The sequence below is a fragment of the Marinospirillum alkaliphilum DSM 21637 genome (genome assembly GCF_900119735.1).
Lineage (GTDB): Bacteria > Pseudomonadota > Gammaproteobacteria > Pseudomonadales > Halomonadaceae > Marinospirillum > Marinospirillum alkaliphilum.
This window is the reverse complement of the sequence record NZ_FPJW01000003.1, coordinates 115,343-230,685: the sequence shown is the minus strand read 5'-3', so window position 1 is coordinate 230,685 and position 115,343 is coordinate 115,343. Positions and strand designations below refer to the sequence as shown.

The following is a 115,343-nucleotide window of genomic DNA, read 5'->3' as shown; positions in this document are numbered from 1 at the left end:
GACCCGGCCCGTTACGGCACCATCAAGTCGTCCAAAATCAAGCAGATTGCTTCCGGTCGTTTTGGTGTCACCCCCGGCTACCTGGTGAATGCCGAAGTCTTGCAGATCAAGGTTGCCCAGGGTGCCAAGCCCGGTGAAGGTGGCCAGCTGCCCGGTGGCAAGGTGAATGCACTGATTGCCCGTCTGCGCCATTCGGTGCCTGGTGTCACCCTGATTTCACCACCGCCGCACCACGACATCTACTCCATCGAAGATCTGGCACAGCTGATATTTGACCTCAAGCAGGTCAATCCTCAGGCGCAGGTTTCGGTGAAACTGGTGTCCGAACCGGGTATCGGCACCATTGCCACCGGTGTGGCCAAGGCTTATGCCGACCTGATCACCGTATCCGGTTATGACGGCGGCACTGCAGCTTCCCCGCTGACCTCCATCAAATACGCCGGTTCCCCCTGGGAAATCGGTCTGGCCGAAGTGCAGCAGGCACTGCGCATGAACAAGCTGCGTGACAAGATTCGCCTGCAGACGGATGGCGGCTTGAAAACCGGCCTGGATGTCATCAAAGCCGCCATTCTGGGTGCTGAAAGTTTCGGTTTTGGTACCGCCCCGATGGTGGCACTGGGTTGCAAATACCTGCGCATCTGCCACCTGAACAACTGTGCCACCGGCGTTGCCACCCAGAACCAGGCACTGCGTGATGAACACTTCCGAGGCACCGTGGAGATGGTGAAAAACTATTTCCGCTTCATTGCTCAGGAAGTACGTGAAATCCTGGCTGAGCTGGGTGTGAAACAGCTCACCGACCTGATTGGCCGGGTGGATCTGCTGGAAGTCATCGAAGGTGAAACCGAACGTCAGGGCAAGCTGGACTTCAGCCGCATGCTCAACAACGATGACGTACCGGCAACTGCCCCGCAATTCTGCAGCATCAGCCGCAACGAACCCTTCGACAAGGGTGAACTGGCCGAGCAGATGGTGGCCGCCCTGCAGGATGCCCTGGATAACAAAACCGGCGGTGAGTTTGAGTTCACCGTCACCAACTGCGATCGCTCCATCGGAGCCCGTATTTCCGGTGAGATCGCCCGCCGTTACGGTGATGAAGGCCTGGCGGACAACCCGGTCACCCTGAAACTGAAAGGGGTTGCCGGTCAGAGCTTCGGAGTATGGAATGCCCGTGGCCTGAACCTGTTCCTGGAAGGGGATGCCAACGACTATGTCGGTAAAGGCATGAACGGCGGCAAACTGGTGCTGGTACCGCCACAAGGCAGTGCTTTTGCCAGCCACAAGACCTCCATCATGGGCAACACCTGCCTCTATGGTGCCACCGGCGGCCACCTCTATGCTGCCGGTCGTGCCGGTGAGCGTTTTGCGGTGCGTAACTCCGGTGCCACGGCCATCGTGGAAGGGGCCGGTGACCACTGCTGTGAATACATGACCGGCGGTCTGGTGTGTGTACTGGGTGACACCGGTTACAACTTCGGCGCAGGCATGACCGGTGGTTTTGCCTACGTGCTGGACCTGGAGCGCAGCTTTGTGGACAAGTACAACCACGAACTGGTGGATCTGCACCGCATCAACACCGAACAGACGGAAGCCTACCGCAACCATCTGCGCAGCATGATCCAGACCTTTGTTGAGGAAACCAACTCCGCTTGGGGCCGCAAGATCCTGCAGGAGTTTTCAGACTTCATTCGCCACTTCTGGCTGGTGAAGCCCAAGGCCGCCAATCTGGCTGACCTGCTGAAAACCACCCGTCAGAGCGCCCAGTGATTCCGGTAACCGCGACTCAGGTAAAAGTTGATTGAGGAAAATGTCATGGCCGAGCGTCTGCACTATCCAGTTGAAAAGAATGATTTCCAGTTTGTTGATGTGGGCCGCAAGGACCCGGCAAAAAAGCCGGTGTCCCTGCGCAAGAAAGCCTTCATCGAGATTTACGATGTATTCCAGCCGAAAGATGCCAGCCAGCAGGCCCACCGCTGCCTGGCCTGCGGCAACCCCTATTGTGAATGGAAGTGCCCTGTGCACAACTACATTCCCGACTGGCTGAGGCTGGCCACCGATGGCAACATCATCGAAGCCGCTGAACTCTGCCACACCACCAACACCCTGCCGGAAGTCTGTGGTCGCGTTTGCCCACAGGATCGCCTGTGTGAAGGTGCCTGCACCCTTAACGATGGTTTTGGTGCCGTCACCATTGGCTCGGTGGAGAAGTACATCACCGAAACCGCCTTTGCCCAAGGCTGGCGTCCCGACATGAGCCAGGTCGAATGGACCGACAAAAAAGTCGCCGTGATTGGTGCCGGTCCGGCCGGTCTGGGCTGTGCAGATGTCCTGGTACGCAACGGCGTCAAACCGGTGGTGTTCGACAAGTACCCGGAAATCGGTGGCCTGCTGACCTTCGGCATCCCCGAGTTCAAGCTGGAAAAGCAGGTGATGAGCCGTCGCCGCGAAATCTTTGAAGGCATGGGCATCGAATTCCGCCTGAATACCGAAATCGGCAAGGACGTCAGCATGGAAAAACTGCTGGAAGACTACGATGCCGTATTCATGGGCATGGGCACCTACAACTACATGAAAGGTGGTTTCCCCGGTGAAAACCTGCCGGGTGTGTATGACGCACTGGATTTTCTGATCGCCAACGTCAACCGCTGCCTGGGTTTTGAAAAGGATCCGGCGGACTACATCAGCATGGAAGGCAAAAAAGTGGTGGTGCTGGGTGGTGGTGACACCGCCATGGACTGTAACCGCACCTCCATTCGTCAGGGCGCTAAAAACGTTACCTGCGCCTACCGCCGCGATGAAGAAAACATGCCCGGCTCCCGCAAGGAAGTCGAAAATGCCCGCGAGGAAGGCGTGAAGTTCCTGTTCAACCGCCAGCCAATTGCCATTGTCGGTGAAGGCAAGGTGGAGGGCGTGAAGGTGGTTCGCACCCAGATGGGTGAACCGGATGAAAACGGACGCCGTAAACCTGAAGTGGTGCCCGGCTCTGAAGAAATCCTGCCGGCGGATGCGGTACTGGTTGCCTTCGGCTTTAAAGCCAGCCCGGCAGAATGGTTCGACAAACACCAGATCAAAACCAACGACTGGGGCCTGGTGATTGCACCGGAAGAAGCCCGCCACCCCTTCCAGACCAGCAACGAAAAAGTCTTTGCCGGTGGTGACATGGTGCGCGGTTCCGACCTGGTGGTCACCGCCATCTGGGAAGGCCGCCAGGCCGCCCAGGGCATCCTGTCCTACCTGAAAGTCTGATCCAGCCTAAGCTTCTCCCCGGTGCAGCGGGGAGAAGCTGCCTGCACCTGCTGCAGGTCCAGAAGGAACATCGAGATGTCATCAAGCAGCGGGGCCAGCCCCCTGAATTCGTGCAAGGCACCGAGGATGCTGGGAAATAGCCGGTCATCCTCCGGCTGTTCCAGGTATTGCAGCATGGCCAACTGTCCCCAGCACTGACCGCTTTCATCAACCTGATCACAGAGCCCGTCACTGAATCCGAACAGATAACCCTGATCAGGCAACTCACAGGTGTGCCACTGCATGTCCGGCTGTTCAAGGATACCCAGTGCCAGATTGCGGGAATGAAAACGGCGACAGGCATTGCCTTGCTGATCCAGCAGCAGCAGTGGCGGCATACTGCCATTCCACACCTGCAACTGCCGGGCGGCAGGATCAACTTCTACCAATGTGGCAGCCACAAAACGGTCATCCGGCAGTAGCTGGCAGAGTTGCTGATTGAGTGTTGTCACCAGCTCCTGTAAGGTCTGGCTCTGATCCACCGACTGCTTGAATACACCGGCCAGCGGCAAGAGTGTCAGGGTAGCGGATAAACCATGGCCGGTTGCATCGGCATGCAGAACCATGATTCGACCACAAGGGGTGGGGCGGGCCAGTATCAGGTCGCCACAAAACTCACCAGAGCTGTGAATGAACTGTCGGAACCCCTGCTGCCAGTCTTTTTCACAGGTCAGCAGGTGGGCATAAAGCAGCTTTGCAGCACTGGTGTTTTCTTCCAGTTGCTGACGCAGCCTGAGCCGATCACCGGAAAAGGCTGCTGTGAACAGTTGCTGCAATCGCGCCTTGATACCTGTCACACTCTTCTCCGCACTGAATCGGTAACAGATGCCAAGCTAGCAAGACAATCAAACAGGTGTTTTGATTCCTGTCAGCAATTTGTCATCAAGGCAGTAAGAAGATCACGATTCAAGCGCTTCCGGCAAACCGAACAGTCCGCCATAACGCAAACCGATGTAGGCATGTTCACGCATCAGCATTTCAGCACGCGCGCCCTCCCCCATCACCAATGCCTGAAACACCATCTGGTGCTGCAGGTGAGCCAGATGCAATTTTCTGAATTCCCGATCCACGTGCCGGGTGTCAAAGATGATGGAGTCGGATGAAGCAAAGGGCAGGTGGCTGTTGCGTGCAATGGCATCAGCAATGGCGCGGCTGCCAGCTCCCTTCACGATGACACCATGAAACCTTGCGTTGATCTCGCTCCAGTTGAGCAGATCCACCTCTGTCGGGTGCTCCTTTGCAAACAGCGCATCACCATCATCAATACACTGCTGTAAAGCCGCCTTGTCAGTGACTGTCAGTCCCGCTTCAGCCATTTTCCGGGCAGCCAGGCCTTCCAGCACGCCCCGGATTTCCAGACCACAGATCACGTCTTCGCGGGAAAAGGCTCGCACCACAAAACCCTGCTTGCCGGCTTTTTCCAGCAAGCCTTCCTGCTCCAGTGTCCGAAAGGCCAGTCGAATGGGTGTGCGTGAGACACCCAGCATTTCTGCGACCTGAACTTCGCCCAGTTTTTCTCCGGGCTTTAAATGCCCATCACTGATGAGTTTGCGAAGGGTGGATACTGCCACTTTGCTGACACCACTCATATCAAGTGCACTCTGATTGGTTGAAATACAGCCGGGATTGTCCTTTGCGGTAAGGTTCAAGGCAAGCATCTGAAGGAAAAAAACCAGGACAGGATAAGAACAATGGATCCAATAAATTGATTTTTATTGTCTAGAAGCAATAAATAACCTATCTTTGGATCCACAAATACAAAAGCGGTTATCCAAACCGAACAGGAGGAGCACACCATGAGCACTCAGCAGTCCTGGCCGAAAAACACCTGGTACGTGGCCTGTACATCAGACGAAGTGAACAGCAAACCCCTGGGCCGCCAGATCTGCGGCGAACGCATGGTTTTTTATCGCACTCAAGGCAATAAAGCCGTTGCCATTGCCGATTTCTGTCCCCATCGCGGTGCCCCGCTTTCGCTTGGATTTGTCAACGAACAGGGTGATCTGGTCTGTGGTTATCACGGTCTGGTCATGAACTGTGACGGCAATTGCAAATCCATGCCCGGCCAGCGAGCTCAGGCTTTTCCCGGTGTGCGCAGCTACCCGGTGGAAGAACGCTACGGTTTCATCTGGGTATGGGCTGGTGATGCAGCACTGGCAGATCCCGATCTGATTCCGGATTTCAACTGGTTTGATGATCCCGAATGGGCTTATGGTGGCGGCCTTTACCACATCAACTGCAACTACAGACTGATGATCGATAATCTGATGGATTTAACGCACGAAACCTATGTACACGCCACCAGCATCGGTCAGCCGGAAATTGAGGAACAACCCCCGGAGTCCTTCAAGGATGGTGACACTGTTGTCACCCGGCGCACCATGGAAAAAATCCCCGCGCCGCCCTTCTGGCAAAATGCCCTGCGCTTTAATGATCTGGATCCGGATGTGCCGGTCGATCGCTGGCAGATCAGTCGCTTCACCCCACCCAGCCACATCATGATCGAGGTTGGTGTGGCTCATGCCGGTCATGGCGGTTACAACGCACCGGCAGACAAGAAAGCATCCAGCATAGTGGTGGATTTCATCACTCCGGAAACGGAAACCTCCATCTGGTATTTCTGGGGCATGGCGCGCAACTTCAAGCCGCATGACACGGCATTGACCGAGACCATTCGTGAAGGTCAGGGCAAGATCTTTGCAGAAGACCTCGACATGCTGGAAGCTCAGCAGCGTAACCTGCTGGAAAACCCTGATCGACCATTGCTGAAACTGAACATTGACGGTGGCGGGGTTCTGGCGCGGCGCATGCTGGACAAAATCCTTGCTGCGGAACACCCCTGATCATCCATGACATCCCAGACGGGCAATGACGGGCCGTTTCCAGGTAACACGGCCCCGGAGAAATGAACATGAAAAAAACCAGCCTCAGCATGATGGTTCAGGTGCTGCAAAAGAAAACTCTGGCCACCGACATTGTGCAGTTTGATCTGGTGGATCCACACGGGCGGGAGTTGCCGCCGTTCACGGCAGGCGCCCACATTGATGTGCAGGTGAACAGCGAACACCTGCGCCAGTATTCCCTCTGCAACAACCCTGCTGATCGCCACTGCTACCGGATTGCAGTGCAACGGGAACACCCGTCTCGCGGCGGCTCCCTGGCCATGCATGAGCAGGTGCAGGAAGGGGATCTGCTGCAGATCAGTGCGCCCCGCAATCACTTTGCACTGAACCCGGATGCCAGTCACACGCTACTGGTTGCCGGTGGCATCGGCATCACCCCGATTCTGGCGATGGCGAAGGAACTGCATCAGAATGGCCGCTCGTTTGAACTGCACTATTCAGCCAGAACCCCGGAACAGGCCGCGTTTGTCACTGAACTGGAATCGTCTCCCTTTGCGGACCGGGTGATCTTTCACTTCACCCGGGCAGGTAAAAGCCAACGGATCAACCTTGCAGACCTGTCAGCCAATCCGAGGCCGGGGGTCCACTTTCATGTCTGCGGGCCGGAAGCCTTCAATGAGGCCGTGATCCATGCCTGCAAGCAGGCTGGCTGGCCTGCAGAACAGCTGCACACCGAATATTTTGTCGGCTCCACTGTGGACAGCGGCACGGATGACTGCTTTGAAGTCCAGCTGGCGCGCAGCGGCATCAACCTGACCATTCCTGCAGACAGAAGTGTTGCCGAGGTTTTGATTGATCACGATGTGGATTTACTGACGTCCTGTGAACAAGGCATCTGCGGAACCTGCATCACCCGGGTGCTGGACGGTATACCGGAACATCGGGACCGCTACCTGACTGAGGAGGAAAAGGCCACCAATGACTGCTTCACACCCTGCTGTTCACGCTCCAGATCAAGGGTGCTGGTGCTGGACCTCTAAGTGATCACCGGCATGGATGCCGGAAGCAGCAGCCCCTTTGCTGCCAGCCAAAGGTTTCATGACCCTGCAACAATACCGCGGCATGCTGAGGGTGTTTCCCACCACTCAGGAGTGCTGCCATGATGTTTTTTAATCCCCTGCTGGTCAACCAACTGGCCCGGATGATTCGTCAGTTGCAGAAGGAGGATCACTGTCAGCAATTCATCATGCAGTGGTTGTCATTCTGTCACTTAGGCACGGCAAGCTGAGCCTGTCCACTTCAGGTACACGGAGGCATCATGAACAGGCCACTCAACTTGTCACAGTCCCTACCCAATCCTTTTGTACCTCGCTTGAAAACAGCCGCTCAGGCAGCAGCACCAGCCGTGTTGAAAGCTGATTCCAGAATCAGCCTCAGCGACAGCCTGCAACAATCCCAGGAAATCCTGATTGCTGTGATCCGCACGGATGCACGGGGTGTCATGCAATATGCCAGCCCAGAGCTGGTGGAGTTGACCCGGCTTGAACCTGATCAGGTGGAGGGTTATCACCTGTCACACCTCTGGTCAGCCAGCTTGCCACGCACCATCACTGATGGTTTGTATCTGAAAATGAGTCAAGGGCAGAGTTTCACCGGTTTTCTGCTGCTGAATACACCTGACCACCAATGGACTTTTGTCAACGCCACACCTGAATACCTCAATAATCAGTTAAATGGTTATTGCCTGATTTGCCGCCGTGTACCCCTTCGTGCACAGCAGCAGTTACAGCCCCTTTATCAACAACTCTTGCAACTGGAAGCAGAACCTCATGAAGGCAGCCTGACCAGCCAGTTACACATGCAACGCTGGGCTTCTCGCATGGGACACGATCTCTGTCAGGTGATGCGTCGTTTATTCAAGGAGCACGGCCATGCAAACCAACTTTCCTGATACTCACCGCCAACGCATTTCATGGCTGGTACTGATCAGCCTCAGTTGTGGTCTTGCCAGTCTGGTGTTGTTACTGCGCGGAGAATCTGGCTGGGCAGCCGTGTTATCAGCCTTGTCGCTGCCCTGCTTATTGCTGATCCAGCGCCTGATCCATCAACTGACCTGTCAGCTGCAGCAACTCAGTGAAGTCTTGCATCAGTGTCGCAAGGGGAATCTTGGTCTCAGGGTGCGTGAACAACAAGCCAGTCATCAGCACGAAAGTGGTTACCTGGCACGCCAGTTAAACAGCTTGCTGGATCTGGTGGAAACCTCCCTGGAGCAGCTGCGCCAGCAACAACAGGATCCTAACCCTCAAAACACCACAGGCAACCCGGACAGGAGCCAGGCATGAAACCTTTGATGCAAGGAAAAAAAGTACTGATTGCCGGCATCGCCAATGACCGGAGTATTGCCTGGGGTTGTGCAAAAGCCCTACACCAGCAGGGTGCTGAATTGGCCATCACCTACCTGAATGAAAAGGCTGAACCCCATGTTCGTCCTCTGGCTGAATCACTGGATGCTCGCATGATCCTGCCAATGGACGTCACCCAGCCCGGCCAGATGGCCCGGGTTTTTGAGGCCTGCCGGGAGGTCTGGGGGGAACTGGATGGAGTGGTGCATTCGTTGGCTTTCTGTCCCCTGCAGGATCTGCATGCCCCATTATCCGATTGCTCGCGTGAAGGCTTTCTGACCGCCATGGATGTGTCTTGTTACAGCTTTATTGAAATGGCTCGCCACGCCCGCAGCCTGATGCCCAACGGCGGTGCGCTTATCAACTTCAGTTACCTTGGCTCTGCCATCACCACCGGGGATTATAATGTCATGGCCTGCGCCAAGGCCGGACTGGAAGCAGCAACCCGTTATCTGGCAAGGGATCTGGGGCCACAAGGCATTCGTGTCAATTGCATTTCACCTGGCACCATTCCAACACGCGCCGCCAGTGGCATCCGCGATTTTGATGCCATGCTGGAGCACAACCGCCGCCATTCCTGTGATGGTCAGTTGCCAACCATTGACGAAGTGGGTGGCGCAGCCCTGTATTTCCTCAGTCACCTGTCAGCTGGCACCACAGGGCAGATCCACTATGTGGATCATGGAGTTTGTATCCATGGATGAACCACTGCTGACCAGACCTGATGCCACCTCACGACAACAGGGCGCATTACAGGACATCCTGCAACAAGGACGTTTATTGCCCCTGTTCCAACCGGTGGTCAGCCTGAGAGAAAAGTGCTTCTACGGCTGGGAGGCTTTAATTCGCGGCCCGATGGAAAGTTACCTGCATCATCCCCTGGAGCTGTTTCGTTGTGCTCGCCAGGAGGGCCTGCTGGTGGCACTGGAACAACTCAGTCGGGAAAAATCCCTGGCCGCCTTTGCCCGGCAACAGCTGCCTGGCAAACTCTTCATCAATGCCTCACCGGATGTATTAACAGAGCCGGATCACGAGCCGGGCCAGACACTGGAACTGGTGCAGGCATCTGGCCTGGAACCCGGTCAGTTGGTCATCGAACTCACCGAACAACAACCGGTGCATGACTTTGAGTTGATGAGGAGGGCCATCAACCACTACCGGGAGATGGGGTTCCAGATCGCACTGGATGATCTGGGTAATGGTTATTCCGGTCTGCGGCTCTGGTCTGAGTTGCGCCCGGACTATGTCAAAATTGATCGCCATTTTGTGCATCAGATATCCCATGATCGGGTCAAACAGGACTTTCTGCGCTTTGTACTGGATATGGCACGCTCGGTCGGATCAACAGTGATTGCCGAGGGTGTCGAAACCCAGGCTGAAATGCAGATGCTGCTGGACCTGGGCATCAACCTGGTGCAGGGCTACCACTTCTCTCGCCCTCAGTCACATCCAGCCCACCAACCGCCACCGGCACTGTTGGACATCAGCCCGCCAGAACCCCTCGATAATAATGAGGCCGATCTGGCCACCAGCCTGTTACGCAAGGTTCGCAGCATCAGTCCTGATACCAGCGTGGCCGAAGCCGTGGAAATCTTCCGCCAGGATGAAGAGTTATTTTCACTGCCGGTAGTGACTGCCAATGACCTGCCAATCGGGCTGCTGCTACGCAATCAGTTGATGTCCACACTACTGCGTCCCTTCGGTCAGGAGCTCTATTACCGTAAAGCAGTCACCTGCCTGATGCATGAACAACCGCTGATTGCAGAAGCCGATCAACCCCTGGAAGCCATCAGTCAACGCATTACTGAACGCAGCCGGGAGCATCTCGATGATGACTTCATCATTGCCCGGCAAGGACGTTACCAAGGCATTGGTCAGGTGGTTGATCTGCTGCGCATCATCACCGAACTGAAAGTTCGCAGTGCCCGCCAGGCCAATCCATTAACCCTGCTGCCCGGTAACGGTCCCATTCAGGACACACTGAATGCCTGGCTCAAACGCCAGGACCCTTTGGTGGTTTGTTATCTGGATCTGGATAACTTCAAGGTTTTCAACGACACCTATGGTTATGTGCTGGGGGATGAACTGCTGAAACGTCTGGGTACCATCCTGCAGCAATACCTGCACCCCCACGATGACTTCATCGGACATATCGGCGGTGATGACTTTGTTGCCATCTGCCGCAGTAAAGACTGGCAAGAGCGCATGTTATGCGTGCTGCACGATTTTTCACGCCACTCCCTGGAGTTTTACAGTGAAGCAGATCGTGCTGCCGGTGGCATTCATGCCAGGGATCGTTTTGGTGTAGAGCGTTTTTTCTCTTTTGTGGGGGTGTCCATTGCCGCCCTGCAAGCACCAACCGATGCCGGTATCACCGCCCACATGCTGGCCGCGGAGGTATCTCATCTGAAACATTTTGCCAAGCAGCTGGAAGGTTCCAGCCTGGTATTACAGCAGGGAGCACAACAACGGGTACTCTGGCCCAGTGAGTCTGCACCTCAGGATTATCAGTGAAATTGGTACTCCGGTTGGCCGGAGTGTATGCTTGATCTTTTACATCCGGCCATTACAGGAGCTTTCACCATGTCACAACTTCCCCGTCTGCAGGGCATTACCCCGGATGGACAGGTCATCGACCTGCCAGAACTGGCCGAGATCCAGATCAATTGGGATGAAGGCCTGCCCGCCACCCTGTTACTGAGCCCAGAGCACCTGCCAGGCAACAGCCTGTCGCTGGAAGTTGGTAGCCAGGAAGATGAAGAAGATCACATTGAAGAATACGGTGTGCTGGTTCTGCGTCCAGGCTCCTGCAATGTGCTGGATATTGAAGTGGAAACCCATCGCCTGGATGAAGATGAAGACTGATTTTTAGTCACTTCAACCTGGCATTAAGGCCCCGCTTGCGGGGCCTTTGCTTTACCAGTAGTGCAACAAAGTATTTCTGATGTAGTATTTTTGTTAAAAACTGGTTTATTGTCATCTGCAAGACACCTCTTAAGGTTTATTATGTCTCCCGTTGGTTGTTATATCGACTGGTCAGGAGGAGCAGGTGATTTCGTATCTTTCGCATATCGGCAAAACACACGATTCACTGCCACCCCTTCCTGTCCGTGCAGCCGGTAAAGTCTCCCTGAACACCCCGGTTGGCAGTTGCCTGGATCATCTTGGGCGTGTCTGGCTGGCAGATACTGCACACAATCGCTTACTGGTGTTTGATGCCAGCCTGCAACACCTGCTGGCCAGCTTCGGGCAAACGGGAAGCGCGCCTGGCGAATTTAATATGCCCTTTCGCTTGCTGGCGCATCCAGATAAACCCTGGATTTATGTCACCGACATGGGCAACCGGCGTATTCAGCTGCTGGAATACACACCTGATCTTGAAATCACCCCACTACTCACCTTTGGCAACCAGGCCCCCATTAACCTGACAGGCCCCAATGGGCTGGTATTCCATGATGGCCAGCTATGTGTGGCTGATGAGTTTTTTGAAGGCGCGGATGGTGAAAGTCGACTGGTGGTACTGGATGAAGAAGGTCACTTCATCAGGGATATCCGTCATATCCGTTACCCGGACAACAGCCACGAACCCTTGCAACTGCTTTGGCCGCAGGGGCTGACACTGGATCAACAAGGCAATATCTACATTGCCAACACCGGTTTTAATACCCTGGTACGCTGCAACTGGCAGGGTGAAGCAGTGCCTTTTGCCATCAATGGCAAGGCTTATCTGGAAGGCATGGAGCTGGCCCGTGATGTGTCCTGTATCCGGCAGCACCTGCTGGTACCTGGCGCTTCAGCCAATGCCATAGCGGTTTATGATCTGAATGGGCGGCGCCAGGGCAGCCTGCAGGGTTTTTATGCCCCGATCCAGATTACCGCTGGCAGTGAAAAAGATACCCTACTGATCACTGAGCCTATTCTGGCCTCCTTGCAGCTACACCAGGTTCGCTTAAATGATGTCAAAGGTGGTGCAGCCCTTTTTACTCAGGTTTTAAACCGCGTAGGGGATGATCGCGATCAACCTGGGCAGTTGCACTTTGTCACCTCCGCTGCAGGCCAGCCACCTGCTCACCCTGCAGATGATCCTTTAAGCCCCTTCCCCTGGGTGCGCCAGTGGCTGGACACCAGCCAGCAGCAACTGGAGACCTACACCAACCGCATCCAGACACCCGCCCTACCCTCCTGGTTAAGCCTTAGTCTCAGTTGGCAAACGGAATGGTTACTGCGCTGGCAACAAAGTTGGCTACGCATCATGCTGGGTGAACGCCTGGATAACCCTGCTCATCTGCTGTGGCTACTGGATGCTGGTAATTATCAGCTGCAGGCCAGTGGCAGCACTCGCCCGGATGGTGCTCGCCCGGTTGGCATGCCACTGGTGCCCGGGTCACTGGGCATGACCACTTTAAAAACCCGCCATCGCCTGGCTGGACAACTGGCACCAGACAAACCCCTGCTGGTTGTCTGCAACTACCTCACCAGCCTGGTCACCATTTACCAGTACCATCCACTGCTGGATGAGCTGGTGCCCTATCGGGTGTTTGGTTCACGTGGCAGCCAGCCCTGGCAATTACTGAGCCCCCAGGGTATCAGCATCGATCCGGTGAATCAGGACATCCTGATTGCTGACTCCGGCAACCACCGCATTGCCCGCTGGCGACTCACCCGCAGCGGTATTGCCGGGCTGGTCGATACCTTCGGCACTCCCGGTGATGGCCCGGGACAATTCCACACCCCTTCTGACGTGGCCCTGGATGAACAAGGGCACTGTTATGTCACTGACCAGTTTAACCACCGCATTCAGGTTTTTGATGCCAGGGGGCAGTGGCTTTACAGCTTTGGTCAGCCTGGTTATGCCACCGAGGGTGATCAATTCCTGCTGCCCACCAGCCTTGCTTATGAACAAGGCCATCTGGTGGTTTCAGATCTGGTCAACCGAGCCATCAAGCTGTTCCGACCGGACGGGACCTTTGTCGCCAGTTTTGCCGGTTTTGGTGCTGATGCCAGCAAAGGGCAATTGTGGATGCCCTACCTGATGCATGTGCGCAACGGCCAGATCTACCTGCCTGACTGTGCACTGAATCGAGTGAATGTTTATCAACTGGAACTGGAAAGCCAACCATGAACACTTTTCGCAAGGCAGCAAACAAGCGCTTGCAACAACAGCAACAGGCACCCGCTGAGTCGGTGGCTCCGGCAACAGACAGTGAAAACCTGCTGCAAGGAATTACGGAAGTTATTACAGAACTGGAAGTCACCCCTGCAGTTCTGCTGCAGAAACAGGCCCTCTATCAGAAGCTCCATGCACTGCATCAACAAGGCTGCGAGCTGGCAAGCCGACAATGCATGACTGGGCCTATCCATTAAAACCAACCGTTATCAATCATTGGAATCCATATCAGGAATCAGGGGAAGAATCATGAATCTGAACAGCATCTCCATCGCGACACGCGCCTGGATGATCCTTGGGTTGTTTGCTATTGGCCTTCTGGCAAATACCCTGCTGGACGCCCACAAGTCACGAGACCGTTTACGCAGCAGTTATGAACAGGGCGTGATTTTCCTGGTGGAAAGCGCCAAGAACCTGATCGGTCATTATTATGAACTCAGTCGCCAGGGCACTCTGACCGAAGAAGAAGCCAAACGCCAGGCACTGGCCGCCGTTTCCGCACTGCGCTTTGATAATGGCAACTATATTTTTGTGGGTGACAAGGATGGCATTGCCATTGCCAACGCAGTGACTGCACTGCTCGGTCGCGACATCACTGTACTTAAAGATCCCACGGGTAAATTTTTTGTGCGTGACCTGTACACGGCAGCCCGTAATGGTGGCGGTTTTGTTGACTACAAGTGGCCCAACGCCCAGAACAAGGAACAGCTGGACCCCAAAACCAGTTATGCCGAACTCTTTGCCCCCTGGCAGTGGACACTCGGTTCCGGTCTGAACATGGAAGCACTGCAGGCTGACATTCGTGCTTCCGAAATCCAGTCAATGACCACTGCCGCCACCATTCTTGTGCTGCTGTCACTGATTCTGGCCTTTTTCATCCGCAGCATCACTCAACCGCTCAATGCCACAGTGAAAGCCATGAAAGGCCTGTCACGGGGTGAAGGTGACCTGACACAGCGCCTGCAGGTACAAGGCAGTCGAGAGCTGACCGAGCTGGCCACTCACTTCAATACCTTCATCAGCTCGATTCAGGAGATCATGCAGAGTGTCAAAGATGTTGCTCATCGCCTGGCAACAGCTTCAACACAGCAGGTCGGTTCAGTGCAATCCATGGATCAGAACCTCAATGACCAGAAACAGGCTGCCGAAGAACTGGCCAGCGCCATGATGCAAATTCTGGCCAGTGTGGAAGAAGTCACCAGCCGCACCGTACAGGCCACTGAGTCATCAGCGCAGGCTACCAATGCATCAGCCAGCAGCCAACAGATCATCAACCGCAATATTGAGGAAGCCCGCCTGCTGGCCCAGGACATGAACCAGGCCGGTGAAGTCATCAACCAGCTGGCTGAAGACAGCCGCAATGTCGACAAGGTGCTGGAAGTCATTCGTGGCATTGCCGAACAAACCAACCTACTGGCACTGAACGCAGCCATTGAAGCCGCCCGCGCTGGGGAAGCAGGGCGAGGCTTTGCAGTTGTAGCGGATGAAGTGCGCACCCTGTCACAACGCACCCAGGACTCCACGGCTCAGATTCAAAGCATCATTGAAAAGCTGCAGGAAGTTGCAGGACAAGCGGTGCAGATCATGCAGGGAGGTGTCAGCAAGGCGGAAGCGGCAGCGGAAGCTTCCTCTTCAGCAGGTCAGGCACTGCAGGGCATCATGCAGGAAATCCAGTCCATCCAGGCCATGAATCAGCAGATTGCTGCAGCATCAGAAGAGCAGAGTGCTGCAGTGGACAGCATCAACCAGCAGGTGGTGCACCTGAATGATCTTTCCACTCAGGTCTCTGCAGAGTCAACCCAGATGGCAGCATCCAGCCAGGATCTGACACGCATGTCACAGAGCCTGCTGGATCGTGTTGGTCGCTTCAAGGTCTGAATGAACAGGACCTGAATGCAACAAGGGCCGGCTCAGTGAGCCAGCCCTTGTTGGTTTAAAACCAGGCTTCTTTTTAAAACCTGTCCTGTTTTTTAAACCCTGTCCTGCCCACTCAGAAATACAACCAGACCTGCCCTTCTTCCAGCTTCACCGGCCAGGTTTGCAGGCAGGTATCCGGCTGCTCCAGACAACGACCATCCTTAAGCTGAAAATGCTGTTTGTAGAGGGGAGAAGCCACCGACCATACCCCACCACTTTCACACAACAGGCCATGGGCCAGCACTTCGACACCAATCAAGGGATCAAGATGTGCCAGCGCATAAAGTGCTGGCTGCTGACCAGGTAACCAGAAAAGTGCCACCGACTGTGGCACTCCAGAAGCTGGCTGAATCAACACAGCCACCCCGGAATGAGCCACCAGATCTTCTTCCTGGCAAACCTTGTGCCAGCGCGCTTCTGTCAGGTTATGCGTTGCATTCATCACACCACCTCCCCGGCCACTTCACGAGCCGGGATCAACTGCCCCCGCTCCTCAATCATCTGAATGTGTGCACGACGTGGTTCAGCCGCATTCACATAACTGCGGAAACGCTTGCGCTTCTGCGGGTCGTTGATGGCAGTTTTCCATTCACACTGATAGGTATCCACCACCTGCTGCATCTGGCTTTCCAGTTCTGCACCTATGCCCAGGCTGTCCTCCAGTACCACTTCTTTCAGGTAGGCCAGGCCACCCTCCAGGTTTTCCAACCACACCGAAGTGCGTTGCAAGCGATCTGCGGTGCGGACATAAAACATCAGCACCCGATCAATGGCTTGTACCAGTTGTTCATCATTCAGATCGGTGGCAAACAGGTCAGCATGGCGTGGCCGCATACCCCCATTACCACAGACAAAAAGGTTCCAGCCTTTTTCAGTGGCAATCACCCCAATATCCTTACTCTGGGCTTCGGCACACTCCCGGGTACAGCCTGAAACCGCCATCTTGATCTTGTGCGGTGAACGCAGCCCCTTGTAACGGTTCTCCAGATAAATCGCCATGCTGACACTGTCCTGCACACCGTAGCGGCACCAGGTGCTGCCAACACAGGATTTCACCGTGCGCAGCGATTTACCGTAGGCGTGACCGGTTTCAAAACCAGCGGCAATCAATTCTTCCCAGATCAGCGGCAATTCATCCAGCGTGGCACCAAACAGGTCAATGCGCTGACCACCGGTGATTTTGGTGTAGAGGTTGTATTTTTTAGCCACCTGCCCAATCACCAGCAGCATGTCCGGGGTGATTTCACCACCGGGGATCCGCGGTACCACTGAGTAGGTGCCGTTTTTCTGCATGTTGGCCATGAAGGTGTCGTTGGTGTCCTGCAGTGACACATGAGCCGGTTCCAGCACATGTTCGTTCCAGCAACTGGCCAGGATGGAGGCAATCGCCGGTTTGCAGATTTCACAACCGCCACCCTTGCCGTGTTTGTGCAAGAGTTCATCGAAGGTACGAATGCCTTCCACCCGCACCAGATGAAACAGCTCCTGACGGGTAAAGGAAAAGTGTTCACAAAGGGAGCGATCCACCACCACACCGCGTTTTTCCAGCTCCGCCTCCACCACACTTTTCAGCATCGCGGCACAACCACCACAACCGGTTGCAGCTCGTGTGGCAGCTTTGACTTCGGCCAGATTCACGGCACCGTCATTCATGACCTCCTGGATATCACCCTTGGTCACATTGTGGCAGGAGCAGATGCTGGCGGTATCCGGCAAGCGGTCAGCGGACAGGGGCGGGGCAGCACTTTCACCGGCAGGCAACAGCAGGCTGACCGGGTTTTCCGGCAGTTCCAGGCCATTCAGATGGTACTGCAGCAGGGTGTCATAACCAGCGTTATCACCCACCAGAATGGCACCCAGCAGCTGTTTGCCGTCAGCATCCACCACCAGCTTGGCATAGGTGCCATCCAGCTCGTTATGAAAGCGATAACACTGGGCACCAGGTGTGGCTGCGTGAGCATCACCAATGGAGCCCACATCCACACCCAGGAGTTTGAGCTTGGTGGACATGTCGGCACCCTGGAACTTCACACCCCCCTGCCCGGCAATGGCCGCCACAGCTGCACGCGCCATGCTGTAACCGGGTGCCACCAGACCAAAGTGTCGATCCTGCCAGACCGCACACTCACCGATGGCATGAATCAGTGCATCACTGGTACAGCAGTGATCATCCACGGCTATGCCACCTCGCTCACCCAGTGTCAGACCGGCCTCACGCGCCAGTTGATCCTGTGGGCGGATTCCAGCAGAAAAAACTATCAGGTCCGTTTCCAGCCAGGTGTCATCGTTAAAACACATGCGCAGACGCTGTTGTTCACCGGCCTGGATCAGGCGGGTGGCTTTTTCAGTGTGTACCTGCACACCCAGCGCTTCGATCTTGCGGCGCAACAGGGAACCGGCTGGATCATCCAGCTGCACCGGCATCAGGCGAGGCGCAAACTCCACCACTTCAGCATTCAGTCCCAGATTTTTCAGGGCATTGGCGGCTTCAAGCCCCAACAACCCACCACCCACCACCACACCGCTACGGGCACCGGTGGCACTGGTGCGGATAGCATCCAGATCATCCAGCGTACGGTACACAAAACAGTGCGGCAGATCCCGACCTTCAATCGGCGGCACAAAAGGATAAGAACCTGTGGCCAGCACCAGGCGATCATAAGGGTATTCACCCCGACGGGTACGGATGGAGCGGGATGCAGGGTCAACTGCCAGCACCTGTTCATTCAGGTGCAGGTCCACGCCGTTCAGGGCATAAAAGTCCGGATCAGCCATCAACAGCTCATCCGCACCCTTGGCAAAGTATTCCGACAGGTGCACCCGGTCATAAGCTGCATGGGGCTCTTCACCGAATACCTGCAACTGCCATTCAGCAGCCGCCGGAGTGGCCAGGAACTGTTCAATAAAGTGCTGGCTCACCATGCCATGACCAACAATCAACAAGCGTTTTTTCATGGTTCTCACCTCAGGCCCTTGCTTTGGGCTCATCTACCCCTGATGCATCCTTTCCGGCATCACTGGCAGCGGTTTCACGGCGAGGCTGCAGTTCCTCAACCTTGCGTTGTTTTTCGTACAGGAAGCTCAGCACCTGGTGGCGGTAATGGTTGTATTCAGCGTTATCCGCCAGGGCAATGCGATTGCGAGGTCTTGGTAACTTCACTTCCAGAATTTCACCGATGGTGGCTGAAGGTCCGTTGGTCATCATCACAATACGATCTGATAACAGCACTGCCTCATCCACGTCGTGAGTAATCATGATCACGGTGTTTTTCAGGTCAGCCTGAATCTCCATCAGCGAGTCTTGCAGGTGCGCCCGGGTCAGGGCATCCAGTGCGCCGAAAGGTTCATCCATCAGCAGCACCTGGGGTTCCATTGCCAGTGCACGGGCAATGCCCACCCGCTGTTTCATGCCGCCGGAAATTTCATCCGGGCGTTTGTGCAGGGCATGGCTCATGTGCACCAGTTCCAGGTTATGCTCAATCCACTCGCGCATTTCTGCACGCGTCTTGCGACCACGGAACACCTGCTTTACGGCCAGCTCCACGTTCTGATAGGTGGTTAGCCAGGGCAGCAGTGAATGGTTCTGAAACACCACGGCCCGCTCCGGACCGGGTTCATCTACTTCACGACCATTCAGCAGCACACCACCGGTGGTTGCCTGGTACAGCCCCGCGACAATGTTCAGCACCGTGGACTTACCACAACCAGAGTGTCCGATCAGGCTGACAAACTCTCCCTTGGCAATGGTCAGATTAACGTTCTGCAGCGCACAGAAGGGACCACGTGGGGTTGGAAACTCAATGGCTACCTGAGTCAGTTCCAGATGTTTCTGATTCATGTCTGTCTCCCCTTGCTCAACGCACGATGGCGTTCTTGTCCCAGTTCACCCAGCTCTGCAACAGCAGCATGCTGCGATCCAGCAGGAATCCGATGACACCAATCACCAACACCGCCACACAAATGCGGCCCAGCGAGTCGGAAGACCCATTCTGGAATTCATCCCAGACAAATTTGCCAAGCCCAGGGTTCTGCGCCAGCATCTCGGCAGCAATCAGCACCATCCAGGCAATCCCCAGACTCAGCCGCAGACCGGTGAACATCATCGGAATGGCGGAAGGAATAACAATGGTACGAATGTGAGTGACCCAGTTCAGGCGCAGCACCTTGCTGACATTCTGCAAGTCCTTACTGATGTTGCTGACCCCCACCGAAGTGTTGATCAGGGTGGGCCACAGTGAGCAGAGGGTGACAGTGATCATCGACACCAGAAAAGAGCGTGAAAACATCGGATCACTGCTGACATAAACCGCACTGACCACCAGTGTCACCAGTGGCAACCAGGCCAGAGGTGATACAGGTTTGAACACCTGTATCAGTGGGTTGATGGCTCGATAGACCTGCTGGCTCAAGCCAATCAGGATACCCAGCGGAATGGCGATGGCACTAGCCAGCACAAAGCCACTAACCACCGTGACCAAACTGGTGACCACCTGATCAAAAAAGGTCGGGCGACCACGGTATTCACGCCAGCGAATTTCGGCATCGGGATTGCGCGCCAGCAGCTCAGCATTACGCTGTTCCTGCCGCTCATAAAAAGCGTGGCGACGCTCATTTTCCTGGCGCTGCTCCTCCACCAGATTGTTCCACTGCTCCAGCACCTGCACCGGACCCGGAAAAGTACCCAGTGAAGTATTAATCTGCTGCGCACCTGCGTGCCAAACCAGCAGGAACAGTGCCAGTCCCAGGGCCGGAAAAAACACACCGGATGCAAGGCTGCGCCACTGGTCAGCACTCCAGCCAACCGGGTTGGCCCTTTTCAGTTTCAGTAATACTGCTGTCATGATCTTCACCTCTAGCCTGCTGGCCATATTACGGAGCCTGTCTGCCTTTTAAACCAATACTGAACTGCTCCAGATAGGCATTTGGCTGACGGCCATCAAACACCTTGCCATCAATAAAGCTGCTGTGATCGACCGAGCGGTAACCGTCTTCCTTGGCAAAATCCGGGAAGTCTGCTGCTGACATCAGGCCATCAGCAATCAGGGACTCTGCAGCCTGGCGGTAGATGTCTGGACGGAATACCTTGCGGGCCATATCGCTATACCAGCTGTCTGGTTTGTACTCAGGAATTTGTCCCCAACGACGCATCTGGGTCAGGTACCAAACGGCATCCGAGTAGTAGGGGTAGGTGGCGTGATAACGAAAGAACACGTTGAAGTCAGGAGCCGGACGCACATCACCCTTTTCGAACTCAAAAATGCCGGTCATGCTGTTGGCAATCACTTCATAATCAGCACCTACATAGTAGGATTCAGAAATGATGCGAGCGGCTTCCTTGCGGTTGGCATTGTTCTCTGCGTCCAGCCAGTGGCCAGCACGAATCAAGGCACGCACCACACGCAGGTGGGTATTGGGATACTGCTCAGCCCAGCTGTTGCTGACACCAAACACCTTCTCGGCCACATTGTTGCGAATGTCATAGTCGGTGATGGTGGGCACACCGATGCCACGGAACACAGCCTGCTGGTTCCAGGGTTCACCCACACAGTAGCCGCTGATGGTTCCAGCCTCGAGGGTGGCAGGCATCTGCGGAGGCGGTGTCACCGAAATCAGCACATCTGCACTCAACTGGCCAGAAGTATCACCACGCTGAGGTGCGTAATAACCGGGATGAATGCCACCAGCTGCCAGCCAGTAACGCAATTCATAGTTGTGGGTGGAAACCGGGAACACCATACCCAGATTGAAGTTTCTGCCACGGTTGCGATAACCCTCAATCACCGGCTTTAAATGCTCAGCACTGATCGGATGCACCGGCTTGCCATCCACTTTCGGCAGGCTGCCTTTCATGGTTTCCCAGACTTCGTTGGAGAAGGTGCAGGCATTACCATTCAAGTCCATGGTAAAGGCTGTGATGATGTGGGCTTCGGTTCCGAAACCGATGGTGGCACCCAGAGGCTGGCCAGCCAGCATGTGTGCACCATCCAACTGGCCATCTATCACCCGATCCAACAGCACCCGCCAGTTGGACTGAGCTTCCAGCTCCACAAACAGGCCTTCATCCTCAAAAAAACCCTTTTCAAAAGCTATCGCCAACGGCGCCATATCCGTCAACTTGATAAAACCAAATTTGAGGTCTTCCTTTTCCGGCAAACCGATTGCCAGCAAAGGAGTGCTACCCAGTAGACCGGTCAACAGCAGTGCTTTTGCCCAATTCTTTCTCATGATCTCTGTCCTCTGTGATGCATAAAAAAACGGCGTCACTTCCGTGGCCTGCATGGCAGGTGGAAGTGGACGCCGTTGTCCGGAAAACTTTCAGTGTCAGTCGACCCATGGGCCGTGTGTTGCTGAATGGCTTAATGCAGAAACTGTGCCATAAACCTTAAATACGACTCGTAAGCCAGATCAGTACTGTTTTTCCATATCCACCTCAGCGGTTCACAGCAGGCCACAACCTCAGAGACAAAAAGCACTATTGCGGTGCAGCAAGCATTCAAATGGAACATCACTGGGCATTATTACTGCCTGCATCCTTGTTATTAACCTGCAACAAACCGATCAGCCCAATCACCCGTTCTGCCACATCCACCAATCGCCGGTTCTGCTCCATCGCCGCCTGGCGCAACTGCCGCCAAGCCTGTTCTTCTGTCAACTGACGATGCTGCATCAATAACCCCTTGGCCTTTTCAATCAACTTACGCTCATTCAGCGCCTGACGAGCAGCCTGTAACTCATCCTGCATCTGCTGCAAACGCTGTGATTGAGCCTGTACCAGCTCACACAGGGATCGCCCGACACCGGTCAGTTGGCCTTCCACCCAAAAGGATGGCGGTGGCTCAGTGAGCCTGGATTGCAGATCCAGTTGCTGCAACAACTGCTGCTGATTTTTCAACTCTCTGCGAGCCAGCTGGATGCGCTCTTCAGAGCGGGTTTTGAGGGTTTCTGCCAGCTGGTCCTCAATGATTTTCATGGCATCAATACGGGCAGTCGCCACGTCATACCAAACTTCACTGAACGCAGAGGGCACCTGTTGATCTGCCTGGGATCTGCTAACCACTTGACGTAGCTTCAATAATTCTTCGTGGGGTTTGTCTGTCAGCAGTTGCTGCCACAGCCCCAGTGCTTCCGCTGCAGTAAAATCGGCAAAAAGCTCAAAACACCGTTCCTGCCCTTCAATCAGTAACTGCAGTCCCTGCTGATCCTCCAGCTCAAAGTGCCCCGCAGCAAACCCTCTTGCTCCCCAGGCACGCTCCTGACCAGCCAGTTCCTTGCCCTGCATAAAGTTGAACATGGCCACCAGCAAACGCGTTAAATCAGGGTCCGCCGAGGCATCTGCAGCCTCAAAAACCACCGCCAGCAGACTGCCGATCAATTGTATAAACGCCTGAGTGGCCTGTGCTGCGGTGAGGTGTTGCTCAATGACTGAACGACGCAGCTCTGGCAAGGCGTCCAACCCCTGCAATACCGCAGCAATGCGACTGAACTGGCGCACATGCCCACTCATTTGGCACTGCTTCAGATTCAGGCTGGCAAAAAAACGGCGTAGCTCCTGCTCTGGCTGCAGGCATTCCTGCACCTGTTCGGCACGCTGCTGTGCATAACGGCACCCTTGTGAGGCAAGAAAAACATTCGATAAACCCCGTTCCCGCTGCAGCTCATGCACCAGACGACTGACATGCCCAACCAGCTCACAGGTTTGAGCCAGCTGTTCCAGCCCCTGAATTTCACACTGGCGAGCAGCCAGCAAAAACTGCTGGGCAGAAGGATAAGGCGCTGTGGGCATCACAAGGTGACTCCTGCTGAAGACGATCAATAACAGTGTCTTTGCAAGTCCTGTTCCAGTAGCAAATTTTGATGCGTGTCAAAAAAATCCAGGAGATGGCACTCTTCTTGCTAAACAATTCATGCGATTTGCAACGCAGGCAAGTCGAGACATTCAGAGTTTTTTGGTTAAACCTTTTTTTCAGGTTACCAGGGCAAAGCTGCCCGCAACTCCAGCCATCACGGCAGGGGGTTGCGGGCTTTTTTTATGGCCGTCAGCCGCGGCAAGTGTGGTGCAGAACACCGGAGGGAAAAATGCAGCAGATCTTTTATCCCGTCATTTTGTTGCAAGGCTGGCTGGGGACAGCCGGCTTTTTCCTGCTACAAGCAGGCCTGCTGCTGGTCAGCCTGGCTGCCGGGTACATTAATGCAGGCCAGGTTTATTCAGCACAGGCGTTGTTGATGCTACTGCCGTTTGTTTACCTGTGGATCGGCAACCAGTTGTTGTTACAACAAGACCTGCAGTTTCTTGTCAGCAGTGTTAATGCTGTCAACAAGCCAGGTGGCAAACTGCGCCTGAGGCTATTCCAACCCCTGCAGCAACAACTGCAACTGCAGATGACTGATTTACAGCGTCAGCAGCAACTGCTGCAGCAAAAGCTGGATGAAATTTCTCATGCTTCCGGTGAGCTGGAACAAAGCGCAGTGCAAGTCACTCGTAATGCTGAACGCCAGAATGAAGCTGCCAGCACTGCCGCTGCCGCCGTAGAAGAGTTAAATGTCAGTATCCTGCAGGTGGCGGATCTGGCGGAAACCTCAAGAAATACCAGTCAGCAAACCGGTGATGAGCTGGCATCCGGGCATCAGGCCCTGCTGACTCTGGCTGACCAGATTCGCAACATGGCTGTGCAGGCACAACAAACCCGCGGGCTGATTCAGAAGCTGCTGGACAGCTCCGGCACCATCAATGAAGTCACTGCAACCATCCGCTCGCTGGCCGACCAGACCAACCTGCTGGCCCTGAATGCTGCCATCGAAGCCGCGCGTGCCGGAGAAAGCGGCCGAGGTTTTGCTGTGGTAGCAGATGAAGTACGACTGCTGGCCCGTCACAGCATGGAATCTGCCAGCCAGATCGGACAGATCATTGATGATGTACAGCAACACATTAAAGCCGCTACACAACAGATGAATGCCTTCAGTCATCAGGCGGAACAAAGTGCTGAAGGTTCAGACCAGGTTTGCCGCTTGCTGCAACAGGCTTTGCAGCAGACCCATCAATTGACCAGCCAGGTGGTGCAGGTCGCAGCCAGCACCTTGCAACAAAGCCAGGCTGCCGCTGAAATTGCCTTGCTGGCAGAACAGGTACGAGAGGGACAACAAGGCAACCTTCAGGCAGCAGGTCAGGCCCGCACCATTGCCCATCACTTATCTGAACTGACAGGAGGTCAGTCATGATTTCTGTTCCGATAAGCCTTGCACCAACACTGGCTCTAGCTCTGCCAGTCGCAATCATTCCACTGCTTTTTCTACTGCACCGGCACATTCAGCAGCAACTACACCAGAAGAACCTGCAACTACTGCAACAGATGAAGTTATTACGCCAATTAATTGGTGGTTTTCAGCGCCACCGTGGGCTCAGTAACGGCCTGCTGTGCGGCGACACCAGCCTGCATGAACCCCTGCGCACCACCCGTGCGGAACTGGATCACCTGATGGCCACAGCAACAAACACTGATGCAGGGTCGCATCTGGATACCTGGCGGCACCTGGCCGATCACTGGTCACGATTGCGTGAAGGCAGAACCCTGGATGCCAATAACAACCTTGCCCAGCATCACTTGATTATCCGTAGCAGCATTTTTCTGCTGGAAGACCTGGCTTACGAAACTCGCCTGAGTGAAAACAAGCCTGATCTGGCCTGGTTGCCACTGATCTGGCATGAAGTGTTACAAACTGCTGAATGGGCCGGCCAAGCCAGAGCCCTGGGGACTGGCATGGCAGCAGCCGGTCACAACAGTGCAGAACAACGCATACGGCTGCGTTTTCTGTACCAAAAGATCCACCTGCTCTCAACTCTGGCATTTCGGTCCTTGCGAACCGAGTTTGATCAACATCTACCTGCAGCCCTGTTACCGCTGCAACAGGCAGAACATCAGGTCTCCAACCTGCTGAATTGTATTCAACAGGAGTTGCTGACCGACCAACCACTAACCATCAGCGCTGGTGATTATTTTCAACAGGCAACCCTGGCTATCGAGTCTCTGTTGACTCTGGTGGATCTGACGCTGGATCACCTGCAGCAAGCCTTGCACTGATTTTCTGGAGACACGGTATGACTCATCAAACAACCACCTGTCCTTACTGTGGCGTCGGCTGCGGCATCCGGGCCAGAACTGGCGGAGGCCAGTTGTTGGCGGTTGCCGGTGACCCTGGCCATCCCGCCAATCATGGTCGCCTGTGCATCAAGGGCAGCAGCCTGCCGGAAACCTGCAATCCGGAAGGACGGCTGCTGCAACCCCGGGTGGATGGACAGTCAACCGACTGGAATACAGCCCTGGACACCACCGCCTCCCGCCTGCAACGGATACTGCAGCAACATGGCCCCGGCAGTTTGGCCATGTACCTGTCCGGTCAGCTGCTGACCGAAGACTATTATGTTGCCAACAAACTGATGAAAGGTTTTATCGGCAGCAGCCATGTGGATACCAACTCACGCCTGTGCATGGCTTCCACAGTGGCGGGTCACAAGCGCGCTTTTGGTGCTGATGCAGTGCCAGGCTGTTATGAAGATCTGGAACTGGCTGATCTGCTGGTGTTGGTCGGCTCCAATGCTGCCTGGAATCACCCGATTCTTTATCAACGCATGCAGGCAGCCAAACAGGCTCGCCCGGAAATGAAAGTGGTGGTCATTGATCCCCGTCGCACCGCCACCTGTGATCTGGCTGATTTGCACCTGCAACTGCGTCCCGGTACCGATGCGCTGCTGTTTAATGCCCTGCTGGTGCATTTGGCAGAAGGTGGCAAACTGGATCACGCCTTCATCAGTGATCATACCGAAGGAATGACCCATACCCTGCTGGCAGCGATGGAAGAAGCAGCTGACCTTTCAAAGGTGGCATCCAGATGCGGCTTGAAACTCCCGCAACTGCTGCAGTTTCTGGATTGGTTTGCCGAAACACCCCGCACCGTGACGCTTTTTTCCCAGGGCATCAACCAGTCCAGCAGCGGCACCGACAAGGTGAATGCCATCCTCAACTGTCACCTTGCCACCGGGCGTATTGGCAAACCCGGCAGTTGCCCACTATCCCTGACTGGTCAACCTAATGCCATGGGTGGCCGTGAAGTGGGCGGACTGGCCAATCAACTGGCAGCCCACATGGACTTCAGTGACCCGGTGAATATCTCACGGGTTGCTCGTTTCTGGCAGGCACCGGCAATTGCAAAACAGGAGGGTTATAAAACAATCCCCCTGTTTGAAGCCATCGAGCGCGGTGAAATCAAGGCCGTCTGGATCATCGGAACCAACCCACTGGTCAGCCTGCCGGACAGCAATCGCATCCGCAAGGCACTGGCTGATTGTGAGCTGGTGATTGTTTCAGAAGCCATGCAACACACCGATACACTGGCGCTGGCAGACATCGTTTTTCCGGCCAGCAGCTGGTCAGAAAAAAATGGCACAGTGACCAATTCCGAGCGCCGCATTTCACGTCAGAGGGGGTTGTTGCCTGCTCCGGGTGAAGCACGCCATGACTGGGAAATCATCTGCCAGCTGGCAATGCGCCTGGGGCATGGTGCTGCTTTTGCCTACCGTCACCCGGCAGAAATCTTTCGTGAACATGCAACACTTTCCGGCTTTGAAAACAACGGCAGTCGCTGCTTTGACATCAGCGGCTTAAGCCAGTTGAGTGATGAAGCCTACGACCAGTTGCAACCGGTGCAGTGGCCGGTGACCCAGCAGCACCCGTTAGGCACTGCTCGCCTGTTTGCGGATGGTCAGTTTTTCACTGCATCCGGCAAGGCCCGCTTTGTTGCCGTGCATGCCCGTGAACCGGAGCAACAGACCAGTGCTGACTGGCCGCTGCTGCTGAACACCGGGCGCATCAGAGACCAGTGGCACACCATGACTCGCACGGGTCGCGCCCCCAGATTGATGCAACACCTGAGCGAACCCTTTGTTGACATCCACCCGCAGGATGCCGAGCAACTGCAGTTAAAGGAAGGACAGCTGGCCAGGCTGAGTAATCCGGAAGGCTCTTATCTGGCTCGCACCCGCATTCGGGACAGCCAACGCCCCGGTGAGGTGTTTGTGCCCATGCACTGGACAGCACAATTCACTGGTATGGGCCTGTGCAACAGCCTGATTCAGCAGCGTGTTGATCCGGTTTCCGGTCAACCGGAATCCAAACAGGGGCGAGTCAGCATCCAGCCGGTCAACAGCCAGTGGCAGGCGCGACTGCTGCTGCGCCTGCCCCATCAATCGACACAGGGCCCGGATGACTTGATTGGAGTATTGATCAGTGACTTGATTGATGGCAGGACTGCTGACTGGGCCAGCTACTGGGCAAAAGTCCCCATGGAGCACTGCACGGCGCTGCTGCTGGCCAATGATCAACCGGTGCACGACTGGAACGACTGGTGCCGCCGACACCTCGGCCAGGCACCGCAGTTGCTGTTGCAGACACCGGGTCAGTCTGGTGGGTTGCAGGCTGCCGGCTTTGATGGCGAACAACTGAACTGGTTACTGCAGGTGAATCCTGAAGGTCAGTTCACTGATTCAACTCGACTGGACCGACTGTTTGCCAAAAGTGGCCTCAGTGCTGCCGACCGTCGCCTGCTGATGCAGCCAGACTCCGGTCATGCCAGTGGCCCACGCATCTGCAGTTGCCTGCAGGTGCATGAACAGGATATCCGTACTGCCATTCGTTCCGGTTGTGACTCAGTCGAGCAACTGGGCCAACAACTGGGTTGTGGCACCAAGTGTGGTTCCTGCATTCCAGAATTAAAATCCCTGATTGAAGCGGAGGTGTCCCATGGGTTCCCTGCCCTGGCCTGAATTTGAACGCCCACTCGGATCGCTGGCACTGGTTGGTGCCGGACCTGGTGACCCGGAGCTGATCACCCGCAAAGGCTGGCGACTGCTGATGGATGCTGACGTGGTGGTTTATGATGCGCTGGTCAGTGATGCCCTGCTGCAGGAATTGCCGGCCACTGCCCGACGCCTTTATGTCGGCAAGCGTAAAGGGCAGCACTCCATGCCTCAGCCAGTGATCTGTCAGTTGCTGGTGGATCTGGCACGTCAGGGCTTGCAGGTGGTGCGTCTGAAGGGGGGTGACCCGCTGATTTTTGGTCGCCTGACCGAAGAAACCACGGCACTGTCCCAGGCGGGTATTCCCTGGCAGATAGTACCCGGTATTACTGCTGCCGCTGGTTGTGCTGCACACTGTGGTTTTTCACTGACCGAACGTGGTAAGGCACCTCGTTTGCGCCTGATCACCGCCCAGTCTTGTGATGATCGCCCAATTGACTGGGCTGATCTGGCTCGCAAGGATGAAACCCTGGTGTTTTACATGGGGCTGGCACAGGTCGAAATGATCAGCAAACAGCTGCAATACCATGGTTTACCGGCAGACTGGCCGGTGCTGCTGGTGGAAAAAGGCACCCAGCCGGAACATCGCCAGATACGCTGTTGCCTGGGTGACATGCTGGCTACTGTGCAGGAACAACAACTGCAAACCCCAACCTTGATTTATGTTGGGCAGGTAGTGGCAGAAGTGGTTTCATCGCAACTGATGGAGCCGGTTAATTTTCAGTTTATGTCTGCCTGACTCCAACCCTGCCTCCCTTGACTATAGTGAACTTCAGACAAGGGAGGCTTCATGAACACTTCAGCGCGGACTACCGAAGCACCAGACTACTGCATAGCGTTACAACCCATCTGCAACCGCAAAAAGCAGCATGTTGCGGATGAGCTGCTTTATCGCTCCAGCCAACTATCAAGCAGTTCTCACTTTTCTGATCCGATGGTTGCCACCGCACGCTCAATCACTACAGCGATGTATGAAATCGGGCTGGATCAGTTGGTGGGGCGGCGCACACTGTTTTTTAATGCACCCAACCAGTGGCTGGACAAGCCGGAGCTGCTACCGCCCAAACAGGAACGCCTGGTCATTGAGGTGCAGAATGATGTACGGATTGATCGCAAACTGATCAACAATCTGGAGCAGTTGAAAAACCAGGGTTATATGCTGGCACTGGACCACTTCCAATTATCGGATACTACACGCCCACTGCTGGATCTGGCCGATATCATCAAGATTGATTTGATCACCAGCAGCCCGGAGCAACTGGACCTGAGCGCCTATGACCGCAGCAGAACGAAACTGCTGGCGGAAAGAATCGAGAACCCAGGCACCTTTGATTATTGCCTGCAATTGGGTTTTGATTATTTCCAGGGGTTTTTTCTCGCCCGACCAGCCTCGGTAAATGGCTCAGATAAACATCGCAGCAACAACCAGAATGCTGAAATACGTATTCTGCGTGAACTACAAGAGCAAGAACCCAGTTACGCCAAGCTGGAAGAGTATCTAGCCCAGGACCCTCAGCTCTGCTTATTGCTCATGCGTTATATCAACTCTTCTGCAGTCCGCAACAAACAAACCATCACCAACATACGCCAGGCCTTGAGCATGATGGGATTAGACCGGATGCGCAGCCTGGTAATGACATTGATGCTGGCAGGTACTGGAGCCGGCAATCGCCTGCTGATGTTGATGACACTGACTCGTGCAGCCATGTGCAGAAAACTGAGTGAAGGCATGCACCTGGATGCCAGTAGTGCTTTTATGCTTGGCATGTTGTCACGCATGGATGCTTTTATGGCAATGCCCATGGATAAACTGTTGCGGGAAATCCCATTAGACCCAGCCCTGGCATCCGCGCTGTTACAACGAGAAGGGGACTATGGCAAGTTGCTGAAACTGGTGGAAGCCTTCGAAAACGGCGCATTGGAAAAGAAATCCGTTGCTCTGACCGGCAAACTTAACCAGGTGTATCTGAGTAGCCGCAGTTGGGCCAATGAGCTGATGGAACAAGTAAGCTGATCAGGCCTCTGAGGCCTGCATGCGCCGTGACAAGTGAGCACCAAACAGCAGGCCAAAAGCCAGGCTCGGGCCTAACATCAGGATACCGTAGATCACCGGTGGTACCGACATTTGGGCATTACCCAACACCATTAGGGTCACCACCAAGGCTGTACCACCATTCTGTACACCCACTTCCAAGCCGATGGTGATCTGACGCTGAGCATCCTGTTGCCACAGGCGCGCCCACAACCAACCCGCCAGCAAGGCCACACAGTTCATCAGCAGCACGGCGGGAGCCGTGGCGACCAGAAACGCTGGCATACGCTCCCAGTGTTTACTGCTGATCGCCACAATCACCAGCAACAGAAAAGCAAACGACAAGGGTTTTAAAGCTTGTGTGGCACGCCCAGCCAAGGTTGGCCAGTTGGACGCCACCAGCATACCCAGCAAAATGGGAAACAAAGACACCAGCATCAGTTGTGCCCAGGTACGCAGCAGAGGCAGTTCAATGTCCGCCGACTGCCCCAGCCAGTGGCTGATGGCCAGTGCTGACAACACCGGCAGGGTAAAGGGAATGATCAGACTGGTGATGGCGGTCAGGGTCACGGACAGGGCCACATCACCCCGACTGAGAAAGGTCATCAGATTGGAGGTGGCACCGCTGGGTGCAAAAGCAAGCACCATCAGACCCACCGCAAACACCGGCTCAGGATCAAACACCCATATGGCCAGCAAGGCAGCAAGGGGTGGCAGCAGGAACTGCCCGGAAAGACCCGTCAACACTGCAGCAGGAGCCTGACGCACCCGCATGAAGTCATTCACTGACAGGGTCATTCCCATACCCAGCATGATCAGGAACAGGGCGGCAGGCAGTAATACTGTCAGCAACAAATCCTGTCCCATGCTTCAAGCCTCAGTTGTCATCGCCCAGGTCTTCAATCTCATCCACAACCTGAGCCAACAGCGGTGCCTGGTCGTCCAGATCAAAAACCATAAAGGAGGGTTCGACTTCAATGAACGCATCAAACAGTGCCCGATCCAGCTGATCTGGCCACAGGCGTGTGTCTTCTTCCCAGGACAGCAGCTCATTTTCGAGGATGTCCAGATAACGTTCATCCAGCAACGTTTCCAGCGAGTCTTCATCCTCCAGTTCAGGCACCAGATAGGTGGTGGCTTCCTGGTTGACGTCTTCCAGGCTGACCTGTTCCTCGCCACTGGCATCCAGACTGTTGATCCAGTCCACAAAGGGCTGGGTTAAACGAACACTGATGGCAGAGCGGTTGAGCATTTTCATGGTGAATCTCCGGGGGATGACTGCGGCGCATTATGCTCACTTCCAGTGCGGAAACCAAGGGATCAACCCCGGTTTCCGCAGGAAACGATCAGTTGTTGCTGTGCAAGGCTTCGTTCAGCTCAATGGCAGATCGGTTGGCCAGGCATTCAATACGACCAGTCTGGGAATTGCGGCGGAACAGCAAATCGTCCTGATTGGCCAGTGCACGAGCGGCCACCACACTGACCTCCTTGCCCTGATCATCCAGCAGGGTGATCTTGCTGCCGGAAGTGACATACAGGCCAGACTCCACGGTGCAGCGATCACCCAGCGGGATACCAATACCGGCATTGGCACCAATCAGGCACTTTTCACCGACCGAAATCACGATGTTACCACCACCGGACAGGGTGCCCATGGTGGAGCAACCACCGCCCAGATCAGAACCGGCACCCACAAACACACCGGCGCTGATGCGGCCTTCGATCATGTTGGGGCCTTCCGTACCGGCATTAAAGTTAACAAAACCTTCATGCATGATGGTGGTGCCTTCACCCAGATAAGCACCCAGGCGCACCCGTGCAGTATCCGCAATGCGCACTCCGGCAGGCACCACGTAATCACACATGCGCGGGAACTTGTCGACACTTTCCACGGTGAGAATCTTGCCATCCATACGTGCCAGTAACTGGCGCTGTGGCAGTTCCTCCAGATCAATGGCACCGTCGCTGGTCCAGGCCACGTTTTTCAGCAGACCAAAAGCACCGGTGAGGTTCACACCATGAGGTTTCACCAGACGATGTGACAGCAGGTGCAGCTTCAGGTACACCTCCGGCACACTGGCCGGATCAGTATCGGTGGCCAGTAATGTAATCACCAGCGGGCGGTGACTGCGCTTCATCTGCTGGGCAATCATTGCCAGATCATGATGATTGGCGGCATCCAGCGCTTCGGACAGGGCATCCAGGCGATCCGGGGTGATGTTGCAAGCCTGGTTGCCACCTTCATAACCACAGTTATCAATTAAAGCCTGGGTCAGGTCTGCATCAGGGTTGAGCACCGGACGCGGGTAATAAACTTCCAGCCATTCGCTCTTCAGGTTGTAGGTGCCTACACCAAAACCGCAGGCAAAAAGTTGGGGAGTGCTCATCTTGGCTTCCTCATGGTTTATTCAGTATTCATTTCAGCGTCTGCTGCCATTGCTCGGGGTCAAAACCCACCAGTAGCTGATGACCGGTATCCAGTACCGGGCGTTTGATCAGGCTGGGATTGGCCTGCATCAGGCGGATCGCCGCAGTGGCATCCAGGTCCTGACGCTCAGCTTCCGGCAATTTGCGCCAGGTGGTGCCACGGCGGTTAACCAGTGTTTCCCAGCCAGTCTGATCGACCCACTGCTGCAGGGTGGAGGCATCAATGCCGGCTTTTTTGTAGTCATGAAAGTGATGCTCCAGTTGCTGCTCTTGCAGCCACTGGCGCGCTTTTTTCATGGTGTCGCAGTTGGGGATTCCGTAAAGAGTCAGCATTTTAACCTTTTTCTCAACAGCCTGCTTCAATAAACCGGCGCATGCGTTGCGCCCCTTCTATGCATTCATCCAGCTCAGCCACCAGCGCAATGCGAATGCGACCAACAGCCGGATTATGACCATCCACTTCACGCGACAGGTAACGGCCCGGCAATACCCCCAGGTTCTGGGTTTCCAGCAAACGACGGGTGAACACTTCATCGTCAATGGGTGTCACCGGCCAGAGGTAAAAACCGGCATCCGGGCGCTGCACATCCATCACCGGTTTCAGTATTTCCAGCACCGCATCAAATTTGGCTCGGTAAAAGTTGCGATTCGCCTGCACATGGCTTTCATCTTGCCAGGCCGCCACGGAAGCCACCTGATGATGCAACGGCATGGCACAGCCGTGGTAGGTGCGATATTTCAGGAAGGCCTGAATCAGGCGCTCATCACCGGCCACAAAACCGGAGCGCAGCCCTGGCAGGTTGGAGCGCTTGGACAGCGAATGAAACACCAGGCAACGACTGAAATCATGGCGACCACTTTCTTCACAAGCCTGCAGCAACCCCGGTGGCGGGTTTTGTTCATCAAAATAAATTTCCGAATAACATTCGTCGGCACAGATGACAAAATCATGTTCATCGGCCAGCTGCAGTAGTTTTTTCTGTTGCTCCAGTGACAACAACGCACCAGTCGGGTTACCTGGTGAGCAGATGAACACCAGTTGGGTGTCACGCCAGACTTCGGCAGGCACCTGACTGAAATCCGGCTGAAAACCCTGCTCGGCTTCACAATTGAGGTAATGGGCCTGGGCACCGGCCAGCAGTGCCGCACCCTCGTAAATCTGATAAAAAGGATTGGGCATCACCACCCGTGCCGGACGAGACGCATCGACCAGTGCCTGCACGATGGCAAATAACGCTTCACGAGTGCCATTCACCGGCAACACCTGGCGCTCCGGGTCCAGACGCGACTGCACCAGACCAAAACGCCGCGCACACCAGTCAGCAATGGCTTGACGCAAGGGTGCTTCGCCTTTGGTGGCCGGGTATTTACTGACACCTTCCAGGGCATCACGCAGGGCATCCAGCACCAGTTGGGGAGCCGCATGCTGGGGTTCACCAATGGTGAAGGCAATGCGTTTCAAATCTGCTGGTGGAGTAACACCGGCCGTCAGTACGGCCAGTTTTTCAAACGGATAGGGGTGCAACTTGTCCAGGAAAGGATTCATGAAAGTGCTCTTGCTGGGTTCTGAAATGGGATTCAGCCACTGCGGCCGATGGCATAACTGCCTTTATAGCCAGGTTCACGTACCTGGCGATCCAGTTCTTCACAGATGCGTGCCTGTAACCGCTGGCACAACACCGGATCGGACAGCGGGCTGCCGTCCTGCTGGGTAATGAAAAACACGTCCTCCACCCGCTCACCGAGGGTAGCAATCTTGGCATTCTGCAGCCACAGGTTAAATTCGACAAAAATACGACCGATGCGGGCCAGCAGTCCGGGGCGATCCGGTGCAATCACCTCCACCAGGGTTCGCAGATTGCTCGGATCATTGCTGATGTACACCTGAGTTGGCATGGTGAAGTATTTTAACTGGCGCGGCGTGTGGTGCTGCACCAGAGCTGGAAAATCTTCGGGGTTTTTCAGGGTGGTGATCAGCTCCTGGCGAATTTCTTCCAGACGCTCCGCGGCACGAGGCACCTGACCATCCTGCTCCAGCACGATCAGGGTGTTCAAGGTGAATCCCTGCCGACTGGTGGAAATGCGCGCATCATGAATCGACAGTCCCAGACGATCCATGGTTGCGGCAGTGGCCGCAAAACCAAAGGCGGCATCGCGGGCATGAATGAACACCTTGGTGCCCCCTTCCCGCATGTCATCGGTGGGGGCCGCCACCAGCACCAGCGGTTCACTGCTGCCAGCATGTGCCAGAATGCCCTGGGTATGCCAAGCCACTTCACTGGGTGCATCCTGCAGGAAATAGTCTTCATCCAGGGTGGCCCACAGGGCCTGTACCTGCTCCAGATCCACCCCCATCACCCGCAGGATGGACAGTGCCTGCTGCTGGGTTTCTTCCACCCATTCAGCCGGATCAATCGGATTCTCCAGACCACGGCGAAAGGCACGGGTGGTTTCGGTGTAGAGCTGATTTAATAAAGCTGCCCGCCAGCCGTTCCAGAGGGTTGGATTGGTGGCATTAATGTCTGCAACCGTCAGCACATAAAGGTAGTCCAGGTGCACCTGGTCACCCACCCTTTCAGCAAAATGGCGAATCACATCCGGATCAGACAAGTCCTGCTTCTGGGCGGTCATCGACATCAGCAGGTGATGCTCTATCAACCAGCAAATCAGATGGGTATCCCGCTTTGACAACTGGTGCCTTTCACAGAACAGCAGGGCATCCTTGGCACCCAGTTCGGAGTGATCGCCACCACGCCCCTTGCCAAGATCGTGATACAGGCCAGCCAGCCAGAGAATCTCTAACTTAGGTAGCTGATGGACCAATCCAGCCGCCAGCGGAAAGTCTTTTTCACAACCCTCCTGGCGGAAGCGCTGCATAAAACGCAACAACCGCAGGGTATGGGCATCCACGGTGTAGACGTGAAACAGATCATGCTGGGTCAGGCCCACAGCATGACCGAACTCCGGCAGGTAACGTCCCAGCATGCCGTAACGACTCATGCGCGTCAGTTGCAGCGCCACATCACCAGAAGAACGCAACAACTCCATAAATAGACTGCTGGCCCGCAAGTCACGGCGGAAGGCTTCATCAATCAAGTGACGATGATCCCGCAGGGCACGAATGGTGTTGGCACGCACCCCCTCAATTTCCGAGTGTTCCGCCATCAGCAGAAAGACTTCAATCAGTGCAAAGGGATGCTGTTCAAACACCTCATCACCCAGATGCTCAATCAGGCCATTGCGAATCTGAAAGCGCCGATTGATGGGGGTGATCTGCTGTTCTTCATCCTTTTTCAGCAGCACTTCCTCAAAATGCTGCAGCAGCACGTCATTCAGCTCGGTCAGGGTGGTGACCACCCGGAAATAACGCTTCATGAACTGTTCAACGGCCAGACGCTTGTCGGTATCCAGATAACCAAACAGCACCGCCAGTTGCCGCTGATAATCAAACAGCAGGCGGTCCTCGGCCCGCCCGGAGATCATGTGCAGGGCATAACGCACCTGCCACAGAAAACACTGCCCCTGCTCCAGAATGCGCATTTCGGTTTCGGTCAGAAAACCTTCCGCCAGCAGGTCCTGCAGGGAAGTGGCGTTAAAGTGGCGCTTGGCCACCCAGCCAATCATCTGGATATCACGCAACCCACCCGGAGAACTCTTGATGTTGGGTTCCAGGCTGTATTCGCTGTTATTGAACTTGTAATGACGGGTGATCTGTTCCTGCCACTTGGCCTCAAAGAATTTTGCCGAAGGCCACATGCACTCGGTGCTCAGCCGCTGCACCATCTCCTTGCGCAGGGCATCACTACCGACCAGGGTACGGTTTTCCAGCAGGTTGGTGGCCACAGTGATGTCGGCCCGAGCTTCACGCTCACAGTCGGCCAGCGAGCGAACACTGTGCCCGACATCCAGTTTGATGTCCCAAAGGCAGGTAATGAAGTCAGACAACAACTGACGATAACGGGTGTCATCGTCGTCCTTGAGCAGGATCAGCAGGTCAATATCAGATTTTGGATGCAGCTCACCGCGCCCATACCCCCCCACTGCCAGCAATGCAATGCGCTGATCCGGCCAGTCGAACAACTGCCAGATGCAAGCCAGCAACTGATCCATGGCCCAGGCCCGGCCATAAATCAGATCACGAATGTCGGCACCGTCATAAAAAGCCTGATCCAGTCGTTGATTGATCAGACCCAGCGCCTGCTTCAGCAATAAAATACGGGTTTTCGGGCTGTCCAGCAGTTGCTGTTGCAGGCGATCAAAGTCATACAGGGACACATCGGGTCTGAACTGATAATTGACACTCATGGTTCTGCCTCGCTATCAACCAGACTCCACCAATCAGGCCGACTGCTCTATCAAAAGGGTTCTTCGCTACGTCGGGTCAGTACTTCCACACCTGTTTCAGTCACCAGCAGGGTATGCTCCCACTGAGCAGAAAGACTATGATCCTTGGTCACCACCGTCCAACCATCCTTCAACAGTTTGCAGTGGCGTTTACCGGCATTAATCATGGGCTCGATGGTAAAACACATGCCTGCTGCCAGTGCAATGTCACTGCGTGGTGAATAACCGTCATAATGCAGCACCTGCGGATCCTCATGGAAGACCTTGCCGATACCATGGCCGCAGTACTCCTGCACCACCGAAAAGCGTTCACGATCGGCCATCTGCTGAATGGTGCGACCAATTTCTGACAACCGGGTGCCCGGCTTGACCAGCGCAATGGCAGCATAAAGTGCTTCACGAGTGAACTCGGTTAAACGACGCGCCATAATGGAAGGTTCTCCGATGTAAAACATCTTGCTGGTATCACCGTGATATCCATCCTTGATCACCGTGATATCAATATTAACGATGTCACCCTTTTTCAGCAGCTTGTTCTCATCCGGAATGCCGTGACAGATCACATGATTCACTGAAGTGCAGATGGACTTCGGAAAACCGTGGTAATTCAGTGGCGCAGGGATAGCCTGCTGTACCTCGGTAATATACCGATGGCAGATATCGTTCAACTCACCTGTCGTGATACCCGGCTGCACATAGGGCTCAATCATCTCCAGCACTTCAGCAGCCAAACGGCCAGCCACGCGCATTTTTTCAATTTCGTCAGGTGTCTTGATCTGGACATTCATTCAGGAAAACTCTTTCGGGATAGTCAGCCACAATAAAACGGGCTTTATGTCAGAGCCGGACTATGCTATAAAGTGCGCGCTCAAAATCAACCACGAAGGATACGGCAAGGGCAAGCCAATGGCAAACCCGCTAAAGGCCTTGAGTTTGTACTGATTTTGGCAAAAAACGCACACTTCATGTGCAATTCAACGTCACACATATACCGGCACAGCTCGTCTGGGTGCCCGCTGGCCTTTTCAGACTGACGGGTTGACGACTGGGGTATATGGAGGCTTAACCCGAACTATCGGAGCAATATTCATGGCACAAGTATCCATGCGCGACCTGCTGCAGGCAGGTGCACACTTTGGTCACCAGACTCGTTACTGGAACCCGAAAATGGGCAAGTACATTTTCGGTGCCCGCAACAAGATTCACATCATCAACCTGGAAAAAACCGTTCCTGCACTGAACGAAGCCATCAGCTTTGTTGAGAAGCTGGCCGGTGGCAAAAACAAAATTCTGTTTGTTGGCACCAAGCGCGCCGCTGCCAAGGTTATCCGCGAAGAAGCCGAAAAAGTAGGTATGCCCTACGTCAACCATCGCTGGCTGGGCGGTATGCTGACCAACTACAAGACTATTCGTCAGTCCATCCGTCGCCTGCGTGATCTGGAAACCCAGCAGCAGGACGGTACCTTTGACAAGCTGACCAAAAAAGAAGTGCTGATGAACCAGCGCGAAATGGAAAAGCTTGAGCGCTCCATCGGCGGCATCAAAAACATGGGCGGCCTGCCAGATGCGCTGTTTGTGGTTGATGTAGACCATGAGCGCCTGGCCATCAACGAAGCCAACAAACTGGGCATCCCGGTCATTGGCATTGTTGACACCAACTCCAACCCGGACGGCGTTGACTTTGTCATCCCCGGTAACGACGATGCCATCCGCGCCGTTCAGCTGTATGTTCGCTCCATTGCTGCTGCTTGCGGCAAAGCCCGCGAAAACGCTGGCGACGAGCTGGTGGAAGTGGCTGAAGAGTCCGCCGAGTAATCCTGTCGTCACCTGCCTGAAAAACTTTTCAGGCAGGTTTTCATTTCCCGGTTGCTGCCTTGCACCACCCTCGGCCTGAATCTGAAGCCCGATTGCTGAAGAACAGCGCAGCAACCCAGAGCAACTTCAACATTCAAGGGGTAAGTCATGGCAGCAATTAGCGCCTCCCAGGTAAAAGAACTTCGTGAACGCACCGGTCTGGCTATGATGGAGTGCAAAAAAGCACTGCAGGAAGCTGACGGTGACATCGAGCTGGCAATTGAAAACCTGCGTAAATCTTCTGGCCTGAAAGCCGCCAAGAAAGCTGGCCGTATCGCCGCTGAAGGTGCCATCGCTACGCGTGTTGCCGCTGACGGCAGCTACGGTGTAATGGTTGAAGTGAACTCCGAAACCGACTTCGTTGCCCGTGACGAAAACTTCCTGGGCTTTGTTGGTCAGGTTGCAGACAAGCTGCTGGCAACCCGCGAAACGGATGTTGCTGCACTGACTGCTGGCGAGCTGGAATCTGCTCGTGAAGCCCTGGTGCAGAAAATCGGTGAAAACATTACTGTACGTCGTGCCGCCCTGGTTGAAGGTGCCGTGGTGGGTGAGTACGTTCACGGTGGCCGCATTGGTGTACTGACCGTTCTGAAGGGTGCCAACACCGACACCGCCAAAGACGTTGCCATGCACGTTGCTGCTGTTAACCCACGCGTTTGCAAACCGGAAGACATGCCCCAGGAAGTGCTGGATAAAGAGCGTGAAATCATCCTGGCTCAGCCTGACATGGCTGGCAAGCCTGCCGAAATTGCTGAAAAAATGGTTGGTGGCCGCATCAAGAAGTTCCTGGCTGAAAACAGCCTGAGCGAACAGGCTTTCATCAAAAACCCCGACCAGACCGTTGCAGCCTTTGTCAAAGCTGCCGGTGGCGAACTGATCAGCTTCCAGCGTTTTGAAGTGGGTGAAGGCATCGAAAAAGAAGAAGTCGACTTCGCTGCCGAAGTTGCTGCCCAGGCTGCTGGTCGCTAAGATCCATCCTGCCCCTCTTCAGGCTGATTCAATGCCTGAAGCCCACAAAAACGTGCTGGGCCTTCCCAGCACGTTTTTGTGCAACTGAAACTCGGAAAACTGCATCCCCAACGGAGACTGGCCCATGGGTAACACTGATCGTAATGCCAAATACAAACGCATCCTACTGAAGCTCAGCGGTGAAGCACTGATGGGCGATCAGGAGTTCGGCATTGATCCCAAGGTGCTGGATCGCATGGCACTGGAAATCGGCCAACTGGTTGGCATTGGTGTTCAGGTGGGCATGGTAATCGGTGGTGGTAACCTGTTTCGTGGCGCAGCACTCAGTGCCGCTGGCATGGAGCGGGTGACGGGTGATCACATGGGCATGCTGGCTACCGTGATGAATGGCCTGGCCATGCGTGATGCACTGGAACGCACCAACATTCGTACCCGAGTGATGTCTGCCATCCCGATGAGCGGCGTAGTGGAACACTATGACCGCCGCACTGCCATCCGTTACCTGACCTCCGGTGATGTGGTGATTTTTTCCGCCGGCACTGGCAACCCCTTTTTCACCACTGACTCAGCAGCCTGTTTACGCGGCATTGAAATTGATGCCGATGTGGTGATCAAAGCCACCAAGGTTGATGGTGTTTACAACAAAGACCCTGTTAAACACTCTGATGCAGTAAAATATGACCGCTTGAGTTACGACGAAGCCCTGGACAAAAAACTGGAAGTGATGGATCTGACCGCCATCTGTCTGGTTCGCGACCAATGCATGCCGGTACGTGTTTTTAACATGAACAAACCCGGAGCCCTGCTGAACCTGGTCGTTGGTGGCCAGGAAGGTACACTGATCGATCAGGGTGAAGACTGAGGATTATCGGCCTGCAATTAACCGGTTTAACAGCAACTTCTCTGACATGAGGCAGCAACAGTGATCAACGAAATCCGTAAAGATGCGCAAGAGCGCATGGACAAAAGCCTTGAATCCCTGCAGGGTGCATTCAACAAAATCCGCACCGGCCGCGCTCATCCGAGCATCCTTGATACCGTGCGGGTTGACTATTATGGCAGCGAAGTACCCATCAGCCAGGTTGCCAACATCAACGTGGAAGATAATCGCACGCTGGTGGTCATCCCCTGGGAAAAAAACATGGTCCCCGCCGTTGAAAAGGCCATCATGAAATCCGATCTGGGGCTGAACCCCAACACGGCCGGCAGCAACATTCGTGTTCCCATGCCTGCACTGACGGAAGAAACCCGCAAAGGTTATATCAAACAGGCCAAGGCAGAAGCCGAGCACGCCCGTGTGGCCATTCGCAACATTCGTCGCGACGCCAACACCCAGTTAAAAGCACTACTGAAAGACAAGGAAATCAGTGAAGACGAAGAACGCCGTGCACAGGACGACATCCAGAAGCTGACTGACAAACACATTGCTGATATTGACAAGGCCCTGACGACCAAAGAAGAAGATCTGATGCAGATCTGACCTGGTTGAACCTGAGCCAATGTCGCGCAAAGAGGGTCTTTACCCACTATTGGAACAGCGCCCCCAGCATGTTGCCATCATCATGGATGGCAACAACCGCTGGGCCAGTCAACGCCACCTACCCAGCCTGGCAGGACACAAGGCCGGAGTGGATGCGGTGCGTGCTGTTATTGAAATTGCCCTGCGCCAGCAGATCCCAACACTGACCCTGTTTGCCTTTTCCAGTGAAAACTGGAAAAGACCGGAAGAAGAAGTTGAAGGCCTGATGGAGTTGTTCAACTGGGCACTGAGGCGCGAAACACGGCGACTGAATAAACATCAGGTACGTCTGAATATTGTGGGTGACCGCACAGGCTTCTCAACCGAATTACAACAATTGATGCAGGATGCCGAAACGGCTACCGGCCACAACACTCGCCTGACCTTGAATATCGCCGCCAACTATGGTGGGCGCTGGGACATTCTGCAGGCCAGCCGCAAGCTGGCCATTGCTGTAGCGAAAGGTGAGCAGGCGGCTGATGCCATCAATGAAGCTTCCCTGCAGCAGTTTTTATGCCTGCATGAGTTTCCGGAGCCGGATCTTTGTATTCGCACCAGTGGTGAACAGCGCCTGAGCAACTTTCTGTTATGGCAACTGGCTTACTCTGAGTTGGTATTTGTTGATACCTACTGGCCTGACTTTCGACAGCAGGCGTTTTATGAAACCCTCCAGGTGTTTGCCCAACGCCAACGGCGTTTTGGTGGGCGTGAAAACACAACGCCATAAACAACCCAATCAAAGAACCGGATGGCTGCCCTATGCTGAAACAGAGAATCATCACTGCCCTGCTGCTTGCCCCGCTGGCTTTGTGGGGCTTGTTTGGTCTGGAAGGTCAGGCTTTTGCCCTTTTCACCGGGGTGGTGATTGGTATTGCAGCCTGGGAGTGGGCGCGACTGTCGGGGCTTCAACGCGTTGGCCAGGTTGTATTTCCCGGCACCGTCCTGGTGATGTTATTCACAGCCTGGCAACAGCCTCACTTACTGCATCAAGCACTATGGCTGGGGTTAGCCTGGTGGGCTTTGGCACTTTTTTTTGTGATCACCTACCCCCGCACTGCCACGTTATGGCGCTGTTCTTCCCGCCGGATATTCATGGGGTTGTTTGTGCTGATTCCAGCCTGGGCCGGTTTTGTACTGCTGCGTGAACAAGGCTGGTTCTGGTTACTCTATGTGCTGCTGATTGCCTGGGTTGCTGATATTTTTGCTTACTTTGCCGGACGCGCTTTTGGCAAACACAAACTGGCACCGGCAGTCAGTCCCGGTAAATCCTGGGAAGGCGTTGCCGGTGGTCTGGTCGGCACCAGCCTGTTGGCACTGCTGGCCAGTTTCTGGCAAAACTTCGGCATATCCCAATTTCTGCTTTTACTCCTGATCACCCTGGTCATCACCGCAGTATCGGTATTGGGTGATCTGACCGAAAGCCTGGTTAAACGCGAATCCGGCATGAAAGACTCCAGCAACCTGCTGCCTGGTCATGGTGGCTTTATGGATCGCATCGACAGCCTGACTTCTGCTGTACCCTTGTTTGCACTGCTGTTGCTTAACCTTGCCGGTGACCTGCTGTGATACGTGTCACCTTACTGGGTGCCACAGGCTCCATTGGCCAGTCCACACTGGATGTGCTGGCGCGCAATTCAGAAGCCTACCAACTGGTCGGTGTATCGGGCCATCAGCGACTGCAGGAATTACTGGATATTTGCATCCGCTTCCAACCCTTTTACGCCAGTGTACCGGAAGCCGCTGCAAATCCTTTTCAGCAACAACTGCGCGACGCCGGATGCCGTACAGAGGTTCTGGCTGGCCCAGCAGGGCTGGAGCAGCTGGCTGCAGAACCCGGTAGCGATCTGGTGGTGGCAGCCATTGTCGGTGCTGCTGGATTACTGCCCACCCTGGCAGCAGTAAAAGCTGGCAAACGCATTCTACTGGCCAACAAGGAAGCGCTGGTGATGTCTGGCGCACTGTTCATGGATGCAGTTCAACAGCACGGTGCAACCCTGCTGCCGGTAGACTCTGAACACAACGCCATTTTCCAGTGCCTGCCCGATCACTTCGCCTCACAGGGACTGGCAGGCAGTGGTGTTGAACGTCTGCTACTGACCGCATCCGGTGGTCCTTTCCGGGGCTGGAGTCGTGAACAACTGCAATCCGTGACCCCGGCTCAGGCAGTGGCCCATCCCAACTGGTCCATGGGACAGAAAATCTCGGTGGATTCTGCCACCCTGATGAATAAAGGGCTGGAACTGATTGAAGCCTGCTGGCTGTTCAACCTGCCACCATCCCGGATTGATGTTGTGATCCATCCACAAAGCATCATCCACTCCATGGTCAGTTACCGTGATGGCAGTGTTCTGGCACAACTCGGCAATCCAGACATGCGCACCCCGATTGCCCATGCCCTGGCCTGGCCTGAGCGTATCCATGCCGGCGTATCGCCGCTGGATCTGGTGAAATACGGCACCCTGAGTTTTGAGGCGCCCGATGAGGCTGCCTTCCCTTGCCTGCGCCTGGCCCGTGAAGCTTTCCAGGCCGGTGGTACCGCGCCCGCTATCCTTAATGCCGCCAACGAAGTGGCTGTCACTGCCTTTTTAGAACGGCGCATTGGTTTTTTACAGATCCCGGAAACCCTTGAACGGGTATTGCAGCTGAGTAAAGTTTGCCCGGCAAACGATCTGCAACTTCTGCTGTCAGAAGATCAGCTTGCGCGGCAACTGGCCCGGCAGATCATCGAACAGTTCCATTAAATTCCGGAGTTTAGTCTTTAGCCATGGATTTTTTGCATACCCTCGTTGCGCTGATTGTTACCCTTGGCGTACTCATTACTTTCCATGAATTCGGTCACTTCTGGGTGGCCCGTCGCTGTGGTGTGAAAGTGCTGCGTTTTTCCGTCGGTTTCGGCAAACCCCTGCTGCGCTGGCATGACCGTCAGGGTACCGAGTATGTGATTGCTGCACTGCCACTGGGCGGTTATGTAAAAATGCTGGATGAGCGCGAAGGGGAAGTGCCACCAGAGCTATTGGCACAGTCGTTTAATCGCAAACCTGTCGGGCAGCGTTTTGCGATTGTTGCCGCTGGCCCCCTGGCTAATTTTCTATTGGCCATTCTGGCTTATTGGCTGCTGTTTGTTGTTGGTACCCAGGTGCCCGCACCCCTGGTTGGTCAGGTTCAACAGTCTTCCGCCGCAGCCGAAGCCGGTTTGCGGGCTGGTGATGAAATTCTTCGTGTTAATGGGCGTGACACGCCCAGCTGGCAAGCCGTCGGACTGGGTCTGTTATCAAACATGGGAGAAACCACCCGCATCACACTGGATGTTCGTAACCGTGACGAACTGCATGAACGCAGCCTGCAGCTTCAAGTGGAGCGTTTTTTATCCGGACAGAGTGAACCCGATCCGCTGGGCAGTCTCGGCATTCAACCCTGGCGCCCGGACATTGAGCCCATTCTGGGCAGTATCCAGACAGGCGGGGCAGCAGATCGTGCCGGCTTACGCCCGGGTGATCATATTCTGGCCGTTGACAGCCAACCCATCGCCCACTGGCAGGCTCTGGTTGACCGGTTACAGGCCAGTCCCGGACAGCAAATCGAGCTGGAGCTGGAGCGTGGCAGTGAATACCTCCGAATTCCCGTCACTCCCGGTATTCGGCAACTGGATGACGGCCGCGAAGTTGGTTTTATCGGTGCTGGCGTGCAGATGCCAGAATGGCCTGCCGAGTTATTGAGGGAGCAGCGTTTTGGTCCGCTGGAATCCATCTGGCGCGCCACCGAAAAAACCGCCGAAATGAGCTGGTTAACAGTGACCTCCATCGGCAAGATGATCACTGGCCTGATCAGCCCGACCAATCTGTCCGGACCGATCACCATTGCCCGAGTCGCCAGCGACTCAGCTCGCTCCGGCTGGGAAAGCTTCATCACTTTTCTGGCTTATGTCAGCATCAGTCTGGCAATCCTGAATCTGCTGCCGATTCCTGTACTGGATGGTGGCCATCTGGTGTTTTATGCCATTGAAGCCATACGTGGCCGCCCGGTATCGGAACGGACCCAGGAAATGGCAACCAGGGTTGGACTCGCCTTGTTAGGCACCCTGATGATCATGGCATTTTACTTTGATATTCTGAGGCTCTGACCCGCACGGCTTGATGCAGCACTTGTTCTGCTGCAACCCTATACATTATTGTTGGCAGCTTCACTGAAAACGGATACTGAACAGCGTGAAATTTCGCAACTCCCTGATTGCCTGTTACCTGATGACCTCCCTGCTGCTGGCAGTCGGCATCACCCCGGCGCTGAGCAATCAAGCACCCACCTTCACCATCGAAGACTTACGCATTGAAGGTCTGCAGCGGGTTTCCCCCGGGCGGGTTTTTGCTGAGCTGCCATTACAACCGGATGATCCCGTTTCACTGGAGCAGGTGACCCAGGCCAGTAAAAGCCTGTTTGCCACCGGCCTGTTTGATGACGTCCGCGTTTATGAAGATCGTGGGCAGTTGGTTGTTCAGCTGCGTGAGCGCCCCACACTGCAAAGGCTTGAAATTGAAGGCAACAAAAAGGTTTCCACTGAAGATCTGAAAAAAGGCCTGACTCAGGCTGGACTGGAAGAAGGCCAGATTTTCCAGCGATCCACTCTGGATCAGATCAAGCTGGAACTGCAGCGCATGTACCATGCGCAGGGGCGCTATAACGCCCAGATTGAAAGCAGAGTTGAGAGTCTGCCCCGCAACCAGGTGACTGTTCACCTGGATATCAACGAGGGCAGCGTAGCCACCATTCGCCGCATCAACATCGTTGGCAACCAGGCGTTTGATAATGACACATTAATCAAACGCCTGGAGCAGCAGGAAGATCGTGGCTGGACCCTGTTCTCGTCAGCTGAACAGTATTCACGTGAAAAGCTTGCCGGTGACCTGGAGCGTCTGCGCTCCTGGTACCTGGATCGGGGTTACCTGCGCTTTAACATTGAGTCCACACAGGTTTCCATCAGTCCTGACAAGCAGGATATCTATATCACCATTAATATCCATGAAGGTGAACAATACACGGTAGCCGATGTTGAACTGGCCGGTGAGTTAATTCTTGAGCAAGACGAGTTAATGCCGTTGATCCAGTTAAAGTCAGGAGACACCTTCTCACGCAGTGCCATGACATCCTCCAGTGAACGCATCCGCAGCCGGTTGGGTGGCGAAGGCTACACCTTTGCAGAAGTGGTTTCCCGCCCCGACATCGATGATGAGAAACGTGAAGTCAGCCTGACCTTTTTTGTCGATCCCGGGCGCCGCAGTTATGTCCGCCAGATCACCTTCCGGGGCAATACCAGCACGCGTGATGAAGTACTGAGGCGTGAAATGCTGCAGATGGAAGGTGCCTCTGCCAACACTGATTTAATTCAGGCATCCAAACAGCGCCTGGAGCGGCTGGGCTATTTCAGTACGGTTAACGTTGAAACCCTGCCGGTGGCTGACAGCCCGGACTTGATTGATGTGAACTACACGGTTGAGGAGCAGCCCTCAGGCTCCATTTCTGCCAGCATCGGTTACTCTCAGGCCAGTGGTTTTGTTTATGGTGCAGCTTTAGCACAACGTAACTTCCTGGGGACAGGCAATACTGTCAGCCTTGCAGCCAACAAAAGTAACTTCCGTACCAGTTACAACTTCTCTTACCTGAACCCCTATTACACCATTGATGGTGTTTCCAGAGGCTTCAACCTGTTTTACCGCGAAACCGACTACGATGCCTTCACCGGCGTGGCCAGTTACGCAACCGACGCTTACGGCGGCAATGTCACCTATGGTTATCCGATCAGTCGTGACACCCGTGTCAGCTTGTCCTTAGGCTTTGATGACACCACCGTCAAATCCGTTCGCAATGCGGACGGAGCACTGATTAATGAAATTCGTGAATTTGAAGAAAACTACGGTACAGAGTTCAAGAATTACAAGGTCACCGGACGCTGGACTCAAAACCGCCTGAATCGTGGCATTCTTGCCACCGCTGGCAGCTATCAACAAGTCAGTCTGGAGGTGGCCGTACCTGAATCGGATTATGAGTTCTACAAACTCAACTATCGTGGCCAGCGTTATTTCCCTCTGGGTAACGAGTTTTCACTGAAGTTCAGGACTGATCTGGGTTATGGTGGTGGTTTAAGGGACTTTGACCGCCTGCCCTTTTATGAACACTACTACGCTGGTGGCCTCAGTTCTGTGCGCGGCTTCCGCACCAACAGCCTGGGGCAGACCAGCAGTGAAGGAACAAACTCCACACGTAATGCCTTTGGTGGCAATATCCTGATTGAAGGTTCAGCTGAACTGATTTTCCCGCTGCCCTTCATTGAAGATCAACGCAGTTTACAAACCAGTCTGTTCTTTGATGCCGGTAGCGTATTCACAGATAACTGCTATGAAAGCAGCGTTAACTGTAATGAAGGGATAGACTTTGACGAATTGCGCTATTCCATGGGTGTTAATCTGACCTGGTTAACCGCCATTGGACCCTTGTCTTTCAGTCTGTCTCGACCCCTGAAAAAACAATCGGGTGACCAGACTGAAGTCTTCCAGTTCTCCATTGGACAAACCTTTTAACGATCAAGGAGCTTTAACATGAAACGCATGCCTATTTCCATGCTGGCCTTACTGGCCCTGCTGGTGCTGCCTGGACTGGCTCTGGCTGAACAGCCACAGCGTATTGCCGTGCTGGACTGGCAGGCTGCCTTGATGGAATCGGAAAAAGTACGCAACGACATGCAGCAGGCCGAGCGCCAACTCAGCAATGAGCAAGCCCGTGTCCGTCAGTTGGCTGAAGAAGGTCGCGGCCTGCAGGAGCGGATGCAGCGCGATGGATCCATCATGAGTGAAACCGAGCGCCGCCAGTTGCAGCAGCAGATGGAGCAAAAGCTGCAAGAATACCAGCTGACTCGCAATCGCTTACAGCAACAGCAACAGGAACTGCGCCAGGAAATCATCAATCGTCATCGCCCGGCACTGGAAAGAGCTGTCAACGAACTGCTGCAACAACACAACATTGATATTCTGCTGGATCGTGGTGCTGTTGCCTTTGCCAAGCCCCAGTATGATTTAACACCTGCAGTGGCCGAAAAACTCAACGCTCAGGAATGATGCGCAATGACTTGTTTTACTCTTGGGCAGCTGGCTGAGCATCTTGGCGCTGAATTACGCGGTGATGCCTCATGCCAGATCCGTGGGCTGGCCAGTCTTGAAAAGGCAGGTCCGGATCAGATCAGCTTTCTCAGCAACCCCCGTTATGCAACCTACCTGGCACAAAGTCGAGCAGCTGCCGTGCTGCTGAAGCCCGAACATGCTGAGACTTTTAAAGGTAATGCGCTACTGCTGAACAATCCCTATATCGGTTTTGCCCGTCTCAGCCAGCTGTTTGATGATCCACGTCCTGCTACAGGGTTGCGACATCCCACCGCGGTGATTGCCGAAGACGCACAGGTAGACCCAAGTGTTCATGTTGGCCCTGGCGCAGTGATTGAATCAGGTTGCGTGATAGCTGCCGGAGCAGTGATTGGTGCCCTGTCGGTGATTGGCAGTGGCTCAGTGATCGGCGAGAATACACTCCTTCACCCAAGGGTTACGCTTTATCGCAGAGTCCAGGTGGGCAAAAACTGTATCATTCACTCTGGTGCTGTGCTGGGTTGTGATGGTTATGGTTTTGCGCCAACCGGTGGCGACTGGGAAAAAATTGCCCAATTGGGCAACCTGATCATCGAGGACCAGGTGGAAATTGGTGCCAACACCAGTATTGATCGCGGAGCACTGGGTGATACCGTGATCCATCGTGATGTCAAAATTGACAACCTGGTGCACATCGCCCACAACGTTGAAGTAGGCGAACACACAGCCATCACTGCTTGTGTTGGTATAGCTGGATCAACCCGTATTGGTGCCAATTGCATGTTCGGTGGTAATTCCGGTATTGCCGGACACATCGAAATCTGTGATGGCGTACAGGTCACTGGCATGGGTATGGTCACCGGCTCTATTAATGAACCCGGTGTTTATTCATCGGGTACCGGGCTGCTGCCAGGTCATCAATGGCGAAAAAGTGCCGTACGCTTTCGTCAACTGGATGAAATACATCAGAAGGTCAGAGGACTGGAAAAGCAACTGGTCCAGCGAACTGACCCGGAATCAGAAAGTTAACAACTCTCCCGAAACTATCGGGAATTCGATCAAAACGCCAGACCCTTACCTGATTGGCGCTAATTCAGAGGCATAAAATCCATGGTCATGGATGTAAATGAAATCAAGAAATACCTGCCCCACCGCTATCCCTTCCTGCTGGTGGATCGTGTACTGGAGATGGAACTGGGCAAATCCATTGTTGCCTACAAAAACATCACGGTAAACGAACCTTACTTCCTTGGCCACTTCCCGGATCACCCTATTTTCCCAGGTGTACTGATCATCGAGGCCATGGCTCAGGCTGCCGGTATTCTTGGCTTTAAAACCGTCAACAAGTTGCCGGCAGATGGTCATCTCTACTACTTTGTAGGTAGCGAGAAAACCCGTTTCAAACGTCCGGTGGTGCCAGGTGACCGTCTGACCCTGGAAGCTCAGGTACTGCGTGAAAAGCGTGGCATCTGGGTGTTCGCCTGTCGTGCCCATGTGGATGGTGAAACGGTTTGTGAAACCGAAATCACCTGTGCGGAGAGAAAAGTTTGAGCCGAATCCATCCCACTGCGCTGATTGATCCACGAGCGCAACTGGCAGATGATGTTGAAGTCGGGCCTTACTCGATTATTGGTCCAGACGTCACGCTGGGTGCTGGCTGTATCATTGGCCCTCATGTGGTTATCAAGGGCCCAACCCTTATGGGTGCCCGCAACCGTGTCTTCCAGTTTGCCAGTGTTGGTGAGGACTGCCAGGACAAAAAATACAAGGGTGAACCCACCCGTCTGGAAATTGGTGATGACAACGTCATCCGCGAGTGTGCCACCATTCACCGTGGCACCATTCAGGATAACAGCCTGACCCGCATTGGTAATGGCAACCTGCTGATGGCCTACACCCATGTGGCACATGATTGCGTAGTCGGCAATCACTGCATTCTAGCCAACAATGCCACCATTGCCGGGCATGTGCATGTTGGTGACTATGCCATTCTTGGCGGTATGGCTGCAGCACACCAGTTCTGTCAGATCGGAACCCACGCCATGTGTGGTGGTGGCTCTATTATCCTGAAGGATATTCCAGCCTATGCCATGGTCAGCGGTCACCCTGCAGAGACTCACGGCATTAACTATGAAGGCTTGAAGCGCCGCGGTTTCAGTAAAGAAAGCCTGCATGCCTTGCGCCACGCCTACAAGGTGGTATTCCGTCAGGGGCTCAACCTGCAGGATGCCATTACCGAACTTGAAACTGGCGAAATGCTGCCGGAAGTCCGGGTTTTTCTGGACTCGCTGAAATCCTCCACCCGTGGCATTGCTCGGTGAAAATCTACCTGGTGGCCGGAGAAATCTCCGGCGATATCCTGGGTGGTAACCTGATTCCTGCCCTCAAAGCTCGCTGGCCAAACGCTGAGTTTCGTGGGCTGGGCGGGGATCAGATGCAAGCCCAGGGCCTCACCAGCCTTTATCCGCTGGAAACCCTGTCGGTGATGGGGCTAGTGGAGGTGCTGAAGCACCTGCCTCAGCTGATCCGTGTCAGGCGTCATCTGCTGCGTGATGCATTGGAATGGGGTGCCGACCTGATGATTGGCATTGATGCACCGGACTTTAATCTGGGGCTGGAGCACCGCCTGCGCAAACAAGGCATCAAAACCGTTCATTATGTCAGTCCATCTGTCTGGGCCTGGCGTCAGGGCCGCATCAAGGGCATACGCAAAAGTACTGACCTGATGTTGGCACTCTTGCCGTTTGAAGCCACTTTTTATCATCAGCACCAAATGCCGGTCGCTTTTATAGGCCACCCAACGGCTGACAAGGTACCCCTGCAACCGGATCGTGCAGCAGCACGTCAAGCGTTTGGGTTGGATGAACAAGCCTTGGTCATTGGTTTATTACCGGGCTCTCGTGGCAGTGAAATCAGCCGACTGGGGCCACTGTTCCTGCAAACGGCACAGGCACTCAAAAAACTTTATCCACACGCCGTGTTTTTATTGCCTGCGGCCTCGTCACGCCGCCATGATGAATTAACCCTGCTACTGCAAGAATATCCCATTGCTGACCTGCAGCTGATCCAGGGTCAATCTGACAAGGTGATGCAGGCTGCCACTGTCTGCCTAATGAACTCAGGAACCAGCACCCTGGAGGGTATGTTCTGTAAAACCCCGATGGTGGTCAGCTACAAGATGGCTCCGTTCAGTTGGTGGCTGCTGAAGCGACTCATCAAAATAAAATGGGCCAGTTTACCCAACCTGCTTGCCAACAAACCCCTGGTGACTGAATGCCTGCAGCAGGATGCCACGGTTGAGAAACTGGTACCCGCACTGCAGCAGCTTCTGGATCACCCTGATGCCCTTCAGGCTCAGACTGAGGCCTTTCTTGAGATGCACCAGCAGCTGCGCCGCAATGCCAGTGCAGAGGCTGTAAAAGCCATCGATCAGCTGCTGAACGGCACCCTGGTTAACCCCACCAGACCTTAAGCTTGTTTTTTTGAATCCTGCCCAATAAAGAATCAATCATGAAAAAGCCAGTCTTGCCACCCCTCTCTGCCGCCGAGCTACCCTATCAAGGCTATCTGTTGGCTGGTGTTGATGAAGCAGGCCGGGGTCCACTGATCGGTTCAGTAGTGGCCGGGGCAGTGATTCTTGATCCAAACCGCCCCATTCAGGGCCTGATGGACTCCAAGCAGCTGAGTGAAAAGAAACGCCTGTTGCTGGCCGATGAAATCCGTGAGAAAAGTCTGGCCTGGTCGGTGGCAGAAGCCAGCGCTGAAGAGATCGACCAACTCAACATTTTACATGCCAGCCTGCTGGCCATGCAGCGGGCACTGGATGCATTAAATACTCAGGCCGAGTTTGTACTGGTGGATGGTAACCGCCTGCCACAAACCCTGAAGCAACCAGGACTGGCCATTGTCAAGGGTGATGCCCGGCACCCTGCCATCTCAGCCGCCTCAATACTGGCCAAGGTCACCCGTGATGCACAATTGCTGGAACTCCACCAGCGTTATCCACAATATGGCTTTGCCAGCCACAAAGGCTACCCCACCAAAGCTCATTTTGATGCCCTGGCCCGTTATGGTGCTCTGCCAGAACATCGCAAGAGTTTTCGGCCTCTCAAAAAATTATTGAACTTAGAACCGGTAAGTTAAGCCTATATTCAGACTGCTGAGATCAATATCAAAACGATCAGTAGCAACAGAAACCGAGCTTGCTATATACTCAACCTCAAAATCTTCAACGATGCGTGTCACCCACTCAACATGGATACTGGTATTTTTTCCAACACGGTGGGCATAACCCAGTCCCAAACCAAATACACCGAGCTCCCGATCAGGTATATTAAACGTACCTGAGATTTCCTCCGCCTTTAGATCTAACTTCCCATACTCCACCAGGAGATATAAGAAACCATTATTCCGCACCTTACCGAACTGTGCTTCGACTGCAGTATAACTACCCGCTGTAACCCTCAGATCAGGTTGAACTGACGCCGTAGAGTCAATATTCTCATTCTTTAATGAAAGAACGTAAGACCAATCCGGGCTTTCATTATGCCACATATAACCCAGTCTAAAGCCTGGATTACCTCCATCAGCAGAGCCCATTAATTGACCATTTGTGCCGTAAGCTGGATTTGTAAAGCGGCGAAAGCCTTCAACATCCATAGACGATTTTGAATAGTAGATACTTCCTCCAAAACCAGAAAATGGATCAGCAACAACCCAGGATGGCAGACAGAACAAAACAAAACAGATCAGTATTTTTCTCATGAAAAATCCCTTTTATATCACTAATTAAGATAGTTGAATCATTCCAAATAGGCCTGACCAGTCACGAAACCTGCAGGTGCATTTGTAAAATGCTGATTCAGATTTAGTACCCATAAATATTATTGATGACCTCAATGCATGCTTTGTTTGGGGTATTTCAATACATATATTGGGAAAGCCAAATCTACACCCTGAAAAACAAATTTTCTGTTTATTTTTTTATCTGTTTCGTTCAATTTGAGGCAAGAAACATGAGCTAAGACTGTTAACGTGACATCCTCAAACCTTGCTGGATGCATGCACCAGGATATAACGCCCAAGACGCCACCAGGGTTCCTGCTGACAATAGCGTCGTTCGATTTCCAGCAAGCGCGCTGCAGTGGCCTCCGGTGGCAATTTCAGACGCAGGTAGTCATTAAATACCCTGACTCCGGTCACTCCGCGTAATTCCATTCCCTGCTGCTGCAACCAGTTCAGCACGGTATCAGGCTGCAGGGGAGAGATGGGAGTCAGACGTTTGCCACGGCCTTTGCCAGCCAGCCCTTTTGTTGCCGTCTGGTCTGGTACTTTTTCCAGCACCCGCTGCCAGTTACCACGCAGGATATTCGCCAGCAGCAGTGCATCAGCATTAAAAAACATCAATGACAGGTGTCCACCTGGTTTTAAATGCTGCAGCAGACTTTGCAGTGTTTCCAGAGGCTGGTGCAACCACTCCAGCACCGCATGGCAAACCACCAGATCAAACTGCTGCTGTGCCGGTGGCAAGGCTTCAGGTAACTGCTGGATGCTGGCCTGTAAAGGCTGCACACCAAAACGCTGTAAACGCTGAGCGGCATATTCCAGCATTTCACCCGCGGGTTCAGCCAGTAAAACCTGATGTCCCTGGCGTGCCAGCCAGCAACTGACCTGCCCCAAACCGCCACCGGCATCCAGCACACTTAATCCCGGCTGTTGCAGTGGAAGCTCTGCCAGCATGCGATCACGCAAGATTTTCAGGCGCAGACGCCCTTTGGCGCTACCGTAGATATTGCGAGCAAAGCGTTCAGCCATGCCGTTGCTGAAATGACGATCCTGCTGAATGGGTTGGGCCATATCGCGGCTTCTGAAAGGCTTTTAAGCCTCTGGAGTGATGGTGAGAGGAGGGGCACAAAAGGAGCCTTCCCTGGCTCCGAATTCATCAGCTATTAAAAGGGTCGCGCAGGATAATGGTTTCTTCGCGATCCGGACCAGTGGAAATGATGTCAATCGGCACACCAATCTGCTGCTCAATAAAGTTGATGTAGCTGCGGGCATTGGCTGGCAGCTGTTCGAGGGATTTGGCACCAACGGTGGATTCACTCCAGCCTGGCAGTTCTTCATAAACCGGTGCCACTGCTGCAAAACCTTCGGCATCAACCGGAGATTCAATCTGGTTACCATCCTTGTCGCGGTAACCAACACAAACCTTCAGCACGTCCAGGCCATCGAGTACGTCCAGCTTGGTCAGGCAGATGCCGGTAACCGAGTTGATCTGCACGGCATAACGCAGTGCCACGGCATCAAACCAGCCACAGCGGCGGGCACGACCGGTGGTAGTGCCGAACTCATGGCCCTTGGCCGCCAGGTGTTCACCGTCAGCATCAAACAACTCGGTGGGCATCGGACCGGAGCCTACACGGGTGGTGTAGGCCTTGGTGATACCCAGGATGTAATCCAGGTACAGCGGACCAAATCCGGAACCCGTGGCAGTACCGCCAGCGGTGGTATTGGAACTGGTTACAAAGGGATAGGTGCCATGATCAATATCCAGCAATGAACCCTGAGCCCCTTCAAACATGATGTTGGCTCCCTGCTTGCGCAGGCCATGCAGGTAAGCGGTGGTGTCAGTAACCATCGGGCGCAGCTCTTCTGCATAAGCCATGCACTCATCCAGCACCTGCTGGAAATTCACTGGCTCTTCCTTGAAATAGTGCTGCAGTACAAAGTTGTGATAGGTGAGCACTTCACCCAGCTTGGCAGCAAAGCGCTCACGGTACATCAGATCACCCAGACGCAGACCCCGGCGTGCGACCTTGTCTTCATAAGCCGGACCGATGCCACGACCGGTGGTACCGATTTTGGCTTCACCACGGGCTTTTTCACGCGCCAGATCCAGGCGCACGTGGTAAGGCAGAATCAGCGGGCAGGAAGCAGAAAGCTTCAGGCGATCACGCACCGGCACCCCTTTGCCTTCCAGCATTTTGATCTCTTTGATCAGGGCATCTGGCGCCAATACCACACCATTGCCGATCACACAGGTGACCTTGTCGCGCAGGATACCGGATGGAATCAGGTGCAGGGCGGTTTTTTCACCCTTCACCACCAGGGTATGGCCTGCATTATGACCACCCTGAAAACGCACCACGGCCTGGGCATTTTCAGTCAGCAGGTCAACGACCTTGCCCTTACCTTCATCACCCCACTGGGTACCCAAAACGACAACGTTATTGCCCATGTTCTGATCTCTGTTACCTGAATTAAAAAAACGGCCAAACCCTGAACTTGTTACACAGTTCAGGGACTGTCAAATCTTGTCTGCAGCCATCAGCTGCCAACTGCCATCAGCCAGTTGTTGAATGCTTTTTCCACCATCCACTGCAGATGAGCAGCTATTGCGAGGGATGAACACAACGCGTTCACCCGCTTCACGCAGTTGGGTCACCAGAGCACGCCCTTTTGTGTCGCGTAAAATGGCAGCCGGAGCAGCAACTGGAGTCCGTGCCTGCAGATTCCCCTGCAGGCTGGCGAGCATTTTCAGGTCAGTGGAAAAACCTGTGGCAGGCCTGGCCCGACCAAAGACTCGACCGATATCATCATAACGCCCGCCCTTGGCCAGGGCCTGACCCAGGCCAGGTACATAAGCTGCAAACACCAAGCCTGTATGATAGTGGTATCCACGCAATTCTGACAGGTCAAGATACAGATTGACCTGTGGATATTGCTGCTGCAATGCTTCCACCAGCTCTTGCAGCTCCTGCAGCGCATCCGTGACTGCCGCCGGTGCGCCCTGCAGTTGCTCACGAGCTGAAGCCAGTACTTCAGGGCCACCATTCAGGCCAGACAGGCGCAATAGCATCTGAACGGGCTGCTGTTCCTGCCAGGGAGCCAGCAAAGGCTGCAGCTCGGCCAGGCGTTTGTGTTGCAGGATATCAAACAGAGCTGCCTCGGTTTCATCGGGCAAACCTGCCTCAACAATCAAGGCACGATAAATACCGACATGCCCCAGATCCAGGCAGAGGTTTTCAGCACCCGCCAGCAGCAGGCTATCCGTCATCAGTGACAGGATTTCCAGATCACTGTCTGCCCCACCATCGCCAAACAACTCGGCACCGATCTGAATCGGTGAACGCGAACCCAGCAGGTTGTCCGGCTGGGTACGTACTATTTCAGCGGAATAACAAAAGCGTGCCACCCCGTCAAACTGCATCGAATGGGCATCCATTCGTGCCACCTGAGGGGTGACATCAGCACTGACCCCCATCATGCGACCACTGAGCTGGTCAGTCACCTTGAAGGTCTGCAGCTCCAGGTCATGACCGGCGCCAGTCAGCAGGGACTCCAGGAACTCCACCTTGGGTGGCAACACCAGTTCATAACCCCAGCTGTGAAAAAGATCCAGCAGCTTGCGACGCAGGTTTTCGATCTGGCGCGCCCGTGGGGGCAACACCTCATCCATGCCATCCGGCAACAGCCAGTGATCTGCACGGCTCATGGGTTTCTCCAGCATTTCACGCTTTCATAAAAAACCGGGAGACGGAACTCCCGGTGTACCAGTACTTACTTCATGTCAGACCGTCAGCGACGATTGGTACCCTGGCGCGAACCTTCCAGATAACGGAAGAAATCACTTTTCGGGCTGAGCACCATGATGTCCTGTTTGCTGCTGAAGCTTTCACGATAAGCCTGCAGGCTGCGCAGGAAGCTGTAAAGCTCGGGATCCTGCTGGTAGGCCTGAGCATAAATGCGAGCCGCTTCGGCATCCCCTTCACCGCGCAGGATTTCAGCGTCCCGCTGAGCGGTGGCAAGAACCACCTCACGGTTACGGTCAGCCGCTGCGCGAATCCGCTCAGCCTGCTCCTGACCCTGGGCACGGTATTCGCGTGCTTCACGCTGACGTTCGGTACGCATCCGCTCATAAACCGAGTTGGACACTTCCGTCGGCAGGTCAATTCGTTTGACACGAATATCCAGGATCGAAACACCCATGGCTTCACGCATGGCGCGGTCCAGATCCTGAATTGGTCGACTCATCAGCTCGTCACGCTGTTCGCTGACAATTTCCACCAGCGTACGGCGACCAAATTCGTTACGCAGACTTTCATCCACGCGCGGTGCTATCACTCGCATGGCCGCCTGTTCGTCACCGGCAGTGGCCTCGTAGTAACGGGTCACATCAATGATTTTCCACTTCACAAAGGAGTCCACAATCACCCCTTTGCGGTCACCGGTCAGGTAACGGGAAGGACGACCATCCAGCGTTTGTACCCGCGTATCAAACAGGCGCACGGTGTTGTACACCGGGATCTTGAAGCGCAAACCCGGTTGAATGTCCGTTTCCACCACTTCACCAAACTGCAGGCGAATGGCGCGCTGGGTTTCATTCACAACATAAAGACTACTGCTGGCAAGCAGCGCAGCACCGGCCAGGACGCCCAGTGCCACTAAAGAACGAGCATGCATCAGCGACCCTCCCGACGAATGGTGGTGGTAGTGTTCTGGCGTTCACGAATCCGCTCTATCACGCGATCAGTCAGCTGCTCCAGCTCAAAGTCAGCAGTCTGACCAGACTGACCGCTGCTGCGTGGTGCAGTGGCGCCACCACCGGCAGGCGCACCGGCACCCATGCGATCCAACGGCAGATACAGAAGGTTATTGCTGCCTTCTTCGGTGTCCACCAACACTTTGCTGGTATTGCTCAGCACTTCCTGCATGGTATCGATGTACAGACGCTCACGGGTGACTGCAGGAGCCCGACGGTATTCCGTCAGCAGTGCCAGGAAGCGTGTTGATTCACCATCGGCGCGAGCAGTCACTGCTTCTCGATAAGCCTGGGCTTCTTCACGAATACGGGCTGCACGACCTTCGGCTTCCGGCAGAATGGAGTTCTCATAAGCGCGTGCCTGGTTGATGCTGCGCTCACGGTCTTCACGCGCCCGGATCACGTCATCAAAGGCAGACTGCACTTCGTCAGGTGCCGAGGTGCTTTCGATGTTGACGGTTTGCAGGGTAATACCTACACCATAACTGCTCAGATAACGCTGCAGACGCTCATTCACGCCGGTTGCCAGAATTTCACGACCTTCGGTCAGAATCTGGATCAGGTTGGTGGTACCCACCTCATGACGTAATGAGGAGTCCAAGGCATATTCCAGACTGCGCTCAGGAGCCCGCACATTCAGCAGGTAAGCCTTGGGATCACTGATCACATACTGCACGGAAATGGCAACCTGCACGATGTTTTCATCGCGGGTCAGCATGGTGGCGCGCTGGTTAAAGGAACGAATGCGCGTCACATTAACCTTGGTGACCGAATCAATGATGGGAGGGTTCCAGTGCAGACCGGGAGTCACGGTTTCATGGTATTTACCCAGACGCAGCACTACACCACGCTCAGACTGGTCAATCAGGTAAAAACCACTGGCAAACCAGATGGCCAGAACCAGAATGGCAACCAGTGCTGTCAGGCCATAACCGCCGAACTTGCCAGCTGGTTTACCTGAACCGGAACCACCGCCACCCTTGCCACCAAAAACGCCGCCCAGTTTATCCTGCAGCTTTTTCAGCGCTTCATCCAGATCCGGTGGTCCCTGATTCGGGCCTTGTCCGCCACCATTATTACCGGAATTACGATCAGGCTTGCGACCACCGCCACTCCAGGGGTCGTGCTGGTTGCCGCTGCCGCCTGGCTCATTCCACGCCATAGAATTTCTCCGCAAAAACGGACTGGCCAGAAGCCAGGTCCGGGGTTGTACCAAGAGTTTATGAATTCACGAGTCTAGTTAGTCGGTTTTCAAACCAGAAAGTTTGCGCAATCCTACCTTAAAATCCACTTCAGGTCATGGTTTTGTGGTCCAGACCAGCGCCGACTCATCAAGATCCAGCTGTGACAGCAATTGACGAAAGTCCTTCTGTGGCAAGCGCAGATCCAGTAAACAACGGCCATCGTCATCATAATGTTCTGCCTGCACTCCACCCAGCTCAAACAGGCGTGCGCGCAAACGGCTGTGTTGTGGTGTCAATACCAGACAACCCTGCACAACCTGAGTGGCCAGGCGTTCACTGATGGCCTGCAACAACAGTTCGACTCCGGCACCGGTGATGGCAGATAACCAGACCCGCAAGGGTTTGCCATCATCATCACGATCAATGCGCGGCTGCTGCTCCAGCAGATCAATCTTGTTAAACACCATCAATACCGGGATATCCTGGGCATCAATTTCTTCCAGCACACTTTCAACCTGATGGATGTTGTCATCCCGTTCCTGACTGGCGGCATCCACCACATGCACCAACAGGGTTGCCTCTGCAGCTTCCTGCAGGGTGGCGCGAAAAGCCTCCACCAGCTTGTGTGGCAAGTGACGGATAAAACCCACCGTATCAGCCAGCACCACTGGCCCCACATCAGTTATATCCAGCCTGCGCAGGGTTGGGTCCAAAGTGGCAAACAGCTGATCGGCTGCATACACACCAGAAGCCGTAACACGGTTAAACAGGGTGGACTTGCCCGCATTGGTGTAACCAACAATCGACACTGACGGAATTTCGGCCTGCACCCGGGCGCGACGACTATTTTCCCGCTGGGTCCGCACTTTTTTCAGTCGGCGGTGAATGGCACTGATGCGTGCCCGCAGCAAGCGTCGGTCCGTTTCCAGCTGGGTTTCACCCGGCCCTCGCAGACCGATACCACCCTTCTGACGCTCAAGGTGGGTCCAGCCACGCACCAGGCGGGTGCTCATGAACTCCAGCTGCGCCAGCTCCACCTGCAACTTACCCTCATAGGTACGGGCGCGCTGGGCAAAAATGTCCAGAATCAGCCCGGTACGATCCAGTACCCGGCATTGCAGGGCCGCTTCCAGATTACGTTCTTGCGAGGGTTTAAGGCTGTGATTAAAAAGCACCAGTTCTGCCTGATGCTCCTCTACAGCAGCACGGATTTCTTCCAGCTTACCTTCACCGACAAAATGACGGGGGGAGGGGTGGTTACGGCTACCACGGATCAATGCCAGTGGCTCAGCTCCGGCAGAACGCACCAGTTCGAGAAACTCGTCTGAATCTTCCCTTTCTGCTTCTTCCTGAAAATCAATATGCACAAGGACGGCTTTTTCGCCGCCCTTTTCGCGTTCAAAGAACAATCATCAACTCCCGGCGCCAGCCTCAGGCTTCATCTTCTTCCTGAGAAGGCAGACGCACATTGCGTGAAGGCACCACAGTGGAAATGGCATGCTTGTAAACCATCTGGCTGACAGTGTTACGCAGCAGAATCACAAACTGGTCAAATGATTCGATCTGACCCTGCAGTTTGATGCCATTAACCAGGAAAATGGACACAGGAACCCGCTCTTTACGCAGCAGATTCAGGTAAGGGTCTTGCAAGGTTTGCCCTTTGGACATGGTGGTATCTCCCTTGAACATTAGAATTTTTATGAAAATCTGTTTTTTTATCTGCTCTGCAATCCTTGCTGAAGAGAATTGCAGGCTTTATTGCATTGCTCGTACTCAATTATAACCCTGTGATTTGACATTTGTCCGGCATTTCTGCTGCACCTGCAAAAAGTTTGTCAGCCTTGTGCAAGCCGCAGTGGCAACAGGCACTCATCAACAGGATCGCCACTCATGAATGCGCGGCAGCCCGCCAGTGTCAGGGGCAACAATTCCGGGTGATCACTCTGCAACCAGTGCAGCTTTTCCCAGGAACGCATCCAGGTCAACTGTCGCTTGGCCAGCTGCCTTGTGGCTGCGATGCCCTTTTCCAACAAGGTCGAATAGTCAAACTCACCGTCCAGGTACTGCCAGACCTGTCGGTAACCCACTGCACGCATGGATGGCAACCCAAGATGCAGGTCTCCTCTGGCGCGCAGGGCTTTGACCTCCTCAATAAAGCCCTGTTCCAGCATGTTTGCAAATCTTTTTGCAATGCGCTGATGCAAAGTGCTTCTTTCTGCCGGTGTTAACCCCAGTTGCAGGAGTCGCCAACCAAAAGCCTGAGGCTGCTGCTCTCGCCACAATTGACTGCGGGTCTTGCCAGTCAACTGCCAAAGCTCCAGTGCGCGCAGGGTGCGCTGTGGATCAGTGGGGGCAATACGGGCTGCCGACTCAGGATCAATGGCCGCCAGGCGCTGATGCAAGGCCGGACAACCCAGTTGCTGCAATTCAGCTTCCAGCACCGCCCTGATCTGCGGGTCTGCTTCCGGCAAATTGGAATCACCGGCCAACAGCCGCTGGTAATAAAGTGAAGTGCCCCCCACCAACAAGGGCACACGACCCGCAGCAGTGATGTCCTGCATGGCTTGTAAAGCATCACGTCGAAAGTCTCCGGCTGAATAACTTTCAGCCGGATCACGAATATCTATCAAACGATGGGGAGCACGCGCCAGGGTGGCAGCATCCGGCTTGGCGGCACCTATGTCCATGCCACGGTATACCAGTGCCGAGTCCACACTGATGATTTCACAGTTCAACTGCTCGACCAGCGCCACCGCCAAATCGGTTTTGCCGGATGCCGTGGGCCCCAGCAGAAAAATGGCCGGGGGCCTGATCACGTCACTGGTCATCAACGCCCCCGCAGAAACAGCTTGTCGAGATCCTGCATGCTCAACTGGAACCAGGTCGGGCGACCATGATTACACTGATCGCTACGCTCAGTCACTTCCATATCACGCAACAGGGCATTCATTTCCGGTAATGTCAGTTGCCGTCCAGCCCGGACGGAGCCATGACAGGCGATGGTGGCCAGCACTTCATGAATGGAGTTTTCAATACTGCTGGCGGTACCAAAACGTTTTAACTCCTGCAGCAGTGAAAAAACCATGGCATTGGCATTCGCTCCCTGCAACAACACTGGCATGGAGCGAATCACCACTTCCTGCGGGCCGATCACATCCAGTTGCACTCCCAGATCAGCCAGCAGCTCAGCCTGTTCAGCAGCCACTTCCGCCATGCTTTCATCCACCGACAAGGGTTCCGGCACCAGCAAGGGCTGAGCCACCAGCGGGCGCTGCAACCAGTCCTTTTTCAGTCGCTCATAAGTGATGCGTTCGTGGGCTGCGTGCATGTCCACCACCACCAGCCCATGACTGTTCTGCGCCAGAATGTAGATGCCCTGCAACTGCCCCAGTGCATACCCCAGTGGCGGCACCTCACTGGCGGAAGGAGGTGCAGAATCAGCTGCCAAACGCTGGTAAAAAGCCAGGGTTTCACCATTTCCCTGCGCCGAAGGCCGACCATTGCCTGCACCGAAAGCGGTCGCGGCAGCTCCGGAAAAACCACCGGCATTATCTGAAGCGGAGGGAGAGGTGGAGGACAAGCTGGAGGGCATCGACCAGCTCAACGCACCCTGCTCCTGCACCTGTGGCGGAGCCACGCCTGCCGAAGGCTGACTGGCTTGAGGGTAGGTTGCCGGGGTGACTGGCTGCTTTTCACTGCCAATCAGTGCACCGGACAGGCGTTTGTGCAGGGCACTGAAAATAAAATCATGCACCCAGCGGCCGTCACGGAAACGCACCTCATGTTTGGTGGGATGCACATTCACATCCACCACCTGGGGGTCCACTTCCAGGTGCAGCACAAACACCGGGTGGCGACCACCAAACAACACATCCTGATAGGCCTGACGGATGGCATGGGCCACCAGCTTGTCTCGCACCACGCGACCATTCACAAAAAAGTACTGACGGTCCGCCTGGGCACGAGCATAAACCGGCAGCCCCACCCAGCCATGCAGGCGGATGCCGCTGGCCTCACTGTCCACCACCAGCGACTGATCCATGAACTCACGCCCCAGCAGTCTGGCAATGCGCTGCATTGAAGCATCCTGTGCAGCTGCAGCATCCTGATCAGCAGTCACCGCCGGCAACTGGTGCACCAGCTTGCCCTGATGTTTCAGACTGAAACCAACATCCGGGCGTGACAAGGCCAGGCGACGAAAAACCTCTTCAAGATGGGAGAATTCCGTGCGTTCGGTGCGCAGAAACTTGCGCCGTGCCGGGGTGTTAAAAAACAAATCTCGCACAATCAGGCTGGTGCCCTGCGGATGGGGTGCCGGAGTCACCTGAGGTTGCATGTCACGGCCTTCTGCCACCACCCGCCAACCCTTGCCGGAATCATCAGTGCTGGTGATCAGCTCCAGCCGCGACACTGAACTGATGGAAGCCAGTGCCTCACCACGAAAACCAAGACTGGCCACACCTTCCAGATCATCCAGGGTCAGGATTTTACTGGTGGCATGACGTGCCAGCGCCAGCGGCAAGTCTTCCGGGTCAATGCCACAACCATTGTCACGCACCCGCAGCAGTTTGACACCACCGGCTTCCAGTTCGATATCGATCTGATCAGCACCGGCATCCAGGCAGTTTTCCACCAACTCTTTTAATACAGAGGCCGGGCGCTCAACCACTTCACCGGCAGCAATCTGGTTGGCCAGTCTGGGGCTGAGTACCTGGATGGGTCGACGGGCATTTTCCATCTGATTCATGAGGAAGGAATCCGCAGCGTCTGGCCCACCCGAATCACATCATTATTAAGGTTATTGGCCTTGCGCAGCTCACCAATATCCACCCCATTGCGCCGGGCGATTTCTGACAGGGTGTCGCCACGCTGAATCACATAACGGGTCTCACTGCCGTTATTTTGGCTGGCCAGCACGGTATTGGGTGGTGGATTGTCACGGAAATAATCCTTGATGGCCGAGGCAATCTGGGTGGCCATCTGACGCTGGTAAGCACGATCCCGCAGCCGCTGTTCTTCCTGTGGGTTGGAAATGAAACCAGCCTCAATCAGCATTGAAGGCATATCCGGCGACTTGAGCACCAGAAAACCGGCCTGTTCCACGTCCCGCTTGTGCAGACGGTTGATCTGCCCCATGTTGCGCAGCACGCGAGAACCGGCTTTCAGGCTTTCCGACAGGGTCGCCGTCATCGACAAATCCACCAGCACACCCGCCAGGGTTTCATCCTTGTCACCCAACGTCAGCACCCCTTCCACCCCACCGATCAGGTCAGCACGGTTTTCACTGTCCGCCAGCCAGCGGGCAGACTCAGATGAAGCTCCTCGCTGCGACAATACATACACTGACGAGCCACGCGGTTGCGGTGAACGGTAGGCATCCGCATGAATCGAAAGAAACAGGTCAGCACGTGCCTTGCGGGCCACTTCCACCCGCTGGCGCAATCCGATGTAATAATCCCCGGTACGGGTCAACACCGCTTCAAAGGCAGGGTCGGCATCTATCTGACGCGCCAGCTCGCGAGAAATGGCCCACACCACATCCTTTTCACGGGTACCGCCCGGACCGATGGCACCGGGGTCTTCACCACCATGCCCCGGATCAATGGCAACAATGATGCGGCGCTGTTCACGTGGCAGGGTTTCACGGGGCGGTGCCTGCTGCACCCGCGCCTGCTCCGGCATTACCAGATCCACGACCAGCCGGTGACCATACTGTTCATTGGGGCGCAGCAGAAAACTGCGCGGCTGCACATTACGAGACAGATCCAGCACCACCCGCAAGTCATTCTGATTACGCACCGCAGAGCGGATGCGGCTGATGGGAGTGGATTCCAGGCCACTGTTACTGAACTGGGTATTCAGACGCGCATTACTGATGTCGATGACCAGCCGGGAAGGGTTATCCAGCATGAACACCCGGTGCTGAACCGGGCCGCTGAGGTCAAACACCAGCCGGGTATGATCCGGTGCCGGCCAGACACGCAGACTGTCAATGCGGGATGAAGCCTGCAGCGGCAGACTGACCAGCAGCAACAGACTCAGAAAAACAAACAAACTACGTTTCATGCAGGGGTTCCCAGTTGCTGCAGTGCCCGTTGCCCTGCTTCAGTGGCTGCTTCAGCAGTGATGCGACGGCCCTGGCCATCCAGTGCAAAATACAAATGCAAGTCAGGTTTTGGCAGAAAACCCTGCCCCCGGCCCGGCCATTCAATCAGGCATAAAGCGGCATCATCAAAATAGTCACGGATACCGATGTATTCGAGTTCTTCCGGATCAGCCAGGCGATAAAGGTCAAAATGGTAAACACTGCGCCCGTTCAACAGATAAGGCTCCACCAGGGTATAGGTTGGGCTTTTCACTGCACCCTGATGCCCCAGCGCACGAATCAGGCCGCGACTGAAGGTGGTTTTGCCACTGCCCAGATCCCCCACCAGATACACCACACCCTGGGCCAGCACCTGGCCAAGCCGTGCTCCCAGAGCCACCTGTGCTGCTTCATCAGGAAGATAAAAATCCGCTTTCATGCCTTGACCACTCGATTCACCAATGCATCAGTATAAATAAAAAACCGTCTAGTTTCCCCTGCGCCGAATAAACGGCAACAGATCACTGGGCAACAAACCACGTGGCTGCTCTGCTGCTGCATCATCACCGGCCAGAGCATGAATCAGCACACCCAGCGCTGCGGCGTCAGTCGGTTGACAGCCCTGCGCCAGCAAGGCTGCAATACAGCCACTGAGCAGATCGCCCATGCCAGCCACGCCCATGCCCGGGTTACCAAAGGGGCAGAGTTGCACTTCAGCAGCAGACTCAGGGCTGGCCACCAGTGAACCTGCTCCTTTTAAAACCGTCACGGCTCCGGTTGCTGATGCCAGTTGTTGCACGGACAACAGCCGGTCAGCCTGAATCTGATCAAGCTGACAACCCAGTAAACGAGCCGCTTCACCCGGATGGGGTGTGATCACACGCGGCAATTGCAGATTGTCCGGTACCGACCCCGCCGCCCACAAATTCAACGCATCGGCATCGACCAGTTGTGGACCGTTAAAGTTCCGGCAGCACTGCCAGAGTTGTTGTGCCAGCGCATCCTGCCCCAGTCCCGGGCCAATCAGCAACACATCGGCCCAATCCATCGCCTGCTGCAGTTGTTGCTCAGGAGCTGGCAACAGGGCCTGCACCATGATTTCCGGTTGTGCCGCCAGAAAGGCACTGACATGCTCCGCCAGGGTCAGCACCTTCACCATACCGGCACCCGTTCGCAGAGCTGCCCGGGCCGCCAGCAAGGCCGCACCACCCATACCGCTCAGGCCACCCACAATCAATACCCGACCATGGCTACCCTTGTGGTTACCGGCACGACGCGGTGGTAACAAGGGTTGATCCGGCAAGGGTTGCAGTCGGGCACAGGGTGACACCGGCCAGCGTGAAGGCTGGATACCCAGATCAGCCAGCAGCACCTGACCACAGGCATCCGGCCCCTGACCCGTGAACAGCCCGGGTTTCAATGCAATAAACGTCAGTGTCAGATCAGCCTGCACCACGGCATTGCCATGCTGCCCCTGACCAACCCGCAGCCCCGAAGGTACATCCAATGCCAATACCGGACCGGGTGCCTGATTGATCACTTGAATCCAGTCAGCCACCCGACCATGTGCATCCCCCTGCAGCCCGATACCCAGCAAGGCATCCACCAGCACTTCGCTGGCATCAAAATCACTGGTGGCCGGATCATCACTGCAAGGTGCCAGGCCATAAGCCTTGACTGCAGCCCAGGCTTCAGCCGCTTCACCCTTGTAGTTTTCCGGCTCCACCGCCAGCCACAGGCGCACTGACCAGCCTGCCTGTGCGGCATAAAGGGCCACCAGCAGCCCATCACCACCATTATTTCCGCCACCACAGAACACGCTGACACCACTTGCCTGGGGCCAGCGTTGCTGCAACACCTGCCAGGCCGAACGTGCTGCCCGCTGCATCAGCTCAAATCCGGGGGTACCGGCGGCGATCACCTGACGATCCAGTTCAGCACAGGCTGCTGCTGTGTAAAGGGGGAAACCACTGGCAACCGCTGCCGGGTGCCGACGAGGATCAAGCAACATGCTTTGTCTCCTGCTGTATCAGTGATCACAGCTTTACCGTAAGTGATCACATCTTAACCGCAAGTGATCCGGGAACCTACTGCCAGAGGGCCAACAGGAAAAGTTTTCCATCTGGACAGTTTCTGCTAAAGTGCGCGCTTTTTCGCAGCAGGTGGATGCAAGATGAATGCAGTTGTTCTGGCAATACTGGTTCTGGTCACCCTCAGTCTGGCCCGGGTTTCGGTGGTATTTTCACTGATTCTGGCGGCCCTGGTCGGTGGCCTGCTCAGCGGCATGTCACTCAATGAAGTGATGGACGCCTTTAATGGTGGACTGGGCAAGGGTGCCGGGATTGCACTGGCTTATGCGGCACTGGGTGCCTTTGCCGTGGCACTGGCGCGCTCAGGTGTCACTGAACGCCTGGCCGCACTGATCATCGGACGCATGAACCACGCCAATCAGATTGCAGCCAATTCCAGCCAGGCAAGCGGCAGCCACTGGCTGAAATGGGGACTACTGGGTGCCATTTTGCTGATGGCCATCAGTTCACAGAACCTGATCCCGGTTCACATCGCTTTCATTCCGATCCTGATTCCACCCTTGCTGGCAGTGATCAACCGGATGCAGCTGGATCGCCGTGCGGTGGCCTGCATTATCACCTTTGGCATCACCGCTCCCTACATGCTGCTGCCGGTGGGTTTTGGTGCCATTTTCCTGAATGACATCCTGCTGACCAACCTGAATGCTGCCGGTGCTGAACAGCAAGTGGTTTTTGAAGCCGCCAAGGTTCCTCTGGCCATGATTATCCCCATCCTTGGCATGTTACTGGGACTGGCCATTGCACTGTTATTCAGTTACCGCAAAAAAAGAGTTTATGAGGATCGCGCCATTGGTGATGCCAGTCATACCCACAACCCCACTCAGCAACCTCAGGGCCTGAAGCCCTGGCAATGGCTGATGCTGGTGTTGTCAATTGTGGCAGCCCTGGCCGTGCAACTGGGATATAACTCGATGGTGCTGGGTGGCCTGGTGGGGTTTGCGCTCTTGTCACTGAGCGGTGTGTTCCGCTGGCGCGAACAGGATGACCTGTTCACCGAAGGCATGCGCATGATGACCCTGGTCGGTTTTATCATGATCACTGCTTCGGGGTTTGCCGGGGTGATGCAGGCCAGCGGTGAAGTGCCGCAACTGGTGGAAAGCTCGGTGCAACTGATTGGTGACAACAAGGGACTGGCCGCTCTGATCATGCTATTGGTCGGGCTGTTCATCACCATGGGCATCGGTTCATCCTTCTCCACCATCCCGATCATTGCCGCCCTGTATGTGCCGCTGGCACTGAGTTTCGGTTTTTCACCACTGGCCACCATTGCCCTGGTGGGCACGGCTGCCGCCCTGGGTGATGCCGGTTCACCGGCTTCCGATTCCACTCTGGGGCCAACCGCCGGACTCAATGCCGACGGCCAGCATGATCACATCTGGGATTCGGTGGTGCCCACCTTTATTCACTACAACATCCCGCTGATCATCTTCGGCTGGGGTGCTGCCATGCTGCTGTGAAGTTTTTCACAGCTTGCAAGTCAGCTCCTGCTCACAAACCAGCCCTTGCTGCAACTGCTGCAGATTGCCCAGTGTCACCTCGGCAATCTGTGCCAGTGCCTCGGCAGTGAAAAAGCCCTGATGCCCGGTGATCAATACATTGGGGAAGGTCATCAAGCGAGACAACTGGTCATCCGGCAGGATTTCATCGGACAGGTCGCGGAAAAACACATCCCCTTCCTGTTCATACACATCCAGCGCCAGATAACCCATCTGGCCGGATTTTAATGCCGCAATCGCTGCTGCCGTGTCGACCAACCCGCCACGACTGGTGTTAACTAGCATCACCCCACGCTTCATGCGACTGATGGCATAACCATTGATCAGGTGGTGATTTTCCGGTGTCAGCGGGCAATGCAGGCTGATCACATCACTTTCGGCATAGAGTTTTTCCAGTGGCACATAAATACCACCCAGCGCAGTGAATGCCGGATTTTCATAAGGATCATGCGCCAGCAGCCTGCAACCGAAGCCTTTAAGGATTCTGGCCGTGGCCAGACCGATCTGACCGGTACCAATCAACCCGACACTGCGACCATGAAGATTAAAACCCAGCAGACCATTCAACTGGAAGTTGCTTTCCCGAACCCGGTTGAATGCCCGATGGGTATGACGATTCAGGGTCAGCATCAAAGCCAGGGTATGTTCTGCCACTGCCTCTGGTGAGTAGGCCGGTACACGCACCACCGGCAAGGCCAGGCGCCGTGCCTCGCCCAGATCCACCTGATTAAAACCGGCACAACGCAGTGCAATGAATTGAATGCCCTGTTGCTTCAACGCCTGCAGACATTCGGCATCCAGCGTATCATTCACAAAGGCACAAACAGCATCAGCACCTTCGGCCAGACGAGCGGTTTGTGCATTCAGGGGTGATTCCAGATAATCCAGCGTGAAACCGAAATGCTGGTTGGCGGCATCAAAAAACTGCCGATCATATTTCTGGGCACTGAAAAAACGAATACGCATAACGAGCTTCCAACAGTCAAAAACACCATGATAGCCGATTCACACCTGCAACCGGACCTTCAGCGTCTGGCCGACCACATCCGACAACTGGCACGTGAGCTGGGCTTTTCTGCCTGCGGCATCACCGGTGTTGATCTGGGTGAGCATCCGGCCTACCTGAAAAAGTGGCTGGCTGCCGGTTATCATGGGCAGATGCAGTGGATGGAAAACCACCTCGACAAACGCTGCAATCCTGCCCTGCTGGAACCCGGCACCCTGTCCATCATCAGTGTGCGACTGGATTACCTGCCACCGGAAACCCAGGCCATCAAGGTACTTAACAACCCCGAACAGGCTTATGTCAGCCGTTATGCCCTGGGCCGTGATTACCACAAACTGATTCGCAAGCGTCTGGCACAACTGGCCGAACAGATCAATCAACACCTGCAGCAGCTACCTGCCCTGCAGGCAGCCTTTGGTGAACTGAAAAGCCGCGCCTTCACCGACTCTGCCCCGGTGCTGGAGCGGGGCATTGCCCAGCAGGCCGGGCTGGGCTGGATCGGCAAGAACTGCATGTTGATCACCCCCAGAGCCGGCAGCTTGTTTTTTCTGGGGGAGCTGTACCTGAACCTGCCACTGCCACCGGATCCAGCTTTTGTGAAAGACCACTGCGGCCAGTGCAACGCCTGCCATACCGCCTGCCCGACTCAGGCTTTTGTGGCTGACGGAGTACTGGATGCCCAACGCTGCATCAGTTACCTGACCATTGAGCTTGAGGGCAGTATTCCGCTGGAGTTACGTCCGCTGATCGGCAACCGCATTTTTGGTTGTGATGACTGCCAGCTGGTCTGCCCCTGGACCCGCTTTGCACCCTCCACCCGCGAAAAGGACTTTCATCCCCGCCATGATCTCGACAGCGCCAGCCTGCTGGAACTGTTCAACTGGGATGAAAACACCTTTTTAAAAAACACCGAAGGCTCTGCCATCCGCCGCACCGGTTACACCAACTGGCTACGCAACCTTGCCGTGGCACTGGGCAATGCCCCACACAGCAACGCAGTGATTCAGGCACTGAAGGAAAAAAGCCAGCACCCGGAAGCAGTGGTCAGAGAACATGTGGAATGGGCGCTGGAAGGGCAACTGGGAAAGACAGCGACGTCAGGAGGTGTCACAACCCAATGATGCTGTCTTGCCTGAATTCATATCGCTACTGCAACTGCAGACCTTGTGCTGCTAAAACATTGAATATGCAAAGTTGCTCCCTGAAATGTATCTAATAAGCAGGTTGTCACTTGGTGGTTCCATTCCAGCCGATTTAAAGCGTGATAGTATTAGGTTCTGGAGTTCTGTCTTGGACTTTCTTTTATGGATACCCAGTACCCAGGAAGTTCGGATATCGAGCGAAGAAACCCTGACTTTTGATATTTTTTTAATGTCCTTCATCATATTTGAGAAACATGCAGCAGCATCCGGATGCTGCTTAACCTCTAGAGCTGCATAGGATTCCTTACGCCACCCTTTCTTGCGGATGATAAAGTCGGGACGGCAAAATGTTTGACCTTTTTCCTTCCGACGATCGAGCTCAACCGGCCACTCACGCCACCACTCTGGCAAAGACTCATGCTGACTCAAAAAGTTAGCAAACTCAATCTGAAACCAAACCTCCCAGCCTGTAATTGCTTGATCTTCGATAATAGCGAGTGATCTACCCACTCTACGCTGGCGAAAAAAGTCCTCAGTCAACTCTGAAAGATATTCAAAGTCAGCACTCATAGTTTCCTCCTTGCGAGCACACCCTCAGTCTGATCCTTTGTTATCGCATGACAACTGCTTTTTGTTGCTACATTTTAACATTCATACCTAAAACTAGGGCCACGAAAGCCATGAAAAAACAAAGTTGCCTTAAAGGGTTGAAAAGTGTATTTTTACCTATCCTGGCATTAGGCTCTCTGGAGTCTCCTCTCGGTGCTGCTGTCACATCGTGACTATAGGTATGACCGTGCAATACATGCTACTGGCATTTCCTGTATCATAATTGCCGTGAAGTTGGTTAAGGCCATGCGCATAGCGCTAGGTAAGCCAGGAATAGCACGAGGGGCATAATATGGAAAAAAAACCAAATTATGGCCTAGCTCGAGAGCGCAAAAATAGTGAGTCCGACAAGGTTAAACTTGAGTATGCCAATTTAAAAATTGAGCAAGAAAGAGTTAAACTGCAGCAAATGAAGGCTGATCTCCATTTCAAATGGATCAGAAACATTAGCTTGCTTGCCTCATTAATAACAGCAATCTTGAGCGTGGCCTTTAACTATGTCAATCCAAAAAAACAAATCTTCTTGGCTTTTGCGTTTCGAGATAAAACCTGGCGTATGGATATTTGTACCTGATGAGGAAGCAAAAGAAACAGGTGAAAAAATAAGGAAGTCTATTCAGAATATGTGGCGCCCACCTGACTACTACTTTAATCATCAAAAAGGGGGGCACGTAGCCGCACTAAAGCTACATACGGAAAGCGAATATTTTTTCAAAATTGATATAAAGAGATTTTTTGACAGCATAAACAAGACACGCGTCACAAGAAACCTAAAAGAGTTATTTGGATATGAGATAGCAAGAGCTGCAGCATCAAAGTCAACTGTACCCATGCCAAACTCACTTGAAAAAAGGTTCATCTTGCCGTTTGGATTTATTCAATCACCTATAATATCAGCTTTATGCTTGAGGAAAAGCCACCTTGGCAACCTACTGCATAAAATAAGAGAAAACAAGAGAATGAAGGTTAGTGTTTATGTTGATGACATAATAGTGTCTTCTTCTAAAAAACACCTAAAAGAACTGACATCCATTTACTTTAAATCAGTTTATGCTTGCGAAAAATCCGGATTTTTATTAAACAATGAAAAATCACAAAAACCCGAAGCCTATGTAAACTCATTCAACATAACAACAAGAAAAAAATCAATGACAATAAATGAAAGCAGAATGGCAGAATTCAGAAAAACGCTCCACGAAACAAAAAACAAATTTGTAGTCGATGGCGTAAAAAACTATGTAGATTCAATCAATGACTGGCAATCCAGCACGCTATAAATAGCCCAGTCAACAGCTTTCATGGCACGAATGCCGATACATAAAACACCCAATTAAAACATCTTCAACTCAGAAAGTAATACATAACAGAGGCGAGGAGTTAGAGAATCCTGATAGCCTGATCCAGAAAGCCAATCAACTCGTCTTCCGTTTCACACCGTTTGCAGGCATCAAATACCTGGTGGGCGGCCTCTCCCCAGCGCAGTCGCAGCATCACCAGCCATTGTTTGGTACGCATCACCCGCACGTCCTCCTGGTACGCCTGAGCCGGTTGTTGCAGCCATTGCACCAGCAGTTGCAACACCTGTCCGAATTCGGTTGCTGTCACCGCTTCACCGGCATGGTGTTGACGGATCTGGCGTGCCAGCCAGGGGTCTGTCATGGCCGTACGGCCGAGCATGACATCCCGGATGCCACTGACGGCAACACACCGCTGGTAGTCTTCCAGGGTCCATATTTCACCATTGGCCAGCACCGGCACATCCATCACCTCAGCGATGCGGGCGACCCACTCCCACTGAGCCGGAGGTTTATACCCCTGCACCTTGGTGCGCGCATGCACCACCAACTGGCTGATGCCGGCTTCCTGCAGGGCGCGGGCATTGTCCAGCGCCAGCTCAGTATCCTGGTATCCCAGCCGCATCTTGGCCGTTAAAGGAATGCCCAGTGGCCGAAGCGCATCAGCCACCGCTCTGGCAGCGGCATAAACCTGTTCTGGATAACGCAACAGACTGGCGCCACCCAGGTGGCGATTAACGGTTTTGGCCGGACAGCCAAAATTGAGATCCACTACTTTGGCGCCAGCCGATGCCGCCACACGGGCATTAATGGCCAGCATCTCAGGATCACTGCCCAGCAGTTGCAGGTGCACTGGAACCCCGGCCGGGGTCAGGGCATTTTGTCGCAGCTCAGGACAGATTCGGTGAAAAACACGCCTCGGCTGCTTGTCTTGTGTAATCCGTACAAATTCAGTGACACAAAAGCTCCAGCCGCCCTGACGGGTGATCAGATCACGGGTCAGCGCATCAATCACCCCCTCCATTGGAGCCAGCGCCACCAGTGGGCTGCAGGCTGAAGGAACAGCCACCGTTGAAGGTTGATGATACCCCTCTTCCGGCTTGGCAGTAGGATGGATCAAGGTTTCACCTGCATAAAAAAGCTTCTTTTGCTGAAAAAAGGCGCATTTTACCTACCAATTTGCGGAAGTACATGACCTGTCAGTCGGTTTTTTCTGTCATCAGGCCGGACACGGTAAAACCTCTGGCTGTGAATGACCGATTAAAGACAACAAGGCCGTTTGGTAGTCATTCTTGTAGTTGCTACAAAAAAAATTCTGGTGCAAGGTTGGACAGTTATCACTGCAACCAACCAAGTTAACTGGCACTGGCTCAACAAGAGGATGTGCAATGCAAGATTCTGAACTGATGATGGAAGGCTTCAACCTCATGCTACTGGGCATGGGTTTTGTTTTTGTCTTCCTGACTGTGCTGGTGATTGCCACCACACTCATGTCCAAGATCATTCTGCAGTTCTTCAAAGGCGAGCCCACTCCGGCCAGCCTTCCGGCCACTGCTCGCCCAGGTGCACTGCCAGGTGGTCAATCGCCGGATCTGATTGCTGCCATTACGGCCGCCATTCATCTGCACCGCCAGAACAAGCAGCAGAAAAAATAAAACACGACGGCATACCCTGCCCAATCGACACAGTATTCTGACTACAAAACAGGTAACGACCATGACTGCACCCAAGAAAAAACTCGGCATAACCGATGTTGTACTGCGTGATGCTCATCAGTCCCTTTTTGCTACCCGCATGCGACTGGATGACATGCTGCCCATTGCTGAAAAACTGGATCAGGTAGGTTTCTGGTCGCTGGAAAGCTGGGGAGGCGCTACCTTTGATGCCTGTATCCGTTACCTGGGTGAAGATCCGTGGGATCGCATTCGTGAACTGAAAAAAGCCATGCCAAAAACCCCGCAACAAATGCTGCTGCGCGGCCAGAACCTGCTGGGCTACCGCCACTATGCTGATGATGTGGTGGAAAAGTTCGTCGAGCGTGCGGCCACCAATGGTGTAGATGTGTTCCGTGTATTTGATGCCATGAACGATCCGCGCAATCTGGAAACTGCGCTGAAGGCCGTCAAAAAGCAGGGCAAACACGCCCAGGGCACGATTTCCTACACCATCTCGCCGGTTCACACCATGCAGATGTGGCTGGATCTGTCCAAAAAGATCGAAGACATGGGCGCCGACTCACTGGCCATCAAAGACATGGCCGGTCTGCTGAACCCCTATGTGGCTTATGAGCTGGTCAGCAAACTGAAAGCCACGCTGTCCATTCCGATTCACATGCAGTGCCACGCCACCACTGGCCTATCCACCTCTGCCATCGTCAAGGCGGTGGAAGCGGGTATCGACAACGTTGACACTGCCATTTCCTCCATGTCCCAGACTTACGGTCACAGCCCAACCGAATCCGTGGTTTCCATCTTCCAGGGCACCGAGTACGACACAGGCCTGGACATCGAACTGCTGGAAGAAATTGCTGCCTACTTCCGCGAAGTGCGGAAAAAATACGCCAAATTTGAAGGCTCATTAAAAGGTGTGGACTCCCGCATTCTGGTTGCCCAAGTACCTGGTGGCATGCTGACCAATATGGAAAGCCAGCTGAAGGAACAGGGTGCTGGTGACAAGCTGGATGAAGTACTGGCAGAGATTCCTGCCGTGCGCAAGGATCTGGGTTACATCCCGCTGGTTACCCCAACGTCTCAGATTGTTGGCACCCAGGCGGTGATGAACGTATTGATGGGTGAGCGCTACAAGTCCATCAGCAAGGAAGTACAGGCACTGCTGAAAGGTGAATACGGTGCCGCGCCTGCCGAGCTGAACAAGGAGCTGCAGGCCCGTGTGCTGGAAGGCAAAGAGCCGATCACCTGCCGTCCTGCTGACCTGCTGGAAGCCGAAATGGACAAGCTGGCCACTGAACTGAAGCAGAAGGCCAAAGAAGACGGCATCAAACTGGCTGGCGGTAACAACGAAATTGATGACGTGCTGACCTATGCCCTGTTCCCGCAGATCGGTCTGAAATTCCTGAAAAACCGTGGTGATGCTTCTGCCTTTGAGCCTGTACCCACGCTGGAAGATGCACAGGCTGCAGCTGCACCGGCCCGCAAAGCAGCAAGCGGTGACTCAGGTGTCTACACCGTTAAAGTTAACGGTCAGGCCTATGTGGTGGAAGTGGCCGAAGGTGGCGACCTGTCCAGCGTCACACCTGTTGCGGCTCCGGCTGCCGCTGCACCCACTGCGGCCCCTGCTGCTGCAACCGGTGAAGCCATCAGCGCACCACTGGCCGGTAACATCTTCAAGATCCTGGTCAAACCCGGTGATGCTGTAGAAGCCAACCAGGTATTGATCATCATGGAGGCCATGAAGATGGAAACCGAAATCCGTGCCGCCAATGCCGGAACCGTCAGCAATGTTGCTGTACGTGAAGGTGATGCGGTGCAGGTTGGCGACACCCTGCTGACTCTCTGAGCCGGAGCCTGACCTCATGGAAAAAATTCTGTTGCTGTGGGAAAACTCAGGTCTCTACAACCTGACCTTTCCTCAGTTCATCATGATCGCCATCTGTCTGGTGCTGCTGTACCTGGCGATTGCCAAGAAGTTTGAGCCGTTGCTGCTGCTGCCCATCGGTTTTGCCGGGGTATTGGCAAACGTTCCGGAAGCAGGGCTGGCCCTGTCTGCCATGGATCAGGCGCTGTACCACTTCAACCCGGCAGTGATGCAGTCACTGGCTGGTGAACTGGGTGTATCACTGACAGCAGCCACCGATGCTGCCAACAAGGTGATCATCAAGGATGCCCTGGCGGCCATTGATGATCCGGCTGTTTATGCCCGAGTGCAGTACCTGATCAGCATGGCAGGTTATACCGATGGTTTCCTGTACGTGTTTTACAAGGTACTGGTCGCTTCCGGCATTGCACCCTTGATCATCTTCCTGGGTGTGGGTGCCATGACTGACTTTGGTCCTTTGCTGGCCAACCCACGCACCCTGTTCCTGGGTGCTGCTGCTCAGTTCGGTATTTTTGCCACCGTACTGGGTGCCGTGGGACTGTCTGCGCTGGGCGTAGTGGATTTCAGCATCAACCAGGCCGCTGCCATCGGTATCATCGGTGGCGCGGATGGCCCGACCGCCATCTACGTTTCCAGCGTACTGGCTCCGGAATTGCTGGGCGCCATTGCCGTTGCCGCTTACGCCTACATGGCACTGGTGCCAATTGTGCAACCACCGATCATGCGTGCTCTGACCACCAAAGCCGAGCGTGCCATTGTGATGACTCAGCTACGCCCGGTCAGCAAGCGCGAGAAGATCATCTTCCCGCTGGCAGTACTGGGTCTGGTTGCCCTGTTCCTGCCTTCGGCAGCACCACTGCTGGGCATGTTCTGTCTGGGTAACCTGATGCGTGAATGTGGTGTGGTGGAGCGTCTGTCAGATACTGCACAGAACGCGCTGATCAACATTGTCACCATCTTCCTGGGTCTGGCGGTGGGTTCACGCTTGATTGCCGAGCTGTTCCTGACCCGGGAAACCCTGGGCATCATGGCACTGGGTATTGTGGCTTTTGCCATCGGCACTGCCACCGGTGTTCTGATGGCCAAGCTGATGAACAAGGTCAGCAAGATGCCGATCAACCCGCTGATTGGTTCTGCCGGTGTGTCTGCGGTCCCCATGGCGGCACGGGTATCCAACAAGCTGGGGCTGGAAGCCAACCCACAAAACTTCCTGCTGATGCATGCCATGGGCCCGAACGTGGCTGGTGTTATCGGCTCCGCAGTGGCTGCGGGTGTGATGATCATGTACCTGGGTTAAGTCACCCTGGTATAAAAAGAAAACCGGAGCCAATTGGCTCCGGTTTTTTTATACTGCCATTAACTGCTGCAAAAAGACTGCTGCAAAGAGGCTACTGCAAAGACACTACTCGAAAACGGTTGGTCAAAAGCGGCTGGTTTTACTTCTCTTGGGAAGCTTGTAAACCAGAGGTTAGGGGTTAACACTTTTAAAATGCCAGCCTCAGGCGGCCAGACGTAGTTGTTGAGCTTCGGTTTCTGCGTACAGGGCTTGTTCCCAGGTATAACGCAGCTGCAATTCTTCGGCCAGTGCCAGTAAGGTTTCAAGACTCATGTTCAAGGCTCCCTCTGCCTGTGAATGGATCTGAATTCACACCTCTGAATCTACAACTTTATATGTAGACTCACTTTCAGGTTAGCAGCTGACCAGCCAGTCATCCAGTGTCAGCAGATGAAGAATTTTTATTTGATTTTCATAAACTTGAGTCTAAATTTATTTCGCATACGCACATAAAGTGCAAGGTCTTGTTTTAACAAGGTAAAGAAACTGACTAAAGTGGTCGACTTATACCTGAGAACAGCAGTTTTAGCAGACAGGAGTAGATTATGGTTTTTGCCATTTACGAACAGGGACTACGTATCCACACCCCGAAAGAGAAACTGCTGGCACGCCCGGCGATTCGCCAGACCCAGGCGATCAGTGCCAGCCGCAGGCTGATGGAGCATGGTGGTGATGCAGAGCATGAACAAAGCATCAGTGACCAGCAGTATATTCGGGACTACCCGGAAAGATCCGGGCAAGGTACCGGTGAACGTGCCGCACCCCGCCACAAGGCAATGGAGGCTTATGCCAGTGTGGAGCAAGCACGCAAGCCGGCAGCGCCTTTGTTACCTGCACACCAGATCATGCGCACACCAGTGATCACACTGAGTGAAACAGCCAGTCTGAATGAAGCCTGGGCCATCATGAAAAGAGAATCCATCCATTACCTGCTGCTGCTGGATGAAAAAGGTGGCTTGAGTGGGGTAATTAATGACCGAGACTTGCTGCAAGAGGCGGCCGGTATTGGCCCTTTAAGTCAGGAAGCAGGGATAGATCTGGCTCACACACCAGCAGCCAGACTGATACGAGCGCCACTGGTCACTGCCAGTCCGGATACAGATGTCAGGGATATTGCAAGAGTCATGCTGGCACAGAAAGTACGTGCCATGCCGGTTGTCAGTGAAGAAGGGGAGTTACTGGGATTAGTGACCCGCTCAGACTTGATGCTGGGATTGGCAAACCAGAACCTGGAAATCTGGACTTGAAGCAGGCCATCAATGACTTACAAGGGCTCGAATGGCAGCAGCACCAAACAAAACCGTTCCTGTTAACGACGGGCATGCAACTGCATTAACTCACTCAGCTTATCCTGCATGCGACTCTCTTCCTCTCGTTGCTGCTGCAGGGTTTGCTGATATTTAGCCTGATCCTCTCGCTGTTGTTTACCTGTCTCCAGTTCATCCAGCTGGCGACGGGCATACTCAGCCTCTTCTGCATTCACAAATCCGGCATTACGCCCCTGTAAATCCAACCTGACTGCACCAGCTTTGAGACAACGCAGATAGCGCGGCACTTTTACATAACCGGCCAAAGCACGCCGCACCTTTTTCATGTCCCCGCCATCAGCAGCCAGCAGGTCTTCATGAATGCCAATCTTGAGGGGTTGTGGCTGTCCCGGCATAAAGGCTTTTGGATAGGTTTTGATCCAACGCTCAAGGCGTTGTTGAGGAGACAAATCGTCAATGGCAGGGTCAACAACAACCTGGGCCGAATGCTCTGCAACCGTTGCATCCAGGCCAAGCGTTTCACGTATTAAACGCATCAAGGCATCAGGGCGACTCAGCAATGCCGCTTCTGACGGCTGTTTGAGCGCTGCTGTCAGGCGGTTACGCAAAGCGTCTATGCGGCCCTCCAGCTGGGTTGCACGTGCTTCCAACTCAGCATTTTTGGCCTGGAGTTGCTGAATCTCTGAGCGAGCCTGCTCCAGCGCACCAAGTCCACGATCAGCATAACTGACTAGCTGGTCCAGAAGTTGATCCACACCCTGTTCTTCTGCCATTGAATACTCCATCAGGTTTTACAACCATCTATTTAGCATCTTTCCCTGGGCATGACCAGTCCTTAGCAGCCCCGGCTTTTACGCTCCAACACCCGTATGGCATAAGCGTAACGATTACCTTCCTGGGCCGGGTAGGTATCGCGACTGGTTTCCAGCCAGTCTGCATCCCGGATCTCGGGAAACCAGGTGTCTCCAACTGGCTCAGCATCCACTTCCGTCAGGTACAAACGGCTGGCCAATGCAAAGGCCTGCTGATAGATCTGCCCGCCACCCATCACCATGATTTCTTCTGAACCATCCAGAATCGCCTGACTATCCGCCAGTCGCAGTGCATCCTCCAGACTGGAAGCCACTTTGATACCTGGGTGAGAAAACATCGGGTTGCGGCTGATCACAATATTGGTACGGCCCGGCAAAGGACGCCCGATGGACTCAAAAGTGGCTCGTCCCATCACCAGCGGCTTACCCAGTGTGGTGCGCTTGAAGTGCTTTAACTCTTCCGGCAAATACCAGGGCATGGCGTTATTGTGGCCGATAACCCGGTTTTTTGCTGCTGCCACGATGATGGCGACAGGTGTTGTTAATTGCAGGCTCATACAGCGACCGGTGCCTTGATGTGTGGATGGGACTGGTAATCAAGGATCTCAATGTCTTCAAAACGGAAAGCAAACAGATCCTTCACCGCCGGATTCAAACGCAGCTTTGGCAGGGGCAGGGGTTCACGGCTGAGCTGCAGGTCGGTCTGCTCCAGGTGGTTACTGTAAAGGTGCGCATCACCCAGGGTATGCACAAAATCCCCCACATCCAGATCGCAGACCTGAGCAATCATATGGGTCAACAACGCATAACTGGCGATGTTAAAGGGCACCCCCAGAAAAATGTCCGCTGAGCGCTGATACAACTGGCAGGACAGGCGACCGTCGGCCACATAGAACTGAAACAGGCAATGACAGGGCGGCAGTGCCATCTGATCCACCAGCGCCGGGTTCCAGGCAGATACAATCAGGCGGCGAGAATCAGGATTGGTCTTGATCTGCTGAATCAGGTTGCTGATCTGGTCAATCGAGCCACCATCCGGTTTTGGCCAGGAGCGCCACTGATAGCCATAAACAGGTCCCAGATTTCCCTGCTCATCTGCCCACTCATCCCAGATCGACACACCATTTTCCTTCAGGTAGGCAATATTGGTGTCACCCTGCAAAAACCACAACAGCTCGTGGATGATGGAGCGCAGGTGAAGTTTTTTGGTGGTCACCAATGGAAAACCTTCCTGCAGATTAAAGCGCATCTGATGACCAAATACACTGTATGTGCCGGTTCCGGTACGGTCCGACTTGTAAACACCGGTTTCACGCACTCGGCGCATCAGATCCAGATAGGCTTGCATGCTTGTCTCACTCTGCCGTTTGACTGCCAATTATGCTGTTTTTGAGCCTGCTTTGCAGCACTGAATCTCGGCTGACAAGCTCGGTAAAGTCAGCTTTTTTTCTGCTTTTTTTTACTTTTGGGCTGACTTGAAGCTGATTTGACCGATGGAGATGGAGCCTGCTGATCCTGTTGATATGCCCAGACCATCAAGGCAACACCAGCCAGCAGCATGGGCAGTGACAACAACTGCCCCATGCTCAGGCCACCCAGCAGCAGTCCCAGGTGAGCATCCGGCTCACGGGCAAACTCACCCAGGAAACGTAGACTGCCATAACCGACCAGAAACAAGCCACTGACAGAACCTGCCGGGCGTGGCTGGCGGGAAAACCACCAGAGCAAAGCAAATAACACCACCCCTTCCAGCGCGAACTGGTACAACTGGGAAGGATGGCGCGGATCAGGGCCTGCACCCGGAAACACCATGCCCAGCGGACTATCCGTTACCCGCCCCCACAACTCACCGTTGATGAAGTTGCCCAGCCGCCCAAGGCCCAGCCCGATGGGCGTCAAGGGAGCCACAAAATCCCCTAGCTGAAACAGATTCAGGCGGTGTTTGCGTGCAAACAGCCAGACGGCCACTGCCACCCCGAGGAAACCACCATGAAAGGCCATGCCACCTTCCCAGACACGCAGCAACCACAGGGGGTCAATCAGCACACGATCAAAGTGATAAAAGAGGGCATAACCAAGGCGCCCACCCAGAATCACCCCCACAGCGGCATAAAAGGTCAGGTCCGAGATCTGCTCGCGGGTTAATCCCAGACGTTCAGCCCGCTGCCGGGCCAGCCACCAGGCCACCAGAAAACCAACCAGATAGGCCAGTCCATACCAATGAATCTGGACGGGCCCCAGGCTGATTGCCACGGGATTGATACTGGGGTAGGTCAACATAGGGCCTTGCTCCATTATTGGCTTGAATAGCGTTTGCTTCAGTGGGTGCTAAAAAAAGAATCAGGTCAGCAGGAAGCGCAAACCAACCAGCAGTAACAGCAGTGCAAACAGGCGCTTTAACAACAACTCCGGTAGAAAGTGCGCCAGCTTTGCACCCAGCCGTGCAAAAGGCACACTGGCCAGCACGATACCGACAAAGGCCGGCCAGTAGATGTAACCCGTTGCCCAGTCCGGTAATTCAGGGTGCTGCCAGCCTGCCCAGAGATTACCCAGCGCACCAAACACAGCAATCGGAAAGCCCAGCGCGGCAGAAGTTCCCACCGCCTGGCGCATCACTGCATTACACCAGGTTAAAAAAGGCACACTCAAGGTACCGCCACCAATACCAAAAATGGCTGAAGCCCAGCCAATCAACCCACCGGCAGCAGCCATCACCGGCGTGGGGGGCTGCCCTCTGCCAGGTGCAGGCTTGAGGTTAAATGCCATTTGCACAGCCACCAGCAACACAAAGGTACCGATGATGTTTTGTAACGCCAGTCCACTCAGCAGGCTGGCAGTCCAGGCACCCAGCAGCGCACCCAGTACAATGCCAGGAGCAATCAGACGAAACCAATGCCAGTTCACCCCACCCTTGCGATGATGTGTCAGGGTTGAACTGATCGAGGTGGGAATAATAGTGGCCAGCGAGGTGCCCACGGCCAGGTGCACCAGTATTTCCAGGGGAAAACCCAGTGCCTGAAAGGTCAGGATCAGTACCGGGACAATCACCAGCCCGCCGCCAATGCCAAACAGTCCAGCCAGTAAGCCGGCCCCGGCACCCAACAACAGATAAATCAAAAACAGTGTCAAACACTCACCTCAGGACGTTTTAACCAGCGCTCCACCAACTCCCTGAGTTCAGCTGGCCGGTAGGGTTTAGTCAGGTAGTCATCCAGACCTTCCTGCAAAAACTTTTCACAGTCATCGGCCAGCGCATTCGCTGTCACCGCCAACACCGGGATACCAGCATTGTCATTGGGTAATCGACGCCAGTGATGAGTGGTTTCCAGCCCATCCATACCCGGCATAAAAATATCCATCAACACCAGCGCATAGTCGTTTTCACGACCCAGCTCCAAAGCCCGATAACCACTGGCAGCCACATCCACCAGATAACCGGACTTCTCAAGTACGCTACTGGCCAGCATGGCATTCACCGGGCCATCATCAACCACCAGAATGCGAGGCCGAGGATTCAAACCGTCATCAACATCCAGTTGCACCGGCAATTCAATCTGCACCTGCAAACCACCACCGGGCAATGCCTGAACGTCCAGCTGACCCTTCATTTCCTGCACCAGCTGGCGGGTTAACAACTGACCAAAACCCAGCGCGCCATTGGCCGGTTCATAACTACTGCCCAAGGGGGTAGAGGCTTCAAAACGACGCAAACGATCGCTTTCTGCCAAACGACCGCCTTCATCCCTCAACTGCAGCTGCAACAAGCCTTCCGGCTTCCAACCCAGCTCTAGATGAATATCACCCTGACCCGACATCTGAGCCGCCTGACGCAACAGATGGGTGATCAGGCGTCCTAACCGTCTGCGATCAATCAGCACCAGATCCGGCAATTCTGGTTGAAAATGGGTGTGCAGGCTCCGGCCAGCAGCAGCCAGCACACTGACCACAGCACTGGTTGATTCAGCCACCAGTTGTTGCAAACGGACCGGATCCTCTTTGGTGTCTGGCTGTTCTTCCAGACTGCTTTCAACTGCCATTTCGCGAATATCATCAAGCAAATGCTCAAGACTGACCAGTTTACGGCGACAGGCTTCTGCCTGCGTCAACTCCAGACTACCCGCCATCTGTTGCAGTTCCAGCAACAACTGGTTGGCATCTCTGGAAGCAATTTGCATAAATTCACTTTTCATCCGTGCTGCCAGCCTTGCGCGCTGGCGTTCACTCTGTAACTGCTGGCGAGCCTGGCGATAACGACTGATATCCAGCAACAACAGCAAAGCCATTCCCGACGCATGGCGCTGCATACTGACCCAGCACACCAGCGGGTCACGTCCTTCAGGCTGCAACTCCAGCTCATGATCTGACCAGTCATCCTGCAGTTGTGCAAACAAGGGAGTTTCCTTGAGCAAACGCCCACGCAAACCAACCTGGGTGGTTTCCATCAACTGCTCAAAAGCGGGATTACATGACAGAATCCGGTTTTCATGGTCCAGCTGACACAGCATCAAAGGCCCACGAACCCACTGCAACAACTGCGGCTCACTGCCGGAAGCCAGTGGAAAGGACGGTTCATCATTAACTGAAGTTTTTTCAGCCGGTGTCCAGCGTTTGGCGGCATCCAGCAGTTGCTGATCACGTCGAACCAGCAGAAACAACAGTATCGCCTGCAGCAGCAACAGAAAAGCAGCCCCCAGCCACAAGAGTGCACGATACTCCTGCTCCAGTTTTAAACGCCCAATCACCATGGACTCCCGCGGTACCACCAGCAACAACTTCCATTCCGTTTGTGTCAGGGTGGCCCAACCCAGCTGAATGTTAGCGTTATCCAGCTGCAATCCAATCAAGCCTGAGGCATCCAGGCGCAGTGGTTCCAGTCGGCCTCGGTTGTTGGGCGTCAACATCAGGTTCAGATCATCCGTACGACGCATTGGGTCGCCACTGATTTGTCCTTGCAACCCCCAATCAGCTTCTGTACCTGGCGGCAAAGCCAGCAAACTCCCTTCACGGTCCATCAACATCAGATAACCACCCTGCAGCACAGCAAATTTTTGTAGGTGCTGAGCCAGCGCCTGCAGCGTTAAATGTAAACTGACCACAGCTACCACACGCCCCTGATCCATCACAGGCAGGCTCAGTGCCAACATCCATTGTTGGGTTGCAGGGTCAAGATAGGCCGGCGTCCATACACCACGAAACGCTGGGTTATGGGCAGCATCTGCAAGATACCAGGCAGGTAGATCACGAGGATCTCGTGTTGCTGAAAGTAGCTGCTGGGGCAAGGGGGTTGCTGGATAGTGCTTAACCCCACCTTGATGGGTGGTGAGTTGAATGCGTTCCAGCCATGGATACTGTCGGTGAACGCTCGCCATCAAGCCGGTCAGGGAATCCAGCTCAGTTGGATTGTTCGCCAGAAGCAACCCGGCCTGATGTTGAAGCAATAAACCCTGACTGTATAACGCCTGTAACTCGGCATTCAGCTGACCAGCCAGATGATCGACGGTTTCCAGCAGTCGACCATCACCCTCCTGCTCCAGTTGCGCCTGAATGCCTTGATGGCTCAAGGTTGCCAGTACCGCCACCACACTCATCAGCAAAGCGGCCGCCAGGGTCAAAGGCAGCAGGACTCCCAGCCAGCGGCTGCGCTTCAGGGACTGACTGATGCCACTTAGGCGGGTGCTGAATTGCGACACAAGATTTCCCTTGCAGGGGGCTGATAAAAACGCTGAGTATAACAATACTGATCACGAAAATAATCTGCTAACAGGAACACCACTCAGATGTGCCTACTCGCCCTCTGCTGGCAACACCACCCTGATTACCCCCTGTTATTGGCCGCTAACCGCGATGAGTTTCATCAACGTCCAACGCGGGCAGCAAATCACTGGCCAGAGCATCCAGGATTGATGGGTGGCAAAGACCTGCAAGCAGGAGGCAGTTGGTTGCTGGCCAATCAGCAAGGGCATTGGGCAGCACTCACCAATGTGCGTAACGGCCGTGAACTGGCACAAGCGCAACCGGCCGCCTCACGGGGTGAACTGGTGTTAAAGGCCGTACAACAACAACCAGCAGCCATGGCCGACTGGTTAATCCAGCATGGCAAAAACTATGCTGGTTTTAACCTGCTGTGGGGTAACAAGAACCAGGCCTGGTACTTCAGCAACCGCTTGGCACAAACACCACAAGCCTTACCGCCAGGGCTTTACCTGCTCAGTAATGCCACTCTGGACGTCAGTTGGCCCAAAACCCGCCGTCTGAAACAAGGAATCAACCACTGGCTACAACAACCTGACTGCCATCCACTGCAGCTTTTTGATACACTCACCGATCAAGTTCAAGCTCCCGACCATGAGCTGCCGGATACGGCTATCGGACTGGAGCGGGAAAGGTTTCTTTCACCTGTTTTTATTACTGGTGAGCATTACGGCACACGGGCATCCACTCTGTTATGGCAGAACAGCAAAGGCCAGTGGTTTCTGCATGAACGCAATCACCAGCACAATCAAAAGCAAGTTAATGAACGGCAATTCACCTGGCAAGGCTAAACGTCTGACTGGCCAACACTGCTCAACGCTGCTGCTGGTTGTCAGCCTGTTGTTATCACTTCCTGCCTGTGCATCCATCAGTTCCCGTGATCGAGCCAGCAGCAGCTTGCCACCCACCAGCACAACACTGACCCTGTGGGTTGAATCCAGCCTGTCAACGCTGCATCCAGACTACAAACCCCGCCATACCGAATTACTGGGGCACCTTTATCGCCAGGCCGCTTTTGGTCACTTCTGGATCAATGAGCAAGGTCATCCCAATGCCGCTGCCCGCTTATTACTGAATGACCTGCAGCCCTGGCTGGCACTGGAGGATCACCCACGCCTGGCAGACTACCGAAAACTGGCCGAGCTGTTACAGCAATCGGTGGAAACCAGTCTGCCAAGACACCGTCAGGCGCGGGATCTACTGATTACAGACCTGTTCTTCAGCTACCAGCAAGATCTCTTGCAACGCTACTGGACCCAATACGACTCAGACCAGGACCACGGCATCACCAATGCCTATGAGCGCTGGGACAACTGGCCGGACGAGGTTGTCAAGCGCAGTCTGCAAGACGTGTTTCCCCGCTGGCTGCAACAACTGCAAGGCCACCAGCCACAAGACTGGGCCATGGATCGCATCAGGGAAAACCAGCCAACCAGCCGCTTTTATCAGCCCTGGCGGCAGGCGTTTGCTGAGTTGCAGGAAATGGCAGAAGCCGGTGACTGGCCAGAGCTGAATCGCAGGCTGCAACGGGGGGATGAAGGCCCGATGGTTGCCCGGCTGGCTGAACAGCTGTATCGGCTTGGTGATCTCAGCAACCAGCAACCCTACCTGCTGAGCAAAGAAGGCCCACTGATTTTTGATCAGCGCCTGGAGCTGGCTTTAAAAACCTTTCAGAAACGCCACAACCTGCCACAGACAGGTGTGACCGACCAGCCCACTCGTGACTGGCTGAATATGCAGCCGCAGGAGCGCATGCGCAGGCTGGCACACAATATTCGCCGCCTGCACCATCTGCCCAACCAGCTGAATGATCGGTATATCATGGTTAACCTTGCCGATGCCCGCCTGCAGTTTGTTGAGAGCCAACAGGTCAAGCTGGACATGAAAGTGATCATCGGTCGTGATGGTCAACGCACCCCCATCATGAACCAGTGGTTAACTTCACTGGTCATCAACCCGCTGTGGAACGTACCCCCAAGCATTGCCAGGGAGCGTATTTTCCCACGTGCACTCAACAACCCTGAATACCTGGCATCACGCGATTATGCACTGGTGCAGGGCTGGCACACCCCTTCTCGTTTTGTATCTTTTGAAGAGCTGCCAGACGATGCCTTCACCAACGACAACTCCACCTATCGCATCGTACAAAAAGCAGGCAACTTCAATCAGCTGGGACGTGCCAAATTCCGCTTGTCCAATCAACAGGCCATCTATTTGCACGACACCCCCTACCGCAACCTGTTCAGCAGTGATCGCCGGGACATCAGTGCCGGCTGTGTACGGGTAGAAGACTCTGAGCGCCTGGTTGAAGCCCTTCTGGCATCCAGCCAGACCTGGACACCGGAAGTACTGAAAGAGATGTATGCACAGGGTGACGAGCGTTATTTACAGGTGCGCCCGCGTGTTGCGGTTTACCTGATGTACTGGACAGTATGGACGGATACCAACGGGCGCCTGCAATGGCGTGATGACATTTACCACAAGGATGGTTTCAAGCAGCCGGGTCAGCGTTTAGCCCTTGGGCCCTGACAGCCAGCCCAGTCCCAGTTCACTCATGAACACGCCCAGATGCCCGACCACCTGATCGGTGCTGGCACAGCCCAGCGCCTTCTCCAGCAGCTCTCGTGACTGCGCAACAGTCACTCGACGGATAGCCGCTTTAACCCTGGGCAAACTGGCCAGGTTCATCGACAGATTCTGATACCCCATCCCCAGTAACAACACCGCACCGGCAGGATCTCCAGCCAGTTCACCACAGATGCTCACCGGCAGACGACAGGCATGGGCATCTGCTGCAATACGCGCCAGGGCATGCAACACCGCCGGATGATAACCACTGTAAAGGCGTGCAACCCGCGGATTATCACGATCCACAGCCAATAAATACTGAGTCAGGTCGTTACTGCCCACTGACAGGTAATCCACGCGTTCTGCCAGTGCCGGGATCTGGAACAAGGCGGCAGGCACCTCAATCATGGCACCCACCAGCGGTTTATTGATCTGCAACCCCTCTCCCTGACGCAACTCCACCCAGGCACGACGGATCAGTGCGCGGGCTTCTTCCACCTCGCGCACGGATGAAATCATTGGCAGCAGAATACGTAAATTATCCAGGCCTTCACTGGCACGCAGCATGGCACGCACCTGGCTCAGAAAAACTTCCGGGTGATCCAGGGTGAAGCGAATGCCGCGCCAACCCAGACAGGGGTTTTCCTCTTCAATCGGAAAATAGGGCAAGGGTTTGTCACCACCGATGTCCAGCGTGCGCATGGTGACTTCGCGCGGAGAAAAGGCTGACAGCTGCTCACGGTAGAGCTTGACCTGCTCCATCTCGCTGGGAAAACGCTCGGCCAGCATGAACTGCACTTCCGTGCGGTACAGGCCAACACCTTCGGCACCATAAGCCAGCGCCCGCGCATGATCAGCGGTCAGTCCGGTATTCAGCATCAATGGCACACGGTGGCCATCACGCGTCACGCAGGGCAATCCGGCTTCCGCTTCCAGTGCCTCGGTCAGCGCCCGCTCTTCTTCAATGAAACGCTCATACTGGCGTAACAGGGTATCATCGGGGTTGCTGATGACCTGGCCACGGTAACCATCCAGAATCAGTTGCTGACCATCCAGCTTGGCATAAGGCAGATCACTCAACCCCATCACCGTCGGAATACCCATGGCGCGGGCCAGAATGGCCAGATGCGAGTTACTCGAACCCTTGACGCTGATCAGACCGGCCAGTTTCTCCCGCGGCACTTCACCCAACAGGGTTGGTGATAACTCTTCACCCACCAGTAGCGTATTGTCTTCATACTCCCGCTGCACATCGCCACCGGCCTGCAAGTAGGCCAGCACCCGACGCCCAAGATCCCGAATGTCCGCGGCCCGCTCACGCAGGTAAGAATCTTCGACCTTCTCCAGGTACTTCACATGGCGCTTGACCACAAAAGCCAGGGCACCCTGTGCCCACTGACCTTCTTCAATGTGCTTCAGTACCTCAGCACCCAGTGATTCCTCATCCAGCATTTGCAGATAGGCTTCAAACAGGGCCTGCTCCTGAGCACTGACACGGTTGGCCAGTTTCTGCCCCACCGCGCGTATGTCTTCACGCACGGCTCGCAGGGCAGCCAGAAAGACCAGTTTTTCCTCTTCAATAGAGTCGCATTCACGCTCCTGCACACTGTCCAGATCAGCAGGAGGCATGATCACCCGGGCTCGACCGATGGCCACACCCGGTGCTGCAGGCAGACCATCAAAACGCACCATGCTGCGTTGGCCACCCGGTGTCACCTGCAAACTGCCACTGACCTGTGCATGAGCCAGTACTGCAGCCAACTGAGCGGCAATGGTCACTAAAAAGGCTTCTTCGCCCTCATCAAAGCGCCGTTTGACCTTCTGCTGCACCACCAGCACACCCAGTGCATGGCGCTGGTGAATGATGGGTACACCCAGAAAACTGTGGTAACGCTCTTCACCGGTTTCCGGCAGGTAGCGGTAGCGAGGATGGACCGGGGCATCATCCAGGTTCAGCGGTTCTTCACGCTGACCCACATAACCCACCAGGCCTTCAGAGGGGGCCAGACTGACATGACCAATGGCGGAAGCATTCAAACCCAGGGTGTTCATCAGGACATAACGCTCCTGACGCGGATCCATCAGGTACACCGAACACACATCAGTGTTCATGGCCTTGCGAACCCGACGCACAATGATCGACAGGGCCGTCTGCAAATCTCTTGCAGCACTGACCTCCTGCACAATCTTTCGCAGGGTATCCAGCATGGTTGCACCTGACGGCAAGGGTTCACTCATGGTTGATCACGCAGCATCCTGTGCAGCCGAGGTGCCAATTCCAGCAGTGCCCGGCGATAAACTTCCCGCTTGAAGGGCACCACCTGCCCCAGCGGATACCAGTAAGACACCCAACGCCAGTTATCAAACTCCGGCTTGGGTGAGCAGTCAAAACAGACCTGTGAATCAGCACAGCGAATTTTCAACAGAAACCACTTCTGCTTCTGACCGATACACAGGGGACGGCTATTACGGCGCACCATGCGTTTTGGCAGGCGGTAACGTAACCAGCCACGGGTGGTGGCCAGCAGCTCCACCTGATCCGGTGTCAGGCCGATTTCTTCTTTTAATTCTCGGTATAACGCCTGCTCAGGCGTTTCATCATTCTTGATGCCACCCTGCGGAAACTGCCAGGCATCCTGACCACAACGACGTGCCCAGAGCAACTGACCGTCACTGTTGGTGATGATGATACCGACATTGGGGCGATACCCATCCTCGTCTATCACGCTACGCCCTCGAAAATGCTTTGACACCTATTGTTTCACAAAGATTGAAAAGTATTCAATTTAACCCTGATGTAAAATGCAAAAAATCTTTTGTGCATAAGCAATAACGGAGCCTTTCAAGTGAGTTTAGCCCTGTTCGATCTCGACAACACCCTCATTGCCGGTGACAGTGACCATGCCTGGGGTGAATTTCTGGTTCATAAGGGACTGGTGAATGGTGAGGAATATAAAAAGGCCAACGACCTGTATTATGCTGCTTACCAGCAGGGCACCCTGGATATCCACGACTATTTATCCTTTTCGTTGCGTCCACTAACCCAGTACAGCACCGAAGAAATGCTCAACTGGCGAAAGGAGTTTATCCATGAACACATTCGCCCGCTGATGCTGCCTGCCGCCATGGAACTGCTCGACAAACACCGCCAGGCAGGTGATCGACTGCTGATCATCACTGCCACCAACCGCTTTATTACCGCCCCCATTGCTGAACTCCTGGGTGTGAGCGATCTGATTGCCGTTGAACCAGAGTTTATTGATGGGCGTTACACCGGGCAGATTGTTGGCACACCCAGCTTCCGTGAAGGCAAGGTGACCTGTTTGCACCAATGGCTACAGGCAGAAGGCATGAACCTGGATGGCAGCTGGTTCTACAGCGACTCCCACAATGACCTGCCCCTGCTGCAACAGGTTGATAACCCCGTGGCAGTGGACCCGGACGACACCCTGCGCAGCCATGCCGAACAACAGGGCTGGCCGGTGATCAGTCTGCGGAGCTGATACGGATGAGCTGGTCACTGGAGCCCATTGGCATCCTTCACTCCTGTTACAAGGAAAAGTTTGCCGTGCCACGTCAGCCAGGGCTGGCTCCCAGTGCTTACGCAACACTGGAGTTATTACCCCCCTATAATCAGCCACTTTGTGTTGAAGGACTGGAGCAGTTTTCTCACCTGTGGCTGACTTTTGTATTCCATCAGAATCTGGAGCAGGGTTGGAAAGCGCGAGTACGCCCACCACGCTTGGGCGGCAATAAAAAGATCGGTGTGTTTGCCAGCCGTTCAACCTTTCGCCCGAATGGGCTGGGTCTCTCGGTGGTGAAGCTGGAAGGAGTGGATTGCTCAAAAGGTGTAAAACTGCAGTTGTCAGGCATCGACCTGGTGGATGGCACACCCATTGTGGACATCAAACCTTATCTGCCGTGGGCCGACAGCCTGCCGCAGGCCACAGCAGGCTGGGCACCGGAAACCCCGGCATTGCTGTCGGTGCATTTCAGCCCGCTGGCAGAAAAACAACTGACCACTCACAAGGATGGACAGCAACTGAAACAACTGCTGATCGAGGTATTAAGCCAGAACCCACGCCCGGCTTATCAACAGACCGATCCTGAACGCATTTATGGTGTGCTGCTGGCCGATCTGGACGTCAGGTTTCGCTACCCGGCAGACAACCGGCTGGAAGTTACCGAGTTGCTACCGGGGCGCTCCTGATCAGTCACTCAGCGCTGCTGAACTATCAACTGATAACCACCACTGCCACCGTTATAGTCACGCGCAGTCAGACGATATTCACCCGGCTCCAGCCTCACCAGAAGCCGCGCATCCAGATTTTCACCACTATCATCGTCTTCAACACGGAAGTGATTGGCACCCTCCAGCAGCAGGAATGAATCCAGCACTGCAGACTGCATTTCAATCAGGTATTCACCTGCCTGCTCGATATGCAGCCGGTAAACATCCTGCTGTTGACGCATCCAGCCAGACAGCTGCACAGGTGCACGCAGTTCAAGGTCTGCACCCTCACGGATATCAAAGGCTTGCACTTCCAGAGTGTAAAGACCCGAGGCCGTCTCAAAGGCACTGACCCTGACCTGGTATTCACCAGGCTGCAACAGGTCACCAATGCGTGAGTTGGTCTGATCACCACCATCATCGTCCTCAGCCCGGTAGCCACCGGGCCCAGTGACCAGCATCAGCGTATCAAAGTCACTGGAGCGCAGATCAATCTGATAATAACCCCGCTCACTGATTTGCAGGGTGTGGCTACGAAAACCATTCATTTCCAACCAGCCAGAGGCGGCTTCACCAACAACCAGTGATGGATTGCTGCTTAATTCAAGAGGCGTCATCAGCAGGTTAAAAGGTCCAAAACTATTGGACTGCTTACCACTGACGGCCAGCAGGTAACGCCCTCTTTCCGGGGCCTGAAAATGCAAGGGAGAGCCTGAAATCAGCAGCTCGTTCAAGTCATTGTACAGCGCCAGGGTGCCTTCAAGGCTGCCACTCAGCTCGATGCGAAAGGCATCTCCCTGCTGCAGATTGATACGATAAAGTGCATAACGGCTGCCATCCTTGTAGTTCAGTGCACTGGCACTGGTGAGTTCACCGCGCACACGCTGACCGGGCTGCAGGGAAACTGGCTGGCTACCGGCAACCACTCGACTGGCGGCACTGGCCTGAGGTGTACTCTGACAAGCGGTTAATACCAGAGCACAACAAATCAGCAGGGGAATAAAGAGTTTTTGGTTCATGGAAGTAACAACTCCAGTTGTTGATGAGATAACCACATCCATCGGCGAGCTGATCATAACATGAAAGATTTACTGCCAAGCTGCTCCCATAGAGGGCAAAACCCGGATAAAACCCTCCGACCAGATAAAAAAATGCCCAATCTTCAAGATCGGGCATTATCTCTATCAAAACAGGCAACTGGCTTCAGTCGAAGTTGATTCCCAGGCGGCGACCCACTTCTTCATAAGCCTCAACCACACCGCCCAGTCCCTGACGGAAGCGATCCTTGTCCAGTTTTTCACGGGTGGCTTTATCCCACAAACGGCAGCCATCCGGAGAAAACTCATCACCCAGTGTCACCTGCCCGTGGAACAAACCAAACTCCAGCTTGTAGTCCACCAGCAGCAAACCAGCTTCTTCAAACAACTGCTTCAGAATGGCATTCACCTGGTAAGTGAGGGCTTTCATCTGTTGTAACTGGGTCTCGGTGGCCCAGCCAAAAGTGATGCACAGGGACTCATTGATCATCGGATCACCCTGGGCATCATTTTTCAGGAACAGCTCAAAGGTTGGCGGATTCAGTTCCAGACCTTCCTCAACACCCAGACGACGCACCAGGCTACCGGCACTGATATTTCTGACCACACACTCCACTGGCATCATCTGCATGCATTTAACCAGTGACTCACGATCATTCAGGCGCTGCTCAAAATGCGTGGGAATGCCTGCTGCCTTGAGCTTTTCCATGATAAAGGCATTAAAAATGTTGTTAACCTTGCCCTTACGCTCCAGCTGCTCTTTCTTTTTGCCATCAAAGGCACTGGTGTCATCACGAAAATGCAGGATCAGGTAATCGGGGTCATCTGTCTTGAAAACAGATTTGGCCTTGCCCGAATAGAGTTCTTCACGCTTTTCCACAGGGGTCTCCGCAGCGGTAGGTGGGTCAGTTGAGAGATGCTAAAGAATAACAGGGAAACAACAAAAAAACTAAGGGTGGATCTCGCGCCAATCAAACCCCTGCTCCTGCTCGGCCAGGGTGATCCAGTCCGGTGAGGTATTTAATGCCTGCGCCAGTTCTGTGGCTGCCAGATGAGGGCAGTTGTTCTGCTCGCTCAGGTGTGAGGCCACCAGATGCGTGAGCTGCCCCGCTTCAATCTGCAGCAGGAAGTCCGCCGCCTGCTGGTTGCTCAAGTGACCAAAATCTCCACCCACTCGACGTTTCAAGGATGGCGGATAAGGCCCATCGGCCAGCATCTGTGGATCATGATTGGCCTCCAGCACCAGTGCCTGACAACGACGGTAATGACGCACCACATGCGGTGTAATACTGCCCAGGTCCGTCAGCACCCCCAGTCGCTGCGCACCATTACCCAGCACAAACTGTACAGGTTCTCGGGCATCATGGGGCACCGTGACTGGCCAGACTTCCAGGTCACCGATGGCAAAAGGGTGTTCAGGGTTGATCAGACGCCAGTCCGGCACCTCGCCGCCCAGACGCCCGGAAAGACGGGTGCCAGCAGTGGTATAAAGCGGCACCGCATGACGACGCACCAGTGCACCCACACCACCAATGTGATCGCCGTGTTCATGAGTCACCAGCACCGCACTCAGATCGTCGGGGGTAAGCTCCAGGCGCGCCAGACGACGTGTGGTTTCACGCAGGGTGAAACCACAGTCAATTAATACGTGGGTTTTGCCACAGCTGACCAGCGTTGCATTTCCCTTGCTGCCACTACCCAGTGAGGCGAACCGGATTCGCCCGCCCTGTTTCAACGCAACTGCCGCTCCAGCCAGCCCAGCAGTTCCTGTTCCACCGCCAAAGGGGCAGGCACATCAGGAGTCACTTCCAGCACCAGGTCCAGCTCCTGATTATATTCGGCCAGATGCAGCTGATAGTGGTGTGCACTGGCAGGTGGACCACGACGGAACAAACGCGACCAGAAGCCACCCGGTCTTTCTTGCTGCGGTACATAACGCACATAAATGCGCCCTTCGCTGCGATTCAGGTCACTGACCTTTTGCCATTCATCAGTGAACTCATCTTCCAGCAGGTGCACCAACTCGGCCCAGGCACGATCATAATCCAGCTGCATCACCAGCACCTTGCGATCATCACGATCCACCAGGCGCACTAACTGGCTGGCATGCAGGGATTGCGCCTGCAGTGAAACACGAGAGCCCTCTTCAGCCAGACTGGCCGCCAGAAAAGCTTCCAGCGACATCAGGCGCCCGCGGTCATACTCACTGAACGGTAACTGCTGCTGATCCGAAACAGAGCGCAGGCGTACTTCGGAAGTACCGCGACGCACACCCTGACGCAGGGTCATGCGCTGTGCTGCCAGACCGCTGGACTGATCATCAGCCAGGGTGATTTCACCACGGCGTGGACTGGCCGAGATCACCGCCACATCCTGACTGTCTGCAAAAGCCTGCAGGGATGTCCAGACTTCACCAGGGCTGCGCATCACCAGCAACCAGGCACCCTGTTCATCCACCCGTTGCTGCACCAGACCATCACGCTCATCCAGCACGCGCATGGGTTCTGGTCGCGGTGCTTGTTCAGGTTGACCACTACCGCGTCGTTCACTGACCGGGATAGGCATGGCATCACCCTGGGCAAAAGCTTCAGGCAAGGTGTGCTCAGCTGATTGAGCCTGATGATAATCCGAGCGACGGTCACGGTATTCACTACGGCTGCAACCTGCCAGCAGTACCAACACCAGTACCAGGCCGATCCAGCGGTAGCTGTGGGCATGCATCATTTTTTCAGCACTCCAGCCATTTCCAGTGCTTCATGAATGGTGGTGCGGTATTTTTCTGACAGGGGTGTCAGGGGTAAGCGTATCCCCAGATCAATCAGCCCCATTTCATACAGCGCCCACTTGGCAGGAATTGGATTGGATTCCACAAACAATCCGGTGTGCAGCGGCATCAGCCGGGTATTGATCTGATGTGCCTTGCTGGAATCACCAGCCAGGGCAGCCGCACACATGTCATGCATCTGACGCGGCGCCACGTTGGCAGTCACCGAAATGTTGCCGTTACCCCCCATCAGGATGAACTCACAAGCGGTGGCATCATCACCGGAGAAGAGCATGAAGTCACTGTCTGCCAGGGTATCCATCAGCGCCTTGCCGCGCTCCAGATCACCAGTGGCATCTTTTAATGCCACGATCTTGTCCAGCTTGCTTAAACGCACCACGGTTTCATTGTGCATATCCACAGCAGTACGACCGGGCACATTATAAAGAATGATCGGCAGATCACTGGCTTCAGCAATGGCTTTGTAATGCAGGTACAGGCCTTCCTGAGTCGGCTTGTTGTAATAGGGCGTGGTGATCAGGCAATAATCAGCACCCACCTGACTGGCATAACGCGTCAGTTCGATGGCTTCACGAGTGGAGTTGGAGCCGGTTCCTGCAACCACAGGAATCTTGCCATCCACACGGGTGACCACCCGGCGGATCACTTCAAAGTGCTCTTCAAAAGATAATGTAGAAGGTTCACCGGTCGTGCCTGCTGCAACAATACCATCCGTACCATTGTCGAGATGGAAGTCGATCAGGCGATCCAGAGCAGGCCAGTCCACATCACCCTGCTGAGTCATGGGGGTTACCAGGGCAACCAGGCTGCCTTTAATCATGATGTATCTCCAAACGGAATGCTTGAGTGGTTTACTAGGGTGCTATTGTTGCCTTTCAGCGGCTTTGGCTCAAGCCTTGTACCCTGACTGAGGCACTTTTTTTATCACTGATTTTGTGACAGGTTTTTACAACTGGGCAGCTTAGCCCCCTGTGTTATAGTCGCCAACTGTCGACTAGCACCTACAACCGGGAGATCAAGATGACACTTTCCATTGGCCAGCCTGTACCTGATTTCACTGCCGAAGCCACCAGTGGCAAGACCATTCAGCTGTCTGCCCTGCAGGGTCGCAAGCTGGTGATCTACTTTTACCCGAAAGACAGCACCCCCGGCTGCACAACCGAGGGCGGTGATTTTCGTGATCTTTACTCCGCCTTTCAGGCAGCCAACACCGAAGTTTTTGGTGTCTCACGTGACGGCATCAAAAGCCACGAAAACTTCAAGGCCAAGCAGGGTTTTCCTTTTGAACTGATCAGTGACAAGGACGAAACCCTGTGCCGGATCTTTGATGTGATCAAACTGAAAAAACTCTACGGCAAAGAACATCTGGGCATCGAACGCAGCACCTTTCTGATTGGCACAGATGGCACCCTGCTGCAGGAATGGCGCAAGGTCAAAGTGCCCGGCCATGTGCAACAGGTGCTGGAAGCCACCCAGACCAGGTAAAAGCCGCGAAACTCATGATTAACGTCATGAGCGTAGGCAAAGCAAGGCGAAACTGATTGAAAAAGCGGAATTTACACGGAATAAATGAGCATTTTGAGATCAATTTCAACGCAGCAGGGTCAAGCGCAATAGTTCATCAGGAGTTTCCTAGAATTCCATCAGACTGCGCTGCTGCTCCAGCTCTCGCCGCCGCTCACGAATAGCCGCCTGCACACCCCAGGGTTGATCCTGCAGGCGAGCCTGTTCCACTGCCAAATCCAACTGTGAAGAGGCCTGACGGAAACGCCCGGTCAACTGGAAATATTCAGCTCGGGCCTGGTGTAATTGCACCTGTCGATCACTCTTGCCAGCCGCTTCCGCCAACTGAAACCAGACATCCGGATCACCGGGGCGCTGTTGGCTGAGTTGCTGAAATATCCGCCGGGCCTGATCCCACTGCTGCAACTGCATGTGCATTTCTCCACGCAGAAACAGTGCCGGATAATATCCCGGCGCATAAAGTGCCAACTCATCCAGTTGTGCAGCCGCAGCCTGCCATTGCTTCTGTCGCACCAACTCTTCAGCCACAAGGTATTGCACCAATAACCACTCAGGCTCCTCTTTCACCAGTTGCTGCAACAACTCCAGTGCTCTTTCCGGCTGGTTCTCACCCCGGGCACGCAAGGCCTGGGCATAAATCTCTGCGGCTGGGCTGGCCTGCTGGCGGGAAAACAGGGTCCAGGCATCATCGGCACTGCCAATCTGATTAAAAATGATGCGGGTGCGGATCATTTCATAATCCTTGCCACGTATCGGAGCTCTTTTTCCCGACATCTGATCCGCGCGCGCCTGTGCATCAGCAATCCGGCTTTCTGTCAGCGGGTGCGTCAGCAGAAACTCCGGTGGTCGACCACTGAGGCTGGCCACCCTTTGCATCTGGGCGAACATGCGCGGCATGGCCTCTGGTGAATAACCGGCAGCCACCAGGGTTTCCATACCGATACGGTCGGCCTCCTGTTCATAACTGCGGCTCCAGGCCAGTTGGCTCTGAATGGCAGCTGCCTGGGTTCCGGCAATGGCGGCCACCCCGGCGTCAGCATGCCCCTGCGAAGCCACCAGAATACCGGCCAGAATACCGGCCATGGCCGTCCACTGAGCCCCGCGACTGGCTTCCACCCGACGGGCAAAGTGACGCTGGCTGATATGCGCCAGCTCGTGCGCAGCCACCGAGGCAAACTCATCCTCATAAGCAGCAAAAAGAAACAGGCCGGTATTGATGCCGACCACACCGCCCGGTACCGCAAAAGCATTTAACTGCCGCTGGTTCACCAGCACCAGGTCCAGTTCCTTTTGCTCCAGACCGGTATTGTAAGTCGCCAGTCGTTGCAACAGACGCTCAGTATAGTCCTGCACCAGCGGGTCTTGATAAAGGCGGGTCTGGGCACGAAACTGACGCAGCCAACCCTGCCCCAGCAAACGCTCCTGGTGCACACTGATCTCCAGCGCACTGGTCAATCCAAGACTGGGTAATTCTCCCACTTCAGCCAGCACCTGCGGAGCCGGCAGCAACAGCACAAGGGCCAGCATCATGCTGCTCAGCCAACAACGGAAAGACTTGCAGGCCGCCATCAGCAGGGTATTCTGTTGCATCATCATATTCAGCTTGTGTTTCCCGTTTGTGCAAACCAAGGTTATGACCAGTATAACAACCACACACCTATGACAAGGTAACAGCAGATGGATTCAGCAAATATTTTTGATCAGCAGCTTGATGCCCGAGGACTCCACTGCCCGCTGCCGCTACTGAAAGCCAAGCAGCGACTGAATGCCATGCAACCCGGGCAATTGCTGCTGGTCCAGGCGAGTGATCCTGGCTCCTGGGAAGATTTTGCCAGTTATGCGGAACTCAGCAGCCATACACTGGTCTCGCGTGAACAGCTGGATGACACCTATCAATTTGTACTGCGCAGAGGAGATTAAGCATGACCTTAAAGGGCGTTGTGCAGGGCTGGCTGCATCGTTATTTTTCAGATGAAGAAGCCGTTATCTTTGCACTGTTGTTGATTTTCTTTTTTACAGCCCTGTTGTTTTTTGGTGCCATGCTGGTGCCCTTTCTTTCTGCGGTGGTACTGGCCTACCTGCTGCAAGGGGTCGTCAGTCAGCTGAAACGCATTGGTGTACCCGAACTCCCCGCTGTTTTACTGGCCTTCAGCCTGTTTATCGGCGTGCTGCTGGCCTTGATCTTCTGGTTGCTACCCTTGCTGTGGCAACAAACCGTCAGTCTGGTACGAGAACTGCCTGCGATGATTCGCATGGCACAGCAGTGGCTGAATGAACTCCATGAAACCTACCCTCACCTGATCAGTCAGCAGCAGGTGAATAATGTGCTTAACGATGCCGTGGGCGAACTGCGTCATATCGGCCAGCTATTGGTCTCCCTGTCGCTGGCCAGTATTCCCAGCCTGCTGACCTGGCTGGTTTATCTGATCCTGGTGCCGATTCTGGTGTTTTTTATGCTCAAGGATCAGCGCCAGTTGGTGGGCTTTATCACCGGCATGATGCCACGCAAACGTGCACTGATGACACGCATCTGGTCTGAAATGGATGCCCAGATTGCCAACTATGTACGCGGCAAGGCACTGGAAATCCTGATCGTGGCCGCAGTGACCTGGGCCTGTTTTGCCTGGCTGGGGCTGAATTATGCGGAACTGCTGGCACTGCTGGTGGGTTTATCGGTACTGGTCCCTTACATCGGTGCGGCCGTGGTTACCCTGCCAGTGGCACTGATTGCCCTGTTCCAGTTTGGTTTCAGCAGCGAGTTCATGTGGGTGATTGGTGTTTATGCCGTGATTCAGGCACTGGATGGCAATGTGCTGGTACCCCTTTTGTTTTCCGAGGCCGTTAACCTGCACCCGGTTTCGATCATTCTGGCGGTACTGTTTTTTGGTGGCTTGTGGGGCTTCTGGGGGGTGTTTTTTGCCATCCCGCTGGCCACCATGATCAAGGCCATTCTGAATGCCTGGCCGCTGGCACTGCATCCTGAGGATGAAGAAAAGACCTTGGAAGCCTCTGATTAACTACTGCGCTCATCACGTTATTCAGAGGCTTCCTTGCGGGAAACACAGACCAGCGACTGATCATGCCCCAGGCCTGTATTTCAAAAAGGCCTGGAGCGCTAATCAGGAAGGCTTGGGGAAGTCCAGCATCCGCTGCAGCGGAATCAGGGCCTGACGAATCAGTTCCGGCTCCACCTGAATTTCGTTGCTGCCCTGCTCCAGTGAAGTCACCAGGCGCTCCAGGCTGTTCATGGCCATCCAGGGGCAATGGGCACAACTGCGGCAGGTCGCGCCATTACCAGCTGTGGGGGCTTCCATAAAACGCTTATGCGAGTTCTGCTGCTGCATCTTGTAGAAGATGCCGCGATCAGTGGCCACAATAAAGGTGTCATTCGGCAGTTCACCGGCCGCTTTCAACAACTGACTGGTCGAACCGGCCACATCAGCCAGCTCCACCACACTGGCCGGTGACTCAGGGTGCACCAGCACGGCTGCCGTGGGGTGAATCTTTTTCAGATCCAGAATACCCTTGGCCTTAAACTCCTCATGCACTATGCAGGCACCATCCCACATCAGCATCTCGGCACCGGTGGTACGGCAGATGTAATCACCCAGGTGTTTATCCGGTGCCCAGAGAATCTTTTTACCCTGCTCATGCAAATGACTGACCACCTGCAATGCAATGCTGGATGTCACCACCCAGTCAGCACGGGCTTTTACTGCGGCGGAAGTATTGGCATACACCACCACAGTATGGTCCGGGTGCTGATCACAGAAATGGCTGAAACTGCTGATGTCACAACCGATATCCAGTGAGCAGGTGGCTTCCAGTGTTGGCATCAAAACCCGTTTTTCCGGTGACAGAATCTTGGCTGTTTCACCCATGAAACGCACCCCGGCCACCACCAGCGTCTGTGCCGGATGGCGCGCACCAAAACGAGCCATTTCCAGTGAATCACCAATAAAACCACCCGTTTCTTCAGCCAGCGCCTGAATCACCGGGCTGGTGTAATAGTGGGCAATCAATACCGCATTGCGAGCTTGTAACTGCTCACGAATACGCTGACGCAAGGCTTCCTCTTCCGCTTCAGACAGGGTAGCAGGCGGTGTTGCTCTGGACAGGTGCTCACGCACCAGCAACTGGTCATAAACACTGGTCTTGGTTTGCTGGGTCATGGTTTCTGGGCTTGTGTGCCGGGGCAGGTTTGCGGTCAAAAGAAGGCCGGATGATAACATAATCCAAAAGTCGCAACCCAACATTAAAGCGCCATCTGGCCATAAAAAAGGGCAGACCCGGATGATTCTGGCCTGCCCAATCTCCTTTACTGCTTCCCTAACGTAAATAGGCCGGCCCGAGTCCAAATCCCCACAACAGCACAGTGACAGCCAGCATACCCACCAACACCACCAGCCCCACTGTCAGAATGGAAGTGGAGAACATGAACCCCTGCTCCTCCGGAATATCCATGATGCGAGGTACTCCGGTATAAAGCAGGTAAACCGTCCAGGCCACAGCAAGCAATCCGACAATCACCACAAACCAGATATGCGGCCAGAACCCTGCCAAACCTGCCAAGAGCATGGGTGATGCCGTATAAGCGGTTAATGCCATACAACGTTCCATACTGGCATTGGCACTATAGGTTTTTTCCATCCAGTGAATGGCATAAGCCATCACACCCGCCCCAACCAGAATGGCCAGATAAAACGCCAAAGCAATGGGTAACGCACTGGACATGGTCAGTTTGACATACTCTCCAAGGCCAATACTCCAGCCCACCTGCGTAGTACCCACAAACAACGCAAAGGGCGGCAGGGCACTCATCCAGATCAGATCACGGGTGTAATAATCCATGACGCTGTAGTTTTCATCCTTGACCTTTCTCCACTCCTTGTCGGGGTTATAAAGCACTCCCCACATGTGTTGCATAAACATGGGACACCTCCGGGTTTCGAATAGCATCCGTGCCTGTTTCATTGCATGAACACCGCTGATCAACCCTTCGCTCCTGCTCCGGAAAACAATCAGCAGCCAGACCAACAGGCAGGTGAACCTGAAAAGGCTTCACCTTCCGTTAGAACACCAGGCGGACGTAATGATCCGCCAGCAACAACAAAAACAGCAGCAGGATGTAGCGAATCGAGAACCAGAAAGCGGCCAGTGGCACCTGCCGATCCGATCCACGCCAGACTCGCCAATTCCACTGCAGGAATCGCAGGTTTAATGCCACCACACCCACCAGATACAGCCAGCCACTCATGCCTGTGGCAAACGGCAGTAAGGTAGCTGCCACTGTCAGCCAGCTATAAAGCCATACCTGCAGGCGGGCAAAGGTTTCACCATGGGTCACCGGCAGCATCGGTACACCGGCCCGGGCATATTCATCCTGCTTGTAGATAGCCAGCGCCCAGAAGTGCGGTGGTGTCCAGGCAAAAATGATCAGCACCAGCAACAATGCATCCGGATGGATCTGCCCGGTGACCGCCACCCAACCCAGCAAGGGTGGTGCAGCACCAGCCAGTCCACCAATGGTGATGTTTTGCGGGGTGACCCGTTTCAGAAAAGCGGTATAAACCAGTGCATAACCCAGCAGTGAAGCCAGGGTTAACCAGGCTGTTAAGGGGTTCACCTCCCACCACAGCAGCGTGATGCCGGCTACTGACAGCAGGCTGGCATAAAGCCCTGCCTGCAGACTGCCCAGTCGTCCTTCCGCCACCGGTCGACTGGCGGTACGCAGCATCAAACGATCCAGCCGCCGATCCAGCAGGTGATTAAAGGCGGCAGCCCCCATGGAGGCCAGACCGATGCCCACCAACCCGGCAAGTACCTTGTCCAGTGGTGGCAATCCCGGCACAGCCAGTGCCATACCCACCAGCACACAAACCAGCATCACCAATACCACGCGAGGTTTGCCTAGCTCCCAATAGTCACGCCAAACCGGGTTTAACCAGTGTCTGGCATGGGTTTCACTGGAATTGCGCATGGGACACCTCCGTTAAGGTCACCCGGGGAACCCGGACACCGCCATAACCCAACTGCCAACCTGCACCCAGCAAGGTGAGCAGCAACACTGCTGCGCCACCGGTATGCAACAGCGCCAGCCACAGCGGCAGGAACAGCAGCACAGTGGCAATACCAATACCCGCCTGCAGACCCCAGGCCAGTAACAGCAGACCCAGCCAGGGCCTGGCGCGAGCAAGGGTCAAGCCCTTCCATACCAACAGCAGAATACTGACACCCAGCAGCAAGGCACCCAGACGATGAGTGAAATGAATGGCCGTGCGGGCTGGTGCATGCAACTGACCGTGTAAATAGTTGGGGCCCACCTCCTGCGTCAGGTGAAAACCTTCACTGAAATCCATCTGGGCTGGCCACCACTGCTGATTGCAGGTCGGAAAGCCGGTACAGGCCAGCCCCGCATAATTGCTGGTGGTCCAGCCACCCAGCGCCAACTGACCGGTCAGCAACAACAACACCAGCCACCAGAGCAGCGGCGGCTTGCGGCCTTGCACTTCACCCCGCGCACAGGCGCGCAAACGACAGAACAGCCAGAAAAACAGTGCCAATACCGTCATGCCACCCAACAGGTGCAGCGTCACCACCTGCGGCCAGAGTTTTAAAGTCACTGTCCAGGCTCCAAAAGCACCCTGCAGGCAGATCACCGCCAGCAGCAGAAAGGTCAGCCCCAGCGGGTAACCGGGCATGTGGCGTAACTTCCAGCCAATCCAGGTCAACACCAGCGCAAGCAGACCCAGTCCACTGGCCAGATAACGATGAATCATTTCCACCCAGGCCTTGAAACTGTCCAGCGGTTCATCCGGGGCAAAAGCAGCTGCCCGCTCGGCATCCGGCACCACCAGCGCACCGTAACAGCCTGGCCAGTCCGGGCAACCCAGTCCGGCATCCACCAAACGGGTCCAGGCACCGGCCAGCACCACCACCAGCGTGAACAGCACACCAAAACCTGCCAATGCTGCTGCTCGACGCACTAAACGCTGTCCTGCTGCAGTAGCCTTGCTGTTGTCCTTGATCATCTGCTCCTCCTGCTCAACGGTTCACACGCAGCAAGCGCATCAAATCCCGGTGCAGATCTGCTGCCGGGGCATCCGCGTCATAAGCCAGCACCACACGCCCTTCCGGGTCCACCAGCCAGGTCTGACCTGGAGCGGCCCAGTCCGGTGCATTGCCCTGCCAGTGCACCACTCGCTCACCCGGTAAAGCTTCTGTCAACGGACGGCTCTCATTCACGGCCATCTCGATCCGCAGGCGGTAAACCCGATCCGCTTCACGTCCCAGGGCGCGGTGCACCCGCCACCACTGGTCAGCTAGCTGCTGACAGGTCGCCTGACAGGGCGCATCAGCAATCCACACCAACCACCATTCACCACTGGCCTGCCAATCCAGAGGCCACTGCTGCAACGGTTGCAGGTCCGGCAATAACGCACCGCGTGCCACCTGTTTTTCCGGTATACCCAGCTGCAGGGCATACATGCTGCCGGACACCAGCATTGGGGCCGCCAGCAGCAACATCAGTAATACCAGCTTGATACGATTTTTCATGCCTGCTTCTCCTGCAGCCAACGCCTGCCCATCAACGCCATGAACAATGCCAGCAAAGACAACAACAACCACTGCAGCGCATAACCCAGATGCCGCTCCGGGGTCATCTGGCTGGGCTGCCACCAGGGTTGCAACTGGTCATCCCCTGACTCCTGATGGAGCACTCCGTTAAACACCAGACGGTCCAGATCCTCCCATGGCTCCAGACTGATCGACTGCAGCCGGTCTCCTTCCCGGTTAGCACCAAACACCAGTGCGGACTGATCCAGCCACTGCCAGCGACCGGTAACCTGCACCAGCCGCGAAGAAACAGTGTCTTCGGGCAAATAACCACGATCCACACCGGTTGCTGCAAACCCTCGCTGCACCAGCCACCAACGACCATCATCGGTCATCAGTGGTGTCAAAGCGGCCACCCCCACCTGCCCATTCAATATCCGGTTATCCAGCCACAGGCTTCGTTCTGGCAACCAGTAACCCGTCAGTTGCAGCTGTGCCAGATTCGGCGGCATGTCCGTGGGATTCAGCAAAACCGGTGCATCAATCATGGCCTGTTGCAGCAGCTGTTTTTCAGCAGCACGCTGCCATTGCCAGTTCGCCAGCAGCAGGCCAATCACCACCAGCAGCAGCCAGAAGCCATACCAGCCCATCAGGCGATAACCTGATGTTGCAGTTGCAGCCTTGACACCTGAGCCTGACTGATCTGAACTGACTGACATTGCCACCTGTGTTCCACTGCCGGAGCCTGACATGCTGAAACTCCTGATTGCTGTTATCTTTTTTGCCATTCTTCTCAGCCTGGCGGCCGGTGCCGGTTTTCTGATTCGTGATCAAAGCCCGTCCACCCGCCTGCTGACCTCCCTGAAAACCCGCATCCTGTTAACCGCCCTGCTGATGGTGTTGCTGGTTTATGGCTTCAGCCAGGGTGCACTGGGCACCTGATCAACCATCAGAACACGTACACAAACAGGAACAGGCCAATCCACACCACATCCACAAAGTGCCAGTACCAGGCACCCGCCTCGAAGGCAAAATGCTGCTCAGGGGTGAAATGCCCCTTGATCAGACGGATCAGCAACACCAGCAGAATCACTGCACCGATGGTGACATGCAGCCCGTGAAAGCCGGTCAGCAGGAAAAAGGTGGCACCGTAAATACCTGCCTGCAGGGTCAGCCCCAGCTCCGTCCAGGCATGCACATATTCAATGCCTTGAATCACCAGAAAAATGCCACCCAGCACCAGCGTCAAAATCAGCCAGTTACGTGCACGAAGGCGCTGCTGTGCTTTCAGGGCGTGGTGAGAAAAGGTCAGGGTGATGCTGGAAGTCACCAGCAGCAGGGTGTTGATCAGCGGTAAGGTCCAGGGATTGATGATGGCATCCGGACCACCAACGGCCGGGTCCGGTGTGTTCATCAGCGGCCAGCTGGCCACAAAATCCGGCCACAGCAGCGCCGTGATACCCTTGGCACCCTCACCATCCAGCCAGGGCAGGGTGAATACCCGGATGTAAAACAGCGCACCAAAAAAGGCAGCAAAAAACATCACTTCCGAAAAGATGAACCAGGCCATGCCCTGCCGGAAGGAACGATCCATCTGGGCATCATACAACCCCCCCATGGATTCCAGCGTGACATCACGGAACCAGCCGTACATCACCCAGGCCACCCCCACCAGCCCCCCGACCAACAGGATCAGGCCACTGCCCTGAGTCATCATCAGACCGGCACCCACGGCCAGCATGCCCATCACCAGCACTGCAATGATTGGCCACTTGCTGGTGGCCGGAACGTAATAACTGCTACTGCTCATGGTAACCTCCGATGGCCTGTCCCTGCGGATAGAGGGTATAAGCCAGAGTCAGTTTATTGACGCCTTCCGGCAGATCGGGATCGATCTGGAACACCAGCGGCATCTCGGATCGCTCACCGGCTTCCAGCCACTGCTCCTGAAAACAGAAACACTCCATCTTGCGAAAATAGCGTGCCCCCTGAGACGGACTGACACTGGGCACGGCCCGCCCGGATGACAGCTCCTGACCCACATTCACAAAAGCAAAACGGGCCAGTGCCACCTCGCCGGGATGCACCCAGACTGTCTGCTCCATGGCATCCAGTCGCCAGGGCAGACCGGGAGCATTACGGGTCACAAACTGCACTTCCACCCGCCGCCCGGTATCCACCGGAGCACCCCCAACCACCTGGGCACTGCTGGCCGTCTTGCCATTCAGACCGGTCACTTCACAGAACACGTCATAAAGCGGCACCAGCGCAATGGTGAAACCGACCATCAACACCAGCCCCAGCAACACCCGCCGCACGGTGCGGGCAACGTTCTGCTGTTGTAACTGCTGATCCCTGGACATCACCCACCTCCTCAGGCACTTAATGACGTGAAGGGGAATCCCGCTCGGGTACAAACTCCGGCGGTGTATCAAAAGTGTGCAACGGTGCCGGGCTGGGCAGCGTCCACTCCAGCCCCTCGGCACCTTCCCAGGCCTGCGCCGGTGCTTTTTCACCCTTGCCACGAATACAGAGGATCACCACCGCCACAAACAGCAACTGCGAGATACCAAACAGGAAGCCCCCGATCGAAGACAGCAGGTTGAAGTCGGCAAATTGCAGGGCATAGTCCGGTATCCGGCGCGGCATACCGGCCAGACCTGAGAAGTGCATCGGGAAAAAGGTCAGGTTGACCCCGATCACCGACAGCCAGAAATGCGTCAGCCCCAGTTTCACATTCGGATAAACACCGGACCATTTCGGCAACCAGTAATAAGCCGCCGCCAGAATGGCAAACACCGCACCCGGCACCAGCACATAGTGGAAGTGCGCCACCACAAAGTAGGTGTCGTGATACTGGAAGTCAGCCGGAGCGATTGCCAGCATCACCCCGGATAGGCCACCAATGGTGAACTGCACAATAAAGGCCAGCGAAAACAACATCGGCAACTCAAAGCTGATCGAACCCCGGAACAGAGTGGCAATCCAGTTGAACACCTTCACCCCGGTCGGCACCGCAATCAGCATGGTGGAATACATGAAAAACAACTGCGCCGTCAGCGGCAAACCCACCGTGAACATGTGGTGTGCCCAGACCACAAACGACAGGATGGCAATGGATGCCGTGGCATAAACCATCGAGGCATAACCAAACAGCCGCTTGCGGGCAAAGGTCGGCACAATGGCCGAAACAATGCCAAACGCAGGCAGGATCATGATGTACACCTCGGGATGTCCGAAGAACCAGAACAGATGCTGGAACAGCACCGGATCACCGCCCCCGGCGGCATCAAAGAAACTGGTGCCGAAGTTGATGTCCAGCAGCATCATGGTGATCACCCCGGCCAGCACCGGCATCACCGCAATCAACAGGAAGGCAGTGATCAGCCAGGTCCAGACAAACAGCGGCATGTCCATCAGGCGCATGTTGGGCGTGCGCAGATTCAGGATGGTGGCAATGATGTTGATGGCCCCCAGAATCGAACTGATACCCGCCAGATGCATGGCCAGAATGAAAAAGCTGGTGGAGGGCGGTGCATAGGTGGTCGACAGCGGGGCATAAAAGGTCCAGCCGAAATTCGGGCCGCCACCTTCCATGAACAGTGTTGACAGCAGGATGGTGAAAGACACCGGCAATAACCAGAAACTGAAGTTGTTCAGCCTTGGCAGCGCCATGTCCGGGGCACCGATCTGCACCGGAACCATCCAGTTCGCCAACCCGACAAAAGCCGGCATGATGGCACCAAACACCATGATCAGACCGTGCATGGTGGTCATCTGGTTAAAAAACTCCGGCAGGATAAACGTCATGCCGGGCTGAAAGAGCTCTGCACGAACCACCAGCGCCATGGTGCCACCGATGAAAAACATCAGCAGCGCAAACAGCAGGTAAAGGGTACCGATTTCCTTGTGGTTGGTGGTCAGCACCCAACGCAGCAGGCCGCGTGGCTGATGGGCATGATGTCCGGCGGCAGCACCACCGGCAGTGGCTTCACTGGCCGACTGCTGAACAACCGGACGGGGAAGGGATCGAGATGTCATGGCTCAGCTCCTGTTAACGGTCCAGCAGCGCGCGGATTTCGGAAGGTTGCACCGCATCACCGGTATCATTGCCCCAGGCGTTGCGCTCATAGGTGATCACTGCCGCCAGATCATTCACGGAAAGGGTCGTACCGTAACCTGGCATGGAAGTACCGGGACGCCCGAACAACACCGCATTGATGTGTTTGTCACGTCCTTCCGCACTGGTCATCACCGGGTTGCCACGCAAGGCCGGGAAGGCCGGCGGCATGCCGGAGCCATCAGCCTGATGGCAAGCTGCACAGTAGGTGGTGTAAACACCGGCACCCCGCTCATTCAGCTCTGCCAGGGTCCATTCACGCTCACCACTGGCGGCTTCCGCTGCGGCGGTTTCACGCTGTTCATCCAGCCAGGACAGCCAGACCTCTTCAGTGACCGCCCGCACCTCAATTGGCATGTAGGCATGATCCTGGCCACAGAGCTCAGCACACTGTCCACGGTAAGTGCCGGGCTCATTGATGATGGTCCAGGACTCATTGATAAAACCGGGAATGGTGTCTTTCTTGATGGCCAGATCCGGTACCCACCAGGCATGGATCACATCATTGGAGGTGAACAGAAAGCGGACTTTTTTGCCGACCGGCAACACCAGCGGGTTATCCACCTCCAGCAGGTAGAAGTCTCCCTTGTCCTCTTCACCGAGGATCTGACTTCTTGGTGTGCCCAGATTACTGAAAAAACTGATGTCCTGATCCAGGTACTGATAATGCCAACGCCACTGGTAGCCGGTGACCAGAATATCGATTTCAGCATCACTGGCATCGTAGATCTTTTTCAGGGTGGCCGTGGCGGGAATGGCCATAATCACCAGAATCGCCAGCGGAATGGCTGTCCAGATCACTTCCACAGTGGTGTTTTCATGGAAGTGTGCCGGTTTGGCACCCTTGGATTTACGGTAGACAAACAGCGACCAGAACATCACCCCGAATACCACCACGGCGATTGCCACGCAGATCCAGAAAATGATCATGTGCAGACTGTAGATCTCACGGCTGATATCCGTGACACCTGGCGGCATGTTCCAGCCGGATGAAGTATTGATGGCAGAAGCCAGAGCGGGGCCGGTCAGCAGCAACAGCAACCCGCAGCTCCTGTAAAGGAGTTGCAGCATAGATCCCTCCCATCCTTAAGCTTGTTGTTTTTGTTATTCAGCTTGGAGTATAGGAGGCAGCCGCCATACGGCAGAAATACTTTGTTAATTTTTGTATCTGTCAATGATTTCAATCAATTAAAACTGAATTCAATTCTGATGCAGCGCATGAATAACCAAGAACTCAAGAAGCCGCAGCCCAGCGGGCAACCAACAGCACCAGAACCACAAACACCCCCGCCATGAACAGGCCCGCAAGGATATAGGGCCAGGGCGAGGACTGCTGAAAGTCTCGCTGGCGATTGCGTTCGGATTGCACACCAAAAAATGCTGCCAGCACAGCTTGAAGGGCACGAAGCATGATACAGATCTCCAATCGGGTGATTGGATGAAGTCTGGTGCAGATAACAAAAAAGGCCACCATTTCTGGCAGCCTTTTCTTGAATTCTGGTGGGTTGTGAAGGATTCGAACCTTCGACCAATTGGTTAAAAGCCAACTGCTCTACCACTGAGCTAACAACCCTGAAAAGCAATCTTGCTTAGATGACCTGATATCCAGTGCCAATATATACCACTATGGCTGATAACAGGTTTTGCGTTGGTGGGTCGTGAAGGATTCGAACCTTCGACCAATTGGTTAAAAGCCAACTGCTCTACCACTGAGCTAACGACCCCTTAACGCGGCGCATATGATAGCTTTTTTTTGCTGCCTTGCAACCCCCAAAAAGCAAAAACTGCTGATTTTATTTATGCCTGCGTTGAATGCCGCGCACTGGCTTGCGAGCACCACCGGCACGATTGCGCTGTGCGGAACGCGGTGTTTCCATCGGGGTTGCCGATTTACGGCTTAAACCTGCCAAAGCCGAGAGCTCATCAATTTCACTCTGGGTCAGCTCGATCCATTCACCCATCTTGGTGCGCTTGTCGAGGAAGGTATTGCCGTAGCGCACCCGCTTCAGGCGGCTGACGGTGACACCCTGAGATTCCCACAGGCGACGCACCTCACGGTTGCGGCCTTCGGTGATTACCACGTGATACCAGACGTTGATGCCTTCGCCACCCACCAGTTGAATATCGGCAAAACGGGCCAGGCCATCTTCCAGCATTACTCCTTCTTTCATGGCCTGCAGCATTTCATCGGTGACTTCTCCCATCACCCGCACCGCATATTCGCGCTCGACCTGGTGAGAAGGATGCATCAGACGGTTGGCCAGCTCACCATCATTGGTGAACAACAACAAACCGCTGGTGTTGATGTCCAGCCGACCAATGGCAATCCAGCGCTCACCACGCAGGCGCGGCAGGTGATCAAACACCGTGCGCCGACCCTCCGGGTCCTTGCGGGTCACCAGCTCACCTTCCGGCTTGTTGTACATGATGACCCGGCGCGGCAGGTCTTCTTCATTTTTCAGGTGGACCGCACGTCCCCGGACGGTGACACGATCACGTGGCGTGATGCGATCGCCAAGAATGGCAACACGACCATTAATGGTCACCAGCCCGGCATCGATCAGGGCTTCCATCTCACGACGTGAACCCAGCCCGGAACGGGCCAGTACTTTTTGCAGCTTTTCGGTGGCTTCAGCCGCAACAGCGGCCTTTTCATGGGTATTTTTCATCGGTGTTCACACACGGCAGCGTAATAAAAGGGCAGTCTGTTTACTGCCCGGAAGGTTCTTCATCATCCTGATGCTGCACAAAGCGCTCTGCCAGATCCGCAAAGGTTAGTTCCTTCACTTCCGGCAAGGGCGCTTCCAGCAGGTCGGCAAGATCAGCGGGATCTTCCGCTGCCTCACCTTCATCCAGCTCTTGATCCACTTGCAACAGCGGTGAATGAGGCGCACGGTCCAGCTCATCCTGCCACTCTTCGGGTTCGGCATCAGCCAACTGACGAAGTTCATCCAGCGGCGGTAATTCATTCAGGCTCTTCAGGTTGAAGTAGTCCAGAAACTGCCGGGTTGTTGCATAGAGTGCAGGACGTCCCGGCACTTCGCGATGCCCCACCACCCGCACCCACTCCCGATCTTCCAGGGTGCGGATGATCTGTGAGCTGACACTCACACCACGCACCTCTTCAATTTCACCACGAGTGATGGGTTGACGATAGGCGATCAGTGACAGGGTTTCCAATAATGCCCGCGAATAACGCGGCGGTTTTTCTTCCGATAAACGGCTGACCCAACCGGCATAACAACTGCGAATCTGGTAACGGTAACCACCCGCCACCTCGACCAGCTCCTGACTGCTGCCTTCGGCCTGCTGCTGCAATATTTGCAGCGCCTGCCGCAGCCGGGTACGGTCAGGCCGTTCAGCCTCATCAAACAGGGCGGCCAGCCGCTCCAGACTGAGAGGTTCACGGGCAGCCAGCAACAAGGCTTGCAGAATACCGGTTAGATCCCGCTCAACATCAGGCAACATCAGGCATTCACCTCATCTGGCATCAACCGGTCATCACTGTCAGTATCACTGCCCAGCAGGCGGCGGCGCACGTGAATCATGGCAAATAAACGTGTTTGCACCAGTTCCACCAACTGTTCTTTCACCAGCTCCAGCAGCGCCATAAAGGTCACCACCATACCGGGACGGCCTTCGTCCAGGTCAAACAGGTCATCAAAGGGCACATAGTTTTCAGCCTGCTCCAGGCGCTCCAGCACCTGCGACATGCGCTCCCGGGTAGACAGGGGTTCACGGCTGATCTGGTGATGGGCCAGCAAATCCACTTTTTTCAGCAGACGGGCAAAAGCCAGCAGGACTTCCTGCAGCTCCACATCCGGGTGCAACACCCGATTTTCCCGCTCTGGATGTTCCGGGTTGGCTGGAAAAAAATCCCGCTCCTGTCGTGGCAACTGATCCAGGCGTTCAGCGGCGCTCTTGAACTGTTCGTACTCCAGCAGGCGGCGAATCAGCTGCGCCCGCGGGTCTTCCTCGTCTTCATCATCTTCACTGCCTGGTGCACGAGGCAACAGGCTGCGTGACTTGATTTCTGCCAGCAGCGAAGCCATCACCAGGTATTCAGCAGCCAGCTCTATCTGCAGTTCCTGCATCAGGTCCAGATAACTCAGGTACTGATGGGTGATGGCAGCCACATTGATGCTGAGCACATCCAGGTTGTGCTTGCGGATCAGGTAAAGCAGCAGGTCCAGCGGGCCTTCAAAAGCCTCCAGAAACACCCGCAAGGCTTCCGGCGGAATAAACAGATCTTCCGGTACGGCGGTGAAGGGCTCACCGGCCACCTTGGCCAGCAAATCCAGTTGCTGGGGTACGGGTTGATTCATCGACTTGTACTTCAGCCGCCAAAGGGTGTCAGATCGCCGCGGCCTTCACGGGTGATTTCCGGCACACCGTCACAGAGATTAACCACGGTGGTTGGTTCGATGGAACAGGCACCACCATCAATGATCAGATCCACCAATTTACCCAGACGCTCACGGATTTCATCGGCTTCATGCATGGGCAGGTCCTCACCCGGCATAATCAGGGTGACACTCATCATCGGTGCGCCCAGCTCTTCCAGCAGGGCATGAGTCAGCACATGATCAGGCACCCGCAGACCAATGGTACGACGTTTGGGGTGCAGCAGCAGGCGCGGCACTTCGGAGGTGGCATTCAGAATGAAGGTGTAAGGGCCGGGGGTGGTGTTCTTCAGCATACGAAACACGGCATTGTCGACCTTGGCGTAAACCGACAGTTCAGACAGGTCAGCACACATCAACGTGAAGTTGTGCTTGTCATCCAGCTCACGGATGCGCTTGATGCGATCCACGGCTTTTTTTTCACCGACACAGCAACCCAGCGCATAGGCCGAATCGGTTGGATAGGCAATCACACCACCTTCGCGCAGGATGCTCACGGCCTGCTGGATCAGTCGTTTCTGCGGATTGTCCGGATGAATTTCAAAGTACTGGCTCATGTGGCGATTCCTGCTGCATGAAAATATTCACTGAGCGGCCGGCAAACCTCCGGCAACACAGCATAATGACCGGGTGCATGACAAGCCGGACCTGCGCCATGAAAGTCGCTGCCCCAACTTGCCTGTAATCCCAACTCTTGTGCCAGACTCACCAGACTGGCTGTCTGCTGGGGGTCTTGCTGACCACTGACCACCTCCAGCCCCTGCCCACCGGCTGCGGCAAATGCCATCACCAGGCGGCGGCGTTTACTGCGGGTCAGTTTGTAATGCTGCGGGTGCGCCAGCACCACAAAAGCGCCAGCTGCACGCAAACGGGCAATGGCGTCAGCCAACTCCAGCCACTGACTTTTGATGTCACCCAGTTTACCGGCACCCAGCCACTTGCGAAATGCCTGGCTGTGATCCGTGACATAACCGGCCTGCACCATGGCTTCAGCAAAGTGCGGGCGACCCGGCACACCGCCGGCGGAATAAACAGTAACGGCGTCCAGCGCAAGGGCGACACCCGCTCGCTGCAGCTTTTCAATGATCCGGGTGGCCCGACTCCAGCGCGCCTTGCGTTGAATGTCTGCCAGCTCGCGGGCAGCTTCATTCAGCCCCCGCGGCCAGAGTGCCACCAGGTGAATGGTGACCCCCAACCAGACACAGGAAAACTCCATGC

The 115,343-nt window shown here is 54.8% G+C and carries 110 protein-coding genes and 2 tRNA genes (2 of these 112 running past the window's edge); 49 read left to right on the top strand and 63 right to left on the bottom strand.

Annotated elements, in window-relative coordinates; genetic code table 11:
* Together gltB and BT114_RS06375 are read left to right on the top strand one after the other, a co-directional pair.
* Nucleotides 1-1,767: the final stretch of a glutamate synthase large subunit gene (gltB, locus tag BT114_RS06380; RefSeq protein WP_072325512.1), read on the top strand. It extends 2,742 nt beyond the left edge of the window; only the last 1,767 of its 4,509 coding nucleotides appear in the window; its start codon lies beyond the left edge, outside the window; the stop codon is at nt 1,765-1,767.
* A gap of 45 nt (nt 1,768-1,812) precedes the next feature.
* Nucleotides 1,813-3,246, top strand: a complete 1,434-nt coding sequence (locus tag BT114_RS06375) for an FAD-dependent oxidoreductase (protein WP_072325511.1) — start codon at nt 1,813-1,815, stop codon at nt 3,244-3,246.
* Here the strand turns inward: BT114_RS06375 and BT114_RS06370 are convergent.
* Together BT114_RS06370 and BT114_RS06365 are read right to left on the bottom strand one after the other, a co-directional pair.
* On the bottom strand, nt 3,231-4,082 hold the full coding sequence (locus tag BT114_RS06370; RefSeq protein ID WP_143142777.1) for a PP2C family protein-serine/threonine phosphatase: 852 nt from the start codon (nt 4,080-4,082) through the stop codon (nt 3,231-3,233). The two genes, BT114_RS06375 and BT114_RS06370, sit on opposite strands and share 16 nt — an antisense overlap.
* A 102-nt stretch (nt 4,083-4,184) precedes the next feature.
* Nucleotides 4,185-4,934, bottom strand: a complete 750-nt coding sequence (locus BT114_RS06365; protein WP_245770402.1) for a GntR family transcriptional regulator — start codon at nt 4,932-4,934, stop codon at nt 4,185-4,187.
* 147 nt (nt 4,935-5,081) lie between these two features.
* On the opposite strand from BT114_RS06365, the gene BT114_RS06360 reads away from it, so the two are divergent.
* The 11 genes from BT114_RS06360 (at nt 5,082) to BT114_RS06315 (ending at nt 15,575) form a co-directional block, all read left to right on the top strand.
* Nucleotides 5,082-6,128 carry an aromatic ring-hydroxylating dioxygenase subunit alpha gene (locus tag BT114_RS06360; RefSeq protein ID WP_072325509.1) on the top strand — a complete coding sequence of 349 codons (1,047 nt, stop codon included), beginning with the start codon at nt 5,082-5,084 and terminating at the stop codon, nt 6,126-6,128.
* Between the two features lie 68 nt (nt 6,129-6,196).
* Entirely contained in the window at nt 6,197-7,168 is a 972-nt protein-coding gene (locus tag BT114_RS06355) for a PDR/VanB family oxidoreductase (RefSeq protein ID WP_072325508.1), read from the top strand.
* Between the two features lie 119 nt (nt 7,169-7,287).
* Complete coding sequence (locus tag BT114_RS15280) at nt 7,288-7,416, top strand: hypothetical protein (RefSeq protein WP_281249023.1); 129 nt, start codon at nt 7,288-7,290, stop codon at nt 7,414-7,416.
* A 30-nt stretch (nt 7,417-7,446) separates the two neighbouring features.
* Nucleotides 7,447-8,079 carry a PAS domain-containing protein gene (locus tag BT114_RS06350; RefSeq protein ID WP_072325507.1) on the top strand — a complete coding sequence of 211 codons (633 nt, stop codon included), beginning with the start codon at nt 7,447-7,449 and terminating at the stop codon, nt 8,077-8,079.
* A complete protein-coding gene (locus BT114_RS06345) occupies nt 8,060-8,470 on the top strand; it encodes a hypothetical protein (RefSeq protein ID WP_072325506.1) in 411 nt (136 codons plus the stop codon). The genes BT114_RS06350 and BT114_RS06345 overlap by 20 nt, the downstream gene beginning before the upstream one ends.
* Nucleotides 8,467-9,234 (top strand): enoyl-ACP reductase FabI, encoded by a 768-nt coding sequence (fabI, locus tag BT114_RS06340; protein ID WP_072325505.1) that lies wholly within the window; start codon nt 8,467-8,469, stop codon nt 9,232-9,234. The genes BT114_RS06345 and fabI overlap by 4 nt, the downstream gene beginning before the upstream one ends.
* Complete coding sequence (locus tag BT114_RS06335; RefSeq protein ID WP_072325504.1) at nt 9,227-11,044, top strand: phosphodiesterase; 1,818 nt, start codon at nt 9,227-9,229, stop codon at nt 11,042-11,044. The genes fabI and BT114_RS06335 overlap by 8 nt, the downstream gene beginning before the upstream one ends.
* 69 nt (nt 11,045-11,113) lie before the next feature.
* Entirely contained in the window at nt 11,114-11,395 is a 282-nt protein-coding gene (locus tag BT114_RS06330; protein ID WP_072325503.1) for a hypothetical protein, read from the top strand.
* A 184-nt stretch (nt 11,396-11,579) separates the two neighbouring features.
* Nucleotides 11,580-13,652, top strand: coding sequence for an NHL repeat-containing protein (locus BT114_RS06325; RefSeq protein WP_072325502.1), 2,073 nt, complete (start codon nt 11,580-11,582; stop codon nt 13,650-13,652).
* Entirely contained in the window at nt 13,649-13,894 is a 246-nt protein-coding gene (locus BT114_RS06320) for a hypothetical protein (protein WP_072325501.1), read from the top strand. Before BT114_RS06325 ends, BT114_RS06320 begins: the two co-directional genes overlap by 4 nt.
* A 52-nt stretch (nt 13,895-13,946) precedes the next feature.
* On the top strand, nt 13,947-15,575 hold the full coding sequence (locus BT114_RS06315) for a methyl-accepting chemotaxis protein (RefSeq protein ID WP_072325500.1): 1,629 nt from the start codon (nt 13,947-13,949) through the stop codon (nt 15,573-15,575).
* A 112-nt stretch (nt 15,576-15,687) separates the two neighbouring features.
* Here the strand turns inward: BT114_RS06315 and nirD are convergent, their stop codons facing one another.
* The 6 genes from nirD to BT114_RS06285 form a co-directional block, all read right to left on the bottom strand.
* Nucleotides 15,688-16,056: a nitrite reductase small subunit NirD gene (gene nirD / locus BT114_RS06310; RefSeq protein ID WP_072325499.1), complete on the bottom strand. Its 369-nt coding sequence runs from the start codon at nt 16,054-16,056 to the stop codon at nt 15,688-15,690.
* Entirely contained in the window at nt 16,056-18,569 is a 2,514-nt protein-coding gene (gene nirB, locus BT114_RS06305; protein WP_072325498.1) for a nitrite reductase large subunit NirB, read from the bottom strand. Before nirB ends, nirD begins: the two co-directional genes overlap by 1 nt.
* Nucleotides 18,570-18,579: 10 nt before the next feature.
* Nucleotides 18,580-19,452, bottom strand: a complete 873-nt coding sequence (locus BT114_RS06300; protein WP_072325497.1) for an ABC transporter ATP-binding protein — start codon at nt 19,450-19,452, stop codon at nt 18,580-18,582.
* A gap of 16 nt (nt 19,453-19,468) precedes the next feature.
* The gene (locus tag BT114_RS06295; RefSeq protein ID WP_072325611.1) at nt 19,469-20,455 is read right to left on the bottom strand and encodes an ABC transporter permease; all 987 of its coding nucleotides are present in this window, start codon (nt 20,453-20,455) and stop codon (nt 19,469-19,471) included.
* A gap of 28 nt (nt 20,456-20,483) precedes the next feature.
* Nucleotides 20,484-21,839, bottom strand: a complete 1,356-nt coding sequence (locus BT114_RS06290; protein WP_072325610.1) for a CmpA/NrtA family ABC transporter substrate-binding protein — start codon at nt 21,837-21,839, stop codon at nt 20,484-20,486.
* A gap of 280 nt (nt 21,840-22,119) precedes the next feature.
* Nucleotides 22,120-23,397, bottom strand: a complete 1,278-nt coding sequence (locus tag BT114_RS06285) for a nitrate regulatory protein (protein ID WP_072325496.1) — start codon at nt 23,395-23,397, stop codon at nt 22,120-22,122.
* Between the two features lie 293 nt (nt 23,398-23,690).
* Between BT114_RS06285 and BT114_RS06280 the strand changes: the two genes are divergently transcribed.
* The 5 genes from BT114_RS06280 to BT114_RS06260 are packed head-to-tail and all read left to right on the top strand — an operon-like array spanning nt 23,691 to nt 30,475.
* Nucleotides 23,691-24,830 carry a methyl-accepting chemotaxis protein gene (locus tag BT114_RS06280; protein ID WP_072325495.1) on the top strand — a complete coding sequence of 380 codons (1,140 nt, stop codon included), beginning with the start codon at nt 23,691-23,693 and terminating at the stop codon, nt 24,828-24,830.
* Nucleotides 24,827-25,690, top strand: coding sequence for a nitrate- and nitrite sensing domain-containing protein (locus tag BT114_RS06275; protein ID WP_072325494.1), 864 nt, complete (start codon nt 24,827-24,829; stop codon nt 25,688-25,690). Before BT114_RS06280 ends, BT114_RS06275 begins: the two co-directional genes overlap by 4 nt.
* Nucleotides 25,691-25,707: 17 nt before the next feature.
* On the top strand, nt 25,708-28,428 hold the full coding sequence (locus BT114_RS06270; RefSeq protein ID WP_072325493.1) for a nitrate reductase: 2,721 nt from the start codon (nt 25,708-25,710) through the stop codon (nt 28,426-28,428).
* Nucleotides 28,406-29,200 carry a uroporphyrinogen-III C-methyltransferase gene (gene cobA, locus BT114_RS06265; RefSeq protein ID WP_072325492.1) on the top strand — a complete coding sequence of 265 codons (795 nt, stop codon included), beginning with the start codon at nt 28,406-28,408 and terminating at the stop codon, nt 29,198-29,200. The genes BT114_RS06270 and cobA overlap by 23 nt, the downstream gene beginning before the upstream one ends.
* Before the next feature lie 51 nt (nt 29,201-29,251).
* Nucleotides 29,252-30,475: an EAL and HDOD domain-containing protein gene (locus tag BT114_RS06260; RefSeq protein ID WP_072325491.1), complete on the top strand. Its 1,224-nt coding sequence runs from the start codon at nt 29,252-29,254 to the stop codon at nt 30,473-30,475.
* On the opposite strand, the gene BT114_RS06255 is transcribed toward BT114_RS06260, so the two are convergent.
* The 7 genes from BT114_RS06255 to map form a co-directional block, all read right to left on the bottom strand.
* Nucleotides 30,476-31,360 carry a bile acid:sodium symporter family protein gene (locus BT114_RS06255; RefSeq protein ID WP_072325490.1) on the bottom strand — a complete coding sequence of 295 codons (885 nt, stop codon included), beginning with the start codon at nt 31,358-31,360 and terminating at the stop codon, nt 30,476-30,478.
* Between the two features lie 10 nt (nt 31,361-31,370).
* Complete coding sequence (locus BT114_RS06250; RefSeq protein ID WP_072325489.1) at nt 31,371-31,751, bottom strand: hypothetical protein; 381 nt, start codon at nt 31,749-31,751, stop codon at nt 31,371-31,373.
* An 88-nt stretch (nt 31,752-31,839) separates the two neighbouring features.
* Entirely contained in the window at nt 31,840-32,880 is a 1,041-nt protein-coding gene (gene dapD, locus BT114_RS06245) for a 2,3,4,5-tetrahydropyridine-2,6-dicarboxylate N-succinyltransferase (protein ID WP_072325488.1), read from the bottom strand.
* Nucleotides 32,881-32,908: 28 nt separating this feature from the next.
* Complete coding sequence (locus tag BT114_RS06240; RefSeq protein WP_072325487.1) at nt 32,909-33,253, bottom strand: ArsC family reductase; 345 nt, start codon at nt 33,251-33,253, stop codon at nt 32,909-32,911.
* Between the two features lie 13 nt (nt 33,254-33,266).
* The gene (gene dapC / locus BT114_RS06235; protein ID WP_072325486.1) at nt 33,267-34,466 is read right to left on the bottom strand and encodes a succinyldiaminopimelate transaminase; all 1,200 of its coding nucleotides are present in this window, start codon (nt 34,464-34,466) and stop codon (nt 33,267-33,269) included.
* Nucleotides 34,467-34,498: 32 nt separating this feature from the next.
* Complete coding sequence (locus tag BT114_RS06230; protein ID WP_072325485.1) at nt 34,499-37,225, bottom strand: [protein-PII] uridylyltransferase; 2,727 nt, start codon at nt 37,223-37,225, stop codon at nt 34,499-34,501.
* A gap of 50 nt (nt 37,226-37,275) precedes the next feature.
* On the bottom strand, nt 37,276-38,052 hold the full coding sequence (gene map / locus BT114_RS06225) for a type I methionyl aminopeptidase (RefSeq protein ID WP_072325484.1): 777 nt from the start codon (nt 38,050-38,052) through the stop codon (nt 37,276-37,278).
* A gap of 301 nt (nt 38,053-38,353) precedes the next feature.
* Between map and rpsB the strand changes: the two genes are divergently transcribed.
* From rpsB to rnhB, 15 genes are all read left to right on the top strand, one after another.
* Nucleotides 38,354-39,079 (top strand): 30S ribosomal protein S2, encoded by a 726-nt coding sequence (gene rpsB / locus BT114_RS06220; RefSeq protein WP_072325483.1) that lies wholly within the window; start codon nt 38,354-38,356, stop codon nt 39,077-39,079.
* Nucleotides 39,080-39,226: 147 nt separating this feature from the next.
* Nucleotides 39,227-40,087, top strand: coding sequence for a translation elongation factor Ts (gene tsf / locus BT114_RS06215; RefSeq protein ID WP_072325482.1), 861 nt, complete (start codon nt 39,227-39,229; stop codon nt 40,085-40,087).
* Nucleotides 40,088-40,211: 124 nt separating this feature from the next.
* The gene (pyrH, locus tag BT114_RS06210; protein WP_072325481.1) at nt 40,212-40,949 is read left to right on the top strand and encodes a UMP kinase; all 738 of its coding nucleotides are present in this window, start codon (nt 40,212-40,214) and stop codon (nt 40,947-40,949) included.
* Between the two features lie 60 nt (nt 40,950-41,009).
* On the top strand, nt 41,010-41,567 hold the full coding sequence (frr, locus tag BT114_RS06205) for a ribosome recycling factor (RefSeq protein WP_072325480.1): 558 nt from the start codon (nt 41,010-41,012) through the stop codon (nt 41,565-41,567).
* Between the two features lie 19 nt (nt 41,568-41,586).
* Nucleotides 41,587-42,333 (top strand): polyprenyl diphosphate synthase, encoded by a 747-nt coding sequence (uppS, locus tag BT114_RS06200; protein ID WP_072325479.1) that lies wholly within the window; start codon nt 41,587-41,589, stop codon nt 42,331-42,333.
* 32 nt (nt 42,334-42,365) lie between these two features.
* Nucleotides 42,366-43,172, top strand: a complete 807-nt coding sequence (locus BT114_RS06195) for a phosphatidate cytidylyltransferase (protein ID WP_072325478.1) — start codon at nt 42,366-42,368, stop codon at nt 43,170-43,172.
* Nucleotides 43,169-44,347: a 1-deoxy-D-xylulose-5-phosphate reductoisomerase gene (ispC, locus tag BT114_RS06190; RefSeq protein ID WP_072325477.1), complete on the top strand. Its 1,179-nt coding sequence runs from the start codon at nt 43,169-43,171 to the stop codon at nt 44,345-44,347. Before BT114_RS06195 ends, ispC begins: the two co-directional genes overlap by 4 nt.
* A gap of 23 nt (nt 44,348-44,370) precedes the next feature.
* On the top strand, nt 44,371-45,726 hold the full coding sequence (rseP, locus tag BT114_RS06185; RefSeq protein ID WP_072325476.1) for a sigma E protease regulator RseP: 1,356 nt from the start codon (nt 44,371-44,373) through the stop codon (nt 45,724-45,726).
* 121 nt (nt 45,727-45,847) lie between these two features.
* Nucleotides 45,848-48,175, top strand: a complete 2,328-nt coding sequence (gene bamA / locus BT114_RS06180; RefSeq protein ID WP_072325609.1) for an outer membrane protein assembly factor BamA — start codon at nt 45,848-45,850, stop codon at nt 48,173-48,175.
* Nucleotides 48,176-48,193: 18 nt separating this feature from the next.
* On the top strand, nt 48,194-48,709 hold the full coding sequence (locus BT114_RS06175; protein ID WP_072325475.1) for an OmpH/Skp family outer membrane protein: 516 nt from the start codon (nt 48,194-48,196) through the stop codon (nt 48,707-48,709).
* A gap of 6 nt (nt 48,710-48,715) precedes the next feature.
* A complete protein-coding gene (gene lpxD, locus BT114_RS06170; RefSeq protein WP_072325474.1) occupies nt 48,716-49,759 on the top strand; it encodes a UDP-3-O-(3-hydroxymyristoyl)glucosamine N-acyltransferase in 1,044 nt (347 codons plus the stop codon).
* An 81-nt stretch (nt 49,760-49,840) separates the two neighbouring features.
* Nucleotides 49,841-50,281 (top strand): 3-hydroxyacyl-ACP dehydratase FabZ, encoded by a 441-nt coding sequence (gene fabZ, locus BT114_RS06165; protein ID WP_072325473.1) that lies wholly within the window; start codon nt 49,841-49,843, stop codon nt 50,279-50,281.
* Nucleotides 50,278-51,051 carry an acyl-ACP--UDP-N-acetylglucosamine O-acyltransferase gene (gene lpxA / locus BT114_RS06160; RefSeq protein ID WP_245770401.1) on the top strand — a complete coding sequence of 258 codons (774 nt, stop codon included), beginning with the start codon at nt 50,278-50,280 and terminating at the stop codon, nt 51,049-51,051. Before fabZ ends, lpxA begins: the two co-directional genes overlap by 4 nt.
* A complete protein-coding gene (gene lpxB / locus BT114_RS06155) occupies nt 51,048-52,202 on the top strand; it encodes a lipid-A-disaccharide synthase (protein WP_072325472.1) in 1,155 nt (384 codons plus the stop codon). Before lpxA ends, lpxB begins: the two co-directional genes overlap by 4 nt.
* Nucleotides 52,203-52,240: 38 nt before the next feature.
* Complete coding sequence (gene rnhB / locus BT114_RS06150; RefSeq protein ID WP_072325471.1) at nt 52,241-52,873, top strand: ribonuclease HII; 633 nt, start codon at nt 52,241-52,243, stop codon at nt 52,871-52,873.
* Here rnhB and BT114_RS06145 read toward each other — a convergent pair.
* The 13 genes from BT114_RS06145 to BT114_RS06085 form a co-directional block, all read right to left on the bottom strand.
* Nucleotides 52,856-53,494, bottom strand: a complete 639-nt coding sequence (locus BT114_RS06145; RefSeq protein WP_072325470.1) for an outer membrane protein — start codon at nt 53,492-53,494, stop codon at nt 52,856-52,858. The genes rnhB and BT114_RS06145 overlap by 18 nt on opposite strands.
* Before the next feature lie 279 nt (nt 53,495-53,773).
* On the bottom strand, nt 53,774-54,586 hold the full coding sequence (locus BT114_RS06140) for a methyltransferase domain-containing protein (RefSeq protein ID WP_072325469.1): 813 nt from the start codon (nt 54,584-54,586) through the stop codon (nt 53,774-53,776).
* A gap of 85 nt (nt 54,587-54,671) precedes the next feature.
* Complete coding sequence (locus BT114_RS06135; protein WP_072325468.1) at nt 54,672-55,967, bottom strand: adenylosuccinate synthase; 1,296 nt, start codon at nt 55,965-55,967, stop codon at nt 54,672-54,674.
* 69 nt (nt 55,968-56,036) lie between these two features.
* Nucleotides 56,037-57,224, bottom strand: a complete 1,188-nt coding sequence (locus BT114_RS06130) for an ATP phosphoribosyltransferase regulatory subunit (RefSeq protein ID WP_072325467.1) — start codon at nt 57,222-57,224, stop codon at nt 56,037-56,039.
* Nucleotides 57,225-57,307: 83 nt separating this feature from the next.
* On the bottom strand, nt 57,308-58,195 hold the full coding sequence (gene hflC / locus BT114_RS06125; RefSeq protein ID WP_072325466.1) for a protease modulator HflC: 888 nt from the start codon (nt 58,193-58,195) through the stop codon (nt 57,308-57,310).
* Nucleotides 58,192-59,433, bottom strand: a complete 1,242-nt coding sequence (gene hflK / locus BT114_RS06120) for an FtsH protease activity modulator HflK (protein WP_072325465.1) — start codon at nt 59,431-59,433, stop codon at nt 58,192-58,194. Before hflK ends, hflC begins: the two co-directional genes overlap by 4 nt.
* Before the next feature lie 135 nt (nt 59,434-59,568).
* On the bottom strand, nt 59,569-60,864 hold the full coding sequence (gene hflX, locus BT114_RS06115; protein WP_072325464.1) for a ribosome rescue GTPase HflX: 1,296 nt from the start codon (nt 60,862-60,864) through the stop codon (nt 59,569-59,571).
* Nucleotides 60,865-60,886: 22 nt separating this feature from the next.
* Nucleotides 60,887-61,123, bottom strand: coding sequence for an RNA chaperone Hfq (gene hfq / locus BT114_RS06110; protein WP_072325607.1), 237 nt, complete (start codon nt 61,121-61,123; stop codon nt 60,887-60,889).
* A 167-nt stretch (nt 61,124-61,290) separates the two neighbouring features.
* The gene (gene miaA / locus BT114_RS06105; protein WP_072325463.1) at nt 61,291-62,283 is read right to left on the bottom strand and encodes a tRNA (adenosine(37)-N6)-dimethylallyltransferase MiaA; all 993 of its coding nucleotides are present in this window, start codon (nt 62,281-62,283) and stop codon (nt 61,291-61,293) included.
* Nucleotides 62,283-64,193, bottom strand: a complete 1,911-nt coding sequence (mutL, locus tag BT114_RS06100) for a DNA mismatch repair endonuclease MutL (RefSeq protein WP_072325606.1) — start codon at nt 64,191-64,193, stop codon at nt 62,283-62,285. Before mutL ends, miaA begins: the two co-directional genes overlap by 1 nt.
* A 5-nt stretch (nt 64,194-64,198) precedes the next feature.
* The gene (locus BT114_RS06095; RefSeq protein ID WP_072325462.1) at nt 64,199-65,521 is read right to left on the bottom strand and encodes an N-acetylmuramoyl-L-alanine amidase; all 1,323 of its coding nucleotides are present in this window, start codon (nt 65,519-65,521) and stop codon (nt 64,199-64,201) included.
* A complete protein-coding gene (gene tsaE / locus BT114_RS06090; protein ID WP_072325461.1) occupies nt 65,518-65,979 on the bottom strand; it encodes a tRNA (adenosine(37)-N6)-threonylcarbamoyltransferase complex ATPase subunit type 1 TsaE in 462 nt (153 codons plus the stop codon). Before tsaE ends, BT114_RS06095 begins: the two co-directional genes overlap by 4 nt.
* Before the next feature lie 48 nt (nt 65,980-66,027).
* Entirely contained in the window at nt 66,028-67,551 is a 1,524-nt protein-coding gene (locus BT114_RS06085) for a bifunctional ADP-dependent NAD(P)H-hydrate dehydratase/NAD(P)H-hydrate epimerase (protein ID WP_072325460.1), read from the bottom strand.
* A 162-nt stretch (nt 67,552-67,713) separates the two neighbouring features.
* Between BT114_RS06085 and BT114_RS06080 the strand changes: the two genes are divergently transcribed.
* The gene (locus tag BT114_RS06080; protein WP_072325459.1) at nt 67,714-69,087 is read left to right on the top strand and encodes a Na+/H+ antiporter family protein; all 1,374 of its coding nucleotides are present in this window, start codon (nt 67,714-67,716) and stop codon (nt 69,085-69,087) included.
* 6 nt (nt 69,088-69,093) lie between these two features.
* Here the strand turns inward: BT114_RS06080 and BT114_RS06075 are convergent, their stop codons facing one another.
* On the bottom strand, nt 69,094-70,092 hold the full coding sequence (locus BT114_RS06075; protein ID WP_072325458.1) for a 2-hydroxyacid dehydrogenase: 999 nt from the start codon (nt 70,090-70,092) through the stop codon (nt 69,094-69,096).
* A gap of 27 nt (nt 70,093-70,119) precedes the next feature.
* On the opposite strand from BT114_RS06075, the gene queG reads away from it, so the two are divergent.
* The gene (queG, locus tag BT114_RS06070; protein WP_072325457.1) at nt 70,120-71,253 is read left to right on the top strand and encodes a tRNA epoxyqueuosine(34) reductase QueG; all 1,134 of its coding nucleotides are present in this window, start codon (nt 70,120-70,122) and stop codon (nt 71,251-71,253) included.
* Nucleotides 71,254-71,304: 51 nt separating this feature from the next.
* On the opposite strand, the gene BT114_RS06065 is transcribed toward queG, so the two are convergent.
* Nucleotides 71,305-71,844 carry a hypothetical protein gene (locus tag BT114_RS06065; RefSeq protein WP_072325456.1) on the bottom strand — a complete coding sequence of 180 codons (540 nt, stop codon included), beginning with the start codon at nt 71,842-71,844 and terminating at the stop codon, nt 71,305-71,307.
* Between the two features lie 331 nt (nt 71,845-72,175).
* Between BT114_RS06065 and BT114_RS14940 the strand changes: the two genes are divergently transcribed.
* A complete protein-coding gene (locus BT114_RS14940) occupies nt 72,176-72,457 on the top strand; it encodes a hypothetical protein (RefSeq protein ID WP_072325455.1) in 282 nt (93 codons plus the stop codon).
* Nucleotides 72,381-73,160 (top strand): reverse transcriptase domain-containing protein, encoded by a 780-nt coding sequence (locus tag BT114_RS06055; RefSeq protein ID WP_084661964.1) that lies wholly within the window; start codon nt 72,381-72,383, stop codon nt 73,158-73,160. The genes BT114_RS14940 and BT114_RS06055 overlap by 77 nt, the downstream gene beginning before the upstream one ends.
* 100 nt (nt 73,161-73,260) lie before the next feature.
* Here the strand turns inward: BT114_RS06055 and BT114_RS06050 are convergent, their stop codons facing one another.
* Nucleotides 73,261-74,298, bottom strand: a complete 1,038-nt coding sequence (locus BT114_RS06050; RefSeq protein WP_342715756.1) for a tRNA dihydrouridine synthase — start codon at nt 74,296-74,298, stop codon at nt 73,261-73,263.
* Nucleotides 74,299-74,566: 268 nt separating this feature from the next.
* Here BT114_RS06050 and BT114_RS06045 point away from each other — a divergent pair, with 268 nt between their 5' ends.
* The 4 genes from BT114_RS06045 (at nt 74,567) to BT114_RS06030 (ending at nt 79,316) form a co-directional block, all read left to right on the top strand.
* Entirely contained in the window at nt 74,567-74,833 is a 267-nt protein-coding gene (locus BT114_RS06045; RefSeq protein ID WP_072325453.1) for an OadG family protein, read from the top strand.
* Between the two features lie 61 nt (nt 74,834-74,894).
* Nucleotides 74,895-76,694, top strand: a complete 1,800-nt coding sequence (gene oadA, locus BT114_RS06040) for a sodium-extruding oxaloacetate decarboxylase subunit alpha (RefSeq protein WP_072325452.1) — start codon at nt 74,895-74,897, stop codon at nt 76,692-76,694.
* Nucleotides 76,695-76,710: 16 nt separating this feature from the next.
* Nucleotides 76,711-78,030 (top strand): sodium ion-translocating decarboxylase subunit beta, encoded by a 1,320-nt coding sequence (locus BT114_RS06035; RefSeq protein WP_072325451.1) that lies wholly within the window; start codon nt 76,711-76,713, stop codon nt 78,028-78,030.
* Nucleotides 78,031-78,614: 584 nt separating this feature from the next.
* Entirely contained in the window at nt 78,615-79,316 is a 702-nt protein-coding gene (locus BT114_RS06030; RefSeq protein WP_072325450.1) for a CBS domain-containing protein, read from the top strand.
* Between the two features lie 62 nt (nt 79,317-79,378).
* On the opposite strand, the gene BT114_RS06025 is transcribed toward BT114_RS06030, so the two are convergent.
* The 6 genes from BT114_RS06025 to BT114_RS06000 form a co-directional block, all read right to left on the bottom strand.
* Nucleotides 79,379-80,110, bottom strand: coding sequence for a ProQ/FINO family protein (locus tag BT114_RS06025; RefSeq protein WP_072325449.1), 732 nt, complete (start codon nt 80,108-80,110; stop codon nt 79,379-79,381).
* Nucleotides 80,111-80,172: 62 nt separating this feature from the next.
* On the bottom strand, nt 80,173-80,706 hold the full coding sequence (locus tag BT114_RS06020) for a dihydrofolate reductase (protein ID WP_072325448.1): 534 nt from the start codon (nt 80,704-80,706) through the stop codon (nt 80,173-80,175).
* A complete protein-coding gene (locus BT114_RS06015) occupies nt 80,703-81,497 on the bottom strand; it encodes a thymidylate synthase (protein WP_072325447.1) in 795 nt (264 codons plus the stop codon). The genes BT114_RS06020 and BT114_RS06015 overlap by 4 nt, the downstream gene beginning before the upstream one ends.
* Before the next feature lie 89 nt (nt 81,498-81,586).
* The gene (gene lgt, locus BT114_RS06010) at nt 81,587-82,429 is read right to left on the bottom strand and encodes a prolipoprotein diacylglyceryl transferase (RefSeq protein WP_072325446.1); all 843 of its coding nucleotides are present in this window, start codon (nt 82,427-82,429) and stop codon (nt 81,587-81,589) included.
* Between the two features lie 60 nt (nt 82,430-82,489).
* Complete coding sequence (locus BT114_RS06005) at nt 82,490-83,278, bottom strand: sulfite exporter TauE/SafE family protein (protein ID WP_072325445.1); 789 nt, start codon at nt 83,276-83,278, stop codon at nt 82,490-82,492.
* Nucleotides 83,275-85,839: a response regulator gene (locus BT114_RS06000; protein WP_072325444.1), complete on the bottom strand. Its 2,565-nt coding sequence runs from the start codon at nt 85,837-85,839 to the stop codon at nt 83,275-83,277. The genes BT114_RS06005 and BT114_RS06000 overlap by 4 nt, the downstream gene beginning before the upstream one ends.
* An 87-nt stretch (nt 85,840-85,926) precedes the next feature.
* On the opposite strand from BT114_RS06000, the gene BT114_RS05995 reads away from it, so the two are divergent.
* Nucleotides 85,927-86,691 carry an NRDE family protein gene (locus BT114_RS05995; RefSeq protein WP_072325443.1) on the top strand — a complete coding sequence of 255 codons (765 nt, stop codon included), beginning with the start codon at nt 85,927-85,929 and terminating at the stop codon, nt 86,689-86,691.
* Nucleotides 86,663-88,429 (top strand): L,D-transpeptidase family protein, encoded by a 1,767-nt coding sequence (locus BT114_RS05990; protein ID WP_072325442.1) that lies wholly within the window; start codon nt 86,663-86,665, stop codon nt 88,427-88,429. The genes BT114_RS05995 and BT114_RS05990 overlap by 29 nt, the downstream gene beginning before the upstream one ends.
* On the opposite strand, the gene ptsP is transcribed toward BT114_RS05990, so the two are convergent.
* Together ptsP and BT114_RS05980 are read right to left on the bottom strand one after the other, a co-directional pair.
* Entirely contained in the window at nt 88,412-90,676 is a 2,265-nt protein-coding gene (ptsP, locus tag BT114_RS05985; RefSeq protein WP_072325604.1) for a phosphoenolpyruvate--protein phosphotransferase, read from the bottom strand. The two genes, BT114_RS05990 and ptsP, sit on opposite strands and share 18 nt — an antisense overlap.
* Before the next feature lie 26 nt (nt 90,677-90,702).
* Entirely contained in the window at nt 90,703-91,194 is a 492-nt protein-coding gene (locus BT114_RS05980; protein ID WP_072325441.1) for an RNA pyrophosphohydrolase, read from the bottom strand.
* A 120-nt stretch (nt 91,195-91,314) separates the two neighbouring features.
* Here BT114_RS05980 and BT114_RS05975 point away from each other — a divergent pair, with 120 nt between their 5' ends.
* Nucleotides 91,315-91,971, top strand: a complete 657-nt coding sequence (locus BT114_RS05975; protein ID WP_072325440.1) for a histidinol-phosphatase — start codon at nt 91,315-91,317, stop codon at nt 91,969-91,971.
* A 5-nt stretch (nt 91,972-91,976) separates the two neighbouring features.
* Nucleotides 91,977-92,678 (top strand): tRNA (N6-threonylcarbamoyladenosine(37)-N6)-methyltransferase TrmO, encoded by a 702-nt coding sequence (gene tsaA / locus BT114_RS05970; protein WP_072325439.1) that lies wholly within the window; start codon nt 91,977-91,979, stop codon nt 92,676-92,678.
* An 8-nt stretch (nt 92,679-92,686) separates the two neighbouring features.
* On the opposite strand, the gene BT114_RS05965 is transcribed toward tsaA, so the two are convergent.
* From BT114_RS05965 to dapA, 5 genes are all read right to left on the bottom strand, one after another.
* Complete coding sequence (locus BT114_RS05965) at nt 92,687-93,718, bottom strand: hypothetical protein (protein WP_072325438.1); 1,032 nt, start codon at nt 93,716-93,718, stop codon at nt 92,687-92,689.
* Nucleotides 93,719-93,902: 184 nt separating this feature from the next.
* Nucleotides 93,903-94,616 carry a phosphoribosylaminoimidazolesuccinocarboxamide synthase gene (gene purC / locus BT114_RS05960; protein ID WP_072325437.1) on the bottom strand — a complete coding sequence of 238 codons (714 nt, stop codon included), beginning with the start codon at nt 94,614-94,616 and terminating at the stop codon, nt 93,903-93,905.
* Between the two features lie 69 nt (nt 94,617-94,685).
* Nucleotides 94,686-95,471, bottom strand: a complete 786-nt coding sequence (locus BT114_RS05955; RefSeq protein WP_245770400.1) for an MBL fold metallo-hydrolase — start codon at nt 95,469-95,471, stop codon at nt 94,686-94,688.
* Entirely contained in the window at nt 95,468-96,460 is a 993-nt protein-coding gene (gene bamC, locus BT114_RS05950) for an outer membrane protein assembly factor BamC (protein WP_072325436.1), read from the bottom strand. Before bamC ends, BT114_RS05955 begins: the two co-directional genes overlap by 4 nt.
* Nucleotides 96,457-97,341 carry a 4-hydroxy-tetrahydrodipicolinate synthase gene (dapA, locus tag BT114_RS05945; RefSeq protein WP_072325435.1) on the bottom strand — a complete coding sequence of 295 codons (885 nt, stop codon included), beginning with the start codon at nt 97,339-97,341 and terminating at the stop codon, nt 96,457-96,459. Before dapA ends, bamC begins: the two co-directional genes overlap by 4 nt.
* Nucleotides 97,342-97,541: 200 nt before the next feature.
* Between dapA and BT114_RS05940 the strand changes: the two genes are divergently transcribed.
* On the top strand, nt 97,542-98,006 hold the full coding sequence (locus BT114_RS05940) for a peroxiredoxin (protein ID WP_072325434.1): 465 nt from the start codon (nt 97,542-97,544) through the stop codon (nt 98,004-98,006).
* Nucleotides 98,007-98,153: 147 nt separating this feature from the next.
* On the opposite strand, the gene BT114_RS05935 is transcribed toward BT114_RS05940, so the two are convergent.
* The gene (locus BT114_RS05935) at nt 98,154-99,641 is read right to left on the bottom strand and encodes a M48 family metalloprotease (protein ID WP_084661960.1); all 1,488 of its coding nucleotides are present in this window, start codon (nt 99,639-99,641) and stop codon (nt 98,154-98,156) included.
* 81 nt (nt 99,642-99,722) lie between these two features.
* On the opposite strand from BT114_RS05935, the gene BT114_RS05930 reads away from it, so the two are divergent.
* The gene (locus BT114_RS05930; RefSeq protein WP_072325433.1) at nt 99,723-99,965 is read left to right on the top strand and encodes a sulfurtransferase TusA family protein; all 243 of its coding nucleotides are present in this window, start codon (nt 99,723-99,725) and stop codon (nt 99,963-99,965) included.
* Nucleotides 99,966-99,967: 2 nt separating this feature from the next.
* Nucleotides 99,968-101,062, top strand: a complete 1,095-nt coding sequence (locus BT114_RS05925; RefSeq protein WP_072325432.1) for an AI-2E family transporter — start codon at nt 99,968-99,970, stop codon at nt 101,060-101,062.
* A gap of 102 nt (nt 101,063-101,164) precedes the next feature.
* Here BT114_RS05925 and nadA read toward each other — a convergent pair whose 3' ends face one another.
* The 6 genes from nadA to BT114_RS05895 all read right to left on the bottom strand — a co-directional run bounded on the left by nadA (nt 101,165) and on the right by BT114_RS05895 (nt 106,354).
* On the bottom strand, nt 101,165-102,217 hold the full coding sequence (nadA, locus tag BT114_RS05920) for a quinolinate synthase NadA (protein WP_072325431.1): 1,053 nt from the start codon (nt 102,215-102,217) through the stop codon (nt 101,165-101,167).
* Nucleotides 102,218-102,374: 157 nt separating this feature from the next.
* On the bottom strand, nt 102,375-102,977 hold the full coding sequence (locus BT114_RS05915; RefSeq protein ID WP_072325430.1) for a Yip1 family protein: 603 nt from the start codon (nt 102,975-102,977) through the stop codon (nt 102,375-102,377).
* Nucleotides 102,978-103,116: 139 nt separating this feature from the next.
* Nucleotides 103,117-104,025, bottom strand: a complete 909-nt coding sequence (cyoE, locus tag BT114_RS05910) for a heme o synthase (protein WP_072325429.1) — start codon at nt 104,023-104,025, stop codon at nt 103,117-103,119.
* Nucleotides 104,009-105,076: a COX15/CtaA family protein gene (locus BT114_RS05905; RefSeq protein WP_072325428.1), complete on the bottom strand. Its 1,068-nt coding sequence runs from the start codon at nt 105,074-105,076 to the stop codon at nt 104,009-104,011. Before BT114_RS05905 ends, cyoE begins: the two co-directional genes overlap by 17 nt.
* A 13-nt stretch (nt 105,077-105,089) precedes the next feature.
* The gene (locus tag BT114_RS05900) at nt 105,090-105,602 is read right to left on the bottom strand and encodes a hypothetical protein (RefSeq protein WP_072325427.1); all 513 of its coding nucleotides are present in this window, start codon (nt 105,600-105,602) and stop codon (nt 105,090-105,092) included.
* Nucleotides 105,599-106,354: an SURF1 family protein gene (locus BT114_RS05895; RefSeq protein ID WP_245770399.1), complete on the bottom strand. Its 756-nt coding sequence runs from the start codon at nt 106,352-106,354 to the stop codon at nt 105,599-105,601. Before BT114_RS05895 ends, BT114_RS05900 begins: the two co-directional genes overlap by 4 nt.
* On the opposite strand from BT114_RS05895, the gene BT114_RS05890 reads away from it, so the two are divergent.
* Complete coding sequence (locus BT114_RS05890) at nt 106,353-106,544, top strand: DUF2909 family protein (protein ID WP_072325426.1); 192 nt, start codon at nt 106,353-106,355, stop codon at nt 106,542-106,544. The genes BT114_RS05895 and BT114_RS05890 overlap by 2 nt on opposite strands.
* 7 nt (nt 106,545-106,551) lie before the next feature.
* Here the strand turns inward: BT114_RS05890 and BT114_RS05885 are convergent, their stop codons facing one another.
* From BT114_RS05885 to BT114_RS05830, 12 genes are all read right to left on the bottom strand, one after another.
* The gene (locus tag BT114_RS05885) at nt 106,552-107,412 is read right to left on the bottom strand and encodes a cytochrome c oxidase subunit 3 (RefSeq protein WP_072325425.1); all 861 of its coding nucleotides are present in this window, start codon (nt 107,410-107,412) and stop codon (nt 106,552-106,554) included.
* Nucleotides 107,402-107,965, bottom strand: a complete 564-nt coding sequence (locus BT114_RS05880) for a cytochrome c oxidase assembly protein (RefSeq protein WP_072325424.1) — start codon at nt 107,963-107,965, stop codon at nt 107,402-107,404. Before BT114_RS05880 ends, BT114_RS05885 begins: the two co-directional genes overlap by 11 nt.
* A gap of 19 nt (nt 107,966-107,984) precedes the next feature.
* Nucleotides 107,985-109,643: a cytochrome c oxidase subunit I gene (gene ctaD / locus BT114_RS05875; protein ID WP_072325423.1), complete on the bottom strand. Its 1,659-nt coding sequence runs from the start codon at nt 109,641-109,643 to the stop codon at nt 107,985-107,987.
* A gap of 13 nt (nt 109,644-109,656) precedes the next feature.
* A complete protein-coding gene (gene coxB / locus BT114_RS05870; RefSeq protein WP_072325422.1) occupies nt 109,657-110,793 on the bottom strand; it encodes a cytochrome c oxidase subunit II in 1,137 nt (378 codons plus the stop codon).
* 163 nt (nt 110,794-110,956) lie between these two features.
* Nucleotides 110,957-111,133 carry a DUF2970 domain-containing protein gene (locus BT114_RS05865; protein WP_072325600.1) on the bottom strand — a complete coding sequence of 59 codons (177 nt, stop codon included), beginning with the start codon at nt 111,131-111,133 and terminating at the stop codon, nt 110,957-110,959.
* 87 nt (nt 111,134-111,220) lie between these two features.
* A tRNA-Lys gene (locus BT114_RS05860) sits at nt 111,221-111,295 on the bottom strand.
* 76 nt (nt 111,296-111,371) lie between these two features.
* Nucleotides 111,372-111,446 (bottom strand) — tRNA-Lys (locus BT114_RS05855).
* A gap of 69 nt (nt 111,447-111,515) precedes the next feature.
* Nucleotides 111,516-112,391 (bottom strand): 23S rRNA pseudouridine(2605) synthase RluB, encoded by an 876-nt coding sequence (rluB, locus tag BT114_RS05850; RefSeq protein ID WP_072325421.1) that lies wholly within the window; start codon nt 112,389-112,391, stop codon nt 111,516-111,518.
* Between the two features lie 40 nt (nt 112,392-112,431).
* Nucleotides 112,432-113,190 (bottom strand): SMC-Scp complex subunit ScpB, encoded by a 759-nt coding sequence (gene scpB / locus BT114_RS05845; protein ID WP_072325420.1) that lies wholly within the window; start codon nt 113,188-113,190, stop codon nt 112,432-112,434.
* Nucleotides 113,190-114,047: a segregation and condensation protein A gene (locus BT114_RS05840; RefSeq protein WP_072325419.1), complete on the bottom strand. Its 858-nt coding sequence runs from the start codon at nt 114,045-114,047 to the stop codon at nt 113,190-113,192. The genes scpB and BT114_RS05840 overlap by 1 nt, the downstream gene beginning before the upstream one ends.
* A gap of 11 nt (nt 114,048-114,058) precedes the next feature.
* Nucleotides 114,059-114,682, bottom strand: a complete 624-nt coding sequence (locus tag BT114_RS05835) for an L-threonylcarbamoyladenylate synthase (RefSeq protein ID WP_072325418.1) — start codon at nt 114,680-114,682, stop codon at nt 114,059-114,061.
* Nucleotides 114,679-115,343, bottom strand: partial view of a PHP domain-containing protein gene (locus tag BT114_RS05830; protein ID WP_072325417.1) — the 3' portion only. The gene runs 196 nt beyond the window's last position; 665 of the gene's 861 nt are visible here — the last part of the coding sequence; the start codon falls outside the window, past its right edge; it ends in the stop codon at nt 114,679-114,681. The genes BT114_RS05835 and BT114_RS05830 overlap by 4 nt, the downstream gene beginning before the upstream one ends.

Coding starts and splice junctions, on each gene's coding strand:
- BT114_RS06375 (WP_072325511.1), top strand. CDS start 1,813: ATGGCCGAGCGTCTGCACTATCCAGTTGAAAAGAATGATTTCCAGTTT.
- BT114_RS06360 (WP_072325509.1), top strand. CDS start 5,082: ATGAGCACTCAGCAGTCCTGGCCGAAAAACACCTGGTACGTGGCCTGT.
- BT114_RS06355 (WP_072325508.1), top strand. CDS start 6,197: ATGAAAAAAACCAGCCTCAGCATGATGGTTCAGGTGCTGCAAAAGAAA.
- BT114_RS15280 (WP_281249023.1), top strand. CDS start 7,288: ATGATGTTTTTTAATCCCCTGCTGGTCAACCAACTGGCCCGGATGATT.
- BT114_RS06350 (WP_072325507.1), top strand. CDS start 7,447: ATGAACAGGCCACTCAACTTGTCACAGTCCCTACCCAATCCTTTTGTA.
- BT114_RS06345 (WP_072325506.1), top strand. CDS start 8,060: ATGCAAACCAACTTTCCTGATACTCACCGCCAACGCATTTCATGGCTG.
- fabI (WP_072325505.1), top strand. CDS start 8,467: ATGAAACCTTTGATGCAAGGAAAAAAAGTACTGATTGCCGGCATCGCC.
- BT114_RS06335 (WP_072325504.1), top strand. CDS start 9,227: ATGGATGAACCACTGCTGACCAGACCTGATGCCACCTCACGACAACAG.
- BT114_RS06330 (WP_072325503.1), top strand. CDS start 11,114: ATGTCACAACTTCCCCGTCTGCAGGGCATTACCCCGGATGGACAGGTC.
- BT114_RS06320 (WP_072325501.1), top strand. CDS start 13,649: ATGAACACTTTTCGCAAGGCAGCAAACAAGCGCTTGCAACAACAGCAA.
- BT114_RS06315 (WP_072325500.1), top strand. CDS start 13,947: ATGAATCTGAACAGCATCTCCATCGCGACACGCGCCTGGATGATCCTT.
- nirD (WP_072325499.1), bottom strand. CDS start 16,056: ATGAATGCAACGCATAACCTGACAGAAGCGCGCTGGCACAAGGTTTGC.
- nirB (WP_072325498.1), bottom strand. CDS start 18,569: ATGAAAAAACGCTTGTTGATTGTTGGTCATGGCATGGTGAGCCAGCAC.
- BT114_RS06300 (WP_072325497.1), bottom strand. CDS start 19,452: ATGAATCAGAAACATCTGGAACTGACTCAGGTAGCCATTGAGTTTCCA.
- BT114_RS06295 (WP_072325611.1), bottom strand. CDS start 20,455: ATGACAGCAGTATTACTGAAACTGAAAAGGGCCAACCCGGTTGGCTGG.
- BT114_RS06290 (WP_072325610.1), bottom strand. CDS start 21,839: ATGAGAAAGAATTGGGCAAAAGCACTGCTGTTGACCGGTCTACTGGGT.
- BT114_RS06285 (WP_072325496.1), bottom strand. CDS start 23,397: ATGCCCACAGCGCCTTATCCTTCTGCCCAGCAGTTTTTGCTGGCTGCT.
- BT114_RS06280 (WP_072325495.1), top strand. CDS start 23,691: ATGCAGCAGATCTTTTATCCCGTCATTTTGTTGCAAGGCTGGCTGGGG.
- BT114_RS06275 (WP_072325494.1), top strand. CDS start 24,827: ATGATTTCTGTTCCGATAAGCCTTGCACCAACACTGGCTCTAGCTCTG.
- BT114_RS06270 (WP_072325493.1), top strand. CDS start 25,708: ATGACTCATCAAACAACCACCTGTCCTTACTGTGGCGTCGGCTGCGGC.
- cobA (WP_072325492.1), top strand. CDS start 28,406: ATGGGTTCCCTGCCCTGGCCTGAATTTGAACGCCCACTCGGATCGCTG.
- BT114_RS06260 (WP_072325491.1), top strand. CDS start 29,252: ATGAACACTTCAGCGCGGACTACCGAAGCACCAGACTACTGCATAGCG.
- BT114_RS06255 (WP_072325490.1), bottom strand. CDS start 31,360: ATGGGACAGGATTTGTTGCTGACAGTATTACTGCCTGCCGCCCTGTTC.
- BT114_RS06250 (WP_072325489.1), bottom strand. CDS start 31,751: ATGAAAATGCTCAACCGCTCTGCCATCAGTGTTCGTTTAACCCAGCCC.
- dapD (WP_072325488.1), bottom strand. CDS start 32,880: ATGAGCACTCCCCAACTTTTTGCCTGCGGTTTTGGTGTAGGCACCTAC.
- BT114_RS06240 (WP_072325487.1), bottom strand. CDS start 33,253: ATGCTGACTCTTTACGGAATCCCCAACTGCGACACCATGAAAAAAGCG.
- dapC (WP_072325486.1), bottom strand. CDS start 34,466: ATGAATCCTTTCCTGGACAAGTTGCACCCCTATCCGTTTGAAAAACTG.
- BT114_RS06230 (WP_072325485.1), bottom strand. CDS start 37,225: ATGAGTGTCAATTATCAGTTCAGACCCGATGTGTCCCTGTATGACTTT.
- map (WP_072325484.1), bottom strand. CDS start 38,052: ATGAATGTCCAGATCAAGACACCTGACGAAATTGAAAAAATGCGCGTG.
- rpsB (WP_072325483.1), top strand. CDS start 38,354: ATGGCACAAGTATCCATGCGCGACCTGCTGCAGGCAGGTGCACACTTT.
- tsf (WP_072325482.1), top strand. CDS start 39,227: ATGGCAGCAATTAGCGCCTCCCAGGTAAAAGAACTTCGTGAACGCACC.
- pyrH (WP_072325481.1), top strand. CDS start 40,212: ATGGGTAACACTGATCGTAATGCCAAATACAAACGCATCCTACTGAAG.
- uppS (WP_072325479.1), top strand. CDS start 41,587: ATGTCGCGCAAAGAGGGTCTTTACCCACTATTGGAACAGCGCCCCCAG.
- BT114_RS06195 (WP_072325478.1), top strand. CDS start 42,366: ATGCTGAAACAGAGAATCATCACTGCCCTGCTGCTTGCCCCGCTGGCT.
- rseP (WP_072325476.1), top strand. CDS start 44,371: ATGGATTTTTTGCATACCCTCGTTGCGCTGATTGTTACCCTTGGCGTA.
- bamA (WP_072325609.1), top strand. CDS start 45,848: ATGACCTCCCTGCTGCTGGCAGTCGGCATCACCCCGGCGCTGAGCAAT.
- BT114_RS06175 (WP_072325475.1), top strand. CDS start 48,194: ATGAAACGCATGCCTATTTCCATGCTGGCCTTACTGGCCCTGCTGGTG.
- lpxD (WP_072325474.1), top strand. CDS start 48,716: ATGACTTGTTTTACTCTTGGGCAGCTGGCTGAGCATCTTGGCGCTGAA.
- fabZ (WP_072325473.1), top strand. CDS start 49,841: ATGGTCATGGATGTAAATGAAATCAAGAAATACCTGCCCCACCGCTAT.
- rnhB (WP_072325471.1), top strand. CDS start 52,241: ATGAAAAAGCCAGTCTTGCCACCCCTCTCTGCCGCCGAGCTACCCTAT.
- BT114_RS06145 (WP_072325470.1), bottom strand. CDS start 53,494: ATGAGAAAAATACTGATCTGTTTTGTTTTGTTCTGTCTGCCATCCTGG.
- BT114_RS06140 (WP_072325469.1), bottom strand. CDS start 54,586: ATGGCCCAACCCATTCAGCAGGATCGTCATTTCAGCAACGGCATGGCT.
- BT114_RS06135 (WP_072325468.1), bottom strand. CDS start 55,967: ATGGGCAATAACGTTGTCGTTTTGGGTACCCAGTGGGGTGATGAAGGT.
- BT114_RS06130 (WP_072325467.1), bottom strand. CDS start 57,224: ATGAGCCGTGCAGATCACTGGCTGTTGCCGGATGGCATGGATGAGGTG.
- hflK (WP_072325465.1), bottom strand. CDS start 59,433: ATGGCGTGGAATGAGCCAGGCGGCAGCGGCAACCAGCACGACCCCTGG.
- hfq (WP_072325607.1), bottom strand. CDS start 61,123: ATGTCCAAAGGGCAAACCTTGCAAGACCCTTACCTGAATCTGCTGCGT.
- miaA (WP_072325463.1), bottom strand. CDS start 62,283: ATGACCAGTGACGTGATCAGGCCCCCGGCCATTTTTCTGCTGGGGCCC.
- mutL (WP_072325606.1), bottom strand. CDS start 64,193: ATGGAAAATGCCCGTCGACCCATCCAGGTACTCAGCCCCAGACTGGCC.
- BT114_RS06095 (WP_072325462.1), bottom strand. CDS start 65,521: ATGAAACGTAGTTTGTTTGTTTTTCTGAGTCTGTTGCTGCTGGTCAGT.
- tsaE (WP_072325461.1), bottom strand. CDS start 65,979: ATGAAAGCGGATTTTTATCTTCCTGATGAAGCAGCACAGGTGGCTCTG.
- BT114_RS06085 (WP_072325460.1), bottom strand. CDS start 67,551: ATGTTGCTTGATCCTCGTCGGCACCCGGCAGCGGTTGCCAGTGGTTTC.
- BT114_RS06080 (WP_072325459.1), top strand. CDS start 67,714: ATGAATGCAGTTGTTCTGGCAATACTGGTTCTGGTCACCCTCAGTCTG.
- BT114_RS06075 (WP_072325458.1), bottom strand. CDS start 70,092: ATGCGTATTCGTTTTTTCAGTGCCCAGAAATATGATCGGCAGTTTTTT.
- queG (WP_072325457.1), top strand. CDS start 70,120: ATGATAGCCGATTCACACCTGCAACCGGACCTTCAGCGTCTGGCCGAC.
- BT114_RS06065 (WP_072325456.1), bottom strand. CDS start 71,844: ATGAGTGCTGACTTTGAATATCTTTCAGAGTTGACTGAGGACTTTTTT.
- BT114_RS14940 (WP_072325455.1), top strand. CDS start 72,176: ATGGAAAAAAAACCAAATTATGGCCTAGCTCGAGAGCGCAAAAATAGT.
- BT114_RS06055 (WP_084661964.1), top strand. CDS start 72,381: ATGTCAATCCAAAAAAACAAATCTTCTTGGCTTTTGCGTTTCGAGATA.
- BT114_RS06045 (WP_072325453.1), top strand. CDS start 74,567: ATGCAAGATTCTGAACTGATGATGGAAGGCTTCAACCTCATGCTACTG.
- oadA (WP_072325452.1), top strand. CDS start 74,895: ATGACTGCACCCAAGAAAAAACTCGGCATAACCGATGTTGTACTGCGT.
- BT114_RS06035 (WP_072325451.1), top strand. CDS start 76,711: ATGGAAAAAATTCTGTTGCTGTGGGAAAACTCAGGTCTCTACAACCTG.
- BT114_RS06030 (WP_072325450.1), top strand. CDS start 78,615: ATGGTTTTTGCCATTTACGAACAGGGACTACGTATCCACACCCCGAAA.
- BT114_RS06025 (WP_072325449.1), bottom strand. CDS start 80,110: ATGGCAGAAGAACAGGGTGTGGATCAACTTCTGGACCAGCTAGTCAGT.
- BT114_RS06020 (WP_072325448.1), bottom strand. CDS start 80,706: ATGAGCCTGCAATTAACAACACCTGTCGCCATCATCGTGGCAGCAGCA.
- BT114_RS06015 (WP_072325447.1), bottom strand. CDS start 81,497: ATGCAAGCCTATCTGGATCTGATGCGCCGAGTGCGTGAAACCGGTGTT.
- lgt (WP_072325446.1), bottom strand. CDS start 82,429: ATGTTGACCTACCCCAGTATCAATCCCGTGGCAATCAGCCTGGGGCCC.
- BT114_RS05995 (WP_072325443.1), top strand. CDS start 85,927: ATGTGCCTACTCGCCCTCTGCTGGCAACACCACCCTGATTACCCCCTG.
- BT114_RS05990 (WP_072325442.1), top strand. CDS start 86,663: ATGAACGGCAATTCACCTGGCAAGGCTAAACGTCTGACTGGCCAACAC.
- ptsP (WP_072325604.1), bottom strand. CDS start 90,676: ATGCTGGATACCCTGCGAAAGATTGTGCAGGAGGTCAGTGCTGCAAGA.
- tsaA (WP_072325439.1), top strand. CDS start 91,977: ATGAGCTGGTCACTGGAGCCCATTGGCATCCTTCACTCCTGTTACAAG.
- BT114_RS05965 (WP_072325438.1), bottom strand. CDS start 93,718: ATGAACCAAAAACTCTTTATTCCCCTGCTGATTTGTTGTGCTCTGGTA.
- bamC (WP_072325436.1), bottom strand. CDS start 96,460: ATGATGCATGCCCACAGCTACCGCTGGATCGGCCTGGTACTGGTGTTG.
- dapA (WP_072325435.1), bottom strand. CDS start 97,341: ATGATTAAAGGCAGCCTGGTTGCCCTGGTAACCCCCATGACTCAGCAG.
- BT114_RS05940 (WP_072325434.1), top strand. CDS start 97,542: ATGACACTTTCCATTGGCCAGCCTGTACCTGATTTCACTGCCGAAGCC.
- BT114_RS05935 (WP_084661960.1), bottom strand. CDS start 99,641: ATGATGATGCAACAGAATACCCTGCTGATGGCGGCCTGCAAGTCTTTC.
- BT114_RS05930 (WP_072325433.1), top strand. CDS start 99,723: ATGGATTCAGCAAATATTTTTGATCAGCAGCTTGATGCCCGAGGACTC.
- BT114_RS05925 (WP_072325432.1), top strand. CDS start 99,968: ATGACCTTAAAGGGCGTTGTGCAGGGCTGGCTGCATCGTTATTTTTCA.
- nadA (WP_072325431.1), bottom strand. CDS start 102,217: ATGACCCAGCAAACCAAGACCAGTGTTTATGACCAGTTGCTGGTGCGT.
- BT114_RS05915 (WP_072325430.1), bottom strand. CDS start 102,977: ATGTTTATGCAACACATGTGGGGAGTGCTTTATAACCCCGACAAGGAG.
- cyoE (WP_072325429.1), bottom strand. CDS start 104,025: ATGCGCAATTCCAGTGAAACCCATGCCAGACACTGGTTAAACCCGGTT.
- BT114_RS05905 (WP_072325428.1), bottom strand. CDS start 105,076: ATGATCAAGGACAACAGCAAGGCTACTGCAGCAGGACAGCGTTTAGTG.
- BT114_RS05900 (WP_072325427.1), bottom strand. CDS start 105,602: ATGAAAAATCGTATCAAGCTGGTATTACTGATGTTGCTGCTGGCGGCC.
- BT114_RS05890 (WP_072325426.1), top strand. CDS start 106,353: ATGCTGAAACTCCTGATTGCTGTTATCTTTTTTGCCATTCTTCTCAGC.
- BT114_RS05895 (WP_245770399.1), bottom strand. CDS start 106,354: ATGTCAGGCTCCGGCAGTGGAACACAGGTGGCAATGTCAGTCAGTTCA.
- BT114_RS05885 (WP_072325425.1), bottom strand. CDS start 107,412: ATGAGCAGTAGCAGTTATTACGTTCCGGCCACCAGCAAGTGGCCAATC.
- BT114_RS05880 (WP_072325424.1), bottom strand. CDS start 107,965: ATGTCCAGGGATCAGCAGTTACAACAGCAGAACGTTGCCCGCACCGTG.
- ctaD (WP_072325423.1), bottom strand. CDS start 109,643: ATGACATCTCGATCCCTTCCCCGTCCGGTTGTTCAGCAGTCGGCCAGT.
- coxB (WP_072325422.1), bottom strand. CDS start 110,793: ATGCTGCAACTCCTTTACAGGAGCTGCGGGTTGCTGTTGCTGCTGACC.
- BT114_RS05865 (WP_072325600.1), bottom strand. CDS start 111,133: ATGCTTCGTGCCCTTCAAGCTGTGCTGGCAGCATTTTTTGGTGTGCAA.
- rluB (WP_072325421.1), bottom strand. CDS start 112,391: ATGAAAAATACCCATGAAAAGGCCGCTGTTGCGGCTGAAGCCACCGAA.
- scpB (WP_072325420.1), bottom strand. CDS start 113,190: ATGTTGCCTGATGTTGAGCGGGATCTAACCGGTATTCTGCAAGCCTTG.
- BT114_RS05840 (WP_072325419.1), bottom strand. CDS start 114,047: ATGAATCAACCCGTACCCCAGCAACTGGATTTGCTGGCCAAGGTGGCC.
- BT114_RS05835 (WP_072325418.1), bottom strand. CDS start 114,682: ATGAGCCAGTACTTTGAAATTCATCCGGACAATCCGCAGAAACGACTG.